Origin of the sequence: Janibacter sp. Soil728 (genome assembly GCF_001428305.1) — a bacterium.
GTDB lineage: Bacteria > Actinomycetota > Actinomycetes > Actinomycetales > Dermatophilaceae > Janibacter.
The window spans coordinates 57144-157252 of record NZ_LMRZ01000007.1 but is presented as its reverse complement, the minus strand read 5'-3'; the positions used below and the strand labels follow the sequence as shown (position 1 = coordinate 157252).

Here is a 100109-nt window from a genome sequence, read left to right as displayed (position 1 = left end):
TCCCAGGAATGGATCGACAAACCAGCCGGACAACGCGACCATGTCCGAATAGACACACACCCCTGACTGTCCGACATGTCCCTTCACGACTGTCCGACATGTCCCTTCACAGGACACGGACGAATCCTCGGCGCGTTTACCTCCAACCAGGACGAAGGGAGGTCCCCGCCCCTCCGCTCGCAGGGGTCACCCGATCCGGTCGGTCACCAACCCCATGACCCGCTCGATCGGCCCCTTGCCGATCGCCTGCCACCACACCCAGCAGGCCAGCACGGTGATGAGGAGGATCCCTCCGCCGTAGGCGAGCCAGTGCTCGTACGGTGCCCGCGGGTCGCCGACCCGCTGCGCAAGGGCGATGAGGCCGACGTGCAGGACATAGCAGGTCAGCGCCATCGCGCCGGACGCACGAACCGGCGCCAGCGCGGTCACAACAGGCCGCATCACGGACCAGCGCGCGACCAGGACGATGACGCCGAGTGCGGTGCCGGTCAGCGCCACGTCGAGAAGGGCGTCGGGCACACCCCCCGAGACGATCTCGCTGACGCCCAGTCCGTGACCCAGCAGACGCAGGACGACGACGGCCACACCGGCGAGCACCCCGACGCCGATGCTGATCAGGGCCGTGCGGACGGTGAGCCGATGGCGGGCGAGCAGCACCCCAGCCAGGACGAAGGGGAGCAGGCTCACCACGCGGTAGTGGGTGGACAGGACGAACCACTGCAGCACCTGGTCGACCCACGCGGTCGAGTAGACGCGCGCAGGGTCGAGACCGGCGCGCGCGGCGGCGTTGACCCAGGGCCCGACGGCGAAGGTGACCACGGTGGTCACGGCGAGGGCCGGCACGGGCAGCAGCGCCAGTGGGGAGGCGACCACGAGCGTCGCACCGAGGGACATCAGGACGATCGCGACGAAGGTCCCGAGCTGCTGCAGGAGCAACCCGATGCCGATGAGGATGAGACCGCGCAGGAGATTGCGGGCGACGAAGGTGGCCCCGACCAGCCGCTGGCTGCCACGGGTGAGGACGATCCCGGCAGAGATGCCCATGACCGCCGCGAAGAGCGGGGACGCAACGTTGTTGACGACGACGAGCGCGACCGTGACCAAGGTCGAGTCGACCGGCGCCCACACCCGCACGTGCGCGATGATCATGCACACGATCGCCACCCCACGAACGAGGTCGACCGCGGGGTCTCGTCGGCCCTCCCACGGGTAGGCCACGCTGCGGTCGCGTGCGATCTGGGTCGCGCTGGAACGCGCGGTCTGCTGGCTCACGGTGCCTCCGGTCGGGTCTGGCCGAAGTCTAGGGCGCGCCCGGCGCCCAGACCCGGGTGGAGGTGAACGCGCGGACGAATCTTCGGCGAGTCGGCATCCACTCCCGGTGACCGAGACCCGGGTGGAGGTAAACGCGCGGACGAATCCTCGGCGAGTCGGCATCCACTCCGGGCGAAGGGGGGCCCGCGCCCCTGTGCCCCCCGCTCCCTGTCCTTCGAGACGGCGCTGGCGCGGCCCTTCGAGACGGCGCTGGCGCGCTCCTCAGGGCACGAAGGGAGTCAGACCGCCAGCGAAGGACGCAGCCTGCTCGGCGCGGGGGCGTCCTCGAGCAGACGGACGAGACCGGCGCGTCGCAGCAGCCGGGTCGTCCGCTCGTCCGCTCCGGTGAAGCGCAGCCGACGACCCGCGCGGGCGGCGCGGGCGTGCGCACCGACGAGCGTCGCGAAGCCGACCTGGTCGACGACGGTCGAGTCCGAGATGTCGACGAGGAGCTCACTGCCCTCGCGGATCGCGGTCACGAAACCCTGTCGTAGATCTGCGCTGTGCCGCAGGTCGAAGGGCACATGCACTCGCACGCGGGTGGCCCCTACGCCACCCACCGGCGTCAGCGCGGTCATTGCGCTCAAGACGGTCACCTGCTTCCCCTGGCTGCTGCGTCCGTTGTCATCCAGTGTGACGGGGGTGACAACGCAGCGCACCCACCTCGCAATCACGATGTGATCACACGATGGCCAGCAACTGGTCACGGCGATCCCACCGGAGCGTCATCCCAGGGCTCTGCCACGATGGGTCCCATGGTCAACCTGACGAAGATCTACACCCGCACCGGCGACGAGGGCACCACCGCGCTGGGTGACTTCAGCCGGACGTCGAAGACGGACACCCGGCTCCAGGCCTACGCCGACACCAACGAGGCCAACGCGGTCATCGGGGTGGCCGTCGCGACGGGGGGTCTGGACGAGGATGTCGTCGTCACGTTGACGCGCGTGCAGAACGACCTCTTCGACGTGGGCGCGGACCTGTGCACCCCCCTTCTCGCCAACCCCGAGTACCCGCCGTTGCGGGTCAAGCAGGAGTGGATCGACGAGCTCGAGGCCGACTGCGACGAGTACCTCACGAGGGTGGAGAAGCTGCGTTCCTTCATCCTCCCCGGCGGCACCGCCGGCTCGGCCCACCTGCACCACGCGACGACCGTCGTGCGTCGCGCCGAGCGCTCCGCCTGGGCGGCTCGTGAGGACTACGGCACCGAGGTCGCCGACGAGCGAGGCATCGGTGGCGTCAACCCGCTGACGACCACCTATCTCAACCGGCTCTCGGACCTGCTCTTCATCCTCGCCCGCGTCGCCAACATCTCGATCGGCGGCGACGTCCTGTGGCAGCCGGGCGGCGGCCGTGAGGCCAAGCCGGAGAAGCCTAGGTGACGTTGACCCCACGGCCGGGTGGGGCCGACTCGAGCCAGGAGCGCACGGCGGGGTAGATCTTGGGCTCGAGCGCGAGGTCGGCCAGGTCTCCTGACGTGCTGGAGAGCGTCAGGGAGACGGCGGACAGCAGCCCGGGGATCGACACCAGCTCGGCGGACGGCGTGGAGATCTCCAGGCCCTCGCGGGACCACGACATCGTCGGGCTCGTGGTCATCCCGCTGACGCTGAACCAGTCGAGCTGACCGGAGCTCAGACGCAACAACCCGAGTCGCCATCGAGGCGACCCGGGTAGTCGAACGGCACAGGGACTCACTGGGCCGTGTGCGGAGAGGGCTCGGCGGCGCAGCCAGAGCAGAACCAGCCAGAGCGCGATGACCAGACACCCTGCAAGGAGGACTACCTCCACCACCTGCAGGGTCGACATGGTGCGGTCAGCCCTTGGCCGGGGCCTGGACGGTCTCGGCGACGATCGTCACGTTGTCGTGGTCGACCGACAGGAAGCCACCGTCGATGGTCGCGGTCTGGTCACCCTCGCTGGAGTGGATGACGACGTCGCCCTCGATGAGGACGCCGAGCAGCGGGGCGTGACCCGGCAGGACGCCGATCTCGCCCTCGGTGCTGCGGGCACGAACCATGGAGGCCTCGCCGGACCAGACCTTGCGGTCGGCGGCGACGAGTTCAACATTGAGGGAGCTCACGGTGGGGGTCCTTCGTCTCGATACAGCGGCAGGCACTCATGGTAGCCCGCCGCGCTGATGGGTCTGCGCACGCCTCAGGCGACGACGAGCGCGAAGTAGTCCTGGCCGATCCCGATGCTGACCATGCGGACCACGGAGTAGCCCAGCCACAGTCCCATCAGGACAATGAGGATCTTGGGGTTGAGCTGGTCGAAGAGTCTCTCGGTCGGTCGACGCCGCACCAGCGCCACGACCGTGTAGACGACCAGCCCGGCGGCGGTCGCCATGGCCAGCGGCCCGAAGAGGTTGTACTCGAAGGCCGTCGCGACGTCTCCGTGCGCGAGGTGCACCCACGAGCGCGTCATCCCGCAGCCCGGGCAGGGCAGCCCGGTGAGGATGCGCAGGATGCAGGTGGGCTCCCCCGAGACCACGGACGGCACCGGCCACAACCGCGCGATGATCAACCCGACGAGGCTGATCAGCGCGAAGACCGGCACGACCGCCCGCTGCCCGAGGCTCAGGCCTCGGGAGAGGTGGACCCGGCGCTGCGCCGGAGGTGCCGACGGGGAGGTCACCGCAGGGGACGCCCGTCGACATCGACCATCTTGCGCATGACGACGAAGATGACGTCGATGAGCGTCCAGATGCCCATGCCACCACAGGTGAGCAGCTTCAGGACACCCAGACCGGTCTGGCCGAGGTAGAAGCGGTCGACGCCGAATCCGCCGACGAAGATCGACAGCAGGAGCGTGGTCATCCACTCACGGCTGGAGAAGAGACCGGGGACCTGGGAGGCCGGGAACCAGTTGGCCTGTCCCTCACCACGCACCGGGCTGTCACCCTTGAGCTGGCCGTTGACCGCCATGCCCGCGAGGTCGCTGACCGCGTAGGGCCCGTACTCCTGGCCCATGACGTTGAGGTGGTATCGACCACTGGCCGGCTGCTGGAGCTGTGGTGCCGGCTGGAAGGCACCCTGGGGCCCCTGCTGCGGCGCTCCGTGCTGGAAGCCGCCCTGCTGCTGGAAGCCGCCCTGCGGCTGGCCGGGCGGGGGCGGCGGACCCTGCGGGCCCGGCGCGTTGTACTGCTCGCCAGAGTTCGTCATGGCGCCAGTGTAGGTGCGGGGCCCGGCACTCCCCAATGTCGTGCGCACAACGGCTGCGGCCGCCCCCTTCGTGACGAAGGGGGCGGCCGCAGCGGTGGACGTGATCGTGGGATCAGAGGTTCTTCTGGATCTCCGCCCACTGGCGCTCGACGTCGTCGAGGCCACCACACATGTAGAAGGCCTGCTCGGCGACGTGGTCGTACTCGCCGTCACAGATCTTGGTGAAGGCCTCGATGGTGTCCGGCAGGCTCACGGTCGAGCCCTCGATGCCGGTGAACTGCTTGGCCACGTAGGTGTTCTGCGACAGGAAGCGCTGGATGCGACGGGCCCGGTTGACGAGGATCTTGTCCTCTTCGGACAGCTCGTCGATACCGAGGATCGCGATGATGTCCTGCAGCTCCTTGTTCTTCTGCAGGATCTGCTTGACGCGCACCGCGGTGGTGTAGTGGTCCTCCGCGATGTAGCGACGGTCGAGGATGCGGCTCGTCGAGGTGAGCGGGTCCACGGCCGGGTAGATACCCATGGACGCGATCTCACGGTTGAGCTCGGTCGTCGCGTCGAGGTGGGCGAAGGTGGTCGCCGGCGCCGGGTCGGTGTAGTCGTCGGCGGGGACGTAGATCGCCTGCATCGAGGTGATCGAGTGACCACGCGTCGAGGTGATGCGCTCCTGGAGGGTGCCCATCTCGTCGGCCAGCGTCGGCTGGTAACCCACGGCGGAGGGCATGCGGCCCAGCAGCGTGGAGACCTCGGAGCCGGCCTGCGTGAAGCGGAAGATGTTGTCGATGAAGAGCAGCACGTCCTGACCCTGCACATCGCGGAAGTACTCCGCCATGGTCAGGGCGGAGAGGGCCACGCGCAGACGCGTGCCCGGCGGCTCGTCCATCTGGCCGAACACCAAGGCGGTCTGGCCGAGGACTCCGGCCTCTTCCATCTCGACCATGAGGTCGTTGCCCTCACGGGTGCGCTCGCCGACACCGGCGAAGACGGAGACACCACCGTGGTTGCGGGCAACACGGGCGATCATCTCCTGGATGAGCACCGTCTTGCCGACACCGGCGCCACCGAAGAGGCCGATCTTGCCACCCTCCACGTAGGGGGTGAGCAGGTCGATGACCTTGATGCCGGTCTCGAACATCGAGGTCTTGGACTCGAGCTGGTCGAAGGCCGGAGCCTGACGGTGGATGCCCCAGCGCTCGGTGACCTCGAGGGTCTGACCCTCCTCGAGGTTGAGGCAGTCGCCGGTCGCGTTGAAGACCTTGCCGAGGGTGACGTCACCGACGGGAACGGAGATCGGACCCCCGGTGTCCTGCACGGCGGCACCGCGGACGAGGCCGTCGGTGGGCTGCAGGGAGATGGCGCGGACCATGTTGTCGCCGATGTGCTGGGCGACCTCAAGGTTCAGGTTGCGGCCGACCCCGTCCAGGGTGACCTCGGTGGTGAGCAGGTTGTACTGCTCGGGCATGGTGTCAACGCCGAACTCGACGTCGACGACCGGGCCGATGACGCGGGTGATGCGTCCGACCCCGCCTGCTGTGGTGGTGGTGGCTTCGGTGACGGTGGCAGTCATCTGTTCTCTCTACCTTCTCACTTGGAATCGGCGAGGGCACTGGCGCCGCCGACGATCTCGGAGATTTCCTGGGTGATCTCGGCCTGGCGGGCCTGGTTGGCCAGCCGGGTGTACTTCTTGATGAGCTCCTCGGCGTTGTCCGTCGCCGACTTCATGGCGCGCTGGCGCGACGCGAGCTCGGAGGCTGCCGCCGACAGCAGGGCATTGAAGATGCGTGCGTTGACATAGCGCGGCAGGAGCGTGTCCAGCAGCTCTTCGGGGTTCGGCTCGAACTCGTACAGCGGGTACAGCTCGGCGTCATCGTCGCTCTCGACACCCTCGACGACCTCGAGAGGCAGCAGGCGGATGACCTCGGCCTCCTGGTTGACCATCGAGATGAATCGCGTGGAGACGATGTGGACCTCGTCCACGCCGCCCTCCTCGGTCGGCTTGATGAAGTCCGCGACGAGGCGCTCGCCGATCTCGCGGGCGTTCTCGAAGGACGGCTTCTCGGAGCTCCCGGTCCACTCCGCCGCGCGCTCACGCTTGCGGAAGGAGTAGAAGGAGACCGCACGGCGACCGACAAGGTAGGGCACGACCTCCTTGCCCTCGGCCTGAAGGGCGGCGGAGACCCGCTCCCCCTCCTTGAGGACATTGGAGTTGTAGCCGCCTGCAAGACCACGGTCTGCCGCGACGACGACGAGCGCAGCGCGCGTGACGTTCTCGGGCTCGGTGGTCAGCGGGTGGTCCTCGTCCGAGTACGTGGCAACGGCCGAGGCCGCGCGCGTCAGCGCGCGGGCGTACGGCGTGGACTCACGCACTGCCTGCTGGGCCTTGACAACCCGCGAGGCCGCCATGAGCTCCATGGCACGCGTGATCTTCTTGGTCGCGGTGACGGACCGGATGCGCTGTCGGTACACACGGATCTGTGCTCCCATGTGCTGCCGCCTCTCTGGTGGGTCGTGGTCGGCTGGTGGTCATCGGCTGAAGGGCCGGTGCCGCCGCCTGGTCGGATGCTGCGGTGCTGCTCCCCGGTGGGGCGTCGTCGCCGACGCCCCACCGGTGGTGGATCAGCGCTTCTGCTTGACGATCTGGACCTGCTCGGACTCCTGGGCGTCCTCGCCGGTCTCCTCGTTGGCGACCGGCACGTTGTTCTCGTCGGTCGGGAGGAAGCCGTCGCGGAAGGAGGCGATCTCGGTCTCGAGCGCGGCGATCGTGGAGTCCTCGAACTTGCCGGTCTCCTGGATGCCGTCCAGCAGCTCCCGCTTGTTGCGACGCAGGTGGTCGAGGAACTCGGCCTCGAAGCGCTTGATGTCCTCGACGGCGATCGGGTCGAGCTCACCCGTGGTACCGGCCCAGATCGTGACGACCTGCTCCGGGACGGGGTAGGGGTCGGCCTGCTTCTGCTTGAGGATCTCGACGAGGCGTGCGCCTCGGGCCAGCTGCTGCTTGGAGGCCGGGTCCAGGTCCGAGGCGAACATCGCGAAGGCCTCGAGCGAGCGGTACTGCGCGAGGTCCAGCTTGAGTCGACCGGAGACCGACTTCATCGCCTTGGTCTGTGCAGCCGAACCGACACGGGAGACGGAGACACCCACGTCGATGGCCGGACGCACATCAGAGTTGAAGAGGTCGGCCTGCAGGTAGATCTGACCGTCGGTGATCGAGATGACGTTGGTCGGGATGTACGCGGAGACGTCACCGGCCTTGGTCTCGATGATCGGCAGACCGGTCATCGAGCCCGCGCCGAGCTCGTCGGAGAGCTTGGCGCAACGCTCGAGCATCCGCGAGTGCAGGTAGAAGACGTCACCCGGGTAGGCCTCGCGGCCCGGCGGGCGGCGCAGCAGCAGCGACATCGAGCGGTAGGCCTCGGCCTGCTTGCTCAGGTCGTCGAAGACGATGAGGACGTGCTTGCCCTGGTACATCCAGTGCTGGCCGATGGCCGAGCCGGTGAAGGGGGCGAGGTACTTGAAGCCGGCAGCGTCGGACGCAGGAGCAGCGACGATCGTCGTGTACTCCATGGCGCCGGCCTCCTCGAGCGTGCCCTTGACGGACGCGATCGTGGAACCCTTCTGGCCGATGGCGACGTAGATGCAGCGGACCTGCTTCTGCGGGTCGCCCGTCTCCCAGAACTGCTTCTGGTTGATGATCGTGTCGACCGCGACCGTGGTCTTGCCGGTCTGGCGGTCACCGATGATCAGCTGACGCTGGCCACGGCCGATCGGGGTCATCGCGTCGACGGACTTCAGGCCGGTCTGCAGCGGCTCGTGGACCGACTTGCGGTCGACGACGCTGGGTGCCTGGAGCTCGAGGGCGCGGCGCTCGGCGGACTCGATGTCGCCGAGACCGTCGATCGGCTGACCGAGCGGGTTGACGACGCGGCCGAGGAAGTTGTCACCGACCGGGACCGAGAGGACCTCGCCGGTGCGCTTGACCTGCTGCCCCTCCTCGATCTTGGAGAAGTCGCCGAGGACGACGACACCGATCTCGTGGACGTCGAGGTTGAGCGCGAGGCCGAGGGTGCCGTCCTCGAACTCGAGCAGCTCGTTGGTCATGGCCGAAGGGAGTCCCTCGACGTGGGCGATTCCGTCACCGGCATCGGTGACGCGGCCGACCTCTTCGCGGGAGGCCGCGCCCGGGTTGTAGGACTGCACGTAGCCGTCCAGGGCGTCCCGGATCTCCTCCGGACGGATCGAAAGCTCCGTCATGTTGTCTTCTCCTCGTTGCCGGCCGCACTACGGGCCGAATATGTGGTCTGCATGGGGTGTCTGAGCGGACTCAGCCGGCCAGGTGGCGCTTCGCCTCGTCGAGACGTCGCAGGATGGTCCCGTCGACGACCTCGTCGCCGATCTGGACCCGGATCCCGCCGATGACGTCCTCGTCCTTGACGATCTGCAGCAGGACGGGCTTGCTGTAGACCTTGTGCAGGGCGTCCGCCAGGCGGGTGCGCTGCTCCTGCGTCAGGTCGACTGCGGTCGTCACGACAGCGGTCAGCTGCTGGCGACGCTCGGCAGCGATGTCGAGGTAGGCCTCGATCGTCGCGTCGAAGCGCCGGCCCCGGGGGGCGAGAACCGACTGGCGAGCCAGTCGCACCGTCTCCGGCCGTGTCTTGCCCTGCAGCAGGGTGTCGACCAGCTCGGCCTTGCCAGCGGCGTCGCCGAGGCGGTTGCCCAGGGCGTCCCGCAGCTCGGGGTTACCGGCCACGACACGCTCGAAGCGGAAGAGCTCGTCCTCGACCTGGTCGAGCGCGCCACCGGCTTCGGCCCCCTTGAGGGAGGCCTCCACGGCGAACCGCTCGATGGTGTCCGTGAGGTCGCGCTCCCGTGCCCAGCGCTGGGCCACCAGCACAGAGACGACGCCGACGGCCTCGTTGGAGACCTTGCTCTTGAGCAGTCGGGTGATCAGCTCGGACTTGTCCCTGCCCTCACGGGAGGGGTCGGCGACGCTGCGACGCAGGGTCGCGTTGTCGTCGAGCAGTCCGGTCACGGCGAAGAGCTCGTCCGCCATGACGGCCGGGTCACCGGACATCAGTGCCGTCTCGAAGGACTGACGTCCTTCGATCACAGCGGCGCGCGAAGAACCTCGCATCAGGCGTCACGACCTGCATCGCCGAGGTCCAGCTGGCCCTGCTCGGCTGCGGTCGTGGACGCCGCGGCGGCCCCGACCTTCTCCGGCTGGACCTTGCCCGACTCGAGCTCGGCGAGGAAGGAGTCGATCAGGCCCTGACGGCTCGAGGAGTCCTGCAGCTCGTGGCCGACGATGCGTCCAGCCAGATCGGTCGAGAGACGACCGACCTCGCCACGCAGCGACACGGATGCCTGCTGGCGCTCGGCCGCGATCTGCTTCTGCGCCGAGTCGGTGATGCGGTTGGACTCGTCCTGAGCCTGCCCGCGCATCTCCGCGACGATCGCAGCGCCCTCGGCGCGTGCGTCCTCACGGATCTTCGCGGCCTCGGCACGGGCCTCGGCCAGCTGCGCCTCGTACTGGGCCTTGGCGGCCTCGGCCTCGGCCTGGGCGTTCTCTGCCTGGGCGATGCCACCCTCGATGGCGGCGTGGCGCTCCTCGTAGGCCTTCTCGAGGTTCGGGGCGACCTTCTTCGCGACGACCCAGAACAGGATCGCGAACATGACGAGACCGAAGACGAGCTCTTCCCAGTGCGGGATGAGGGGCATGGTCTCGCCCTCACCCGCCGCGGCGAGCCCCACGACCGATGACACGGTTGCGGTGATGTGCACGGGTACTCCTAGTTACTGGTGCCGATGTCGAAAGCCGTGACCGGCAAATCAGAGGACGAAGGCAAGAACCAGACCGAAGATGGCGAGTGCCTCTGCGAGGGCGAAGCCGAGGATGGCGATCGGCTGCAGGAGGCCACGGGCCTCGGGCTGGCGGGCGACACCGTTGATGTAGGCGGCGAAGATCAGACCGACGGCGATGGCCGGGCCGATGGCGGACAGGCCGTAACCAATGAGGGAAAGCGAGCCGGTGATTTCCACGATGAATTCCTCTTTCGTGTATCTGTGATCCACCGCGGGTTTGGTCCCGCGGAGAAGTTCTTGGGGGCTATGAAGTTGTAGGTCTGGTTGCGACGTCAGTGATCGTCGGAGACTGCGGCGGCGATGTAGCTGGCCGCAAGGAGCGTGAAGACGAAGGCCTGCAGGAACTGCACCAGGATCTCGAACAGAACCATCACGCCGGCCATGATGAAGGTCGGCACGGACAGCGCCTGCAAGAGGATGCCGTCACCGTGGAGCAGGAAGTAGAAGGCTCCCGTGACGAAGAGGTAGATCACCATGTGGCCGGCAAACATGTTGCCGAAGAGTCGCAGCGCCAGGGTCAGCGGGCGGGTGATGAAGTAGGTGATCAGCTCGAGCAGGAAGACGAAGGGCACGATCCACCCGGGCAGGCCCGGCGGGATCATGTGCTTGAAGTACCCGCCGAGGCCCATCTTCTGGATGCTGACCCAGTGGTAGACGACATAGACCACGAGCGTCAGGGCGATCGGGAAGCCGACCTTGCCGGTGACGGGGTTCATCGTCAGGAAGAAGGAACCCGCGAGGTTGTAGAAGAGGACCATCAGGAAGAGCGTGACCAGCAGGGGCACGTACTTCTTGAACTCCTTGGTCCCGATCATGTCGCGGGCCACCGAGTTGCGGGGGAAGTTGTAGACACCCTCGAGAAGCCACTGGCCCTTGCTGGGAACGACCGAGGCGTTCTTGCTCAGCATGATGAGGACGAGCGACAGGACACCGGTGATGATCGCGGCCCAGGCCATCTGGTTGGTCACCGTGATGGGACCGACCTCGAAGAGCGGCTGCCAGAAGATCGCAGGCGTCGGGGGCTGGTAGCTCTCGCCACCGCCGGAAGCCGGCAGCGTGGCAGCAAGCGCAGACAGGGTCACTGAATCTCCTCGTTGTGTGGCTGGGCAGCCGTCGTCGGCCCCTTGCGGGTGTCAACAGTCAGGGGTGCCTGGGACGTACCGTAGCGGAGCCAGATGATGTAGAGCGACAGGGCCATCCCGATGATGATCCCCAGCGCGACCAGACCGGTCACCTCGAGCCAGCGGTCGGCCAGCAGACCGAGACCGCCGAAGACGACCGGTCCGGTGATGAGATAGGCGAGAACCGTCGAACCCATCGCGTCTGCACGGGCCGTCGGGCTGGGCAGGGTCGGATCGCCGGTGTACCGCTCGGACTTCGCGGCGGTCTGCTCCGGCGTCGCCGAGGCCTTGGTCACCAGACGCGGTGCCTCCGTGCGTGCCCGTCGTGCGTGCGCGCTCATGCGTGACCGCCCGCTGGGTAGACCTCGTGGCGGGCACGGACATAGCCGACCAGCTGGCCGACCTGCAGGAGCACGACCTCGACCACCGTGGCGGCGGCCGCGACCGGCCCGTCGAGCCAGCCCATCTGGCTCAACATCGCGATGGCCGCGATGAGGACGATGATCTGGCCCATGAAGACCAGTCCGGCACCGGCCATGGAGGCACCGGGGTCACCGGCGACGACGAGCGAGATGGCGATGACGCCCAGGAGCATGACGACGAAGGCGAGCAGCGACCCGGCCAGCGCGCTGAGGGCGCCGTCGGCCCCCTTCGCGATGGCTCCGGCGATGGTCAGCAACGCGGTCCCGACGACTCCGGCAACGAGGACACCTCGGCGCATGCCCTGCACGGGGCTGCGGCGGGAGGTCGTCGACATCGGCTCACTTCGGGACGGGAGCACGGGTGCTCTGGGTGCGGACGAGATGTCCGCGGGGCGCTTGTGAAAGTTTACACAAGCGCCGGGAGGGCCACCAATCCGCTCCCCTCACGCTGGTCGAGGTGCGACGAAGGAGCCGCGAGACCCCTCACCTGTCGACGCGCTGGCCCAGCCGGTCGTACTTCTTGGGTCGGTGGCCGGGAGCGGAGAACCGGGGCAGCCAGGTCGTCAGGGCCGCCGCCACGGCGAGCATGACCGCTGCCCCGATGCCGGCCACCCACGGCGGCAGCACGACGAAGCTCACCGACCCCATGGCCATGACGAAACCCCACAGCCACAGCAACATGACAGCGCGCCGGTGGCCGTGGCCGATCTTGAGCATCCGGTGGTGCAGGTGCTGCCTGTCCGCCTGCCAGGGGCGCTGGCCACGAGCGGTCCGCCGCACCACGGCCCACACGACGTCGAGCAACGGCAGCATCATGATCGAGATCGGGACGAGCAGCGGCAGGATCGTCGCCGCGACCTGGTTGCGGCTCACCTGGGTGGGGTTGATCTGCCCGACATTGAGGATCGTCGCAGCGGCGAGCAGCAGTCCGAGGGTCAGCGCCCCGGAGTCCCCCATGAAGAGCTTGGTCGGGAAGACGTTGTGCGGCAGGAAGCCCAGGCAGACCCCGGCCAGAGCGGCAGAGACGAAGGTCGCCGACGAGAAGACATTGGGCGGCGCATAGCTGGCCGAGATGACGTAGCTGTAGATGAAGAAGGCGACCGCCGCGATGGCCACGAGCCCGGCGGCCAGACCGTCGAGGCCGTCGATGAAGTTCACCGCGTTGATGCACAGCACGACGACGAAGACGGTCAGCAGCACGAGGATCGGCGCCGGCAGCACGGTGACCACCCCGAGAGGCAGGGAGAAGAACTGCACCCCGCCGAAGGCGATGGCGGCCGCCGCGACGATCTGCCCGCCCAACTTGGTCAGGGCATCGAGCTCGCGGATGTCATCGATGGCCCCGACGAGGCAGACGACGCCCGCACCGATGAGGATCCCGATGAGCTCGCCCGAGTCGAAGACCTGCCGCAGGAAGGGCATCCGCCAAGCGACCAGGGTGGCAGCGGCATAGCCGAGGAACATGGCCACGCCGCCCAGCCGTGGCATGGGCACGACGTGGACGTCCCGCTCGCGCACCTCGGTGAAGGCGCCCACGCGGATCGCCACCGTCCGCACGAGCGGGACGAGCAGATAGGTCGTCACGAGCGCGACGAGGAAGACGAAGACGTACTCCCTCACAGCGCCCCTCCCCCTGCCCCGAGCAGGATCAGCGGGGGTAGGCGGGGAAGCGGGTGACCAGGTCGGTCACCTGTGCGCGCACCTCACGCGACACCTCGTGGTCCGGGTCTGCGTCACCCGTCGTCACGGCGGTGTGGATGAGCTCGGCGATCTTGACCATCTCGTCGGTGCCCATGCCCTGCGTCGTGACGCACGGGGTACCCACGCGGATGCCCGAGGCGATCGACGGCTTCTGCGGGTCGTTCGGGATGGCGTTCTTGTTGAGAGTGATGCCGGCCGCGTCGCAGCGTGCCTCGGCGTCGACACCGGTGACGCCCACGCCCTGGAGGTCCAGCAGCGCCAGGTGGGTGTCGGTACCGCCGGTCGTCGGACGGATGCCCCGGGTGAGCAGCTCCTGCGCCAGCACCTTGGAGTTGGCGATGACGTCCTTCGCGTACTGCTGGTACTCGGGGGTCGCGCACTCCTTAAAGTTGACCGCCTTGGCCGCGATGGTGTGCATCTGCGGGCCGCCCTGCATCATCGGGAAGATCGCCTTGTCGAGCGCCTTGGCGTGCTCTTCCTTGCAGACGAGAGCACCGGAGCGGGGGCCGCGCAGCACCTTGTGGGTGGTGAAGGTGACGACATCGGCGTGCGGGACGGGGCTCGGGATCGCCTTGCCGGCCACGAGACCGATGAAGTGCGCCGCGTCGACCCACATGATCGCGCCGACCTCGTCGCAGATCGCGCGGATGCGCTCGAAGTCGATCAGGCGCGGGATCGCCGAGCCGCCCGAGCAGATGACCTTGGGACGGTGCTCCTTGGCCAGGCGCTCCATCTCGTCGTAGTCGACGTCCTCGGTCTCGGGATTGACGCCGTAGTGCACGGCGTCGAACCACTTGCCGGAGAAGGAGACCTTGGTGCCGTGGGTCAGGTGGCCGCCGTGCGGCAGGGACATCGCCAGGATCTTCTCGCCCGGCTTGAGGAAGGCGCCGTAGACGGCCTGGTTGGCGCTGGCACCGGAGTGCGCCTGCACATTGGCGTGCTCGGCGTCCAGGAGGCTCTTGGCCCGCTCGATCGCCAGGATCTCGGCCTTGTCGACCTCGGAGCATCCCCCGTAGTAGCGGCGGCCCGGGTAGCCCTCGGCGTACTTGTTGCTCAGCGTCGAACCGAGGGAGGTCAGGACCTCCGGCGAGGAGATGTTCTCGCTCGCGATGAGCTGCAGCCCGCCGCGGATGCGGTCGAGCTCGCTGGTGAGCACACCCGCGATCTCCGGGTCGAATGCGCGCAGGGCGCCGAAGTCAGAGCCGTAGAAGGTGTCGTCGGTCATCGCGGGGCCTCCGTGTCGGGGGTGGGGTCGGTGGACGGGTCGTCCGGCATGTCACTGCTCGAAGGGAGATCCTCCCACTGCTGCGCATCGGCGGCCGTGGTGGTCTCGTCGAAGCCCACGCCGAGGATCTCCTCGAGGCGCTCGCGCCCGATGGCGCCCTCGCGCAGGACGACCGGGGTCTCCCCCGTGCAGTCGACGATCGTCGACGGCTCCTGCGAGGTGCGCGGTCCACCGTCGAGGTAGACGCTCACGACGGGGCCGAGCTGGACGGCAGCGTCGGTGATGGACGTCGCGGCGGGCTCACCGGTGCGGTTGGCGCTCGTGACGGCCATCGGACCGGTCTCGCGCAGCACCTCGAGCGCGATGTCGTCGTCGGGCATGCGCAGCGCGACGGTGCCGGCCGTCTCTCCGAGGTCCCAGTGGAGCGAGGGCTGGGCCAGGAGCACGAGGGTCAGCGGGCCTGGCCACAGCTCGTCGACGAGGCGGCGAGCCCAGTCGGGCACGGCGCGGGCCAGTCCGTCGAGGGTGCGCGCATCCGGGACGAGGACGGGGGGCGGCATGTCGCGGCCCCTCCCCTTGGCGGCCAGGACGTCGGCGACCGCGGACGCGTCGAAGGCGTCGGCCCCGATGCCGTAGACGGTGTCCGTGGGGATGACGACGACCTCACCACGCCGGACCGCATCCACGGTGGCGGCGACGCCGGCTGCGCGGTCGGTGGTGGTCGCATCGACGACAGGGCTCATGGTGTCCACCCTAATCCGCGACCGGGACCGCTGCGGCAGCACCGTCGCGCCACGGATGCGAGGTACGGCGAGAGCACGCCCACATCGCCCGGCTCTTTTCCACGCATACGGCGCCTCCGCTTGGGTACGTTGGCCCCGACGACATCATCGTCATCTCGAGAAGGAGGACGTCATGCGTGGTTCCAGTCTCATCTGGACGATCGTCGGTGTGTTGCTGATCATCGCCCTGCTCATCTTCATCCTCTGAGATTCATTCGTACGTCGTAGGGGCTCGGCCGACTCGGCCGGGCCCCTGCGTCGTCCGGGCCCCTGCGTCGTCCGGGCTCAGGCGCGGGTGGCCGTCGTCGTCCGCGGCCGACCGGTGAGGTCGGCATGGTCGGCGACATCGACCCAGTCACCGCTCGCGGCCAGCGCCCGCGGCAGGCTCTGGCCCTGGCTGTCCGCGTGCTCCATGACGAGCAGCCCACCGGGACGCAGCAGCCGGGCCGCAGCCGCGGCGACCGCCAGCGGGATGCGCAAGCCGTCATCGCTGCCGCCGTACAGGGCGATCTCGGGGTCGTGCTCGGCCACCTCAGGATCGAGAGGCACCATCCCGACGGGGACGTAGGGCGGGTTGCTCACGACGACGTCGACCAGCCCGACGAGATCGTCGAGCTCCGGCACGGTGGCCGGGTCAGTCGTGGCATCGGCCGCGACGAGAGTGACGGGCAGCCCCGTCGTCTCGATGTTGCGCGCGGCCCAGGCCAGCGCGAGGTCGCTGAGCTCGACCGCGGTCACCTTGGCGGCCACCGCCTCGTCGGCCACGGCGAGCGCGAGCGCACCGGACCCGGTGCACAGGTCGACGACCAGCGGCGCCTCGATGCCCACGAGGGCGGCCAGCACGTGGTCGACGGCCTGCTCGGTCTCCGGACGGGGGACGAAGACGCCCGGCCCGACGTGCAGCTCCAACCGGCGGAAGGGGGCGGTGCCGGTCAGGTGCTGCAGCGGCACCCGAGCGGCGCGCTCCCGCACGAGAGCGGTGAACCGGTCGGCGAAGCCCTCGTCGGGCTCCGTGGCGAGGATCATCTGCCGCTCCACCTCACCGCGGTCGCAGCCCAGCGTGTGGGCTGCGAGGAGGACGGCATCGATGCGAGGGGTGGGGACTCCCCCTTCGTCCAGCGTGGCGGTGGCCGCATCGACCTGCGAGCGAAGGGAGGTCACTCCCCACCTCCGGCGAGAGCCGTGAGCCGGGCCTCCTCGTCGGCCTGCACCGCGGAGTCGATGATGGCGTCCATGTCACCGTCGAGGACGGAGTCGAGGTGGTGGGCCTTGAAGCCGGTGCGGTGGTCGCTGATCCGGTTCTCAGGGAAGTTGTAGGTACGGATCCGCTCGGAGCGGTCGACCGTGCGCACCTGCGAGGAGCGCGCCTCCTTGGCCTCCGCGGCGGCTTCGTCCATCGCCATCTGGTGCAGACGGGCGCGCAGCACGCGCATCGCCGACTCCTTGTTCTGCAGCTGGGACTTCTCGTTCTGGCAGGAGACGACCGTGCCCGTCGGCAGGTGGGTGATGCGCACCGCGGAGTCGGTGGTGTTGACCGACTGGCCGCCGGGGCCCGAGGAACGGTAGACGTCGATCTTCAGGTCGTTGGCGTCGAGGACGACCTCGGTGGTGTCTTCGACATCAGGCATGACCCACACCCCGGCGGCGGAGGTGTGGATGCGGCCCTGGCTCTCGGTGACGGGGACGCGCTGGACGCGGTGGACTCCCCCCTCGTACTTCAGGCGGGCCCACGGGGCGCTGCCCGGCTCCATGGCGCCCTTGGCGGAGACGGCCACCCGGACGTCCTTGTACCCACCCAGGTCGGACTCGGTGGAGTCGAGCAGCTGGGTCTTCCAGCCGCGCTTCTCCGCGTGCCGCAGGTACATGCGCAGCAGGTCACCGGCGAAGAGAGCCGACTCCTCTCCCCCTTCGCCCGCCTTGATCTCGAGGATCACGTCGAGGTCGTCATCGGGATCGCGCGGGATGAGCAGCCGACGGATCCGGTCCTCGAGGTCGCTCACGGTCTGCTCGAGCTGCGCGACCTCCTCGGCGAAGGCGGCGTCCTCGGCGGCCAGCTCACGGGCCGCCGCGAGGTCACCGCTCGCCTCGTCGAGCTCGCGCTGGGCGGTGACCACCGGGGTCAGCTCGGAGTAGCGGCGGTTGGTCCGACGCAGCCGGTCCGGGTCCCCGATGACGGCGGGGTCGGCCAGGGAGGTCTCCAGCTGGGCGTGCTCGGCGAGCAGGCTCTCGACGGACTCGAGCACGGGGACCTCCGGGGCATGGGACGGCGGGTGATGACCTGCGGGTGGACAGTGCGGGTGGAAACTGCGGGTGGAAACACAGATGCGCCGGTCAGCCCTCGAGGGGCTGACCGGCGCATCGGAAGAACTACTTGGCTTCGGTCTTGTTGCCGTAGCGCTTCTGGAAGCGGGCCACGCGACCACCGGTGTCCATGATCTTCTGCTTGCCCGTGTAGAACGGGTGGCACTGGCTGCACACCTCAGCCTTGATCGTGTGATCCGACTTGGTGCTGCGGGTGGTGAAGGTGCTGCCGCAGGTGCACGTGACCGTGGTCGTCTCGTACGTGGGGTGGATGTCCTTCTTCACGTGGTGCTCCTTGGGTCTGTGTCGTCCGGGTCGGCGTTGTGCCACTGTGGGCCGACAACTGCGGACTCTGTGCCGCATGCCGTGAACCGGACCGCCTATGGATTGTGCCAGACGTGGCACACGGGTCCAAACACGCGACCGGGGGTGGTTGTTCCCCCGCTGCCCGACCTGGGCTGCGGCAGGATGGGCCCATGGCACCACGTCCTCGCCGCCTGCCCCGCCGCACCCCCCGCGACCAGGGCAGGGAGCCCACGCCCGGCCCGGTCGAGGGCTCCGTGATCCGCCCGGCCGTGCCCGGTGACATCGCGACCATCATCGCGCTGCGGGCGCTGATGTTCGAGGCCATGGATGCCTCGGCCGAGGCGATCTCCGACATCGGCTGGCAGCAGGACGCCTCGCGCTGGCTGCAGCAGCACCTCGGCGACGAGCGCGTCCACGTCGTCGTCGCCGAGGCCAACGGCACCGTCGTCTCCTGCGCGATCGGTCAGGTCCTCGACCTGATGCCCTCCCCGACCCGCGCCAGTGGCGGCGGCCTCGTCACCAACATCGCGACCTTCCCCCGCCACCGGCGGCTGGGCTTCACCCATGCGGTCCTGGAGGCACTGCTCGGGTGGTTCGAGGAGGAGACCGGGGTCGAGGTCATCACCCTCAACGCCACCGAGGCCGGGCGCGACATCTACGACAACTTCGGCTTCGTCGTCTCGACCTTCCCCGAGATGCGGTTGCGGCTGGAGCGCCCGGCCGAGCCCGACGAGGGATGAGGGCTGAGGGCTGAGGGCGCCCACCGACAACCCGAGGCAGGTCACGTCATGCACCTAGATCCAGAATTTCGTGCATGACGTGACCTGCCTCGGCCTTTGGGTGGGCTGCTCCCCTCCCCCTCCCCCTTCGCCCGGGGTCAGCCGCACACCGGCAGGGTGACCGTCACGGTGGTGCCCTCGCCCTCGGCGCTCTCCAGCTCGACCTGCCCACCGTGCGCCTCGGCGATCGTGCGCACGATGACCAGCCCCAGACCGGTCCCCGGGACGTGACCGGCCTGCGCGTTGGAGGCCCTGAAGAAGCGGGTGAAGAGGCGCTCCCGGTCCTGCGCGGGGATCCCCATGCCGGTGTCGACACACGTGATGCGCACCTCGCCGCCCACACGCGTCGTGCTCAGCCGCACGCTGCCGCCGGCCGGGGTGAACTTCAACGCATTGCTCGCCAGGTTGCCGACCGCCCGCTCGAGCTGCACCGCGTCGCCCCGGACGAGGATCGGCTCGTCGTCCTGCTCCAGCTCCAGCCGGACCTGCGCAGTGCGCGCCATCGGCGAGAGCTGCTCGACGACCCGCGCCGGACCGCTGCGCACGTCGTGCAAGGTGCGGGCGGTGTCCGCCTGCCCGCTGTCGAGCCGGTTGAGCAGCAACAGGTCGTCGATGAGCGAGCGCAGCCGGTCGACATTGCGGGCAACGACGTCCAACGCGCGGACCTGCTCGGACGAGAGCTCGCCGAAGTCCCCGTCGGTGAGCAGCTCGAGGTACCCGGCGATGGAGGTGAGCGGGGTGCGCAGCTCGTGGCTCGTCGTGGCCGCGAAGTCGGACTTCTGCTGATCGAGCTCCTCCAGCGAGGTGACATAGCGCTGCTCGACGAGCGTGTGTGCCGCGTACTCGGCCACACGCTCCATGGCCTGCAGCTCCGCCTCGTCGAACTCGTGCGGCTCCAGCGTCGCGACGGAGAGCACGCCGACGGCCTCGTCGCCGAAGCACAGCGGGTGCAGCGCCCACCCCTGGAGGGACTGCTCCTGCCCGACGCGAGCCAGGTCCGGGGGGAAGGTCCTCAACACCTCGGCAGTGCTGCCGGCCCTCAGGCTGGGGGTGTCGGCGAGCATCTGCGCCACCCCGGGGATCCGCACGTCCTGGAGCACGGCCGGGAACTCGTCGCCCGACGTGTGCCACGAGCCCATGAGGTTGACCGACTCCTCGTCGTTGAGTCGGTAGATCGACGTCGCGTCGGCCCGCAGCCCCAGCCCGACGACCTCGCAGGCACGGTCCCACCCCCCGTCACGAGCGGTGAGCAGACTCGGCACGCTCCCGGTGAGGCGATAGAGGTCGAGACCGCGCTCGCGCTCACGCTGCATCGAGGCATTGGACTCGGCGAGCGAGTTGAAGGCGTCGGCGAGGGCGACGACCTCCTCGGCCCCCTCGTGGACGTCGGCGCGGGCCGGCGCGGTCCCCGAATCGTGGCGGGAGACGACCCGGTGGAGGGCCTGCAGGGGCCGGGCCAGTCGGTCGAGCGCGCGCCGCGCCTGCGAGACGGTGACGAAGATGGCGATGAGGGTGGCCAGCCCCATGAGCGCGATCGCGCCGTTCATGTAGAGGTTGTACCTGTCCCGCCAGGTCTGTCGCACGTCAGCGATCTCCGCGGCGAGCGCCTCGTGCTCCCGCTCGACCTCGAGGAAGGCTGCGCCGGTCCCGCCCAAGGAGGTGCTGCCGCGTGCTGCCATGGACGTGTCCGCGAGCCGGAACCACTCCTCGGACGCGTCGATGAAGGCGTTGGCCCGGCTCGCGTCCATGTCCGCCGCAGCGGTCCTGGCCAGCAGCCGGTCCTCACTCCTGCGGAAGTCGGTCCGCGAGGCGGCGTACGAGTCGCGGAAGGTGTCCTCGCCGGTGAGCAGGTAGGCGCGGTAGCTCCCCTGGGCGGTCGCGATCGTCACGCGCATCTTGCCGCTCTGCTCGTTGAGCGGGCTGATCGTGCGGGTCGTCTGACGCACCTCCCGCTGCACGGTGACCATCGAGACGACGGACATGACCGACATGACGAGGATGATCGACGACAGCACGACGACCAGCCGCTCGAGCACGCGGGCGACGGTGTTGCGAGGACTCATGGACCCTGCTCCTGGCTGGTGTCGAATCCGGTGCGGGTCATCGTGCCCCACTCCTGCTTGCGGCCGGTGAGGCTCTGCGCCCATCCCTCAAGGCGCCAGACGGCGGTCGCCTGGCGGTACCCGATGTTTTCCACCACGGCCGCCGCGAGCGTGCTGAGCAGGTCGCGCCAGCGCGGGTACTTGTGGAAGCTGAGCTCCTCCACGGTCATCGCGGCGAGCGTCACGAGGATCGCGTAGCCGTAGGCGACAGCCATGAAGAGCATGAAGTAGCCGACGTCGACGACCCCGAGCACGGTGCCGAGGACGACGAGCACGAGACCGAAGAGCTCGAGCAGCGGTGCGAGGAGCTCGAAGAGCCAGTAGTACGGGATCGCGATCATGCCGACCTTGCCGTAGCGCGGGTTGAGGAACATCGAGCGGTAGGCCCACAGGGTCTCCCACAGACCGCGATGCCAGCGCCGCCGCTGCTTGCGCAGCACCGTGGCCGTCTCGGGGACCTCGGTCCAGCAGATCGGCTCGGAGACGAACTGCACGCGGTAGTCGCGCCGCTCGCGACGCATGTGCTTGTGCACCCGCAGCACGAGCTCGAAGTCCTCGCCGATGCTGCTCGGGTCCAGACCGCCCACCTCGACGAGCACGTCGCGACGGAAGATGCCGAAGGCACCGCTGATGAGGATGAGCGACTTCAGCCGGGACCAGCCGGCACGGCCGAGGTGGAAGGCGCGCAGGTATTCGACGACCTGGATGCGGGCCAGCCAGTTGCGCGACATGCGCACCTCGTTCACCCGCCCGCCGCGCACGACGCAACCGTTGATCGCCCGGATGACGCCGCCTCCCGCGACCACCCGGACGGGGTCCTCGGCGAAAGGCCGGACGATGGCGAGCAGGGCGTCGGGGTCGAGCACCGAGTCGGAGTCGACGAAGACGACGAGGTCCTGGGTGGCGAAGTTGACCCCGACGTTGAGCGAGTCCGAGCGGCCGGAGTTGGGCTTGCGGATGACCGTGAGCCGGGTGCGGCCGTTGCGCGGCACGTGGATGGACGACGCGGGCTCGCGCACCGGCAGGTCAGCGGGCATCCGTCGCGGGACCTCGACGAGGTCGAAGGCCTCGCGCAGCACCTCGAAGCCCCCGTCGGTGCTCCCGTCGTCGACGACGATCACCTCGTGGCGTGGGTAGTGCAGCGCGAGCATCGCCTGCGTCGCGACCTTGATCCCCGCCTCCTCGTTGAACATCGCGGTGACGACGCTGACGCTGGGCACCATGCCGGACCCGAGCAGCTCCTCCCTTCCGGCGAAGGGAAGCTGCCGGGTCGAGCGGCGAAACTCCAGGGCCGCCGCGACGACGAGGACGAGGTAGGAGGAGTTGATGACGAGGAAGTAGACGAGGACCGGGAGCGCGATGCCGGAGAAGATCGCCTCGACCGCGGGGGTCGCCGATTCGAGCACGTCGTCCATCAGCCTGTCCTCCCTGCCGACTGGCGAAGGGAGTGCATGGCCAGTCCGTAGTCGGCGGCAGCCGCGGCGTCGCCGTCACCAGCGACGTGGGACTGCACCTCGGACAGGCCCGCCGGCCCCAGACCGACGAGGACGTCGGCGGACAGCTCCCCCACCCGCGGGTCGGTGTCGGCGAGCAGGACGCCCAACGCGGTGATCGCCCGTGAGTCCGCCAGGTCACCGAGGGCCCGGACCGCAGCCAGTCGGACCGAGCGCGGGTGGGCGTGGGCGGTGAGCTCGGTGAGTGTGACGGTGTCTGCGGGATCTCCGAGCCCGCCGAGGGCCTCGGCGAGCGCTGCGAGCACGGTGGGGTCCTCCTCGTGCGTGACGAGATCGCGCAGGCGCGACCTCTGCGACAGGTGTTGAGCGCGTCCGATGCTCATCGCGGCAACGGCCCGGGTGGAGGCGTCGTCGTCGACCAGCGCACGACCGATCGTGTCCGCGGCCGGCGATCCCAGGCCGACGAGTGCTTCGACGACCACCCAGACGGGCAGCTCACCCCGCCCTCGACGGCCGGGCGCGACAGCGGCCAGCAGTGCCTCTGCGGCGGCCGCGTCGCCGAGCATGCCGAGCGAGCGCGCGGTCGTCACGGCCACCGCGCGGTCACGGTCCTGCAGCCGCGGGACCACATCGGCGACGGCCTCCTCGACGTGCATGACCCCCAGGGTCCAGACCGATCGGGCCCGACGGGTCCCGGACCAGGAGGTGACACCCGCTCGGGCCCGACGGACGAGGCCGTGGGCGACGAGGACATCGACGATCCGCTCGGCCGGTGCCCCACGGATCTTGCTGAGATAGCCGATGAGGACGGGGGCGACGAGGTCGACCGACGCCCCCTTCAGCGCACCGAGTCGGGTGCCGGAGTCGCCGTCGTCCTCGCCCGAGACGAGAGCGAGCACGTCTGCGCGCAACGGACCGACGCGCCTCGCGACAGCTCGCTCACGACGCCTGCGGGTCACGCGGGCCAGGGCGATGGTGGCCGCGAGCGCGACGAAGGTTGCGAGCATGATCCACAGGCTCAACCGCAGGAGCCAGGGCTGGACGACGACCTCGCCCACGTGGTCAGCCGCGTCCGATCAGGGTGGTGACCCGGTGGACCAGCTCGCGGGGGCTGAAGGGCTTGGTGAGGTAGTCGTCGGCCCCCGTGCTGAAGCCGGCGTCGACGTCGACGTCGCGGGCGCGCGCGGTCAGCAGGATGACCCGCGTACCGGCGAGCGCCTCGTCGGCACGGATGCTGCGCAGCACGTCGAGCCCGGACTGCCCGGGCATCATCACGTCGAGGACCGCCAGGTCAGGGCGGTGCTCGGTGATCAGTCGCAGCGCCTCGTCGCCATCGGCTGCGGGCACGACCGTGTAGCCGGCGCTGCCGAGCTTGAAGGTCACGAGATCCCTGATGTCCGCGTCGTCGTCCGCGACCACGACAGTCCCCTGAGCCATGCCACTCCCCTGTGTCGACGTCCCTGTCCCGTGACCCTATGTGTCCCCCTTCGTCATCGCAGTCCGACCCGTCGCGGGGTGCTGACGAGCGATGGCGCAGGCGCCGTCGTGAGGGCGCCCATCGACAACCCGAGGCAGGTCACGTCATGCACCTGGATCCAGAATTTCGTGCACGACGTGACCTGCCTCGGCCTTGGGTGAGCGGGCATGACGAAGGGGGTCGATCCGCACCGTGGTGCGGATCGACCCCCTTCGTCGTGACTGGGGCGAGAACCGTCAGGCGGTCTCGTCCTCGTCGCCGAGCTTGATCGAGCTGGTCGCTGCGACCTGCGAGAGGAACTCGTAGTTCGTCTTGGTCTTGCGCAGACGGTCCAGGAGCAGCTCCACACCCTGCTGGGTGTCGAGCGCAGCGAGGACGCGACGCAGCTTCCACATGATCCGCAGCTCCTCGGGCGCGAGGAGGATCTCCTCGCGACGAGTACCGGAGGCGTTGACGTCGACCGCCGGGAAGATCCGGCGGTTGGCCAGGCCACGGTCGAGCTTGAGCTCCATGTTGCCGGTGCCCTTGAACTCCTCGAAGATCACCTCGTCCATGCGCGAGCCGGTCTCGACGAGCGCCGTGGCGAGGATGGTGAGCGAGCCACCGTTCTCGATGTTGCGGGCGGCACCGAAGAACTTCTTCGGCGGGTACAGCGCCGCGGAGTCGACACCACCGGACAGGATGCGCCCGCTCGCCGGTGCGGCGAGGTTGTAGGCGCGACCGAGCTTGGTGATCGAGTCGAGCAGCACGACGACGTCGTGGCCCATCTCGACGAGGCGCTTGGCACGCTCGATGGCCAGCTCGGCGACCGTGGTGTGGTCCTCGGCCGGACGGTCGAAGGTCGAGGCGATGACCTCACCCTTGACCGCGCGCTGCATGTCGGTGACCTCCTCGGGACGCTCGTCGACGAGGACGACCATGAGGTGGCACTCAGGGTTGTTGGTCGAGATCGCGTTGGCGAGGGACTGCATGACCATCGTCTTGCCGGCCTTGGCCGGAGCGACGATCAGGCCACGCTGGCCCTTGCCGATGGGGGCGACCAGGTCGATCATGCGCGTGGTCAGGATGTTGGACTCGGTCTCGAGACGCAGGCGGTCCTGCGGGTAGAGCGGAGTCAGCTTGCCGAACTCGACCCGACGCTTGGCGTCCTCCGCCGACATCCCGTTGACGGTCTCCAGCGTGGCCAGCAGGTTGAACTTGCCGCGCTGGCCCTTGCTGTTGATGGCCTGCTGCTGCGGCTCCTCGCCCTCGCGAGCGCCCTTGACCTGACCGGTGACGGCGTCACCCTTGCGCAGGCCGTGGCGCTTGACCATGCCGAGGGGCACGTAGACGTCGGTCGACCCGGGCAGGTAGCCGGAGGTGCGCACGAAGGCGTAGTTGTCGAGGACGTCGAGGATGCCGGCCACGGGCACGAGCACGTCGTCCTCGTGGATCTGCGGCTCGTTGTCGTCGAACTGCTGGCCGCCACCACGACGCTTGTCGCGGTTGCGGTTGCGATTGCGGTTGCGGCTGCGACGGCCGCCCCGCTCGTCGTCGCCGTACTGGTCGTTGCCGCCACTCTGGTTGCGGTCGTTGCCGCCCTGGTTGCGGTTGCCACCCTGGGTGCGGTTGCCACCCTGGGAGTCGTCGTTACGACCGCCCTGGCTGCGGTCGTTGCCACCCTGGGTGCGGTCGTTGTTGCGACCGCCCTGGTTGCGGTTGCCACCCTGGGAGTCGTCGTTGCGCCCGCCCTGGCTGCGGTCGTTGCCGCCCTGGTTGCGGTTGCCACCCTGGGAGTCGTCGTTGCGACCGCCCTGGTTGCGGTTGCCACCCTGGGAGTCGTCGTTGCGACCGCCCTGGTTGCGGTCATTGCCGCCCTGGTTGCGGTTGCCACCCTGGGAGTCGTCATTGCGACCGCCCTGGTTGCGGTCATTGCCGCTCTGGTTGCGGTTGCGGTCACCGTTGCGACCGTCGCGGTCCTCGCCACGCTCGCGACGCGACGACTCGCGGCCACCGGTCTGGGCATCGCCCTCGGTGCGCTCGAGACGCTCGGCGCCCTTGTCGGTCGCCTGGTCGGCGCCCTTGTCGTTGCCCTTGCCAGCAGCCTTGTCGGTCGCCTTGCCAGCGCCCTGATCCGCAGCAGCGGACTGCACGGGCTGGTCGGCAGGCTTCTCAGCCGGGGCCTTGCTCGCGTCCTTGGCGGGCGCGGCCTGCACGGGAGCGGCCTGCGCGGGAGCAGCCTTCGCGGGAGCGGCCTGCGCGGGAGCAGACGAGCCCGACTGCTTCGCCCGGATGGCGGTAACGAGGTCGCTCTTGCGCATCTTGGCGGTGCCGGTGATCCCCATGCTCGAGGCGAGCTGCTGGAGCTGGGCGAGGCGCATGGCGCTGAGCGCGCCGGATCGGCGAGGCTGATCCGCGGTTGCGGCAGCGGTGTCGCCAGTGGTGGTGTCGGTCACGAAGGACCCTTTCCCTCGTAGGGCCTGTCACATGGGCAAGCCTGATGAGTCCCGTCAAGAGCGGGAATTCTGGTGAGTACCCCACGACCGTGCGTCGCACCCGTGACGAGCGAGACGCTCACGTGGGGGAAGCTCCTGCCCTCACGTGCCACTCGACTGGTTCGTCGATGCACCGGGCTCACTGGAGCGTCTTCAATGTATCACTGCACGTCGCCCCGGCCACACACACGACACGGCCATCTCACGCGAGCCACCCCGCCCCCTTCGCCCCCGCTCCAATCCGCATTGCCCTATGGCAATGCAGACGAGCGGTCCACCCAACCCTGCATTGCCATAGGGGAATGCGGACGAGCGGTCAGACGAGGTGGACGCCGCGCTCGGGCACGCCGGGGGCGAGCACCTGCCAGTCGGTGGAGGTCCCGTCCGCGATCTCGCGGATGCGCTCGGCGCGATCACCCGTGGTGAGCACGAGGACGGACGGCCCGGCCCCCGAGATCGTCGCGGCCATCCCGTCGGCGCGCAGTGCGTCGACGAGCTCCATGCTGTGCGGATAGCTCGGCCGCCGCGCCTCCTGGTGCAGCAGGTCGGTGGTCGCCATGAGCAGCAGGCCCGGCTCGCTCGTGAGCGCGTGGACGAGCAGCCCGGTACGCGCGGAGTTGGCCGCGGCAGTGGCCAGCGGCACGACCTCCGGGAGGACCGAGCGGGCCGTGTGCGTGCTCAGCGTGGTCTCCGGGACGAGGACGACGGCCTCGACCTGCGGGTGGAGGCGAAGGGGGACGGTCCGGGTCCGCGGCAGCGGCTGGTCCGCCTCGGTCACCGAGAGCGTCGCACCACCGAAGACGCTGGCGGACGCGTTGTCGGGGTGGCCCTCCAGGGCGCTGGCGATCGAGTTGATCGTGGTGAGCTCCAGCTCCTCGGCCGCGAGGACTCCCCCGCGCACGGCGAGCGCGTGGGCCGCGGCGACGCCGCCCACGATCGCGGTCGCCGAGGAGCCCATGCCGCGACCGTGCGGCACAGCATTGGTCGCGCTGAGGTGCAGGCCCGCGGGAGCGGTCACCCCGAGCCGCTCCCAGGTCGTCGCCATCGTGCGCACCACCAGGTGGCTCTCGTCGCGAGGGACGGACTCGGCGCCCGAGCCCGCGACGTCGACGACGAGTCCCGGCTCCTGCGTGACGGTGACCGTGCACTCGTCCCAGACGCCGAGCGCCAGTCCGACACAGTCGAACCCGGGACCGAGGTTGGCACTGGACGCGGGCACCCGCAGGGTGACCGTCGTCCCGACGGGGATGGTCACGCTCAGTCCTGCAGACCGAGCTCGCTGGCGATCGCGTAGGCCTCCGCAGGCACGCTCACGGGGGCGATGTCGCTGCCGTCGGCGTTCTTCAGCGCCCACTGCGGGTCCTTCAGACCGTGGCCGGTCACCGTGCAGACGATCGTCGCGTCCTTGGGCACCTGACCGGCAGCTGCGGCCTTGAGCAGACCGGCGACCGAGGCAGCCGAGGCCGGCTCGACGAAGATGCCCTCCCGCGAGGAGAGGATCCGGTGGGCGTCGAGGATCTCCTCGTCGGTGACGGCTTCGATGCGGCCGCCCGAGTCGTCGCGAGCCTGCTCGGCCTGCCGCCACGAGGCGGGGTTGCCGATGCGGATCGCGGTCGCGATGGTGTCCGGCTCGTCGACGGGGTGCCCCAGGACGATCGGCGCAGAGCCGGCCGCCTGGAAGCCCCACATCTGCGGGGTCCGGGTCGAGACCGCCCCGAGCGTGCCGGACACACCCTCGGTCTCGGTCGCGTACTCCTGGTAGCCGCGCCAGTAGGCGGTGATGTTGCCGGCGTTGCCGACGGGCAGGCAGTGGATGTCAGGCGCGTCGCCGAGCGCGTCCACGATCTCGAAGGAGGCCGTCTTCTGCCCCTCGATCCGGGCCGGGTTGACCGAGTTGACCAGCTCGACGGGGTAGGCCTCGGCGAGCTTGCGCGCGACGTCGAGGCAGTGGTCGAAGTTGCCGTCGACCTGCAGCAGCGTCGCCCCGTGCGCGATGGCCTGCGAGAGCTTGCCCATGGCGATCTTGCCCGCGGGCACCAGGACGGCACAGGTCATGCCGGCCTTGGTCGCGTAGGCCGCGGCGGAGGCGGAGGTGTTGCCGGTCGAGGCGCAGATGACGGCCTTGGCGCCCTTGCCCGCGGCCATCGTCATGGCCGCCGTCATCCCGCGGTCCTTGAAGGATCCGGTGGGGTTGAGCCCCTCGTACTTCACGTGCACCTGGGCGCCGACGAGCTCGCTGAGGTGCTCGGCGGGGATGAGGGGGGTCCCCCCTTCGCGCAGGGTGATCGTGGGTGCGCCCGCGAGCATCGGGAGCCGGTCGGCGTACTCGGTGATGACGCCGCGCCACTGGTGGACCATGTCAGTTCCCTTCAACACGCATGACGGAGGTGACCTCGTTGACCGAGTCGAGCTCGGCGAGCTCGTTGACGGTCGCCGAGAGTGCGGCATCGGTGGCCGCGTGGGTGACGATGATGAGCATCGCGCGGGACCCGCCGTCGTCGTCGGTGACGACCTGCTGGCGGACGGTCTCGATGGAGACGTCGTGGTCGGCGAAGGTCGTGGCGACCGACGCGAGGACACCCGAGCGGTCGGCGACGTCGAGGCTCACGTGGTAGCGCGTGATCGCCTGCCCCATCGGCAGGACCGGCAGGTCGGCATAGGTGCTCTCCCCCGGCCCGCGGCCACCCGTGACCCGGGCCCGGGCCACGGCGACGAGGTCGCCCAGGACCGCGCTGGCGGTCGGGTCGCCACCGGCGCCCTGGCCGTAGAACATCAGGTCGCCGGCGCCCTCGGCCTCGACGAAGACCGCGTTGTAGGCCCCGCGCACGGAGGCCAGCGGGTGGCTGAGCGGGATGAGCGCCGGGTGCACGCGGGCGGAGATGCCCTCCTGCCCGTCGGCTCCCACGACCCGCTCGCAGATCGCGAGCAGCTTGACCGTGCAGCTCATCGCCTGCGCGGCAGCGATGTCACGGGCGCTCACCTCGGTGATGCCCTCGCGGTGCACGTCGGCGCTGGAGACGCGCGAGTGGAAGGCCAGCGAGGACAGGATGGCTGCCTTGGCGGCAGCATCGAAGCCTTCGACGTCCGCGGTCGGGTCGGCCTCGGCGTAGCCCAGCGCCTGGGCGCGCTCGACGGTCTCGGCGAAGCCGGCCCCCGTGGTGTCCATCGCGTCGAGGACGAAGTTGGTCGTGCCGTTGACGATCCCGATGACGCGCCGAATCGAGTCACCGGCGAGCGAGTCGCGGATCGGGCGCAGGATCGGGATCGCACCCGCGACCGCGGCCTCGTAGTAGAGGTCGACGCCGTGCTCGGCAGCAGCCTCGTAGAGCGTCGGCCCGTCCTCGGCGAGCAGGGCCTTGTTGGCCGTGACCACCGACGCGCCGTGCTCCATCGCCCGCAGGATCAGGCCACGGGCCGGCTCGATGCCGCCGATGACCTCGACGACGATGTCGGCGCGGGTGACCAGCTCCTCCGCGTCGGTGGTGAAGACCGACGGGTCGAGCCCCAGGTCGGAGCGGTCGCGGCCCTCACGGCGCACGGCCACGCCGACGATCTCGAGCGGCCGGCCGATGCGCTGGGCCAGGTCATCGGCCTGGGAGGTGAGCAGTCGGGCGACGCTGCCACCGACGACACCCCCACCGAGCAGGGCGACGCGAAGGGGGGTCTGCTGGGCTGGAGCGGTGGTCATCGGACCTCCTGTGACGGGCTGGGCTCGTCCACGTCGAGGGCGAGCAGGTCTTCGATCGTCTCGCGACGCACGATGACCCGCGCGACCCCGTCGCGGACGGCCAGGACCGGCGGACGTGGGGTGTGGTTGTACTGGTTGGACAGACTGCGGCAGTAGGCCCCGGTGCCGGGCACCGCGATGAGGTCGCCGGGGACGATGTCGCCGGGCAGGTACTCGTCCATGACGACGATGTCGCCACTCTCGCAGTGACGCCCGACGACGCGCACGAGACGCGGCTCGGCGTCGGAGCGACGCCCCGCGAGGGTGCACGAGTAGTCGGCACCGTAGAGGGCGGTGCGCACGTTGTCGCTCATGCCGCCGTCGACGCTGACATAGGAGCGGACGCCGGAGCTGACCTCGACGTCCTTGACCGTGCCGATCTCGTAGAGGGTGAAGGCGCTCGGGCCGGCGATCGCCCGGCCGGGCTCGATGGAGATGCGCGGCAGCGTCGCCTGCGGGTGCCCGTCGCGGAACTCCTTGAGCTCACGGTCGACGAGCTCGGCCATCTGCGTGCCGAGCTGGCCGGGGGTGAGCGGCTCGTGCTCCGAGGTGTAGGCGATGCCGTAGCCACCACCGAGATCCATCTCCGGCATGGCGATGCCGTGCTCGTCGGCGACCTCGGTGTGCAGGGCGACGAGACGGCGGGCCGCGATCTCGAAACCGGAGGTGTCGAAGATCTGGCTGCCGATGTGGCTGTGCAGGCCGAGGAGGCGCAGGGACTCCCCCTTCGCCACGATGGCGTCGATCGCCGCGCGAGCCTGCCCACCGGCGAGGGAGAAGCCGAACTTCTGGTCCTCGTGCGCGGTCGCGATGAACTCGTGGGTGTGCGCCTCGACGCCGACGGTGACCCGGACCATGACGGGCGCCGTGACGCCGAGCTCGCTGGCCAGCCGGGCCACCCGGTCGATCTCGTCGAAGGAGTCGACGACGATGCGACCGATGCCGTACTCGAGTGCCTGACGCAGCTCGGGGACCGACTTGTTGTTGCCGTGCAACGCGACCCGCTCAGCGGGGAAACCGACGCGTTGCGCCACGGCGAGCTCGCCGCCGCTGCAGGTGTCGAGGTTGAGCCCTTCCTCCATGATCCAGCGGGCGACCGCGGTGCACAGGAAGGCCTTGCCGGCGTAGTAGACGTCGGCACCGGCCACTGCGGCGAAGGGAGCGGTGAAGTCGTCGCGGAAGGCCCGTGCGCGAGAACGGAAGTCGTCCTCGTCGACGACGTAGGCGGCCGTGCCGAAGTCGCGGGCGATGTCGGTCACCGGTATGCCGGCGATGCTCAGGACGCCCGAGGCGTCACGGGCGACATTGCTCGGCCACAGCTGCGGCAGCAGCTCCATGACGTCCGTCGGGAAGGGCAGCCACTGGGGCGCGGCGCCATAGCCCTCGGCGTGGAGGATGCCGGCCTCGTGGGCCCTCATGTTGATCGCCATGCTCAGCTCACATCCGCTCGGGCGCGGAGACGCCGAGCAGGTCGAGACCGTTGGCCAGCACCTGGCGGGTGGCGTCGTTGAGCCACAGGCGGGTGCGGTGGAGGTCCGTGATCTCCTCGTCGGAGCGCGGGCGCACCCGGCAGGTGTCGTACCACTTGTGGAAGTGGCCGGCGAGGTCCTCGAGGTAGCGGGCGACGCGGTGCGGCTCACGCAGCTCGGCGGCGTGCGCGACGATCCGCGGGAAGTCGCCGAGCGCGGCGAGCAGGTGTGCCTCGGTCGGGTCGGACAGCAGCGCCGGGTCGAAGCCCTCCTCGCGGACGACCCCGTCCTCAGCGGCCAGCCTCGCGACATTGGCGGTGCGCGCGTGGGCGTACTGCACGTAGAAGACCGGGTTGTCGTTGGTCTGCTTGCGCAGCTCCTCACCATCGAGGCTGAGCGGGCTGTCCGCCGGGTAGCGGGCCAGCGAGTAGCGCACGGCGTCGGTACCGATCCACGAGACGAGGTCACGCAGCTCGATGATGTTGCCCGCACGCTTGGACAGCTTGGCCCCGTCGAGGTTGACCAGCTGGCCGATGCGGATCTCGATGTTGGCCTTGGGGTCATCTCCCGCGCAGGCCGCGATCGCCTTGAGACGGGAGACATAGCCGTGGTGGTCGGCGCCCAGGAGGTAGATCTTCTCCGGGAAGCCGCGGTCCTTCTTGCTCAGGTAGTACGCGGCGTCGGCGGCGAAGTAGGTCGGCACGCCATCGGTCCGGATGAGGACGCGGTCCTTGTCATCGCCGAAGTCGGTGGTGCGCAACCAGACCGCGCCGTCCCGGTCGTCGACGTGGCCCTGCTCGCGCAGGCGGGTGATCGCGGACTCGACGGCGCCCCCTTCGTGCAGGGTCTTCTCGGAGAACCAGACGTCGAAGTACACGCCGAAGTCCTCGAGCGTGGAGCGGATGTCGGCCAGCTGGGCCTCGTAGCCGAGCTCCCGCGCGGTGGCCAGTGCCTCGGCGTCCGGCAGCTCGAGCAGGTCGGGGCGAGCGGCGAGGGCGGTCTGCGCGAGGTCGTCGATGTAGGGACCCGGGTAGCCGCCCTCGGGGGTGGGCTCGCCCTTGGCGCGGGCCAGGACGGAGGCGCCGAAGTTGTCCATCTGGGCGCCCGCGTCGTTGATGTAGTACTCGGCGGTGACCTCGGCGCCGGAGGCGGTGAGCAGGCGGCGCATCGAGTCGCCGAGCGCTGCCCAGCGGGTGTGGCCGATGTGCAGCGGCCCGGTGGGGTTGGCGGAGATGAACTCGAGGTTGACCACGTGGCCGGTCATCGCGTCGTTGTGGCCGTAGACCGCACCCGCCTCGGCGATCGCCCGCGCGAGCGCCCCGGCTGACGCGGCGTCGAGCGTGATGTTGAGGAACCCGGGCCCGGCGATCTCGATGCCGGCGATGCCTTCATGAGCGCCGAGGTGCTGAGCGACGATCGTGGCGACGTCGCGCGGCTTCATCCCCGCAGGCTTGGCCAGCTGCATGGAGACATTGCTCGTCCAGTCGCCGTGGCCCTTCTGCTTGGGTCGCTCGACCCTGAGCTCGGTGGGCACCTGGACGGTCAGCTCGCCGGCCTCGACGGCGGCGGTCAGGGCGGCACGGATCGCTGCAGAAAGCTCTTCGGGGGTCACGATCGCCCAGTCTAGGTGCGCGAGCGCCGTGCCCGTAGCGGCGGTCGATTCTCGGGACGGGCCACGCCGGTGCTAATCTCACCGGGCACATCCCGCCTCCGTAGCTCAGGGGATAGAGCACTGGTTTCCGGTACCAGGGGCCGCAGGTTCGAATCCTGCCGGGGGCACAAATTTTGTGTGAGTGCGACGAAGGGCCGCCAGCACCTGCTGGCGGCCCTTGGTCGTGCCCGGGCCCCCTGATGCCGGGCCCCCTGATGCCGGTGCCCCTGATGCCGGTGCCCCTGATGCCGGGTGGAGGTATACGCGCGGACGATTCCTCGGCGAGTTGGCATCCACTCGCCGGACGCCGACGGATGGGTGGAGGTAGACGCGCGGACGAATTGCTCGCGCGTTTACCTCCACCGAGGCGGTGATGTCCTACAGGTCCCGGTGCAGCTCCGCGCCGCGGACGTCCTCAGCGGAAGCGTCGCCGCGCTTGGTGAGGTTGACGATCGCCGCAACCAGCCCGCCCCAGATGGTGAGCATCGCGATGATCATCATGATGATGGCCGTCGTAGTCATACCTGCTCACCTCCGTCGACGAGCGCCTCGGTCTTGTCCTCGAGAGAGACATCGCCGCGCCACGGGAGCAGGGAGATCCCGATGGCGATGAACGGCAGCACCACGACCATGCCCCACCCGAAGACATTGAGCAGCTGGGCCGGGTAGTCCTCGTACGGTGTGCCGAGCTTTTCGGTGAGCGCTTGGTAGAGCATGACGAGCAGCAGGATCGGGATGACGACCGCCATCAGCGCGGGCCACCAGCCCTTGAGCTTGATCGAGCCGATCGAGTCGAGGTGCTCGCGCAGGAGCGGCAGCTTGCGGAAGGCATAGGTGACGGCCAGCATCAGCACGGCCGCGACGGCGATGATGCCGAATGAGTTGATGAAGGCGTCCATCGTGTCGAGGACGTACAGGCCACCCGTCGTGGAAAACATCAGGGTGCTCACCACAGCCATCGGGACACCGACCACGAAGGTCGCCGCCTGCCGGGAGATGCCCACCTTGTCGCGGACGGCTCCGATGACCACCTCGACGATCGAGATGAGCGAGGTGATGCCGGCCAGCACGAGCGAGACGAAGAAGAGCACTCCGATGATGACCCCGCCCGGAGCCTCGTTGATGATCGCGGGGAAGGCGATGAAGGCCAACCCGATGCCGCCGGTCCCCAGCACTTCACCCACCTCGGTGTTTGCGGCCTGCGCCAGGAAGCCCAGCGCCGCGAAGACACCGATGCCGGCGAGCAGCTCGAAGCCGGAGTTGGAGAAGGCGACGACGGCACCCGAGCCGGTCATGTCGGTCTTGCGGGAGACGTAGCCGGCGTAGGTGATCATGATGCCGAAGCCGACGGACAGGCTGAAGAAGATCTGGCCGACGGCCGAGATCCACACGCTCGCGTCGGTGAGCGCACCCCACTCGGGGGTGAAGAAGGCGTTGAGGCCCGCGCCCGCACCCGGGAGGGTCAGCGACTGGATGACGAGGACGACGAAGGCGACGACCAGCACGGGGATGAAGATGACGGCGGTGCGGCCGATGCCGGTCTGGATGCCCATGGCCAGGACACCGATCGTGACGACCCAGACGATGATCATCGTCAGCAGGATCTCGGGGACGAAGTCGAAGGTCGGCCCGGCCTTGTCGGCCACCTGGAGGTAGTCGCCGAAGAAGTACGCCTCCGGGTCATCTCCCCAGCCCTTGGTGAAGGACAGGATCGCGAACTTGCCGGCCCAGGCAAGGATCGCGGCGTAGTAGACGGCGATCACGATGCAGATGAGCACCTGCCACCAGCCGAGCCACTCCGCACCACGGTGCAGCCGGCGAAGGGAGAGCGGAGCCGACCCGCGGAAGCGGTGACCGATCGCGTAGTCGAGATAGAGCATCGGAACTCCGAAGAAGACCAACGCGATGAGGTACGGGATGATGAAGGCGCCGCCGCCCCCTTCGTACGCCACGTAGGGGAATCGCCAGATGTTGCCCAGCCCGACGGCTGATCCGATCGCGGCGAAGATGAACACCTTGCGCGAGGAGAAGCCCTCCTTGGGCTTGACCTCCGTGGTCTCGGTGCTGGACATGCTCACACTCCTGGTCGACGTTGAACCCCAGCATGCTCTCAATATCTGAGACAGATGTGGCGCGCGCCACGCCGATCTTCGCTCAGGGGACCTGCCAGGCCCTGCGCACCGACATGGCCGTGAGCACCACGAGCAGCTCGGCGCGCACCACCGGGTCGTCGAGCTCGTCGGACAGCAGGTCCTTCAGCCGGTTGATCCGGTGGCTCACGGTCTGCGGGTGGACGCCGAGCGCCTCGGCGACGCTGGGTCGGTGGCCCCACTGCCGCAACCACTCCAAGAGGGTCTGCAGGAGCATGGTGCGCTGGTCCTCGGGCACGTCGTCGAGCTCGTCGAGGTAGGTGCGTCGCAGCGACTCGATGACGACCCGGTCTGCGCTGCAGGCGATCTCGAGCATGTGGACATCGGCGAAGGTCAGCTCCTCGTCCCCCGCGATGAGCTGTGCCCGGTACGCAAGGTCGAGGGAACGGACGGAGTCGAGCATGTGGACCGCCGGCCCGACGGCGCACCGGTGCCCCGCGAGGAGGGGACGAAGGGTGGTCGCCAGCTTGTCCTCGGCGATCGGGTGGAACAGGACGACGTCGCGGGCGCGGGGGTAGTGAGCGAGGACGCACTCCGACTCACGGCGGATGGTGGCGGCGTCCTGCGGGGTCGTGATGATCGCGGCGATGACTGCGTCGTCGTCCCACCCGCACGCGCGGGCGAGCGCGACCGCGCTGGCGTCGCCGTGCAGCAGCGCCCCGCCCAGGCGCCGCGTGCGAGAGTCCTCGTCGCTCTCCGGCTGCCGGGCGCCACCCTCGTACCCGATCCGGGCAGCCTTGACGACGAGCTCGCCGCCCTCGGCGAAGCGGTCGAGGACCTCGAGCACGTCGTCGAGGCCGACGCCCGGTACGGACAGGAGTTCCCGGTGGACGTGCTTGTGGGTCACGCGACTGGCGACCCGGATGCTGGCGGCGAGGTCGTCGAAGGCCACCCCGCCGCGGGCGCACTCGGCGCCCAGTGCGACGAAGACCCCACCGGGGTCGCACACCCGCGCCAGGTCCTCGTCGACGACCGCGTCGACGAAGCGGCGCAGCGCGTCCTGGACATCGGTCGGCCAGTGGTGGCGGGCCGCCAGGGGGAGGCTGCCCGTGGCCTCCCCCGCCCGCTCGATGAGGATCGCAGCGAGCTCTTCGACCAGCTCGTCGCGCACCTCCCGCAGCCGGTCGGCCGCCCGCATCACCTGCTGGTCCATCGCCGCCATCCCTCACCCCGCCTGTCGTGTCACCTGCTCGGGGCGATCCCCGTGCGGTGCTGATTATCAATGGACTGGAGCCCGGACGGGACTATCACCGCGTGACAACGGTGACGACCGTTTTGTGTCGTCGGACGAGCGACTCGTGGACCCCGCTCGGGAATGCTTGCGTGAGCCTGCTGGGCACCGTCACGAGGAGACAGCCAGCGGAGCAGCACAGACCGGCACCGGTGTCGCGCAGTCAGGGGACGTGCGCGGCGCCGGTGCCTTCTCCCGTGGAGAGGCGTGAGCCGGAGGGGTCGCCTGAGTCAGGCGGCCCCTTCTGCCGTGAGCAGCACCAACAGCTCTGAGCGCGTCGTCGGGTCCTCCAGGTCATCGGCCAGCAGATCGCGCAGCCGGTGCAGGCGGCCGCTCACGGTCTGCGGGTGTACGTGGAGGTCGGCGGCGATGGCCGGACGGTGGCCCCAGTGCCGCAGCCAGGCGTGAAGAGTCTCGACGAGCATGGCGCGCACGTCAGGCGCGAGCTGGTCCAGCCCCACGAAGTGCTTGCGGCGCAATGCCTCCACGGCCATCGGGTCAGACGTGCAGGTCAGCGCCAACAACTCGTCGTCGACGAAGACGGGGCGGTGCGCCGGGAGCTCGTCGCGATCGCTGACGCGCTGGGCCAGAGCGAGGGAGTCGCAGAACTCGTCCAGTGGCACGGCCGGGCCGACGACGCACTGGATGCCCTCGAGCCGTGAGCGGATCGAGGTGGCGAGGTACTCCCGAGGGAGCGGGATCGCGATGACGACGTCGGCGGTCCGAGAGAAGTACGCCGGAGTTCCGGGCACCGCCCCGGCGATGGCCGCGCCGCTGACCGGCGAGGCGATCATCGCGCAGACGAGCCCGTCGGGCTTCCAGCCGAGGCGTTGGGCGAGCTCGGGCGCTCGTGCACCCCTCGACATGAGCTCGGCAGCGAGCTGTCGGGCCAGCTCTCCGTCGCCCTCCGAGGCCAGCTCGGCGATCTCGTACCCGTGCCGGGCGGCGTCCACCACGGCTTCGCCTGCCAGGAGCACGCGCTGCAGGAGCTCCAGCACGGCCTCCTTGTCCACCTCGTCGCGATCGGCGAGGACGGCTCGATGGGTCTGGCTCTGGACCAGACTGACCGCGTGCCGGATCGTCGCGGCGAGGACGTCCATGTCCAGGCCGCCGCGGGAGGCCTCGATGCCCAGCGTCTCGAAGACGCTGCCGTGCACACGGATCCCCGCCACGTCGTCGCTGGCCACGTGCACGAGGAACTGGCGCACCACGTCCACGACGCTCACCGGCCACTGGTGCTGGATCGGGATCGGCGGCAGCCCGAACTCCTGAGTCACGCTCTCGACGAGATGCAGTGCAAGCTGCGCCAACCTCTCTTCGTTGGCCCCCAGCAGCTGCACCGCAAAGTTGTTTCCCTGCTCCGGCACGATGCCATCCCCCTCCGGCAAGGCCGTCAGCACTGCCTGCCGTCGCATCATGCCTGCTCGTGGCCCCGGATGCGAGAACTGTCACGACGTGCTACGCCCCAAAAAATTGGTGTCACCGCACGCGATGGAGCGCGACCCCTCCGTCCGGCGATCATGGGCGAGCCTCACCAGCCTTACCAATTGCTGACCATTGACTGACCATCTCAGGAGCTCTCGTGACCCACGTCTCTCGCCGCCACCTCGCCAAGGGTGCCGCGTGGACCATCCCTGCGGTGGCGATCGCTGCCTCTGCTCCGAGCCTGGCCGCGTCCCCGTCCAACGGACCCGGCGAGGGCACCCCCGGCGACGGTGGTTCGCAGCCTCCGGTCGTCGTGGAGGGCTCCAGCTTCGCCGAGAAGTGTCAGGGCAATGCCGAGGTCCCCGGCGGCTGGCCCAAGCAGGGCTACCGCATGGAGCTGACGGTCTCCTCCCCCGACGCCCCGGCCCCGAAGGTCCTCTCGGTGGTGCTCGGCAACGGCTCCACCGGCACCGTCCTGGACGTCGGTCCGGTCCAGCTGCGCCCCGGCGTGTGGGAGTACGTGGTCCAGGCCGCGTCCTCCCCTTCGTCCCTCACGATCACCTACACGATCGGCGACGGCACGACGCAGTCAGCGACCATCCCCGCCAGCCCGCACTGCAACGGCTGAGCCCCCCTCTCTGACCTGCCCCCCGGCCCGAGGCAGGTCACGTGATGCAGCAAGATCCTGGATCTGGTGCATGACGTGACCTGCCTCGGGCTGGGGTGAGGTCTGGAGTGGGCGCGGGCCGAAGGGGGGATCACGCCCCCTTCGTGCACCGACCGGGGGCGGGCCCCCACAGGTTGGGTCCACGGGCGACCTCGGCCCGCTGTGCCTGCGTCGGTTCGACGCCCACGGCAGCGGCGAGTCGGTCGACGAGACTGATGCGGCGAGCCCGTCGGTAGTAGTCGTCCTTGGTGAAGTCGACGTACACCCAGCCCTCGGCCTCCACCGCACGGCGGCGCACGATGTCCTTGTCCCCGCGGCCGTAGTCGCCGAAGTGGTGCTCGCCCTGGTACTCCCCCACGACCTTGGCCTCGCGCCACACCAGGTCGCCGTATGCCAGCCAGCCGCCGTCGACGTCATGGATCGGCGCGTTGAGCTCCGGCTCGGGCAACCCGCCGCGGGCGCAGAGCACTCGCGAGCGCGTCTCCATCGGCGAGGCCGAGCCGACCCGGATCCAGCTCAGGGCTTCACGCACCCGCCGGCCGTACGTCCTGGCCCGGGCTGCACCGTCCTCCAACGCGTCGAGCGAGTCGAGACGCTGGGCGACGGCATCGCCGAGGACCACGAGCTCGTCGAGCGTCAGCAGGGGCGCCAGGTCGAGCCACGTGTCGACGAGCCCGGTCACCGCCTGCTCGTGGACCGTCAGGACCTCACGCGTCTCCAGCCCTCGGTGCCCCACCACGCCGGGCCGACGCGCGCGAGACCCCGAGCTCATCACATGGATCTGCGGATGCTCGCACTCGCGAGGCAGAGGTAGTCCGTGCAGGCTTGCTGCCGAGCAGTGCGACAGCGCGAAGCCGTCCCGCCTCACGAGCCTCAGGGCCGAGGCCCGCTCCACGAGGGTGTCCGGCGATGCATGGCAGCGCACCCCGCGATAGGGGTTGGCGAGTGTGCGCAGACTGCTCATCTTGACGCCATCGCGCGTGGCGGCCTCCACGGCGAAGGCCCCAGTCGCGTACTCCACAGGGAGGTCGATCGGCCTGGACATCCCCGCAGCGTGCCGGATTCACGTGATCGGGCCGCTGAGTTCTCCACACCCAGGCTCATCCACCCGCAGCCCCCTCCCGAGGCAGGTCACGTCATGCATCTAGATCCAGAAATTGGTGCATGACGTGACCTGCCTCGGGAAGTGGGGCGCGAAGGGGGTGGGTCACCGCTGGGTGGAGTCCGTCACCTCTCCGACGAGCTCCTCGATGACGTCCTCGAGGAAGACCACGCCGCGCACGGACCCGTCGGCGTCGACGACCCGGGCGAGGTGGGTGCCGGTCCGCTGCATCGTCGCCAGCACGTCCTCGACCTCGTCGTCGGGCAGCACCGTCGCCATGCGGCGCAGGCGCTTGCGCGGGACCGGCTCGCTGCGCTCGGTGTCGTCGGCGTAGAGCACGTCCTTCAGGTGCAGGTACCCCGCGAGCTCGCCGGAGTCGTCGACCGTCGGGTAGCGGGAGAAGCCGTGCTTGGCGACGAGCCGCTCGATGTCATCGGGCGTCGCGTCACGGTGCACGGTGACGAGGTCCTCGACGCGCACGCCGACATCGGCGGCGTCCTTGTCCGAGAACTCCAGGGCAGCGCCGACGAGGCCGTACTTCTCGGTCTCGACGAGACCCTCGCGGTGCGACTCGTGGACGATCTGGTGGACCTCCTCGGCGGTGAAGGCCGACCCGACCTCGTCCTTGGGCTCGACACCCATCGCCTTGACGAAGGCCTTGGAGACCCAGTCCATCCCGTAGATGACCGGCTTGGCGAGCTTCATGACCCACATGAGCGGGGGCACGAGCAGGATCGCGGCGCGCTCGGGCCCGGCGATGGCGAGGTTCTTGGGGATCATCTCGCCGATGACCACGTGCAGGTACACGACGATGAGGATCGCCAGGACGAGCGAGGTCGCGTCGGTGAAGGCATCGGGCACGCCGACACGCTCGGCGAGCGGCTGCAGCACGTGGTGCAACGCCGACTCCGAGATCGCACCGAGGAGCACCGAGCAGATGGTGATGCCGAGCTGGCAGGTCGCGAGCAGGACCCCGGTGTGCTGCAGGGCGTCCACGGCGATGGCGGCCCGCTTGTCACCCGCGTCGGCGAGCGGCTCGAGCTGCGAGCGCCGCGCGGACATCGCCGCGAACTCGGCGCCGACGAAGAAGGCATTGGTCAGCAGCAGCACGACGGTGATGAGGGCGGCGGTCATGCCGACTCACCCCCCTTCGAGGCTCCCTTCGAGGCTCCTCCGTCGCGCCTCAGGGCACCGCCTTCGTCGCGCCTCAGGACATCGCCTTCGTCATCGGTGTGCTCGTGCTCGACGAAGCGGAGCCGATCCACCCGACGGGTGTCCATGTCGGCCACGGTGATCTCCCAGCCGTCGATCTGGACGACGTCCCCGACCTCGGGGACTCGGCCGAGCTCGGCCATGACCCAGCCACCGACGGTCTCGTAGGAGGAGCCCTCGGGTACGGGTGCGCCGATGCGGTCGCGCACCTCGTCGGGGCGCCACAGGCCCGGCACCGTCCACACGCCGTCGCTCACCTCGCGACCGGTGGTCTGGGCCAGGTCGTGCTCGTCGTTGACCTCTCCGACGATCTCCTCGACGAGGTCCTCGAGCGTGACCACGCCTGCGGTACCGCCGTACTCGTCGACGACGATCCCCATCTGCAGACCGGAGTCGCGCAGCTGGATGAGCAGCGGGTCCAGGCGCAGGGTCTCGGGCACGACGACCGGGTCGATCATCAGCGCGGACACGGGCACCGACTCGCGGCGCTCGTGCGGGACGGCGATGGCCTTCTTGACGTGGACGACGCCGTCGATGTCGTCCCAGTCCTCACCCGTGACGGGGAAGCGGGAGTGGCCGGTGCGGCGCGCGAGCGCGACGAGGTCCTCGGCGGAGGCGGTCCGGTCGATGGCGCTGGCGCGGTTGCGGGGCGTCATGACGTCGACGGCGGTCTGCTCGCCGAAGCCGAGCGAGCGCGCGACCAGCCGGCCGGTGCCGGAGTCGAGCGTGCCGGCCTCGACGGAGCTGCGCACCAAGGAGGCCAGCTCGGCGGGGCTGCGGGCTGCGGAGAGCTCTTCCTGCGGCTCGACGCCCATGCGGTGCAGTGCCCAGTTGGCCGACCCGTTGAGGATGAAGATCAGCGGCTTGAAGAGGACACCGATGACGCGCATCGGAGTGGCGACGATCTTGGCCGTGCGCAGCGGCACCGAGACCGCGAGGGTCTTGGGCACCATCTCGCCGAGGATCATCGAGAAGACCGTGGCGATGATCAGCGCGAGGACGCTCGCGGTGGAGGCAGCGCCGCCCGCGGGCATGCCGGCTGCCTCGAGCCCCGGCCGGATGATCGCGCCGATCGCCGGGTTGGCGATGTACCCCAGCGCCAGCGTCGTGACCGTGATGCCGATCTGGCAGGCGGACAGCAGCGTCGACAGCGAGCGAAGGGAGGCCAGCACCGGCTTGGCGCCGGCGTCACCGTGGTCGACGGCCCGCTGGACCGTGGGCCGGTCGAGGGCGACGAGCGAGAACTCTGCCGCGACGAAGAGAGCGGTGCCCAAGGTGAGGACAAGGGCAAGGACTAAGAGACCGACGGTCATAATGCCTCGGATTCTACGGGGAGTCCGCTGAAGGCTCGCTGACAAGCCCCACGCTCCTTGAGGCTGACAAGCCCCACGCTCCCTGAGGAGGCCGCTCGCGGCCGTCTCGAAGGGACCCAGGCGCACCTCACCCCTTCCACCGTCGACTCGCCAAGAAGTGGATCGCGTCGAAGTCCCCCCGGATGAGTGCCTCCTTCTTGGCGCGCGACCATCCGTGCAGTCGCCTCTCGAAGGCGTACGCCTCCGTGATCCTCTCGGTCTCCGCAGACCACACCAGCTCGACCGGCATCCGCTTGCTCGTGTAGGCCGACCCTCCACCCGCACCGTGCTGGCGCATCCGTGAGGCGAGGTTGCGCGTGCTTCCGACGTAGTACGTGCCGTCGGCGCACCTGAGCATGTAGACGTGGGCCATGGGTCGATCCCAGCAGTGTCGACGGTGGTCGGGTCGAGCTTTTCCACAGTCGAGGTGGGAATCCCTTCGAGACGGCCGCGGGCGGCCTCCTCAGGGAGCGGGGGTGGGCTGCGCGCGCGGCCTCCTCAGGGAGCGGGGGTGGGCTGCGCGGGCGGCCTCCTCAGGGAGCGGGGGTGGGCTGCGCGCGCGGCCTCCGGGTCCTGAGGAGGCGCGCCAGCGCCGTCTCGAAGGGCAGGGAGCGGGGGTGGGGCCCTTCGAGACGGCCGCGGGCGGCCTCCTCAGGGACCGAAGGGGTTTTGCCGCCTCCCCCTCAGGGGGGAGCCCGGATTCATCCGAGGGGATGATGTCCGGGCTCACGACGACTGCAAGGATTGCGGCGACATCAACAGATCAAGGGGACCTCCATGACCACCACGGGAGCGCGCGTCGAAGTACGCAACCTCACCAAGAGGTTCGGGGGCTTCACGGCCGTCGACGACCTCAGCTTCAACGTCGAGCCGGGTCGGATCACCGGCTTCCTCGGCCCCAACGGCGCGGGCAAGACGACGAGCCTGCGGATGCTGCTCGGCCTGATCCAGCAGTCCTCGGGCACGGCGACCATCGACGGCCAGACCTACGCCGACCTCGACCAGCCGCTGCGCCACGTGGGCTCGGCGCTCGAGGCCACCAACTTCCACCCGGGCCGCTCGGGCCGGGACCACCTGCGGGTGCTCGCCGCGACGATCGGCGCGCCCGACAGCCGGGTCGACGAGCTCCTCGAGCTGACCGGCATCCCCGCCGCCGCCCGCAAGCGCGCCGGTGGGTACAGCATGGGCATGCGCCAGCGCCTGGGCCTCGCGGCCGCGCTCATCGGTGACCCGCGGCTGCTCGTCCTCGACGAGCCGGCCAACGGCCTGGACCCCGAGGGCATCCGCTGGTTGCGCGGCTTCCTGCGCCACCTCGTCTCCGAGGGGCGCACCGTCCTGATCTCCAGCCACCTCCTGCAGGAGGTCGAGCAGACGGTCGACGACGTCGTCATCATCGCCAACGGCAAGCTCATCAAGGAGGGCACGGTCGGCGACCTGCGTGGCGCCGCGACCTCCCTCGTGCGCACCACCGACACCGACTCGCTCCTCGGGGCGCTGCGCGTCGCCGACGTCGAGGCGATCCGTCAGGACGACGGCGCGATCGTCGCCGAGACCGAGGACCTGCGCCTCATCGGTGACGTCGCGATGCGGGCCGGCTTGCCGGTCCACGAGCTGCGTCCGCTCGCTGCGGACCTCGAGCAGCTCTTCTTCTCCCTCACCGAGGGCACCAACCGCAACCTCGGTGACGCCGAGGGCCAGCCGGCTCCGGTCATGACCGACGCGGTTGACGGCCACGAAGGAGCAAACCTGTGATCGGCGCCATCAAGTCTGAGTTCCGCAAGTTCTTCTCCACCCGCATGTGGTGGGGCATGGCGATCGCGATCCTGCTCCTCAGCGCCGTCTTCGCGCTCGCCTTCGGGTTCCTCTTCACGATGGACCAGGCCGGGGTCCCGCCCGAGGCCCAGATGAACAGCGACCCGACCAATGTCGCCAACTCCGTCTACACCGCTGGCCTGGGCGTCGCGTACCTGCTGACACTCACCGTCGGTGTCATGCACATCGGCAGCGAGTACCGGCACAAGACGATCACGAGTACCTTCCTCGCGACGCCGCGCCGCGTCCGCGTCATGGCGGCCAAGGTCATCTCGCTCCTGGCGATCGGCGCGATGTACGGCGTCGTCTCGCTCATCGGCTCGGTCGGTGTCGGGGCGCTCGTCCTGGCCAGCCGCGGCGCCGAGGTCTTCCCGAGCGCCGAGGTCGGGCGCACGCTCGTGCTCAGCCTGCTCGTGCTCGGCCTGTGGGCGCTCATCGGTCTGGGCGCCGGCATCCTCATCCCCAACCAGGTGGCGGCGCTGCTCATCTCGGTCGCGGTCGCGTGGATCGTCGAGCCACTCATCGGCTTTGGCCTGCAGCTCTTCGACTGGGGCGGCGAGGTCGCGCAGTTCCTCCCGTCGTCCGCGACCCAGGCGATCGTCAGCGGGGTCAACACCAGCGGGATGGGCAACGCCGACCAGCTCAGCTGGTGGGCCGGAGCGCTCGTCCTGATGGCCTACGCCGCTCTGCTGGCCGGCGTGGGGACGTTGATCACCACCCGCAAGGACATCAGCTGACGAGACACCTCTACCTGCGATGAGTCGTCAGGGACCGTCCTCCGTTCGAAGGGGGGCGGTCCCGTCGTCGTGATCCGGGGGGTCGGAGGTCGGCTAATGGCGTTCGTCACGTTAGGCTTGCCCCGGTGGGTCCGCGCTGACTTCGGGCCCTGATTCTCGACTGTGACGAAAGAGGCGTATGCGCCGTGCCTGACCCCCAGGATGGCTCCGTGTCCCTGAACGACTTCGGCCCCAATGAGTGGCTGGTCGATGAGCTGTACGAGCAGTTCAAGAACGACCGCAACAGCGTGGACAAGGCGTGGTGGGAGTTCTTCGAGAACTACACGCCGGGTCAGTCCGGTGGTGGCAACGGCACGAGCGCGAAGGGGGACTCCCCCGCCTCCCCGCAGGCCCCCGCTGAGACCAAGGCCGCACCCGCGAAGTCCGAGCCGGCCAAGGCCGCGCCGGCGCCCGCCGCCAAGAGCGAGCCCAAGTCCGCTCCCGCGCCCGCCGCGAAGAAGCCCGAGCCCAAGGCGGAGCCTGCCAAGGCCGCTCCTGCCAAGGCCGAGCCCAAGGACGAGGCGGAGGAGCCGCAGGACGTGCTCACCCCCCTTCGCGGAGTTGCCGCCCGGGTCGTGACCAACATGGAGGCCTCGCTCGAGGTCCCCGTCGCGACGAGCGTGCGCGCCATCCCGGCGAAGCTGCTCATCGACAACCGCATCGTCATCAACAACCACCTCAAGCGCAGCCGCGGCGGCAAGATCTCCTTCACCCACCTCATCGGCTACGCGCTGATCAAGGCGCTGCGCGAGATGCCGGAGATGAATGTCGGCTTCACGACCAACGACAAGGGCAAGCCCGTCGTCATCCAGCCCGCGCACATCGGTCTGGGTATCGCCATCGACCTGCAGAAGGACGACGGCACCCGTCAGCTGATGGTCCCGGCGATCAAGCCGGCCGAGACGATGAACTTCAAGGACTTCTGGAAGGCCTACGAGAAGGTCGTCGGCAAGGCGCGCGACGGCAAGCTGACCGTCGACGACTTCCAGGGCACGACGATGTCGCTGACCAACCCCGGTGGCATCGGCACGGTCCACTCGATCCCGCGCCTGATGAAGGGCCAGGGCGCCATCATCGGCGTCGGCGCCCTCGACTACCCCGCCGAGTGGCAGGGCGCGAGCACCGAGACCCTGAACCGCAATGCGGTCTCCAAGCTGCTGACGCTCACCTCGACCTACGACCACCGCATCATCCAGGGTGCGCAGTCCGGCGAGTTCCTGCGGGTCGTCCACCAGTACCTGCTGGGTGCCGACGGCTTCTACGACGAGATCTTCTCCAGCCTGCGCATCCCATACGAGCCGGTGCGCTGGGTCCAGGACATCTCCACCACGCACGACGACGACATCAACAAGGTCGCCCGCGTGCAGGAGCTCATCCACTCCTACCGGGTCCGCGGCCACCTGATGGCCGACATCAACCCGCTGGAGTACAAGCAGCGCCACCACTCCGACCTCGACATCACCACCCACGGCCTGACGCTGTGGGACCTCGAGCGTCACTTCGCCACCGGCGGCTTCGGCGGCGAGCCCTTCCTCAAGCTGCGCAAGATCCTCGGTATCCTGCGCGACTCGTACTGCCGCACCACCGGCGTCGAGTACATGCACATCCAGGACCCCGAGCAGCGTCGCTGGATGCAGGAGCGGGTCGAGGTCGGCTACGCCAAGACCACGAGCGACGAGCAGCTGCGCATCCTGCGCCGCCTCAACGCCGCCGAGGCCTTCGAGACCTTCCTGCAGACCAAGTTCGTCGGGCAGAAGCGCTTCTCCCTCGAGGGTGGCGAGTCGGTCATCGCCGTGCTCGACCGGATCCTCTCCCGCTCCGCGGAGGAGGGCATGGACGAGGTCTGCATCGGCATGCCGCACCGCGGCCGGCTCAACGTGCTGGCCAACATCGCCGGCAAGTCCTACGGGCAGATCTTCCGTGAGTTCGAGGGCCAGGTCGACCCGCGGTCGGTCCAGGGCTCCGGTGACGTCAAGTACCACCTGGGCACCGAGGGCGAGTTCACCGCCGAGTCCGGTGACACCACCAAGGTCTACCTCGCGGCCAACCCGAGCCACCTCGAGGCGGTCAACCCGGTGCTCGAGGGCATCGTGCGCGCCAAGCAGGACCGGCTCAACCACGGCGGTGAGGACTTCCCCGTCCTGCCGATCCTCATGCACGGTGACGCGGCCTTCGCCGGCCAGGGCGTCGTCGCGGAGACCCTGCAGCAGAGCCAGCTGCGCGGCTACCGCACCGGTGGCACGATCCACGTGGTCGTCAACAACCAGATCGGCTTCACCACCTCGCCCAACTTCAGCCGCTCGTCCGTGTACTCCACGGACGTCGCGCGGATGATCCAGGCGCCGATCTTCCACGTCAACGGTGACGACCCGGAGGCCTGCGTGCGGGTCGCCGAGCTCGCCTTCGAGTTCCGGCAGAAGTTCCACAAGGACGTCGTCATCGACGTCGTCTGCTACCGCCGTCGCGGTCACAACGAGGGCGACGACCCGTCGATGACCCAGCCGCTGATGTACAAGCTCATCGAGTCCAAGCGCTCGGTCCGCAAGCTCTACACGGAGAGCCTCATCGGCCGCAAGGACATCACGACGGAGGAGGCCGACGCCGCGCTGCGTGACTACCAGTCCCAGCTCGAGCGGGTCTTCGTCGAGACCAAGGAGGCCCTCAAGCAGAGCCCCGACGCGGCCTCCGACCAGCCCGGCTCGAGCGACGCACCGGACAATGCCGGCCTCGAGCGGCCGGCGGCGCAGACGAGCGACAAGCCGATCCGCTCGGCGGACGAGACCGCGATCTCGGAGACCGACCTCAAGCACATCGGTGACATGTTCGACTCCCCGCCTGCGGAGTTCACGATCCACCCCAAGCTGCAGCAGGCGATGCAGAAGCGCGCCGCCTCGGTGCACGACGGTGGCATCGACTGGGGCACCGGCGAGATGCTCGCCGTGGGTTCCCTCCTCATGGACGGCACCCCGGTGCGCCTCACCGGTCAGGACACGCGTCGCGGCACCTTCGTGCAGCGCCACGCCGTGCTCGTCGACAAGAGCAACGGCGAGGAGTGGACGCCGCTGAACTACCTCGGCGGCGGCCAGGCCCGCTTCTGGGTCTACGACTCGCTGCTGTCGGAGTACGCGGCGATGGGCTTCGAGTACGGCTACTCGGTCGAGCGGCCCGACGCGCTCGTGCTGTGGGAGGCCCAGTTCGGTGACTTCGCCAACGGCGCGGCCACGATCATCGACGAGTTCATCTCCTCCTCGGAGCAGAAGTGGGGTCAGAACTCCTCGGTCGTCCTCCTCCTGCCGCACGGCTACGAGGGCCAGGGACCGGACCACTCCTCGGCCCGCATCGAGCGCTTCCTCGCGATGTGCGCGCAGGAAAACATGACGGTGGCCTACCCGTCGACGCCGGCCAGCTACTTCCACCTGCTGCGTCGTCAGGCCTACCACCGTCCGCGTCGTCCGCTCATCGTCTTCACCCCGAAGTCGATGCTGCGGCTGAAGGCCGCGAGCAGCATGCCCGAGGACTTCACGCAGGGCACCTTCCGTGCGGTCCTGCCGGACATGACCAGCCCGAAGGGAGACGACGTCACCCGCGTCCTCATCGCTGCGGGCAAGGTGACGTGGGATCTCGAGGCCGAGCGCAAGAAGCGCGGCGACGAGCAGACCGCGATCCTGCACCTCGAGCGCTTCTACCCCCTTCCGGGTGAGGCTCTGATCACCGAGCTGGCGAAGTACCCCAACGCGGACATCGTCCTCGTCCAGGAGGAGCCGGAGAACCAGGGTGCGTGGCCCTTCCTGGCCATGAACCTCCCGGCCGACCTCGCGGCCCACGGCGAGACCCGCGCCCTGCGCGCGGTGACCCGCCCGCCGAGCGCCTCCCCGGCGGCCGGCACGGCCAAGAAGCACGCCCAGGAGCAGGCTGAGCTGATCAGCCGTGCCTTCGATCGCTGATGTACTTCACCGATCGCGGCATCGAAGAGCTCGCGGATCGGCGAGGTGAGGAGCAGGTCACTCTCGAGTGGTTGAGTGACCAGCTCCGCACCTTCGTCGATCTCAACCCCGAGTTCGAGACGCCGGTCGAGCGACTCGCGTCGTGGCTGGCACGCCTCGACGACGAAGAGCTCGACGACGAGTAACGTCGGCCCGTACCCCGCACCCCAGATCACTCAGGAGCACCTCGACGTGAGCGCCCACCCGATGACGGACGCAGCCGGCAACGAGTTCACCCCCAGCGCGACCTTCGGCACGGAGGACGGGCGAAGGGAGATCGCGCTGGTCTTCATCGGCGACAGCTTCGTCGCCGGTGTCGGGGACGAGAAGGCGCTGGGCTGGACCGGTCGGGTCATGGCCCGCACCGAGGTGCCCGGCGCCCTCGTGGCGCACTACAACCTCGGGGTGCGCGGTGAGACCGCCGGTGGGGTGGCCGAGCGCTGGCAGACCGAGGGGGCGCGCCGGTTCCAGGGCGTGAGCGAGCGTCGTCTCGTCGTGCAGCTCGGTCACGCCGACGTGCTGGCCGGTACCTCGATCGCCCGGCTGCGGCTCAACCTGGCCAACATCCTCGACGAGGCCTCCAGCCAGGGTGTCGCGGCCTTCGTCGTCGGCCCTCCCCCGGCTGCCGATGCCGAGACCAATGACGCGCTGCGTCAGGTCGTCGAGGCCCAGCGTGACGTCTGTGACCGGCGCGGCGTGACCTTCGTCGACACCTTCACCCCCCTGGCCGGTCACGACCAGTGGGAGTCCGACATCGCGGCCTCGATCGATGGTGTGCACCCCGGCCAGGCCGGCTACGGCCTGATCGCCTGGCTGGTGCTGCACCACGGTTGGGGCGAGTGGATGGGCTGAGGCCCTTCGCGGGTCCTAGCACCCTGTCGATGGACAAGAGCGGGGCAGTGCCGATGTCGGCACTGCCCCGCTCTTGCTTGGGCGGACGCCCTCGCGGGCGCGTCCGCCTTGCTCAGAGTCGCCGGTGTCCCTGCCCGCGCGGCAGGAAGCCCTTGAGGTCGAAGATGGCGTGCGCCGTGGGGTCGGCGTAGGCACGCAGCTCGTCGGCGCCGCGCTCCTTGAACACGTCGTGCGCCACAGCCAGGACGATGCCCTGATAGGCACCCTTGACCGGCTCCTCGACCAAGTTGATGCCGTACTGGTGACTGGCCTCTGCGGCGTCCGCCCACGGGTCGTGGACATCGACCGTGATGCCGAACCCCTCGAGGTGCCTCACCAGGTCGACGACACGCGTGTTGCGCAGGTCCGGCGTGTTTTCCTTGAAGGTCAGGCCCAGCACGAGGACCTTGGCGACGCGGACGTCAACGCGCTCACGGATCATGGCCGACAGCAGTCCGTCGGCGACGTACTGCCCCATCGAGTCGTTGAGGCGACGTCCCGCCAGGATGATCTCGGGGTTGTAGCCCACCGACTGCGCCTTGTGCGCGAGGTAGTACGGGTCGACACCGATGCAGTGACCCCCCACCAGACCGGGGCGGAAGGGGAGGAAGTTCCACTTCGTGCCAGCAGCCTCGAGTGCGTCGAGGGTGTCGACGCCGAGCTTGTCGAAGATCAGTGCGAACTCGTTGATCAGGGCGATGTTGACGTCACGCTGCGTGTTCTCGATGATCTTGGAGGCCTCGGCCACCTTGATCGACGACGCGAGGTGCGTCCCAGCCGTCACCACCGTGTTGTAGAGGTCGTCGACGAAGCGGGCAGCGTCCGGGGTCGAGCCAGACGTCACCTTGGTGATGTTCTCGAAGCCGCGCTCCTTGTCACCGGGGTTGATCCGCTCGGGGCTGTACCCGACGTAGAAGTCCTCGTTGAAGGTCAGTCCGCTGATCTCCTCCAGGAGGGGGACGCACTCCTCCTCGGTCGCACCCGGGTAGACCGTCGACTCGTAGATGACGACGTCGCCCGAGCGGAGCCCGCCCGCGACCGAGCGGGTCGCATCCAGCAGTGGGGTGAGGTCCGGCTGCTTGTACTCGTCGATGGGCGTCGGAGTGGTGACGATGTAGACATTCGCCTCGCTCAGCGCCGCCGGGTCGGCGGTGAAGGTCAGGCGCGCCGCCCCCTGCAAGTCCTCTGCCGCCACCTCGAGCGTCCGGTCGAACCCTCGGGACAGCTCATCGATCCGACGCTGGTTGATGTCGAGCCCGGTCACCGGGTAGTGCTTGGCAAAAGAGACCGCCAGCGGGAGACCCACGTAACCGAGGCCGATGACTCCGAGGTGGATGTTGGCCGGAAGAGCAGTCACGTGATCGATTCTCCTTGTAGGCAGCAGGCCCTCTCCCTGAGAGCGCCAGCGGCCATGCTACAGATCACCTTCGGACCCGAATGACACGCGGCTCACAGCATCTTTTCCGTCGCGGCATACCGCGCCTCGGCAGCGGCCTTCTGCGGCCGCCACCAGGTCTCGTTGTCCCGGTACCACTGGATCGTCGCGGCGAGCCCCGAGCGGAAGTCGCGGTACTGCGGCTGCCAACCCAGCTCGTCGCGCAGCCGGGTCCAGTCGATGGCATAGCGGCGGTCGTGCCCTGGGCGGTCGGTCACGTGGTCGAAGTCGTCACCCGGCCGGTCCATCAGCTCGAGCACCTGCGACACCACGCCGCGGTTGTCGACCTCGCCGTCGGCGCCGATGAGATAGGTCTCCCCCATCTGCCCGCGGTCGATGATCTCCCACACGGCACTGTTGTGGTCGTCGACGTGGATCCAGTCACGCACGTTGAGCCCGTCGCCGTAGAGCCGAGGCCGACGTCCGTCGATGACCTCGGTGACCTGGCGAGGGATGAACTTCTCGACGTGCTGGCGCGGGCCGTAGTTGTTGGAGCAGTTGGAGATCGTCGCCTCGATGCCGAAGGAGCGCACCCACGCCCGCACGAGCAGGTCGCTCGCCCCCTTGGTCGAGGAGTAGGGGCTTGAGGGGTTGTAGGGCGTCCCCTCGGTGAAGCGCTCCGGCGAGTCGAGCGCCAAGTCGCCGTAGACCTCGTCGGTGGAGATGTGGTGGTAGCGCACGCTGTGGCGCCGCACAGCCTCGAGCAGCTCATAGGTCCCGACGACATTGGTCTGCACGAAGGGGCCCGGCGAGGTGAGCGAGTTGTCGTTGTGCGACTCCGCGGCGAAGTGGACGACCACGTCTGAGTCCGCCACGAGCGAGTCGACGAGCGCGCCGTCCTGGACGAGCCCCTCGACGACGCGCACGTCACCGAGCACGCCCTCGAGCGAGGACCTCGAGCCCGCGTAGGTCAGCGCGTCGAGGACGGTGACGTCGACGTCCTCGCGCGTCGCGAGTGTCTGGTGGACAAAGTTGCTCCCGATGAACCCGGCCCCCCCGGTGACGAGCACACGCATGTCAGTCCCCCTCCGTCGTCGATCCCTGATGGAGGCGCGATCCTGATCCCTGAGGAGGCCGCTCGCTGCCCTCTCGAGTTGCCGATCCCTGAGGAGGCCGCTCGCGGCCGTCTCGAAGGGTCGCGACATACCCCCGCAACGCCTCGATCTGACCCGTCGGCTCGAACCCCGTTGCTGTCAGTTTCGCAAGCGACAAGGTCGAGTGCGTCGGCCGCGGCGCCATCTCCTTGCCCGCCCCGTACTCCGCAGTCGTCACGGCCGTCACGTCCTCCCGCGAGCGCCCACACAGGGCGAAGACCTCCCGGGCGATCTCTGCCCAGGTCATCGACTCCCCCGACTGCGAGACGTTGTACGTACCGAAGGGAGCGCCTCGCTGCACCACGTGCATGGTCGCCGCAGCGATCTCGTCGGCGAAGGCCAACCGCCCCCACTGGTCGTCGACCACCGAGGGCGAGACCCCTTCGCGCGCCAGCCGCGCCATCGTCGCGACGAAGTTGCCTCCGCCGCCCACCACCCACGAGGTGCGCAGGAGGTAGTGCCGCGGCGCGACGGTGACGGCCAAGTCCCCCGCGGCCTTGGTGCGGCCGTACTCGCTGATTGGGGCGAGTGGCTCACCCTCGTCGTGTTCCTCGGCCCGACCGTCGAAGACGTAGTCGGAGGAGTACTGCACGAGCGTGAAGCGGTCAGTCCCTGCCCGCCGGGCGAGCTGCGCGGGCAGCTCGGCGTTGAGCCGCCACGCCAGACGGCCCCCCTTGGGCGTCTCCGCGTCGTCCACAGCAGTCATCGCGGCAGCATTGATCACGAGGTCGTGACCACTGAAGTCGTAGGCCTCAACCGCGGCCGGGTCGGTGAGGTCGAGCTCGTCGCGGGCCGGGGCCACCGCGTCAGGCAAGAGTCGCAGCAGGGCCCGCCCCACCTGCCCACTGCCTCCGAGCACGAGCGGAGGCCGGGGAGCGAAGGGGGTGACCTCCGCGAGCGTCGGGTTCGCCCTGTCCTTGTCACTGATCTCGCTCTGCGACAACGGGATCGGCCAATCGATTGCGGCCGTCGGGTCATCGAGGGCGAGCGCGGGATAGACGAGGTCCGGGCGCCAGTGCTCGTTGACGAGGTAGGAGTAGATCGTCTCGTCGGCGAGTGCCTGGTAGGAGTTACCGACCCCTCGGGGCACGAAGACCGCGACGCTCTCGTCGATCTCGATCGAGTAGGTCGCGCCGAAGCTCTCTCCCTCACGCAAGTCGACCCAAGCACCGAAGACCGAGCCGTGGACCACGGTGACGAGCTTGTCCCACGGCTCGGCGTGGATGCCACGGGTCGCACCGCGCGCGGCGTTGTGGGAGACGTTGTGCTGGACCGGGCCGAAGTCCGGCAGCCCGAGCGCCGTCATCTTCGCCTGCTGCCACGCCTCGGTGAACCAGCCGCGGTTGTCGCGGTGGACCAGCCGGCGCACCATGAGGAGCCCCGGGATCTGCGTCCGCTCGATGGAGACGTCCATGACGGGAGGCTATCGGCGATCGCCGTCACCCCATACGCTCGCCCCATGCGCGGCATCATCCTCGCCGGGGGCACGGGGTCCCGGCTGCACCCGATAACCCTCGGCATCTCGAAGCAGCTCGTCCCGGTCTACGACAAGCCCATGGTCTACTACCCGCTGAGCACCCTCATGCTGGCGGGGATCCGAGACGTCCTCGTCATCACCACGCCGCACGAGGCGGAGCAGTTCACCCGCCTTCTCGGTGACGGAGAACGCTTCGGGATCTCAATCACCTACGCAGAGCAGCCGAGCCCCGACGGGCTCGCCCAGGCGTTCCTCATCGGCGCCGACCACGTCGCTGGCGAGACCGCCTCGCTCGTGCTCGGCGACAACATCTTCTACGGGCCGGGTCTGGGCACCCAGCTGCGGCACTTCGACGGGCTCGATGGCGCGGCGGTCTTCGGCTACCAGGTGGCCGACCCGCGCGCTTACGGGGTCGTCGAGTTCGATGGCGGAGGGAGGGCCCTCACCCTCGAGGAGAAGCCGGCCGAGCCGCGCAGCCGCTACGCCGTGCCCGGCCTGTACTTCTATGACGAGTCGGTGGTGGAGCGGGCGCGCACCCTGCGCCCTTCGGCTCGCGGTGAGCTGGAGATCACCGACCTCAACCGCAGCTACCTCGCCGAGGGGCGGCTGCACGTGGAGGTCCTCCCCCGCGGCACTGCCTGGCTCGACACGGGCACCTTCGCCTCGCTCAACGACGCGAGCAACTACGTGCGCACCCTCGAGAATCGGCAGGGGCTCAAGGTCGGTTGTCCCGAGGAGGTCGCCTGGCGCATGGGCTTCATCGACGACAACGGCCTGCGCGAGCGCGCCGAACCGCTCGTCAAAAGCGGCTATGGCCAGTACCTGCTGGACCTTCTCGGCCACTGAGCGCCACGACCGCGCCGGAGTCAGCACCAGAGGTTAGGCTCGCGGAGGCCCCACCACCCACTGCTCGGAGCACCGCTGAGATGAGGACGCTACGTCTCCTGGCGCTCCCGGTGCTGCTTGTCCTCACCCTCGCCGCGCTCACCGCGTGGGCGCTCTGGTGCGAGGACCCGCCGGTACCCGTGATCGGCCACGCGGCCTACGAGGACTTCGAGACCCGCGTCGCGACCCACCCGACCTGGACCTTGTCACCGCCTACCCAGGGCGAGCTCATCCGGTCCAGCGAGCACGCGTCTTCGGGCGGGCACGCTCTGCTCGTGGCCGACGAGGTCGGCTCGGGCGACGCGCGGGCCCGGTGGTCGTACTTCGAGACCGCGCCGGGTCGGCACCACTATGTCGGGGCACGCGCCTTCCAGACCGACGGCCACCAACAGTTGCGGGTGCGGTGGATCGACGAGCGCGGCACGACGGTCGGGCATGCCGCCACCTCGACCACCGGCACCATCGACGCGTGGCAGCGCGTCTCGCTCGACCTGACCGCGCCGGAGGGCGCGCGTTACGGCGAGCTGCAGATCGCGTCGACCCGAGCCGGCGCGAGTCGCGCATGGTGGGACGAGGTGACGGTCACCGACTCGTCCGTGGCCAACTCCGGCTTCGAGACTGCTCCCGCCGACGCCGGCTCCGACCCCGTGCTGGGATGGAAGACCAGCACCACGGGCGGCACGTCGGCGACCCGCTCCTTCGACCGCGCGCGTCTTGGCCGGTGGTCCCTGCTGCTGACCGACGAGACCACCACCGGCGCCGCCAGTGCTACGAGCGACAGCATGCGCGTGCAGCCCGGTGTCACCCACACCTTCCGTGGCTGGGTGCACCCGGTGAGCGGCACCACAGCCGTCGACGTGCTCTGGTACGACGACGAAGGTCAGCAGGTCGGGACGAACACCCTCTCGGGCACGCGTCCCGTCGGCCGCTGGAGCCTCCTCACGTCGAGCGCCGTCGTCGCGCCGGACAACGCACAATTCGCCGCACTCCGGACGAGGACGTCCGTCGCCGGCACCGGCACTGCCTCCTGGGACGTCCTGAGCCTCACCCCGACTCCCCCGGCACCGGAGCCGACCTTCACGACCAGCGACCTCGGGCGCCCGCTGCAGAGCGAGCCGCGCACCCGCACGAGCGCGGTCTTTGTCCACGAGGGCCGAGTACAGGTCGCTTCCGTCGTCACTGGGTCCCCCGCCGAGCTGCAGGTCGTCGACCTCGAGTCGGGGCGGTTGACGGACCGGGTCCCGCTGCCGGGGACGACCAACGGTCACGCCGTCGTCGTCGGCACGGACGGGCGGGTCTACGTCGGCGGCGACGGTGGCACGGTCTTGCGGTGGACGCCCGGTACCGGCTCGGCGCAGGACCTCGGGAAGCCGACCCCTTCGGCCACCACCGTCTTCGACCTCGCCGTCGCCCCCGACGGGACTGTGTGGGGTGGCAGCTACCCGCGCGGCGAGCTGTGGCGCATCGACCCCGACACGGGCCGCTCGACCAACCTCGGGGCCGTGCGGCAGGGCCAGGAGTACGCCCGCACCATCGCGGTCGACGAACGCCACGTCTATGTCGGCGTGGGGTCCTCGCAGCCCTCGGTCGTCCGGGTCGACGTGGACCATCCCAGCCGACGCACCGTCATCCCGCTGCCGGGCAGGACCCCCTCGGGCGTCATCACCGAGCTTGATGTGCTCGGCCGGTACCTCGCGGTGCGTGTGCCCGCCGGCACGCGCCCGGACGGGTCGCCACGACCGACCGAGCGGCACCTCTACGACCTGACGGCACGGTCGTGGGACGTCCCCGCCAACGTCACCGGCCAGACCCCGACACCGCTCGACAGCCGCGGACGCTTCCACTACATCGCCGAGGGTCGGGTCCGGTCGGTGGACTCCCGCACCGGCACCACCACGATCGGGCCGCCCACGACGACGAAGGCCGGCCGCGACCGCCACATCGTGCGCGCGAAGATCGACGGGACCAGCGGCGAGTGGCTCATCGCGGTGGACCCGACCGCGCAGATCATCTACGCGCACCTGCTGGACAGCTCCGATGACCGGCGCTTCTCCCTTCACCTCCAGCCGGGTGCGCTGCCGCTCAAGGCGGTTGTCGAAGGAAGTGACGGCACGGTCCTCGTCAGCGGTTACGGAGGCTCCGACCCCACGGTCGTCGACGTCGCGACAGGCTCCGCTCGGCCCCTCGTGAGTGGGCAGGCAGCGCCAGAGCTCGGCGAGCTCGAAGGAGGGATCCCGCTGCGCGGCGTGCAGTACCTCGGCACCTACACAGGTGCGCGCATCTGGCGGCACGACCCGGCGCAACCGGTCGTGGCGGGCCGCAACCCGCTTCTCGTCAGCGCGCTGGGGGCCGCCCAGTGGCAGGACCGACCGACAGCGTTTGCCACCGACGGAGAGCATGTCTACGTGGGCACCGTCCCGGCCTACGGCACGCTCGGCGGCGGCCTCGGCACGATCGACGGGACGACCATGCGCAGCTTCAATCGCGACATCGTCCCAGGCCAGGCGATCGTCTCCCTCGCGGCGCGCGACGGAATCGTCTACGGCGGAACCTCTCGTTGGGGAGGGCTGGGCGCGACGCCCATCACACCGACGGCTCAAGTCTTCGCCTACGACACGCGTGCTGACCGGATGCTGTGGTCGGTGGCGCCGGGCGACGGGACCCAGTCGATGGGGGCCGTCGTCATCGGCCCGCAGGGCACGCTCTGGGCGGCCGACGGGGGCACCTTGCACGAGCTCGACCCGACGAACGGGGAGACGCTGCGCTCGATCACCGTGGACCCCACGCCGACCGCGGACCGCCCCACGTACCGCGACACCGACCTGGTGAGCCACGGTGGGTACCTCTACCTGCGCGCCCGGGGCCGGCTGCACGCGGTCGACCCGGTGAGCCTGCGCATCGCCACCCCGCTGGGACATGGGGTCACGGCCCGCGGCCTGGTGCGGGTCGGCGACCGGTTGGTCGTCGGAGCCGGTGACCGGCTGGTGGCCGTCGACGTCGGGTGAGGCGGTTCAGCCTCCGGAGCCGCTGGCCGCGCTCTCCCCCATCGTGGACGCACCGGGAGTCAGGTCCTCGCTGGAGGTCGGGTCGCTCGTCGTCGTTGGGTCCACCGGCGGCAACTCGGTGGTCGAGGTCGGCTCCGCGGGCGGCGGCTCGGGGGCAATGGTGCTGGGCGGCACGAAGGTCGGCGGCACGTCGGTGGGAGCCGTCTGGGTCGGGGCGGGCGCCTGCGTGGTCGTCTCGGGGATCGGGACCTCGGTCGTCGTGGGCTCGGGGATCGCCTCTGTCGGGGGGACCACGGTCGGCGTCTCGGCGGCGGTCGTGGAGCTCGAGGCCTTGCGACCGCGGCCGATGAGCCGGTCGAGGACCGTCCGAGCCCACAGGTCGGCGCCCTGCTCGGTGAGGTGGCTGTCGGCCCACTCCGACCGCAGCTGGACGCCTTCGGCCTTGACGAAGGCCTTGTTGACGTCGATGGTCGGCACCCTGTTGCGCTCGGCCCACGCCTCCTGTCGCGCCCGGACCGTCCGACCGGATCCGTCCGCCGCGACGGGCTGCAGGACGATCGCCACGGTCGCTTCGTGCGCCTGCCTGCGGACCTTCTTGAGCAGGTCGTTGAGGTCACGGTCCAGACCCTTGGTCGTCGTCGGCTGGAAGCTGATGACGACGACGTCAGCGTTGCGCGCGACGAGGAAGCGCAGCCTGTTCGCGGCGTAGCTGATCGAGCTGCCGGCGACGGATCCGTTGCGCAGCCACAGGCGCTTGCCGGTACCGGACCGGGTCGGGTCGGCGTACTTCGTCGGGTCGGAAGGCTCGAGAGCGCTGTAGCTCACCGTGCGGGGTCGTTCGAGCGCGATCGTCGCCATTCGCTGGACCCAGCCCGTCTCGCCCGTGCCTTCGTCGCCCCCGAGGACGACGACGAAGGGATGTTCGTCCTCCTTGAGGACTGTCGCCGGCTCGGCGAAGGTCGGGGAGGAGGACGAGGACGACGAGGAGGTCGGCGCCTCCGTCGTCGACGACGACTCGGACACCGCCGACAGGTCGGGCCGCCCCTGGAGCCACACGACGAGGCCCACCACGAGGGCAACATTGACAAGGACCACGACCAGACCGGTCATGACCCCCTTCATACGTGTGCGCCTCACAAGACACCAGTATGACCCACGCGTCCCATGGGTTCGCAGCCAAAGGTGGGTGGGGGCTAGGTTGACACCGGTCGAGTGCTCCCCGGGGAAGGCCTGTCAGATGTCGTTGTCCACCGCGCGCTCCGCCTTCTGGCACCTACGCCACGGCGGGATCTCACAGGTGCGCACGTGGCGCCGCCGCCAGCGGATGCAGCAGGGCGGGGTCGCCGTTCGGGAGGACGCGGAGCTGCCGGAGTGGCCGATCCCACAACGTCCACCGCGCCGCCCCGACCTGCGCGTGGCGGTTGTCCTCGACGACTTCAGCCGGCTGGCGCTGGCCCCGGAGTGGCAGCAGATCGAGGTCACCCCAGCGGGGTGGCGCACCCAGGTCGAAGGGGGCGTCGACCTGCTCTTCGTCGAGTCGGCGTGGCACGGCAACGGCGGCACGTGGCGCTACCAGCTCACCGGCAGCAAGGCCCCCTCCGCCGAGCTCGTGGCGCTGGTCGAGCACTGCCGGTCCGTCGGCGTGCCCACCGTCTTCTGGTGCAAGGAGGATCCGGTTCACTTCGACGACTTCGTCGACACCGCCGCGATCTTCGACCACGTGCTCACGACGGACGTCGAGATGCTGCCGCGGTACCGCGAGCGGCTGGGCCACGACAGGGTGGGTGTCATGCCCTTCGCGGCCCAGGAGCGGATTCACAACCCGATCCGTCCCCAGCAAGGGCACGCGAGCCGCGACATCGCCTTCGCCGGCATGTACTTCGCGCACAAGTACCCCGAGCGGCGCGAGCAGATGGATCTGCTGCTGGGCGCGGCCGACCGGGTCTCCTCGCGGATGGAGCACGGGCTGGAGATCTTCTCCCGCTTCGCGGGCGGCGACGCCAACTACCAGTTCCCCCCGCCGCTCGACGCGCGCGTCGTCGGGTCGCTGAGCTACCTGCAGACGCTCACGGCCTACCGGTCCTTCAAGGTCTTCCTCAACGTCAACTCCGTCGTGGGCAGCCCCAGCATGTGCGCACGGCGGGTCTTCGAGATCTCGGCGTGCGGCACCCCGGTGGTGTCGACGCCCAGTCCCGCGCTCGACGCGTTCTTCCCCGACGACGAGGTCGTGCGGGTCAGCGAGCCGAAGGACGCCGAGTGGATGCTGCGTGCGCTGGTGCGCAGCCCGCTGCTGCGCGACCACATGGTCCACCGCGCGCAGCGCCGCATCTGGCGCGAGCACACCTATGCCGCGCGCATCGACGACGTGCTCGCCCAGATCGGGCTGCAGGAGCACGTGCGGACCTCACGCACCGTGACGGCCCTCGTGTCGACCAACCGACCGCACCAGCTCGAGCACGTCATCGCCCAGGTCGGGCAGCAGCGGGACGTCCGGGTACAGCTGGCTCTGCTCATGCACGGCTTCGACGAAGAGACCCGGGTGCGCTCGCTCGCCGCCGAACACGGCATCGAGGACCTCCTCGTCCTGCACGCCGAGCAGGAGGCGAGCCTCGGCGCGTGCCTCAACCGACTCGTCGACGCAGCGACCGGCGACGTGGTCGCCAAGATGGACGACGACGACCTCTACGGCGAGTACTACCTCTTCGACAGCCTGCAGGCGCTCGACTACTCCGGCGCTGACGTCGTCGGCAAGCAGGCCCACCAGATGCACCTGCAGCAGCAGGGCGTGCACATCGTGCGCTTCCCCGAGCGCGAGCACCGGTTCACCGACTTCGTCGCCGGACCGACGATGGTCATGCCGAGGCCAGTCGCCCTGGAGCACCGCTTCCCCGACAGCCAGGTCGGCGAGGACAGCGAGCTGCTCCGGCGGGTAGTCGACTCCGGCGGGCGGGTGTACTCCGCAGACCGCTTCGAGTTCGAGCAGGTGCGGCGCGGAGCCGGCGAGCACACGTGGGACGCGAGTGACGCAGAGATGCTGGCAAACGCCGACGTCCACGGCTTCGGCACGATCCGAAGAGGTCGGGCTCGATGACCTTCACACCGAAGGATGCTGCCCCACTCGACGGCGGGATCGCCCCCGGGACGGTCGTCGTCGTGGGCGCCCTCGACGGGCTCCCACGACCCGCGGACCTCATGACGCTGAGCAACGGCCTCCACGTGCGCTGGTCGCGTGGCGCGCAGACGGCGACCGGTGCCGAGGGACGCGTCTCGCTCGACGGCGTCGCGATCGCCGACGGCCGGCTCCTGCGCTCCGGCGAGGACCTCCAGCAGGTGTGGGGCGGGCGTGATCCGGTGACCTTCGCCCACTGGTGGGGCCGGCACGCGCGCCAGGCATCCTGCGCCTACGTGTGGCACGCCCCCACCCAGCGGCTCGTGGTTCTGCCCGACGCGCTCGGCGGTGCCACCGTCTTCGTCCACGAGGTCGGCGGCGTGCAGGTCCTCTCCTCCGACTACGCCGCCCTGATCGAGGTGCTCGACGACCTCGGACTGCGCCCGGGCAAGGACCTCATGTACCAGGTCGAGCGCACCGTCTTCGGCAGCGGCGGGCTCTACGAGACGAGCCACGAGGGTGGGCGCCGAGTCCCGACCTTCACCCACCTCGACATCACCTCGGCCGAACTGCGCGAGGTCCGCTACGACGTGGCGCCGGTCCTCGACGAGCCGCGCAGCTATTACGAAGGTCTGGCCTCGGTGCGCGCCGACGTCCTCGACTCGATCGCGGCCATCGCCGCAGCCCCGGCCGAGGAGCGCATCGCCCACCTCACCGGCGGCTTCGACTCCCGCATGGTGCTCGGCGCGATCCTCGAGGCGGGTGTGCAAGACCGCTTCGAGTTCTTCTGCAGCGGCCCGCCGGAGTCCCGCGACCGTGAGGTCGCCGACGGCCTGGCCCGCACGCTGGGGCTCGTGCGCTCCCCGTCGGCGGGGCTCGTCCCGCACCGCTTGGGCAGCTTCGCCGACCAACAGCTCGCTCTGCTCGGGTACACCGCCGGCATGTCCAACGTCGGGCCGACCGGCACTGAGGACCCGCTCGATGTCGTCGCGGCCGGCGGCGGCTACGGCGAGCTCTTCCGCTCCTTCTACACGCACGCCATCCCCGGGCAGGGCCCATCCCCGTGGGCCGACGGGCACGCGCTGATGACCGCCATGGTGGGCTCCGCCCCTGACCAGGGCATCCTCAGCCCGCACGCCTTCGATCTGCTCGCTGGTCGCCTCACCGATCTGCTCACGGGCATCCACGACTCGGGCGTGCCCGCCGACTTCGTCGGCGACGTCTACTACTCCGACGTGCGCAACCGTTACCACATGGGCGCCACCTCGCTCAGCTGGAGCCGTGTCGGGGCACGGGTGAACCCGCTCTACTCCGTCTCTGCGCTCCAAGCGGCGTGCGAGCTCCCCGGGCTCGCCCGCCGGGCCAACGTCCTGGGCTACGACCTGCTCGAGTCCTTCGGCCACGACCTCTCGCGGTACCCCTTCGACAAGGATCGCTCCTCGATCGAGTACCGGCGGCAGCGACGACCGCGGCGCGGCCTGCCCTTCGCCGACGGGCAGATCACGTGGTCGACGAAGCCCGCTCGTCCCGCGAGCGGCCCCACCCCGGCACCGATGTCGGCGGAGCGCCGCGAGACCGTCCTGCGACGGGCCAAGGCGCTCGACATCATCTACTGGCAGTCCGTCAACCTCGAGTCGACCCAGACGGTGCTGCGACGGGTCCTCGAGCAGACCGACCTGAGCACCTACACCGACGTCGTCAACGTGTCGTACCTGCAGGACCTCGCCCGCACGGGCACCTGGAACCGCACCCGGGTGCGCCACCTGTACTCGGCCAGCGCCATGCTCATGTGGTTCGGGGACGAGTCACAGCCATGAGCACCCTGCCCGGGGACAGCGACTACACGAGGTACCTACCGGACGTGCTCCGTTGGAAGTCCATCGAGCAGTTCGTCGCCGCCCCGACATGGTCGACCGGGGTGCACGTCGTCATGCTCCCTCCGGCGCTCACATCGACATGATGCTTGCCGGCGACTTCACGACGATCGCAACCGGTCGTGGCGTGCCCTTCGTCCTGTCCGGGGCGGTGTCCAAGCGGGAAGGGAGACCCGGCCCGTTCTTCTCCGGCATCGGCCTGGGTATGAGTCTGCAAACCCCCTTCGTCGCGATCAGCGACCCGACGCTCACCGTCGACCCCGTGCTGCGTCTGGGCTGGTACGCCGGGCGCGCCGGCGAGGACGTCCAGGGGCACCTCGCCTGCTCGAGGATCTTCAGCGCCGGGTCGACCGCCCCGTGCTGCTCGCGGGCGGCTCGGGTGCCGGCTTCTCCTGCATGCTCCTCGGCGCGCGGCTCGACGTCCCCGCCTCAGCCATGGTGTGGAACCCGCAGACCGACCTGCTCGACTACGACGAGGGTCCCGTCCTCGACTACCTCTGCGTCGCGCTCGGGCTGGAGCGGGCAAGCGTCACTGCGATGTCCCGGCAGCGACCTCCGCGGCGAGGTCGACGACATCGCCGGCCGCACGAGCATCGCCGCGACCCGGGAGGCCGACGGGAGCGCGCGAGCTACCGTCGTCTGGGAGGGGCGCCCCTCCCGCTACGGCGGTGTGACCACCCGGTTCGAGGTCGTCGACCGTCACGGCACGGTCATCTCCAGCCACCTGCAGCGTGACAACGCCCTCGTGCTGCTCGACGCAGATCCTCGGGCCGTAGGTGTGCGAGCACACCTGCGTGATGGGTTCCTGCACGAGATCGTCACCGTGCCGGGCGGTTTCACCCGCACCCCGCAGCGGGTGCGGGTGCTCGTCACGGGCAGCCAGGCCACGCGGGACACCTTCGCCTTCCTCGACCCCGGCCTCTTCCGCCTCGATGCCTTCGTCGCCCGGCAGAGCCTCATCAGCGCCTTCGGCCCGGCCGGAGAGCCGCCCTTCGATCCGTCGGTCCTGCTGAGCGCCTTCCAGCGCCGGATGGTGGAGGGAGACGCTTGCTCACGTGCTCCATAGCTCTGGTTGGCGCTGACGTTGTTTCGTCATATCGAGATGGCGGCAGGTACGCGCGGGACGCAGGCACCGAGAGGGAGGCGACGCAGACGTCGCCTCCCTCGATGGATCCCCCTCGTAGGTTGGACTACCTTTGCTCCAGCAGTCCCACTGAACCGGCCAGGACGGCCGGGATGCGTAAGTTGAGGAGTCATGGAACCACAGCAGTACCCTGATGGGTTGACTCGGGACGTCATACGCATCCGGGAGCCGCATTTCGAGTTCGAGTCGTTGGGTGACTTTCTAACGCTGGCGGAGGCGCCCTCCGGTCTCTACGCCATTCCAACCAGTGCCGGCGTCTTCACCGATGCGGTGTATTGGGACACGGGTGCCGACACACTCATCGTCGTCTTCAACGCCTCGGGCTTCGCCGCCCCAGGCATTCGCCCCGGTTTCAACGGCATGTCCATGTTCGCCCAGTGGCGACGAGCAGCGCGGGCCAACTTCCTCTTCGTACACGACGCGACGCTGTACCTGAGCGGCACGATGAGCTTGGCCTGGTACGCGGGTGCAATCGGTTTCGATTACACGTCGGAGCTACGTCAGGTCATCGACAAGTTCGTCGAGCTGTCCGGGGCACGACGTGAGCTCTACTTCGGCATCAGTGGTGGCGGCTTCGCGGCGCTGCGGTACAGCGCGTCGTCCCCCGGGAGCCTTGCAGTGGCTGTCAATGCCCAGACGGACATCCTGCGGCACTCCGACACCCTCAAGGACGCATTTCTCGAGCGCTGCTGGACGGTCGACGGTCAGGTCAACACGGCCGATCTTCGGCACGACGTGTGCGTTGACTACGCGGACGGTCCTGCAAACTTCGCCTACTGCCTCACCAACACCACCGACGAGCATCACCTTCTGGACCATCTTCAACCCCTGATCGAGGCAGCGGCGCCACACGGGAACGTCCAGACGTTGGTCCAGCACTGGGGTGCCGGACACACCGCACCTCCGCCGGGCTATCTCCTTCGATTCCTCGACTCTCTGCTCAGTCTCGTCGCGACGGGCGAGCAGTTCCCTCAGGTCCTCGGAAGCGCTGTGGTTCGGTCACGCGAGGAACTCGAGTCGCTGATCTGCTCCAGCCCTTCACCGCACAGGCGGGAACTCTTCCGTGGGAAGGCAGCCCTGCGTGGTGGGTCCATCTTCCCTCTGGTCGACGGACTGCGAGAAACCATCGACATCACGATCGCGACCGACGATGATGACGCGAACAACACGGCACGCGTCGAATTTCGGTCTGTCCGCCCCCACCCGGCGGGCGTGGAACACTACGGCCTGACGCCCTTCGAGTTGGGGTACACGGCGACAGTCCCGCTCAGCGGATCGGCGCCTCGAACGTCCAAGGTGTACATCCCGGCCGGGATGAAGATTCAGGAGATCGGGCTCAGCGGCGCCGAGCCAGACGCCCAGCTGACTCTCACCTCGCTGGCCGTCACTAGCTATCCCCTCCAGCCCTCACGACTGGAACCTCCGAACCGACCCGTCGGAGACGACTCACCGACTCGGCGCCTCGGTGACGTGCTCACGGTGGACATCGAAACGTCCGCCACGCGTGGTCCGAACGAGTTGCTTTGGGGCGACTATCACTATGCGATTGCTCTGGCCCACGCTTTCCGACAGATGGGGCACACCGCAACCGTGGTGCGAAGGGAAGAGCCTCAGACTCGCGACGCCGACGTCGTTGTCCAGCTACGAGGCACCACTCCGCTCCCTGCGCGGGACGGCGCCCTCAACGTCGTCTGGGTGATCAGTCACCCAGAAGAGGTTGGACGCGACGAACTCTTGTCCGCCGATCTGGTGTACGCCGCTTCCCGACAGTGGGCACCCTGGGCGGATATCGACATCACACCCCTCCTCCAGTGCACGGACGCCGGACGCTTCCATCCATCGACGGCGCACGTTCGTCATCCTGCGGCGGGCCGCCTGCTCTTCGTCGGTAACGCACGCCCAGGCGGCCGGAAGATCGTGAACGACTGCCTCCAGCTGGGACTCGAGCCGCTCGTGTACGGAGCGGGTTGGGACGAGTTCATCCCGTCGTCACTTCTCGGGGGTCATTACCTCCCCAACGAACAACTCCCCTTCGCCTATGGCCAGGCCGCGTGGGTACTCAACGATCACTGGGAAGACATGGCCAACCACGCTTTCGTGTCGAATCGGCTCTTCGATGCCACGGCGGCAGGAGCTGCCTGCATCTCGGACCCGGTATCGGGCATCGACGACATCTTCGACAGTTCCGTCCGAACCTACGAGAACCTTCACCAACTCGAAGCGCTGCTGACGGGCCATCGGCCTGATCCAGCTACGTTGGCGACCACCTCGGCGAGAATCCGCGCTCAGCACACCTTCCTGCGACGCGCCCAGCGCATTGTCGCGGACGTCAGAAGCTTTGCAGACGGGCGCGGAACCGCCGGGCGAGCCTAGATGATTTGGAGCGCCCCGAGCATTTGCCCATCGACGACTCCCTGTGCATTCGTCCGCCGCAGGATGCTTCGATTCAGCTCCAAGGTCTCGCTGTACGCGCCAGGCTTGAGGAGGTCTTCGAGGTCACGGTCGACCGGAGTTGGCGTAAATCTCGGGCAACCGTGATCCCCGAAGTTGCTGAAGATGCCGGCACGCAGGTTGCGTCCCGCTTGGACCCCTAGGTTGTCTCGAGCACCGGCGCCGATCGTCAGCGTCCCGGCAGCAACGGATCGGACGCCTCCCATCCCCGCCATCACCGAGACGGCTGCGGCGTTCAGTGCAGAGGGGATCGACGACGGGGGAACCCACCCGTGGAAGTTCACCTTGCCCGCCCCGAGGTCGCCGAGCATGAGCCTGTAGGCACTCTCGAAGTAGGCGCGCTCCGGCCCATCACCGTAGACATCGATCTCCCACGCGACGTCCGGATACGCCTTGAGACACGCAGCTAACGCGTCGCGGACGACGTCGATCTGCCGGATCTTGTCGACAGCGAGCCTCGAGGCCGTGACGATGCGTCCCGTTCCTGATGCAACCTTCGCCTCGATGTCATGAATCGGGAGGTCGAAGACCGCTTCGTCCACGCCGTTGGCCACCAGTGCGCACTTCCACGGCTCGACCTTGCCGATCTGCTGCACGAAGTACATTAACGAAGGGCTGGCCGCGGCCACGGACTCTGCTTCGCCGGCCCACTCGTACATGAAGTCGTGGTACGCGCCGTGGCACATCACGTGAACCGGAGCCCCTATGCGTCGTCCTGCGTCGAGCGCAACCATGCGCGCCTGCGGGGCATGAGCGAAGAAGAGGTCCACATCCGAGGTCTCGGACACGATGCGGGTCGTTGCCTCGTCCAGACGGGTCCAGTCCACCGTGAGGAACTCCGCGCCTGTGGCCCGCGCCCGGCTCTCGAAGGTCTCTCCAGACCCCACCATGGTGACGCGGTGTCCGTGCCTTCGCAGCGTACTAGCCGCGTCTACGGTCCACTCGTGCACTCCGCCCCAGTCGGCCACTGTGCGGACGGGCATGACGACGTGACTCAACGAAGTTCACCTCCGGGTGCGCGGAGGCCATGCGCTCGGTCGATGCCAACGGTCCCAGCGACAGCGAAGGAATCCACGAACGACAATGTGACTCCCAACGGACAGGTGAGCGCTCTGGCACGCGTCTCGAAGTCCGGGTCGGCCACCAACCCAAGACGCGGAATGAGGATCTCGTCGCACCGAAGTCTCTCGGCAACAAGCAGGGTCGTCACGATCTGGGCGGCGAGATCCGCTGTAGTCTCCGCGCTGCGACCATCATGAGCGGACGCGGCGAGGACAAACCGTCCCGTGGAGAACAGCCGTCCGGAGTACGTACCGAGCGGAACCGGAGCAATGACAATGCTCCTGCGCTCGCCGTCTCCAGAGCCTGTTGACCATCCCTGGCCGGACCAGTCGAGGACTGCTGTCAGACCAACTCCTCCCACAGTCTCTCGCAGTTGGCGGTCCGAGGACATGGTCAACCCTTGATCCCCGAACTCGCGCAGCAGTGCGCGAGCAACCGGACCGCTGACGCCGGCTCCTCCGACAGTCATTCCTTCGACGAGCCGGTGCGGGGCGATAAGGGCGATGGCCACCACGGCCACGTCCGCGGAGGGGGTGACCGGCGCATCCACGACCAAGAGCGCGGTCATCTCAGAATCGACGTCACGTGAGATCCCGACCGTCGTCCGACCGGAGCTGTCCCAAGTTGTTGCGGCGTGCATCTCAGCCTTCCTCTCCCAAGGTGATCATGGAAGGGGCGGGGCGCCCAGTCGTCACCAGATGCGTTAGCACTGTCGGATGCTGCCGATGCATCCACCGAAGGGCCTTCAGCGCGGCGTCGTCGTCAGCGAAGAAGAAGCCGAGCAACTTGACTCTCCCGTCGAACCTGCTGGCAGCTGCCACTCGGATCGCGGCATAGGCCTCACCGAAGGAAGGAGCGGTGAACCCGTCGTCCGGAGTCTGGAGCACCAAGCAGCTCCGCTCGGGAGCCCGAGTCCGAAGCAGCGCCGCCAGCCTCTCGAAGGCTGAAGCGGAAGCCACCGGCAACGCGTGCTCGTTTGCCTCGTCGGAGGATCGAAGTTGCGCCGTCAGTCGAAGCTCAGGCACCCCGCAACGGCGGAACTCGACGAGGTCCGCGAACGAGATCTCACCGATCTCACCGATCTCGGTCCGCAGCCTTCCGGTCTGGGCGTCGCGCTCTTCGAGGATGTAGTTGAGGACAGGCGGCATGTCGAGCTCGAAGAGCCGCTGCGTCACGCTGCCGGTCACCTTCGCCTGGCGAACCACGAGGTCGTCAGGCAGCCAAGGGCCATAGGTCTGGAAGAGGTCCTGACCCTCTCCGATCTTGGGGTAGTGCAACTGTTTCCCGGCCGCCTTCAGCGCCGCAACATCGGCCGGGCCCGCGGACAAGGTGTTGGCGAAGATCGTGAGGATGTGTCCCGCCTTCTGCGTAGCGGCCTCGACATTCGAGATCTGACCAGCGTGAACTCGTCTGAGGTACTGCACGTCCTCGGTGTGCCGCCATCTGACCCCGTTCCAGGCCAAGCGGGTTGCCAAGTTGTGATCGACGGAAGAGGTGAGGCCCTCGTCATATCGGTTCGAGCGGATGAGGTGAGTCGGGAGGGTCCAGGTCCCGTGCCCCGGGCCCTGACCCGAGAAGGCATTCAGCGCGACACCGAAGTCTTTCTTGGTGAGGAACCGCCGCAACTCTCCGGATTTCTCGTCGAAGTTGACCCACGCCCCATAGGTGGCGTCGACACCTCGGCGAAAGGTCGCCAAGCCCTTCTCAAGGCGCCACGGCAGCATGATGTCGTCGTCGTCGTGCACTGCCGTGAACCATCCAGCGCTCTTGTCCGCGGCCAGATTGCGGGCAGCGGAAATCCCCCGGGCTTCCTGCCGCAGGTAGGTGATCCTCGGATCCGCGAGCTCAGCCACGACGTGCCGCGCCGAGTCATCCGTCGAGCCGTCGTCGACAACCACGACCTCGAAGTCCTGGAAGGTTTGGAAGAGAACGGACTGCAAGGAGTCGCGCAGGAAGCCCGCTCGGTTCCTGGTCGAGATCGCTACCGACACCAGCGGCTGACGCAGACTCACGGGGACCGCCCAATCCCGGAGGTTGACGAAGATCTCCTCGCGGGCGTCCACCTCGGCGTAGGTCTTGTTCAGTGTCGCAGCTGGCTCGTGCCAGATCGACGACTCGTAGCTGGACGGAAAGCGGGTCACGAAGAGATCGGTGCCCTCCACAGCGCGGACGGGGACACCGAAGTCCCGTGCCCGCCTTGTCAGGTCCCGCAGCCCCACCGCGGTGTGAACCGACTCGTCAAGACCCCGCAGCAGAAGAAAGGTCTCCCGGTCGCAGAGCAGTGCCCCACCGGGAGTGGCTGAAGGCGAGGCCGAGCGGATTCCCTGCCCTGCGTCGACGCGGCGGTCAAGGACGGCCCACTGGCGTCCGGCACAACCATCGGCGAGCTCAACCATGGGTTCGACTGCTCGGCCTTCGAGCATGGTCTCGCCCTCCAGGACGAGGACGATGTCGCTGCTGCTGAGGCCAACCGCAAGGTTGACACCTTGGGTCGGTGACAGGTCGCCCTGATCCACGATAGAGACGCCCGCCGGCACGTCCACGTAACGTGACCGCCCCTCACCCGGCAGCAGGAGGGACACCTCGACGTGGCCCGACTGCGCACTGGCCGTGAGGGCAGCCCACGCATCTGACCCCGGAACAGGTGGGTGCTGGACGATGATGTTGACGAGAGCACTCATGTCAGCTTGCCTCGAGGGTTGCGATTCCGGACAACGTCGTCTGCCCAGCCGAGCCCGGTGTACTGGCTCGGTACACGACCGATTCCCAGACGACTTCGTCAAGCCATGGAGCCTTGCGAGCACTCCAAGGCACGACCGTCACCCGAACGGAAGCCACTGGCACATCAAACTCCATTTTGCCGAGCGTCCAAGCGATGTGTCCTCTGACGGACACATCGGACAAGTAGGAGTAGCGAGCTTGCAGAGAGGTGGAGTAACTCCAGCCACTGCACTCCACCCGGGGGATGGACCTGTCGGCAGCTTCGACCTCGTCGAGGACCACCGCGAAGGACGCCGCGGGGAAGAGGACGTTCTGCGAGCCTTGGCCGCCCCCGATCTCGAGTTCCTGCACCGGGTGAATGAACGAGATACGCGCCGACGTCATGGGGCCTCCTTGGTCGCCAAGCGCAAGCCCAGAGCCAACCCAAGCTCGAACTGTTCAGGTGACGGTGGCATGTGGCCGTTCCCCCCTGGGTACTCGAGAACATACATCTTGGCCTTGTTGTTGCCTCGTGTGATCGCATCCGCGAAAGGCTGATAGTGGTCCGTCACATGGAAGTCGTTGCGATTGTTGCAGTAGACGATCGAGCAGGAGACGGGCGACTCATACCGGTGCCAAACGGTAGTCCGAGGATCTGTGAGGGACTCGAAGCCCAGAGGACCCTCGAGTGCCTCCACCTTGCCTCCGATGGCGGCGTGCTCGTCAGGCCAGACGGCTCGAAGATAGTCCCGCTTGGCGCCATGACCGGTCCCTCCGGCGAGATACCCGCCGATGGTGGTCTGCGGGTTGAAGACGACCGCCACCGAACCCGGAACGTGCGGGGCGACCTGCAAGGATGCGAACCCGCCTCCCGACGAGCCGGTGAGCAACGCCGCCCGCGAGCTCGTACTGGCTTTCAGGTGCTCAACCACGGCGGCTATATCGCGGGTTAGGCGGGATCCCCTGCCGCCTTCGAACCATGCGAGTTGCAACTTGTCGTCAAGGGCCAGCAGCGGATCGGCGACGTACACGGAATTGACGTCCATGGCAACCAGCGATGCCATGCGCTCGAATCGAGGGAGCTCGTACTTCTCGCGATCGAGAGCACCGTGGAAGCTGCAGACCAAGGGCGCGCCTGCCCTCTTGTAGACCACCAAGAAATCGAGCACTCCGTCACCGGTGGCCAGTTGCCATCGGGAGACGGGCGAGTTCCCGACCGGCTGGCAGTCGCGTGGGTTGTCTATGCGGTTGACTGGAGCGTTCAGGCCCCCGGATCCAGCCTCTTCAAGAGTTGTGAAGCCAATCGCCGAACCCAATCTCCAACCTTCCCGCACGCTGTATCGGTAGCACCGCTTCCCGAAGGTTAGTCTAGGGACGCCTTCGGGGAGTGCACGGCGAGATCAACGTCGCCGGCGCGGACTTGGTGGCCCTCGACGACATGAGCCGAGCCGAAGGACTGTGCGTGCACCCAGACGAACTCCAGGACGACGAGGCGTTGACCCGCCAGCTTCTCGAAGAGATCGTTTCCGACCCGGCAGCAGTACTCGAAGAGTTGCAGACCCTTCGTCGCCAAGCCGCCAAGGCCAAGGGCCTCAGGTCGAAGCTCGATGCGGTCGAGGCCAAGATCAAGTCCGCCAAGTCGGACCTGGCCACCGCCGACACGAAGCGCCAAGGCGCTCTCGCCCGCGCCGACCGATCCCGCGCCGAGCTCGCCTCGGCCGAGGCAGCGCTGCGCGCGTACCGCGCCGAGACCGCGCGTCTCAAGGAGGACCTGCAGCGGGTCCGTACCTCCCGCTCGATGAGGGTCGGCAAGGCCCTCACCTCCCCCGGCCGTGTCTTCAGGCCCGGCGCCAAGCCGGCCCCCACGACGAAGGCGGCGGCTTCCCCTTCGTCCCCCGCGCCGATCCAGGCCGCCGCGGCTGCACCTGCGCAGGTCCCTGCACAGCTGGCCAAGCCTAAGCACGCCCGCGCCTCGGCGAAGGCCTACGAGGAACTGCTCGCGGAGCTCGCCGAACGCCCCACCGCCGGCAACCTCGTCAACGCGCTCAACCGCGCGTGGTTCGGCCTCGGGTCCATCACCGAGGCCCACCGCATCGCCTCGGAGCACCCCGGCCTCGTGACCTCGCTCGACGCCAAGCAGCGCATCTTCATGGACCGGGCGGTCGCGGCCGCGCGGGTGCGCGCGCAGGGCATCCCCGTGCCGCCCCGCTCCGCCGGTGCCGCCTACGTGCCGGAGCCAGGACGCGTCCTGTATTGCGTCCACTCAACCCCCGCCTACAACACCAACGGGTACTCCACCCGGACCCGCGGTGTCGCGGCCGGCCTCGGCGACGCCGGCGTCGACGTGGCGGTCGTGGCCCGCGCCGGCTATCCCTGGGACAGCCAGGTCGACAAGAAAGCCCCCAAGGCCCATCGCCAGGTCGTCACGCTCGACGACGTCGAGTACACGCACCTTCCCGGCCCGCGACTGGGCTCGACCCCGATCGACCACTACATCCTTGCCTGCGCAGACGCCTTCGTCCGCGAGGCTCGGCTGCGCCGGCCGGCGGTCATCCAGTCCGCCTCCAACCACGTCACGGGGCTCGCCGCCCTCATCGCGGCGCGCCGGGTCGGGGTCCCCTTCGTCTACGAGGTGCGGGGCCTGTGGGAGGTGACCGAGGCCTCCGGCAAGGAGGGCTGGGACTCGACCGAGCGCTACCAGCAGCAGGTCGACTTCGAGACCCTCGTCGCGTCCGAGGCCGACGCGGTCCTTGCGATCACCGAGGAGACCCGGCAGGAGCTCATCCGCCGGGGAGTGCCGGGCGACAAGATCACTCTGGCGCCCAACGCCGTCGACCCGACGGTCTTCGTCCCGCTGCCCAAGGACGAGGCCTATGCGAAGAAGCACGGGGTGCGCACCGACGTCCCAGTCATCGGTTTCGCCGGCTCGATGGTCCCCTACGAGGGCCTCGACCTGCTCATCGAGGCCGTCGCCCTGCTCCGGGACGAAGGGGTGGACACCCAGCTCGTCCTCGCAGGCTCCGGCGCGGCCGAGCCGGCCCTGGAGAAGCAGGCCGAAGGCCTCGGCCTCGGTGACACCGTGCGGTTCGTCGGTCGGGTTCCCGCGAGCGAGATGCAGCGGATGATCAGCCTCTTCGACGTCATGCCGTGCCCGCGCCGCTCGCTGCCCGTCACCGAGATGGTCTCCCCCCTCAAGCCGCTCGAGGCTTTCGCCTGCGCCAAGGCGGTCGTCCTCTCCGATGTCTCCCCGCACCGCACGCTGGCCGGGGCGGACGGCGAACGCGCCGTGCTCGTCCCCGCTGATGACGCCCGCGCCCTCGCCGACGCTCTGCGTCCCCTGCTCGCGGACGAGGATCTCCGCGCCGATCTGGGTCGCCGCAGCCGGTTGTGGACCATCGACGAGCGCACCTGGGTCCGCGTGGCGCAGTCCTTCCGCGGCGCCCACGCCCGAGCCACCGAGGCCGTCGCCGCGCACGACCCGAGCACCGACCGCGAGCTGCGCTCGCTACGGGTGGGCATCATCGCCGACGAGTTCACGACCGAGACCCTGCGCCCGACCTTCGACCTGGTGCCCCTCGACCGTGCGGGGTGGCGTGACCAGCTCGACGGGCTCGACCTCGTCTTTGTCGAGTCGGCGTGGAAGGGCAACGACGGCCAGTGGCACCGCGGGGTCGGCCGCTACGACGATGACGAGTTCGCCGACATCGTCGCCCTGCTCACGCGGGCCCGTGAGCTCGGCATCCCGTCGGTCTTCTGGAACAAGGAGGACCCGGTCCACATCGAGCGCTTCATCTCCGCCGCCTCGCTGTGTGACCACGTCTTCACCACCGACGCGAACTGCGTGCCGCGCTACCTCGCCGCCGGTGTCGGCACGGTCCGCACGGCGTCCGGCCTGCCCTTCTACGCCCAACCGCTCATCCACAACCCGCTGCCGGGCAACCGACCGTACGACCCCTCGGTCGCCTACGCCGGCACCTACTACGGCGACCGGTACGCGAAGCGGTCGGCCGAGCTGAGCCGGGTGCTCACGGTCGCCCAGCCCTTCGGGCTGAGCATCTACGACCGACAGGCCGCTATCCCTGACTCGCCGTACCACTTCCCCGCGATCTTTCGCGGCAACGTGCGCGGATCCCTCCCCTACGACGCGGTCATCGACTCGTACAAGTCACACTTGGCCAACCTCAACGTCAACTCGGTCGCGGACTCCCCGACGATGTTCTCCCGCCGGGTCGTCGAGGTCGCGGCATGCGGTGGCGTCGTGCTCTCCGGTCCCGGCCGCGGCATCGTCGAGTCGCTCGGCCCGACGATCCCCGCGGTCAACGACGCCGACGTGTGGCGCGCGTCCCTCGGCCTGTGGTCGAGCGACCCGCAGGCCCGCCTGCGCGAGGCCTGGCGCCAGATGCGCACGGTGCTGCGCTCGCACACGGTGACGAGTGCGATGTTGTTGCTCACCCGCACGGCCGGCATCGCGACCCGGGCGCAGGTGCTGCCCACCTACGCCGCGGTCGTCGACGACTTCCGCACCGACGTCCTCGACTCCCTCGCCCACCAGTCAGTCCTGCCGACGCGCGTGCTCGTCGTGGGCGACGCCACCGCGGCGCGCGAGCGGCTCACCCGCCTCGGTATCGATGTGCTGGAGTGGGACGGCCGCAACCTCTACGCCGCCGTCACGGCCGACTACATCACCCGCCTGGACGAGCCGGTCGCCGCGCGCACCGGTATGGAGGACCTGCTGCACGCCCGCGCCTTCGGCAACTGGGAGCGCATCAGCGGCACCGTGGACCCGGACCACGCGGCCGGTGACGCCTTCGCCCACGAGATGCGCACCCCGATGGCCGCGCCCGCGCTGGTCCACCGGAGCCTGATCCGCACGCACCACGCCAGCCAGCACCCCTACGAGAGCGCGCTCGAGAGCGACGACGCGAAGGGAATCCACCTCACCCTGCCGGAGCCGCACGTCCGCGCGGGCGAGAAGGCGGAGCCGGCAACGAACGCGACGTCGCCGCGGCGGCTGCGGGTCGTCGTGGCCGGTCACGACCTGAAGTTCGCCCGCGCCATGATCCGCGACCTGCGCGCTCATGGGCACGAGGTGAAGGTCGACGAATGGCGCGACCACGCCAACCACGACGAGGAGCGGTCGAACCAGCTGCTCCAGGGCGCTGACATCGTCGTCTGCGAGTGGGGTCTGGGCAATGCCGTCTGGTACAGCCAGCACGTCATGCCGGGCCAGCGCTTGGTCGTGCGGGTGCATTCGCAGGAGCTGCGCCGCCCCTACCTGTCGACGATCAAGCACTCGCGCGTCGACGCCTACGTCTTCGTCGGTGAGCTCATCCGCGATGCTGCAGTGGCGAGCCACGGCGTCCCAGAGGGCAAGGCCCACGTCGTGCCCAACGCCGTGGACCTCGAGGGCCTGGACGCACCCAAGCTGCCGGGCGTCGAGACCACGCTGGGCCTCGTCGGCATCGTCGCGCGATCGAAGCGGCTCGACCGGGCCCTCGACGTCCTCGAAGGGCTGCGGGGTCGCGGCCTCGACTACTCGCTGCGGATCAAGGGCAGGACGCCGGCCGACTACCCGTGGATGGCCCAGCGGCCCGACGAGATGGCCTACTACGACGAGCAGTTCGCCCGCATCGACCGGCTCAACGCCGAGCACCCCGGCACCGTGGTCCTCGACCCGCACGGCGACGACATGGCGCAGTGGTACCAGGGCATCGGCGTCGCGCTGTCGACGAGCGACTGGGAGTCCTTCCACCTCACCGTCGCCGACGGCGCGGCGTCCGGAGCGCTCCCGGCCCTGCTCGCCTGGCCCGGCTCCGACCTCATCTACCCCCGCGACTGGATCAGCCCCGACGTCGAGTCGATGGTCGAGCGCATCGCCGGCGAGCAGCGTGACGCCCGGGCGTACGTCGAGCAGGCGCACACGGCCTTCTCCCACGAGCGCACCACCACCAGACTGAGTGAGATCATCACAGGCGGTCGGGCATGAGCACGGACGACACGTCCCGGGAGGACACCGGGTCGGGCCGGGTCCGTACCTTCATCTACGGCAGCTGCGTCTCACGGGACACCTTGGAGACAATGGCTGACACCCACGAGCTCCTCGCCTACGTGGCCCGTCAGTCCGCGATCAGCGCCGGCCGTCCCGCCGAGGGTGTCTGGCCGCAGCTGACCCACATCGAGTCCCCCTTCCAGCGGCGCATGGTGCAGGGCGACATCGAGGGCAATGCGCTCTCAGAGATCGCTCGCCGCGCCGACGAGATCGACCTGCTCGTGCTCGACCTCATCGACGAGCGTGGCGGCGTCATCGAGGTCGGCGGCGGCTACGTGAGCCGTCACGCCGAGCTGTGGCAGGCCGGGGGCGACGCGGCGACCCGCGACGGTCACCGCGTGGACTTCGGCACCGACGAGCACTTCGCGCTGTGGTCACCGGCCGTCGCCCGTCTGGCCGCAGGCATCGCGGAGCTCGGGCTGAGCGACCGGGTCATCCTGCTGGAGACGGAGTGGGCCAGCACCATGGATGACGGCGAGTCGCTCGACATCCCCGACTGGGATCTTCCTCCACACCGAGCAAACGTCAAGTACCGCCGCTACTACGACCGCGTCCGCGCCCTCGGCTGGCCGGTGGTCAGCCTTCCCGCGGAGCTCACGGCGTCCACGCGGGACCACAAGTGGGGGGCGAGTCCCTTCCACTACACCGCTGCGGCCTACGCCCACCTCGCTGCTGGTCTCCGGTCCTCGCTCAGCCGACGTTGACGCCGACGGAGGCCCGGGAGAGCCTGGTCCCGTCGGGCAGCAGCACGAAGACCCGCACGATGTAGCGACCCGGGTCCAGGCGCCAGTAGCTGCGTCCGGGTGTGGTGTCGTACCCCGTCATGTCGACGCGCTCGGCCCCACGGAAGAGGTGGAAGGCCACCTTGTCCCCGGGCGGCAGAGTCACGCCGACGACCAGCGAGCCTTGGCCTGATGGGCCCACGGACACGGCGATGCCGTCGCCCTCGTCGACGATGCCGCCGAGAGCCGGCGGGTGCGGGAGCCGCTCGACCAGAGCGGCGGCGAGCGCCCGCTCGCTGGCGTCGTCGTAGTGGAAAGGCGCCGGCCCCCAACGGTGGGACTCACCGGCGGCGGTGTCGAGGTCGCTGCCGACGACGTCGACTCCGACGATCTCCCGGACGCTCGCGACGTAGGGCTCCATGGCGGCGTTGCCCGCACCGGCGTCCATGCCGAAGCTCTCCCCCGTCGGTTTGCCCACGGTCGTCCGGGTGGCCCACGGTGGGGCGACGAGCACGGTGCGCTCGAGCAGCCCGGTCTCCTCGAGAAGGGCCCGCCAGCGCACGAGTGCGGAGCGGAAGAGCTCGAGATGCTCGGAGCTGCCGAAGGGGACGACCCGCGCGCCGTGCGGCGGCGCACCGTCAGTGTGCAGGGCGAGCCACTCGACGGTGCGGGTCGTGACGCCACCGTCCGGGTGCACGAAGACCCCGAGGCGCTCGTCGACGAGGTCATGGGCGAGCAGGTCGCTGACGGGTGCCATGGCACGGACCCGGTCCGGGAGTGCACTCGCGTGGTCGGCCTCGAAGACCCGCTGCTGGAAGGGGCTGGTCAGCCGCAGGTGCTCGGGCGGTAGCGGCACCGGAGGTGCGAAGGCGCTGATGAGGCTCTGTCGTGCCTCATAGGCGACGAGCGAGATGCCCGGCGGCAGATGCTCGCAGGCGTCGCGGGAGACGCAGCTGCCGACCACGCTGATGCCCCGACCGGGACTCGGTTCCAGCGGGACCGTCACCGAGTCGACCGTGTGACCGAACCAGTCACGCAGGTGGACCGTCGCCGCGACCGCCCCGGGTGCGAGGGCCGCCAGACCGCTCGGCGCGACATCACGCCACGTGGCCCGGTCCGTCCAGCGGATCTGCACCTTGAGGCGCACCGGGTCCGTCAGCTGCTCGGGTCGCCCCAGCCAGACCCGCACGACACCGCACGCGTCCTGGGTGACGCGCAGCCCGGCACGCAGCAGGTTGCCCTCCCCGCCCCGCAGGTCGACGGGCATCTTGGCCCGGGGTGGGAGCGGCGCCACGCGGCGCTCCCGCATGTCCACGGCGAGGCGAAGGGAGTCGCCGCCCTCCCGCAGCATGCCGAGGAAACCCGCTTCGAGGGCCTGGCGGGGTGGGACGGCGTGCCCATTCCCCATGTCGGCGATGAGCCACGTCTCGCGCCCGTCGGAGTACACCCCGGCGCCACGGTCGGTGAGGTCGGCCCGGTCGAGGTAGGGACCCATGTGGTCGGCGACGTGGGAGTCCGTGGCGTTTTGCAGGACGAGCAGACGGCCTCCATCACCGTGGGCAGCGATCGGCCGACCCGCAGCGGCGAGCTCGATGCCGGCCGCACCTGCCCGCTCGGCCTTGGCCTCCGGGGAGAGCCGGTCGAGCGCGACCTGGCTCAACCCCAGCGCCGTGCGGAGATAGGCATCGGCGAAGGTGTTGATGTAGCGCTGGATGTCCGTCTGGGGGTTCCACACGAAAGCCGACGTGGGCACACGAGCGCGCCGCAGCTGCTCCAGCGCCGCGAACCCACCGCCGGATCCGCCGACGAGCAACAGCTCTCGTCCCCACCGCTGGTGGGCCAGCTCGAGCACGGTGGCGACGGCGTCCTGGGCACGGTCCGCGGCCCGTCCGGCGTACCAGCCGAGCGTGAGGTCGACCTCGGCCGCCACGAGCGAGTCGGAGAAGGCGAGGTACCGACCACCGGCGCGACGCCCGAGGTTGTGACCGGAGAAGAAGGGGGGCGTGTGCTGCGGGCGGGTCGGCATGGCGCCCCCGAAGAAGGCTGGCACGCATGTGCCCTCGGCGTCTGGCTCGCCCCCGACGAGGACGTCGAGGTGGTCCCCGCTGGGCAACCGGATGACGTCGACCCCCCGCTCGAGGGTCGCGCCGGCCACGAAGTCGTCCAGGCAGGACCACACGCGCACGGGATCCAGCTTCGAGTAGTCGGCGCCGACGGGCCGCCACCCGTCTGCCGGTCGGGGCAGGTTCATCGCCGGGCCCGGGCCTTCCGCGTCCGCTTGTTGCGCGGCTCCGCGAGGGAGACGCGGACCCGGGAGTACCTGGAGATCACGTCGTCGAGCACGACCTGAGCCTTGTCGGTCTCGCCCTTCGCCTCGCACCACGCCCACCATCGGTAGGCCCGCGCGGTCTGGTGCGCCGGGCCGTCGGAGATGATCTGTCCTTCGTGCAGCCAGATCGCGCGGGTGCACATCTCCTCGATGACCTGTGCCGCGTGGGAAACGAGGAAGATCGTGCCGGCCTGTTCGCGGATCGTCTTCATCCGCTCGTCGCTGCGGGCCTTGGTCGCCGCGTCACCGGTCGCCAGAGCCTCGTCGATGAGCAGGATGTCGGGCTGCGCCGCGGCAGCGATGGCGAAGCGAAGCCGCGCCCCCATGCCCGAGGAGTAGGTCTTCATCGGGCGGTGGATCGCGTCTCCGAGCGCGGCCAGCTCGAGGACGTCCGGCATCGCGGCGTCCGCCTGCTTGGGCGTCAGCCCTATGGCGAGCAGGCCCAGGCGCACGTTGCGCGTGCCGCTGAGCTCGGGCTGGAGCGCGGCGTTGACGCCGAGGAAGGTCGGGGTGCTGGACGCGAGGACGGACCCGGAGGTGGGCGGCTCGAAGCCTGCGATGATCCGCAGCAGCGTCGACTTGCCCGATCCGTTGTGCCCGAGGATGCCGATCGTCTCGCCCTGGCGCGCGACGAGGCTGACACCCTTGAGAGCGTGCACCTGGGTGGCCCGGTGCCACAGTCTGCGGCGGCGCCCGTCGCCCTCCTCGGCATTGACCCGGTAGATCATGCGCACGTCGTCGACGACGACGCTGGCATTGGTGATGAGGGGGTCACTCACGTCCGTAGTGCTCCTCTCCGTGCCAGAAGAAGATGAACCCCATCACGGGCGTGACGACGGCCCACGCCGTCAGCACGACCCACAAGGTGGCATCGCCCGGCTTCTCGTAGAGCAGGAGGTCGCGCGAGAGCTCGAGCACGCAGTACAGCGGGTTGAGCTGGGAGATCGCCATGACGAGGGGGTGACCGTCGCTGATCTGCTCGATGGAGAACATCACGCCGGACCCGTACATCCACAGTCGGGAGATGAAGGAGATGGCCACCTTGGCGTCAGGGACGAGAGCGCCGAAGCGCGCCGCGTAGAGGCCGACGCCGATGTTGAAGAGGGTCTGCAGGAGGAAGACGGCGGGGAAGAGCAGCCACCAGATGCTCAGCCGTGCGTGCGGCGGGATGACGAGGATGAGCACGATCATCGTCACGATGACGGGGAAGGTCGAGAGCATCTCGCGCAGCGTGCTCGCGAGCGGGACGACCGCTCGGGGGAAGGCGAAGGTCCGAATGAGGTTCTTGCCGGACGCGATCGAGCCGAGCCCGCCGGTCAGGCAGCGGGAGGTGTAGCCAAAGAGGAAGATGCCGATGAGGAGGAACCCGACGAAGTTTTCGACCCCGTCGCGGGCGCCGAAGATCAGGCCGAAGATGACGAAGTAGGTCAGCCCGTCGAGGAGGGGGCGCCCGACGAGCCACAGGTTGCCGAGCAGGTAGTCCTTGTTGGAGGTCGCGCTCTTGGCCCGGGAGTCGGCGACGATGAAGGACCGCCGTCGCCAGAGGTCGGCGATGTAGTCGTGCAGCGAAGGGCGCCGCCCGACCGGCACCAGTCCCCGCGCGTCGACGTACTCTGTCCGCACCGTGGGTTGCTCGATGTACTCCACCGACGTCATCCACTCACCTCCGCGGCTGTCAGTCTGTCGTACAGGGTGGCGTACCGGTGCGTGAGCGCCGACCAGGTGCGGGTCTCGGCGAAGGCGCGGCCGCGCAGTCCGAGGTCCGAGCGCAGCGTCTCGTCACCAGCGAGCCGGACGAGCGCGCGAGCCAGGTCATCGGGGTCGTCGGGCCGCACGAGCAGCCCGCTGCCGGGGATATCGACGATCTCGGCGAGCGCCGGCAGGTCGCTCGCGACGACCGGACGACCGACCGCCATTGCCTCGATGGGCTTGAGCGGGGTGACCGTCCGCGCCACCTCGACGTCGCGGCGGGGCACGGTGAAGACGTCGAGCGCCTGGTGCCACAGCCTCGCGGTCCCGCGGCTGACCCGACCGGGGAGCAAGACGTGCTCCTCGAGGCCGAGTCGCTGCACCTGGTCGAGGAGGGCCGGTCGGGCCACTCCGTCGCCGACGATCGCGCCGCGGATATCGGCTCCCGCCTCTCTCGCCAGCGCGATGGCGTCGACGAGCGTCGACAGCCCTTCGTAGCCGACGATCGAGGAGACGGTGCCGACCCAGATGCCGTCCTCGGGCAGCTCGAGACGTCGGCGCGCCAGGTGCGCGGGTGGGGCCTCGACGAGCAGCGACGCGTCGACGGCGTTGGGCACGATGGTGATGCGCTCGGGCGGCACGCCACGGACGACGAGGTCGTCGCGCAGTGCCTCAGAGAGCGTGACGACGGCGTCAGCGGCGCAGGCCATCTCGATCTCGCGGGCCCGCCACAGGCGGTATCGCTCGCTGGCGAGCGCGACGGCGTCGGCCCCGAGGGGGCGCGAGGTCGCCCAGGTCTTCTCGAGCTGCCCACGGATCTCGTACACCCAGGGGATGCCGAGTGACTTCGCGGCCGCCTGTGCGACGAGCGCGTTGGGGTAGTGCGTCGTCGCGTGGAGCACCTCGGTCCGGGAGCGTGCCCCGAGGTCGACGACCGCCTCGGCCCACAGCTCGAGCCGCTCCTCGGTCGTCTCGGGCAGCCGGGCGCCGAGGACCCGGTGGTAGGGCACCCCGTCGACGAAGTCGGTCCCCCGGGCCCACGGGGCGCCGACGATCACGGGGTAGCCCGGTCGGGTGATGCCACGGGCCCGGATGCCGACCGCCGACTGGGCCTGGAGGATCGCGTGGGTGCGCAGGGCGTAGCCGGAGCTCGTGTGGGGCAGCGAGTTGGTGAGAATGTGCGTGACGCTGCGGCGTCGCGCCCGCGGTCGCGGGGCCGGCGACGGGGGCACGGCCAGCCGGTGGCCGGAGGTGAGCAGGCGCAGCTCCGACCGGAGCCGGTGGGCGTACCGCTGATCGCCTCGACGAGCGCTCCCCTCCAGGGCGGCGATCGCGGCCGTGATCTCGCCGCCTGCCCACAGCGCGCGGGCGGCCAGTCTCCCTTCGCCCGTGAACGTGCCGGAGAGCACGAGCTCGAGCTCGTCGCGCAGGCGAGAGGGCGCGGCCCGCTCGAGGTCCGTCCGCGCCCGCTCCGGCCGGTCTGCCAACACGTGGCCGAGAGCGGCCGCGGTGGGCCGCGACCGCAGTGCGGTCAGCGACCCGGCGAGCCGGTTGCGCAGCGGAGCCGGCAACCTGCGCATGACGAGGACTGCGAAGGAGACATGGTCGTCGTCGAGGTGGTCGGCGGCGGTGGTCGCGAGGAGCGCGGCGTTGTCCGCGAGCGCCCTCAGGCGCTGCCCGCCGCTGAGGCCACGGTCGCCGACGGCGACGTGCAGCTCACCGAGCAGGCCCAAGTACTGCTCACCGGTGACCGTGCGCCGGGCGTGCTGCTCGACCCATGTCTTCGCCTGCGGCAACGGCAGGGGTGGGCCGTCGGCCCGAGCCAGGTCGATCCACAGGTCGGCGAGCGCCCGGGCGTTCCCCGCGGGGACGACGTCGCCGCCGCCGGCCTCGTCGATGACGTCGGCCGCCTCGCCCGAGACGCTGGCGCTGATGTGCATGCCGGCATCCATGAGCTCGTAGACCTTGGAGGGGATCGTCAGGAGCAAGCCCGGCCAGTCGCGCAGCATGACCAGAGCGGTGTCGGCCCAGGCATAGTGGGCCGGCACCTGGGTGCGGGGCACGATGCCGAGGAGCTCGACGTCGATCCCGGACTCCCGGGCCGCCTCCTGAACGAGGGCTCGTCCCGCTCCGCCACCGACGATCCGCAGGTGCACGGTCACGCCGTCGAGTCGCGCGAGACGCGCGGCCTCGACGCCGGTCTCCAACCCCTGCGCGCGCCCGACGGTCCCGACATAGACGACCCGCAGCTCCCCCGCCGGTTCGCGGGGCAGCAGCTCGAGCGGAGCGCTGAAGGGGTGGGCGGCGTTGCGGATGACGCGGACGTGACGGAACCGGCGCGCTCGCAGCTGCTCGGCGAAGGAGTGGGTCGTCGTCACGACGACGGAGGCTCGGCGCTGCAGCTGGCTCGTGGTGAGCGCGGCGACCTTGGCCAGGGCGCGTTTGACGTGCTGCCCTCCGGAGAGGCGATCCCCCTCCCACCGGTCGATGACGGCGAGCAGGTCCGGCCAGGCATCGCGCATCTCGAGGACGAGCGGACGACGCATGAGTCGCGAGATCGCCACACCCGCAGGGAGCGAAGGGAGCGCCGGCACCGTGGCGATGACGATGTCGGGTCGCGCGCTGCCGCGGAATCGGCGGGCGGTCCACACAGACTGGGCCGCCCCGTAAAGCTGGTCGGCGAGCACCGACCAGACCGAGCCGGTCGTCGGCCTGTACCCCACCCGGTGGATGACCTCACCGTGGGCGCCGACCTGGACGCTGCCGGGGTGGAGGTGCTCCGTCTCGGGCCAGGCCTTGCCGCTCGGGTGGTGCGGCAGCGGGGTGAGGATGGCGACGTCGTGACCGTTGTCGATGAACCATCCGGCGAGGCCGTCCCACCGCTGCTGTGGAGCCCCCATCTCAGGGGCGTAGTGGTCTGTGATCAGGAGTATGCGCACGACACCCCCCGGAAACACATGGGCTGCATTCTGCCCCACCGACGCGGGCCTCCCGAACTCGCCCACTGCAGCGCAGTGCGGATCGGCACGTCGCGGTCGTATGGGCCCACATCCTCGACACTAGATGAGACGGCCACGATTCCGGCGGACGTGCCAGCGCGCGCTGGGGCGCGCCTCGAAGCCCCCTCCTCCGCCCACAGCAAACACGGCCGTCCAGAAGAGCACCGCCGAAGGGAACCCCCGCAGCAGGTACAGCTCCACCAGCATCGCGGGCAAGGCCAGGAGCACGGCCACGGCCAGGAGTGACAGCACCCCGCGCTGTCGGATCTCGCGGACGCATCGCGACATCACGACCGCGAGCACGGCGATGAAGAGCAGGAGCCCCACGAGGCCGTACTCCACGAGCACCTCGAGGTAGGTCGAGTGCGCGTGGTGGAGCACCGTCCCCCACGGACTGTCGTGGTAGAAGGCCGCGCGGTCGTCTCCGACCGGATGCCCTCGCTCGAGTCCCAACCACGGCCACATGCGGCTGGGCCCAAGCCCGACGATCACCGACACCCATGAGTCCGACCACGCCTCCAGCCCGGTGTTGGCGTTGTCCCACCGCTTGCGGTCGATGATCAGGTCCACTCCCCGCTGACGCGCCAGCAGCCCGACCACGGCAACGACGAGCAGTCCGGCCACGGGGCCCAGCCACCCGGGTATGTGCCGGCGGCGGGCTGCGAGAGCGACGACCACGAGGACGAGCGCGAGGAACCAGGCCGCGCGCGAAAGACTCTGCACCACGAGGAGCCCGGTGACGACGGACAGCCCCCTCCACAGCCACGTACGGTCGGGGTGGAGCCGCTCCCCGGTCAGGGTCCCGGCCAACGCGAGCGTCAGTCCGACCGCGCTGTTGGACGCGCCACCGATCGGCAGCGCCTGCCGCCAGTGGAGACCCTCGCCCAGCACGAGCGGGACGATCCACGCCGCCACCGCGGAACCGAGCACGGACGCGGCCATGACCAGCGTGACCCTCTCCGCGGTCGACTCACGAGCCTGCACGCGCGCGAGCGACCAGGGTGCGGCAGCGGCCAAGACGGCCAGCAGGGTCGCGACCGTCGCGGTCTCCCACCAGGGTCCGGACCGCAGCAGCGACACCGCCAACCACCCGCCGAACAGGACGAGGGGCACAGTCTGGCGACGGGAGAGCAGTGAGCGGTGCGTGTCCTCGAGCAGGGCCCACGCCAGTACACCCACGAGGACGATCAGCGCGAGCAGGTAGCCGACTTGCCCCGGACCGACGTTGGTGGCCGGAGGGACCGCGCACAGCACGAAGGCGGCCAGAGCGCCGACCTGGGTGGCCGGGCTCAGTCGAACTGCCTCTCGAAGGCGACGACCCGCTCCACCGCCGCGTCGACCTGACGCGCCATCCGGTCGAAGGCCTCCTGCGGCCGACGGTAGGGGTCGGCGATGTCGTCCGCGCCCTCGCCGACTCGGTTGAGTCCACGCTCTCTGGCGAGGTGCGAAGGGAGGGCTGCCCACCGCTCCTCCACCGTGGCTAGGCCGGCGAGTCGCTCGGGCCACGGCTCTCGCTCACCCGCCGAGTCGAGCAGACGGGCGAGCTCCAGGACGGTGTAGGCGCGCTTGAGATGGCGCGGCGAGTAGGAAAGCACGATCTTGCGGTGACTCACCTCGAGTGGCAGCACGACGTCGATGTCGGCGAGCAGCCGCTCGCGCAGCTGACGGGCCGCGAAGGCCTTGGTGGCGACTCCTCGGGCGTGCAGGATGCTCGCGCTGCCGGCGTCGACCGGGTCGCCGACGAGAGCGTGCGTACCCGCGCTCGTCACCTCGAAGGCCCCTGGCCGGACGGCCTCCAGCGCATGCCCGATCGCCAGCTGGGCGTACGGCGAGCGACAGATGTTTCCCGTGCAGACGGTGAGGATGCGGACGGTCACGCCGGGGTCAGCCGCGCACGCGGCGGCGCCGCTTGGCTTTGACGTCCTGGCGGCTGGTCGCCGCGGCGTCCTCGGACTCGTAGACGTAGTCGTCCGAGTACGACTTCACGTAGCCGTACTCGACGTCGCCGTACCGGACGCGGTCGACCCGGCTGGTTGATGCACCGTTGAGCACCGCACCGAGGACCTTGGCGTCGACGGCGCGCAGTGACCCGGCCGCCCGCTCCAGGGCCTCCTTGTGGGTCCTGCCGGCGGCGGCCACGAGCACGGCCCCGTCCGCGCTCCGGGTGAGCAGCACTGCGTCCGTGACAGGAAGGATCGGAGGTGCGTCGAGCACGACGAAGTGCTCCCTGGACAGCTGCTCGATCAACGCCTCCATGCGGTGCGACCCCAGCAGCTCGGAGGGGTTGGGCGGCGTCGCCCCAGCAGCGAGGATCTGCAGTCCCGGCGTCCGGGTCTCCTGCAGCGCGTCGGAGAGGGGGATGGCCCCCGCCAGCACCTCGCTCAGGCCGACGTCACCGTCCATGTCGAAGGCGCGGGCCACGGCCGAGCGTCGCAGGTCTGCGTCGACGAGCACGACCTGCTCGCCGGACTCCGCCAGCACGGTCGCGAGGTTGGCGGCGACAGTCGACTTGCCCTCACCCTGGTTGGCGCTCGTGACGACTATGGATCGGGGCTGGTTGTCGACGTCCACGAACCGCAGGTTGGTCCGCAGCTTGCGCAGCGCCTCGCCCTCGTGGAACGCCTTGGGGTGGTAGGCCTGCCCCCGCTCCGAGGAGAGTGCGGCACTCTGCGGCAGCACGCCGAGGACGCCCGCCCCAGCTGTCGCCTCGACTTCGTCGACGTGACGCAGCTTCGTGTCGTTGTGGTGCCGCAGTGCCGCGACCCCGTATCCCGCGAGCAGCCCCAACAGGAGCCCGAGCGGCAAGATACGGGTCGGGTTGGGAGAGGTGGGGGACTTCGGCAGTACCGCGGACTCGTTGGGCTCGATGAGCACCTGGGCAGTCGACTTGACCTTGCGCGTCTTGCCGTCGGCACCGACCACCTGACGCGTGGGGCCCGACTCCTCGATGCGCTTGGCCTCCTTGGCCGCGGCGGTCACGACGGCGTCTGCCACGTCACGGGCTTCCTCGGGCGTGGGTCCCGTCGCGGTGACGGTGATCGTGACGCCCTGGTCCGGGACCGCCGCAGAGATCCGGGAGACGAGATCTTGGGGTGTGCTGTCGAGACCGAGGTCCTCGATGACGGCCTCGGCGACCCGGCGGTTGGTGAAGAGCGTGACGTAGGCCTGTGCCTTTTGCTGTGCCAGCGTCTGGGAGGAGAAGGACTCCCCGATGCTCGTCCCGCCACCGGCCGTGACGTAACCACCGGCGCTCGCTGTGTAGACCTTGGGCTGCATCAGCATCCACCCGAAGGCGAGGAGCACGCCAAGCAGCGCACAGGTCGCGATCGCGACGAACTGGCGGCGGGTTATCTTCCACAGGTCTTGCAGGGTCACTCGATCTCCTCGTCGGGCCCAGCGGGTCTTCGAGCTGATCTCACTCCCCCGTGGCCGCGGCCAGTATAGGCGCGTAGGGAGCCCCCCGGTCCCTCGGAGGATCGGGTCGCGTGCGTCACGTCTTGACGCATTGCCGAAGGCAAGCGACCGGGCCTATACGATGCTTCGGGGAATCGGGGCGGGAAGTCGACCTGCTGGAACCAGGAGGACACTTTGACCAGTGATGCGGCGACGTCGGCGATGAACCGGTGGCGGTGGGCCGGAGTCGACGGGGGTTTGTGGTTCTTCGCCGTGGTGGGCGCAGTCTTCCTGCGCTTCGACTTCAACTTCACCGAAGCCTTCGCCGTAGACACCCTCTTCTTCGCCCTGGCGTGCGCCGTCGTCCATCTCGTCCTCGGCGGGCTCGCCGGGCCCTACGCCGTCGGTCACTCCCGAGGCTCCTTCGAGGAGATCATCGACCTGACGAAGACGGCCGGAGCCGTCGGCGCTCTGGGCTTGGTCGTCAACGCGCTGCTGCCGGCCCAGCTCGTCCCCCGGTCGGTCCCCATCACGGGCACGCTGGCCGCCATCATCGCGATGCTCGCGGCGCGCACCGTGTGGCGGACCCTACGCGACCGCGGGCGGAGCACCCCGGGCGACAAGCGGGTCATCGTGCTCGGCGCCGGTGAGGGTGGACGACAGCTCGTGCGGACGATGATCAAGGATCCGCGAGCTGGCCTCCAGCCCGTGGCATTGGTCGACGACAACCCGGCAAAGGCGAGGCTGAGCATCGACGGTGTCCGGGTACGCGGGACGCGCGCGGACATCCCGCGCATCGCGGACCAGACCAACGCGTCGACCATCGCGGTGGCCATCCCGTCCGCGGACTCGTCCCTGCTCACCGAGGTGCGCGCTATCGCCCGCGACGCCGACCTCGAAGTCCTCGTGCTGCCTCCGACGAGCGAGCTCTTCCACAGCCCGACCGGTCGTGACCTTCGCGCACTCGACCTCGCCGACCTTCTCGGCCGCCGGCCGGTGGAGCTCGACTCCGCGGCGATCGCCGGGACGATCAGCGGCAAGGTCGTCCTCGTCACGGGCGCCGGCGGGTCGATCGGATCGGAGCTGTGCCGCCAGATCGCGCAGTTCGGCCCGCGCCTGCTCCTCCTCCTCGACCGCGACGAGTCCGGCCTGCACGCCACCCAGATCAACTTGTCGGGCCACGGCCTGCTCGACGGCGAGGACACGATCCTGGCCGACATCCGCGACGCCGCGCGGCTCGATGAGGTGTTCGCCCAGCACAGCCCCGACGTCGTCTTCCACGCGGCAGCTCTCAAGCACCTGCCGCTGCTCGAGAGCTACCCCATGGAGGCATGGAAGACCAACGTCCTGGGCACTCTCAACGTGCTCCAGGCAGCCTTCGACCACGGAGTACGAACCTTCGTCAACATCTCCACGGACAAGGCGGCCAACCCCACCAGCGTGCTCGGGCACAGCAAGCGACTCACGGAACGGCTCACCTCGGAGTTCGCGGCTCGGGACGCGAACACGTATGTGAGCGTGCGCTTCGGCAACGTACTCGGCTCTCGTGGGTCAGTGATCACCGCCTTCACCGCCCAGATCGAGGTCGGCGGTCCCGTGACGGTGACCCACCCGGACGTGGAGCGGTACTTCATGCTCATTCCCGAGGCCTGCCAGCTCGTCCTCCAGTCCGCTGCCATCGGCACGGATGGACGGGTCATGGTGCTCGAAATGGGCACGCCTGCCAAGATCAACGACGTGGCGACCACACTGATCGACATGTCCGGCAGGGACGACGTCGAGATCCAGTACACCGGTCTGCGGCCCGGCGAGAAGCTGTCGGAGGAGCTCTTCGCCAGCAGTGAGGAGATCCGCGCAACCGACCACCCATTGGTCAACAGCGTCGACGTCCCCGCTCTGGCCGCCGCCGATGTGCGCGGCGCGCACCACCCGACGCCGGCCGCCGCTGCGCGGTGGATGCGTGACAACTCCGCGGCGCCCGACGCGAAAACGAACGAGGCGCTGAGTGCCCGCTGACCTTCCTTTCCTCCCCTTCGCCCGACCGGACATCACCGAGGCCGAGGTCGACGCGGCCTCGGACGCGATCCGTTCCGGCTGGCTGACGACCGGGCCCAACGCCGCCGCCTTCGAGTCCGAGTTCGCCGAGTTCGTCGGCGGTGACATCACCGCCGTGGCCGTCAACAGCGCCACCGCAGGACTGCACCTGGCGCTAGAGGCCCTCGGAGTCGGCCCCGGTGACGAGGTGCTCGTCCCGACCTGGACCTTCACCGCGACCGCCGAGGTCGTCCGATACCTCGGGGCCGACCCCGTGATGGTCGACGTCGACCCGGGCACCCTCAACGTGGACCTCGACGTTGCCGGGGCCGCGATCACCGACCGGACGCGCGCCATCATGCCCGTGCACTTCGCGGGGCTTCCCGTCGCGCAACAGCCTCTCCGATCCCTCGCGGACCGACACGGGCTCACGGTCGTCGAGGACGCCGCGCACGCAATCCCGGCCAGGGTGGGTTCCGCCCATGTCGGCGCCGGGCACAACGAGGCCGCAGTGTTCAGCTTCTACGCCACCAAGACGGTCACGACGGGCGAGGGCGGCATGGTGACCGTGACCGATACGGCCCTGGCCGACCGCATCCGCACCATGCGCCTGCACGGCATCAGCCGTGACGTCTTCGACCGGTACCAGAGCACGACCCCTGCGTGGCACTACGAGGTCGTGGCCCCTGGGTTCAAGTACAACCTCCCCGATCCGGCGGCCGCCATGGGGCGCGTCCAGCTCGGCCGCGCTGCAGCCATGGGGGCCCGCCGTGCCGCCATCGCCGCGACGTACACCGAGGCCTTTGCGGACCTGCCGCTGGTGCTCCCGGCCGAGGCCTCGGCCGGGATGGAGCACGCCTGGCACCTCTACGTGATCCGGCTTGGTGACGACGCTCCTGTCGATCGGGACTCCTTCGTGCAGGCGATGGCCGAGCGCGGCATCGGCACCTCGGTGCACTTCATCCCGCTGCACCTGCACCCGTACTGGCGCGACCGCTACGCGTTGTCGCCCGAAGACTTCCCGGCGGCGACTGCGGCTTATGCCCGCGTGGTGAGTCTGCCCATCTTCTCCTCCATGACGGACGGTGACGTCGAGCGCGTCGTCACGGCCGTCCGGGAGATCGTGTGGTGAAGCGAGCCTTCGACGTGGCCGCGAGCGGCGTGGGACTCGTGGTGCTCAGTCCCCTGCTCGCCGTCGTCGCCCTGATGGTCGGGGTATCGAGCCATGGACCGATCATCTTCCGGCAGGTGCGTGTGGGGCGGGCGGACACCCGCTTCGAGATCCTCAAGTTCCGGACCATGCGCCCCTCCGAGTGCGGGCCGGAGGTCACCTCCGCCGGGGACTCCCGGATCACGCCCGTGGGCGCCGTGCTGCGAGCGACGAAGTTGGACGAGCTGCCGCAGCTGGTCAACGTGCTGCGCGGCGAGATGTCGCTCGTCGGACCGCGTCCGGAAGTGCCGAGCCTGGCCCGACACTGGGCCCCGGAGCAGGCGGCCGTGATCCTCAGCGTCCGACCGGGCATCACGGACCCGGCGAGCATCAGGTTTCGCGACGAGAGCGCCCAGATGGGCGTCCAGGACGACCCTGAGGCGTACTACATCGACACCATCCTCCCGGAGAAGGCCGCGATGTACGTGGACTACGTGCTCCACCGCACCTTCGTCGGGGACCTTCGGCTGATCTGGCAGACGGTTACCGGATGAACGTCGCGACCGAGCGGTCCACGCACTCGTCCATGCGCCCTCAGCGCGCGCTGCGGATCGGAATCGTCAGCCAGTTCTACGCACCCGAGCCGGGACCGGCCCAGCTGCCGGCGAACCTCGCCGAGGGGCTGGCGGCCCGCGGCCACTCCGTCCGCGTCGTCACGGGGTTCCCCAACTACCCAACGGGCACGGTGATGCCCGGTTACCGATTGACGAGACGGATGGACGAGGTCCGCCACGGGGTCGACGTACGACGCGTATACCTCCACCCGGACCACGGGTCGGCACTGGGCAGGATCACCAACTACGGGTCCTTCGCCCTGTCCGCCATCGGCAACGGGCTCGGCCACCTGCGACATGCGGACGTCATCTGGGTCAACGCCTCCCCCATCACCCTCGCCTGGCCCATCTGGGCACTGAAGGCGCACCGCGTCCCGGTCGTCAGCCACATCCTCGACCTGTGGCCCGAGAGCCTCTACGCCAGCGGGTTCGCCTCCATGGCGGACCATCGCGCCGCCTCCCGCCTGCTCGAGGGATGGACCAGCTCCATCTACCGAGCGTCAGACCACGTCGCGTACATCGCACCGGGAGTGCGGGACCTGCTCCTCTCCAGAGGCGTCCCGGAGGCCAAGCTCCACCACATCCCGATGTGGGCGGACGAGGCAACATTCCACCCCGGCGGCGTCAGCGTGCGCACAGACCTCGGGATCTCGCCGGACGCGGTCGTCCTGCTCTACGCCGGGGCACTCGGCGAGGCCCAGGGTCTGGAGGCCCTGGTCGACGCCTGCGCTCTCGTCGACGACCCTCGATTCGTGTGCGTCATCGCCGGATCCGGAAGCTCCGAGTCCGCCCTGCGCTCACGGGCCGCCGGCATGAACCAGGTGCGGTTCATCGGCAGGGTCTCCCAGGACGCGATGACCGACCTGCTTGCGTCCGCCGATGCCAGCTTCGTGTCCCTGCGCGACACGCCCCTCGGCAGGGTGAGCATCCCCAGCAAGACCCAGGCAGCCCTGGCCTCCGGGACCCCGGTCGTCGTCGCGGCGACTGGCGACGTCCGTGAGCTGGTGGACGCCCGCGGTCTGGGCTGGACCGCGGACCCTGGCTCCCCGCAGGACATCGCCCGGGCGATCGGACTGCTGCTCAGCACCTCCACGGCCGAGCGTGCGTCCATGGGTGAGCACGCCCGCTCGGTCTACGAGAGCGACTTCTCCCTCGAGCGCGCCATCGGCCGACTCGAGACCCTGCTGCGGTCCGCAGCCACGCAGACACCACAGATCGGAGCACCCTCGTGAGCGCCTTCGCGGACTCGACGGTCACCATCACCGGAGGGACCGGATCCTTCGGCAAGACCATGGTCCAGCACCTCCTCGCCGACGGGGTCGGGAGCATCAACGTCCTCAGCCGAGACGAGGCCAAGCAGGACGAGATGCGGCAGTCGCTCGGTGACCCACGGGTGAAGTTCTTCATCGGGGACGTCCGGGACCGCGGCAGCGTGGACGCGGCGATGGCGGACACGGACTTCGTCTTCCACGCGGCTGCCCTCAAGCAGGTACCGAGCTGCGAGTTCTTCCCCGACCAGGCGGTGAAGACCAATGTCGTCGGCAGCCAGAACGTCATCGAGTCCGCCCACGTCCACGGTGTGCGCTCCGTCGTCTGCCTGAGCACCGACAAGGCCGTCTACCCGGTGAACGCGATGGGCATGAGCAAGGCCCTCATGGAGAAGACCGCGCAGGCCTTCGCCCGCAACAACCCCAACTCCCCCACCACAGTCTCGATCACCCGCTACGGCAACGTGATGTACTCACGCGGTTCGGTCATCCCCCTCTTCGTCCGGCAGATCCGCGAGGGAAAGCCGCTCACGGTCACCGAGCCGCGAATGACCCGGTTCCTGATGTCTCTCGAGGAATCCGTCGACCTCGTGAAGCACGCCTTCGTCCACGCCGAGCCCGGCGACCTCTTCGTGAAGAAGGCACCGGCCTGCACGGTGGACACGCTGGCGCGCGCCGTCTCGTCTCTCATGGGGGTCGAGCCCGACATCCGCAGGATCGGGATCCGGCACGGCGAGAAGATGTACGAGACCCTCCTCTCCCGCGAGGAGATGCTCAAGGCCACCGACCAGGGCGACTACTTCCGCGTGCCCCTCGACGCGCGCAGCCTCGACTACTCGAAGTACGTCGAGGAGGGCGAGGACGAGGCGATAGTCGCCGCGGACTTCGACTCCGACAACACCGAGCGTCTGGATCTCGAGGCGACGAGGCGCCTCGTGGCCTCCCTCCCGGAGATGGTCGACGTCCTGAGGGCACTGTCGTGAAGATCCTCCTCACCGGCAGCAACGGTTTCCTCGGGTGGCACACCCGACTGCGCCTGCACGCGCTCACCGACCACGAGGTCGTGCCAGTCGGGCGGCAGGAGTGGGGGGGGCTCGACCGACTCGTCGCGGGTGCCGACGCCGTGATCCACGTGGCCGGAGTCAACCGTGCTGAGACGGACAATGAGGTCCGCGAGGGCAACGTGTCCCTGGCCGAGGACCTCGCCGCAGCGATCACGAAGGGGGGGTCCCCCCTTCGTGTCGTTTATGCGAACTCGACCCAAGCCGGCAACGGCAGCCCCTACGGTGACGGCAAGCAGGAGGCCGCGCGAATCCTGCGCGACGCGGCGTCCGCTGTCGGCGGTCACCTCGTCGACGTCCGCCTCCCCAACGTCTTCGGGGAGCACGGCCGCCCCGGATACAACTCCTTCGTCGCCACCTTCGTCCACGCCACGGTCTCGGGCGAGGACGTGACGATCAACGACAACGAGGTCGGTCTGCTGCACGCCCAGGACGCAGCTCAGGGCCTCCTCGACGGGCTGTTCACCGCCGACCCGGTCCTGCGTCCAGAGCCAGAGGCCCACGGTGTGCAGGAGGTCTGGGACCTGCTGCAGGAGTTCCACAGCACCTACGTGCCAACCGGCGAGATCCCCGACCTGGCGACGAAATTTCGGATCGACCTCTTCAACACCTACCGGGCGGCCCTCTTCCCCGACCACTACCCGATCCGGCTGGTGCCGCACGCGGACGCCCGCGGAGCCTTCGTCGAGACAGTGCGTTGTCGCGGCGGCGAGGGGCAGACCTCCTTCTCGACCACGGTGCCGGGCGTCACCCGCGGCGAGCACTACCACCTGCACAAGATCGAGCGCTTCGCCGTCATCCGGGGCACGGGCACGATGGAACTGCGCAAGATGTTCACCGACGAGGTGCTCACCTTCGAGACAGATGGTGAGGCACCCGTGGCGATCGACATGCCGGTCGGCTGGGTGCACAACATCACCAACACCGGCGACGAGGTGCTCTTCACGCAGTTCTGGAGCCACGAGCTCTTCCGGCCCGAGGCACCGGACACCTTCGTCCAGCCTGTACGGACGTCCTGACATGAGCGACCACCGACTGGGACCGATGACGACACAGGACCCCGCCCTCCTGGCCCGGGTCCACGAGAGCGCCTTCCCGGAGTTCTTCCTCTCGGCGCTGGGTCTGCGCTTCCTCACCGAGTTCTACGCCGGGTTCCTCGGCGACCCGACGGCCGTGGCAGTCGTCGCACGTGACGCGGGTGGCGTTGTTGTCGGAGCAGCGGTGGGTACTACCGAACCTGCGGGCTACTACCGACGTCTCCTCAGGAGGCGACTCGCGGGTCTGGTGGTCGCGAGCGCAGTGGCCGCTGCCCGCAGGCCCAAGGCGATCCTCCGCCTGGCACGCGGCGCCTTCTACCGTGGAGAGGCGGGCGACGACGGCAAACCGACCGGCGCCTTGCTCAGCTCGATCTGCACCGCCCCGTCGGCTCAGAACACGGGCCTCGGCAAGCGGCTCCTCGTCGAGTGGGAGTACCAGGCCAGGGCGAAGGGCGCCTCGACCGCCCACCTGAGCACGGACGCCCGTGACAATGACGCCGCCAACGGCTTCTATCGTTCCTCCGGGTGGGTCCTGGACCGCGAGTACCGGACGCGCGAAGGTCGGCTCATGAACCTCTACAGGAAGGCGCTCGCATGACGCTCAAGGTCATGACCGTCGTCGGCACGCGCCCAGAGCTCATCCGGCTCTCGCGCGTCCTCCACAGGCTGGACGACACCGCCGGCATCGACCACGTCCTGGTCCACACCGGGCAGAACTACGACTACGAGCTCAACCAGGTCTTCTTCGACGACCTCGGCATCCGCCAGCCCGACCACATGCTCGGCGTTGACACCTCGTCGCTCGGGGCGGTCCTCGGTGGGACGCTCATCGCCGTCGAGAGCGTCATCCGTGAGGAGCAGCCGGACGCACTGCTCGTCCTTGGCGACACCAACTCGTGCATCGCCGCGCTCATGGCCCGCCGCATGAAGGTGCCGGTCTACCACATGGAGGCCGGCAACCGATGCTTCGACCTCAACGTCCCCGAGGAGACGAACCGTCGCCTCGTGGACCACGTCGCGGACTTCAACCTCGTCTACACGGAGCACGCGCGACGCAACCTGCTCGCCGAGGGGCTCCACCCTCGCCGGATCCTCAAGACCGGCTCGCCGATGCGCGAGGTGCTCAATGCCTACGCGGACCAGATCCAGACGTCCCCAGTGCTGGCCGACCGGGGCCTGAGCGAAGGGGGCTACTTCCTGGTCAGCGCCCACCGCGAGGAGAACGTCGACTCCCCCGAGCGACTGCGCATGCTGCTCGCCTGCCTCAACGCGGTCCACGAGAAATTCGGTCTGCCCGTCTTCGTGTCGACGCACCCGCGCACACGCAAGCGCCTCGAAGCCCTGCCCGACTGGTCCGCTCCACAGGGGATCACCTTCAGCGACCCGCTCGGGTTCCACGACTACAACAAGCTGCAGCTCTCGGCTGCCTGCTGCCTGAGCGACTCCGGGACGATCGCCGAGGAGTCCTCGCTGCTCGGGTTCCCCGCAGTCACGCTGCGTGACTCCATCGAGCGCCCCGAGGCCCTCGACACCGGAGGGATCATCATGACCGGGCTCGACGTCGACGACGTGGTCGCTGCCGTCCAGGTCGCCATGGCCTCCGGGTACACCCAGGACGGCGTGGGGCACCTCACGCCCGATGACTACCTCATCGACAACACCAGCGAGCGCACGGTGAAGTTCATCCTGTCGACGGCTCGGCGCCATCACGCGTGGGCCGGGATCCGCAGCTGATGGACCAGGTTGTCAGGAGAGGATCGACCAAGGCTCCGCCATGGAGCGGTGTGGACGAGAGCCTGGGTTCGACGGCTGCAGGCACCCCGGTCGAAGCGGACGTGATAGCCAGCACCGCAACGCTCCAGGTTCGGTGGCCACGTCGCCTGAGCCTGTTCCTGATCCCGTCGCTCGCCGCCTTGGGCCCATGGGCATCCTTCACCCCCGGAGCCGAGGGCTCGCCCTATTTCTTCCGGATTCTGCTCGTGCTGATGTTGCTGCCTGCCCTGTCGGGCCTCAGGCAGGAGTGGCACACGTTGCCTCCGAGGATGCGGAGTGCGGCGTGGGCCAGCCTGATCTTCCTCCTCTGGGGGTGCTTCGGGCTCCTCTGGACGCCTGACACGGCCCTCGGGCAGCGCAATCTCATCAGCGTCACGCTGGGCATGATCAGTGTGGGAGTCATGCTCGGCACCATGAGGGGCAACCCGCGCGCCATGGCCAGCCTGCGGTGGGGGTTCTTGGCTGCGGTGGTCGTCACGGGTGCCATCGGTCTGTGGGAGATCCGTACTGGGGCCCACCTCAGCGAGCACACCGACGGCGCATATTCCTTCAGCTCTACGTCCATTGCCGCGTCCTTCATCAACCCCAACAACTTCGGGGCCTTCTTGCTCGGCACTGTGGGCCCGACCCTTATCGTGATCGCACGGCTGAGATCGATTGTCGCCCAGGGGCTGGTCAGTCTCCTCTTGGTCTTCACGCTCTTCCTTGCGATCAATACCGAGAGCCGAGGCGCGGTCGCCGGTGCCCTGACCCTCATCTTGATCGCTTCGCTCGCGCTCGCTGCCTTTGACCTCGGGTACTTCCTTGTCACGGTTCTGCTCGTCACCCCCGTGGCACTGGCGATCCCCGTGTTCTTCTCTCGCCGGCTCTCGGCACTGATCACGTCGGTGACGAGTCAGGCCGACGCCGGCAGCGACAGTCTGCGCGTCGCCCTCACCGAGCACGCGGTGCGGTACTTCTTCGAGAGCGGAGGGGTTGGCACAGGCCCGGGATCCTTCCAAGCCGTTCTCGCAGCGGACCCCCAGCGGGGCACGGGGCGCATCGTCCCGGCTCACAACACGTTTGCCCAGATCGCCGCCGAATACGGAGTCATCGGTCTCGTCGCGTTTCTCGTCATCATCGTGGCCTGCGTGGCCGCGGTACTTCCGGTGGCCAAGGTCGGTCCCCAGAGGCTGCTGCAGTTCGAGGTGGTCCTGTGCTTCGCGGCGCTGGTGTACGCCGGACTTATCGCGAGCTCTGTCCTCGGGGATCCATCGTGGTGGGTCCTCATCGGCTACATGCTGTGTCTCTCGTGGACGCACTGGACCACGCCATCGGGCCCCCCCGCACGCGATGACGCAGCGGACCGGGTGGAGCTGAACCGAGATGGCGGCTGACGATGTCCAAGATTCTTCTCCTCAGCGATGTCTTCCCCACCGTGGCCAGGCCACTGGGCGGGACCTTCATCGACGAGCGCGTTACCGCCCACGAGGCGCACGGTGAGGTCGTGGAGCGGGTCGACCTGAGGCTGCGTCCGACGCGAACACTGAGACGACTGCTGCTGTCCACCGACCGCGACGTCGAGGACCCCGTGCCCGGTGCAGCGCCCTTCGTCGGGCTGAGAGCTTCACCGATCGGCTTTGTACGGCTGCGCCGTTCCACCAGGTTGCGACCGTGGGCGGAGACCCTCGCGGACGAGGTCGAGGGGCTCCTTGGCGCGATCGACCACGACGTCATTCACGCGCACGGCATGTACCAGGTCGGAGCCGGGCTCGTGGCAGCGGTTCTTGCGGAGAGACACGCCGTCCCCTTCGCAGTGACCCTCCACGGGTCCGACGTGAACTTCGGCATGCAGGTGCGTCCTGGCGAGTTCGCATGGACGATCAGCCAGGCACACTCGGTCATGTACGTGAGTCCCGCCCTGAGGGCCCGGGCGCACGAGCTGGGCGCCACCGAGAACAATGATGTGGTCACCGGCAACGGCGTCGACCTCGACCTCTTCGCCCTCGGGCCGAGAGATCGATCACCCGAGGTGCTCTTCGTGGGCAGCTTGGCGACCGTCAAGGGAGCCGACCGCCTACCCGAGATCTTCCGTCAGGTTCACGCGAAGGTGCCAGCTGCCCAGATGACGGTCATCGGTGTCGGGGGCCTCGACGGCGACCTTCGGGCGGCCACTGCAGACCTCCCGGTGCAATTCACGGGCCCCCGGAGCCGGGAGGAGGTGGCTGCCGCGATGCGCCGGGCGTCTGTTCTCGTCATCCCGAGTCGCAGCGAGGGGTGGCCGACCGTCATCAACGAAGCCCTGGCCTCGGGGACCCCGGTTGTTGCCACCGATGTGGGTGGTGTGCGCCGGGCCCTCGCTCACGACGACTGGGTCGTGCCGGCCGAGCCGGATCCGGAGGGAGCCGTGGCCCGCAAGATCGTCAGCGTCCTCGGCGAGGACGTGGACAGAGAACAGCTGCGGGCCCAAGCCGGTCGGTATTCGTGGGCCGCTGTCACCGAGCGCGAGCGAACAGCCCTTGGCCTAACCAGCTAGCCATAGGGTCTGGGCCGGGGTCAACCTCGGCGCCTCACGCGGGTCCAGAGCGAAACCAGTTGGCGTCGCTGGAGTACGCCCCATGTCACGACGAAGACGCCCACCGCGAGCAGGTCCACCCCAAAGCCGGTGGACCGCTCGGCAAGCTGCCACGAGATCACCCATATGAGCCCGGAGACCAAGATGAGGAGAACGGAGTTGGTGGCCCAACGCTGCTGGCTTCGGGTCCACGCACGGACGTAGATGGCTGCCGCGATCAGCAACGTCCCGAGCGCATAGCCGGTGGCGACACCCATGACGCCCCAACCCTGCGGCATCGTCCACCACACCAGCGCGCCCACCGCGAAACCGGCCACGCTGGCCAGGCTGGAGAAGACGATTCCGCCCCGCGTGGAGACCGAGATCGCGCCTTGGCTGGGTGAGGCGATGCTGCGCCACATGGCCGGGATCAGGAGGAGCGGCGCGACCTGCGCGGCCTCCGCGTAGCGGCTCCCCCACACCAGCTCCACGAGGGGCCGGCATCCGATCACCACGACGCCGAAGATGAGCACCATGATCGCCGTGAGCGCCCTGGTCGACTGATCCAGCTGCCAGCGCACCGCCTCGGTGTCACCCCTTCCGAGGGCCTCGGCCATGGACGGGAAGAGCACCTGCGCCAACGAGTTGGCCACCATCGCGGCCGGTGCGGCAAGCACCATTGCAGCAGCGAACTGGCCCGCCTCCGCGTGACCGGCCACTGCCACGGCCACGATCATGGCGAACTGGGCGAATCCGGCGCTCGCCAGCGTCCCCAACGACCCCCACGCGACGAAGACATCGATTTCACGCCGCGCGGCCGGACCCAGCCCACCTCCAGCCTGCCAGGGCCAGCAGGCCAACGCGTAGACGCCGTACGTGACGGCCAAGACACCCAGCACGAGGATGGTGGGCACTTCGGAGAGAAGGACCAGCAGCACCCCTGCCACGGCGGAGGTTGTCGTGACGAGATCCCACTTGAGTTGTCGTGAGGTCTGGCCCGCTCCATAGTGCACTCCCCTCGCGAAGCAGTAGCACGAGAAGGACGCCACGAGGAGCGCGATGACGCCAGCGCCAGCGAGGGTCCCCCCGAGATGTAGCCAGATCGGGATGGACAGGATGCTGAGTGGCAAGGCGGCCAGCAGCGTCCGTCGCCCCAGGAAGGCCGCCACGGCGTTGACGTCGCTCCCTTCGCCCCGGGACCGGGCGACGAAACGGCTCGCGGCCTCTCCTGTCGTCGTCGGCCACACCAACGTCAGCAGGTTGGCCAGAGACATGCCGCTCGAGACCACGGCGAGGGTC

General features: G+C 69.2%; 83 protein-coding genes and 1 tRNA gene (1 of these 84 only partly in view). 28 read left to right on the top strand and 56 right to left on the bottom strand.

Annotated elements, in window-relative coordinates; all coding sequences use genetic code 11:
- Nucleotides 1-186: 186 nt before the first annotated feature.
- The gene (locus ASG73_RS16685; RefSeq protein ID WP_055998039.1) at nucleotides 187-1272 is read right to left on the bottom strand and encodes an acyltransferase family protein; all 1086 of its coding nucleotides are present in this window, start codon (nucleotides 1270-1272) and stop codon (nucleotides 187-189) included.
- Between the two features lie 278 nt (nucleotides 1273-1550).
- Entirely contained in the window at nucleotides 1551-1889 is a 339-nt protein-coding gene (locus ASG73_RS16680) for an STAS domain-containing protein (RefSeq protein ID WP_055998036.1), read from the bottom strand.
- 177 nt (nucleotides 1890-2066) lie between these two features.
- Here ASG73_RS16680 and ASG73_RS16675 point away from each other — a divergent pair, with 177 nt between their 5' ends.
- A complete protein-coding gene (locus ASG73_RS16675) occupies nucleotides 2067-2693 on the top strand; it encodes a cob(I)yrinic acid a,c-diamide adenosyltransferase (RefSeq protein ID WP_055998032.1) in 627 nt (208 codons plus the stop codon).
- Here the strand turns inward: ASG73_RS16675 and ASG73_RS17670 are convergent.
- From ASG73_RS17670 to rpmE, 19 genes are all read right to left on the bottom strand, one after another.
- Nucleotides 2686-3117: a DUF2550 family protein gene (locus ASG73_RS17670; RefSeq protein WP_082567345.1), complete on the bottom strand. Its 432-nt coding sequence runs from the start codon at nucleotides 3115-3117 to the stop codon at nucleotides 2686-2688. The genes ASG73_RS16675 and ASG73_RS17670 overlap by 8 nt on opposite strands.
- A 7-nt stretch (nucleotides 3118-3124) precedes the next feature.
- Nucleotides 3125-3391 (bottom strand): F0F1 ATP synthase subunit epsilon, encoded by a 267-nt coding sequence (locus ASG73_RS16665; RefSeq protein ID WP_055998026.1) that lies wholly within the window; start codon nucleotides 3389-3391, stop codon nucleotides 3125-3127.
- A 74-nt stretch (nucleotides 3392-3465) separates the two neighbouring features.
- Nucleotides 3466-3945 (bottom strand): DUF2752 domain-containing protein, encoded by a 480-nt coding sequence (locus ASG73_RS18210; protein ID WP_055998023.1) that lies wholly within the window; start codon nucleotides 3943-3945, stop codon nucleotides 3466-3468.
- The gene (locus ASG73_RS18205; RefSeq protein WP_200946919.1) at nucleotides 3942-4472 is read right to left on the bottom strand and encodes an NINE protein; all 531 of its coding nucleotides are present in this window, start codon (nucleotides 4470-4472) and stop codon (nucleotides 3942-3944) included. The genes ASG73_RS18210 and ASG73_RS18205 overlap by 4 nt, the downstream gene beginning before the upstream one ends.
- A 112-nt stretch (nucleotides 4473-4584) precedes the next feature.
- Nucleotides 4585-6039 carry a F0F1 ATP synthase subunit beta gene (gene atpD / locus ASG73_RS16650; RefSeq protein ID WP_055998020.1) on the bottom strand — a complete coding sequence of 485 codons (1455 nt, stop codon included), beginning with the start codon at nucleotides 6037-6039 and terminating at the stop codon, nucleotides 4585-4587.
- 17 nt (nucleotides 6040-6056) lie between these two features.
- The gene (locus ASG73_RS16645) at nucleotides 6057-6956 is read right to left on the bottom strand and encodes a F0F1 ATP synthase subunit gamma (RefSeq protein ID WP_055998017.1); all 900 of its coding nucleotides are present in this window, start codon (nucleotides 6954-6956) and stop codon (nucleotides 6057-6059) included.
- Nucleotides 6957-7088: 132 nt separating this feature from the next.
- Complete coding sequence (atpA, locus tag ASG73_RS16640; RefSeq protein ID WP_055998015.1) at nucleotides 7089-8723, bottom strand: F0F1 ATP synthase subunit alpha; 1635 nt, start codon at nucleotides 8721-8723, stop codon at nucleotides 7089-7091.
- A gap of 70 nt (nucleotides 8724-8793) precedes the next feature.
- Complete coding sequence (locus tag ASG73_RS16635) at nucleotides 8794-9603, bottom strand: F0F1 ATP synthase subunit delta (protein WP_055998012.1); 810 nt, start codon at nucleotides 9601-9603, stop codon at nucleotides 8794-8796.
- A complete protein-coding gene (locus ASG73_RS16630; protein WP_082567344.1) occupies nucleotides 9603-10250 on the bottom strand; it encodes a F0F1 ATP synthase subunit B in 648 nt (215 codons plus the stop codon). The genes ASG73_RS16635 and ASG73_RS16630 overlap by 1 nt, the downstream gene beginning before the upstream one ends.
- Nucleotides 10251-10298: 48 nt before the next feature.
- Nucleotides 10299-10508 (bottom strand): ATP synthase F0 subunit C, encoded by a 210-nt coding sequence (locus ASG73_RS16625; RefSeq protein ID WP_174522284.1) that lies wholly within the window; start codon nucleotides 10506-10508, stop codon nucleotides 10299-10301.
- 95 nt (nucleotides 10509-10603) lie between these two features.
- Complete coding sequence (gene atpB, locus ASG73_RS16620; protein ID WP_055998009.1) at nucleotides 10604-11413, bottom strand: F0F1 ATP synthase subunit A; 810 nt, start codon at nucleotides 11411-11413, stop codon at nucleotides 10604-10606.
- A complete protein-coding gene (locus ASG73_RS16615; RefSeq protein ID WP_055998006.1) occupies nucleotides 11410-11793 on the bottom strand; it encodes an AtpZ/AtpI family protein in 384 nt (127 codons plus the stop codon). Before ASG73_RS16615 ends, atpB begins: the two co-directional genes overlap by 4 nt.
- Nucleotides 11790-12209 carry a hypothetical protein gene (locus tag ASG73_RS16610; protein WP_055998003.1) on the bottom strand — a complete coding sequence of 140 codons (420 nt, stop codon included), beginning with the start codon at nucleotides 12207-12209 and terminating at the stop codon, nucleotides 11790-11792. The genes ASG73_RS16615 and ASG73_RS16610 overlap by 4 nt, the downstream gene beginning before the upstream one ends.
- A gap of 148 nt (nucleotides 12210-12357) precedes the next feature.
- Nucleotides 12358-13494, bottom strand: a complete 1137-nt coding sequence (locus ASG73_RS16605) for an MraY family glycosyltransferase (protein ID WP_055997999.1) — start codon at nucleotides 13492-13494, stop codon at nucleotides 12358-12360.
- Between the two features lie 28 nt (nucleotides 13495-13522).
- Nucleotides 13523-14800: a serine hydroxymethyltransferase gene (gene glyA / locus ASG73_RS16600; protein ID WP_055997996.1), complete on the bottom strand. Its 1278-nt coding sequence runs from the start codon at nucleotides 14798-14800 to the stop codon at nucleotides 13523-13525.
- A complete protein-coding gene (locus ASG73_RS16595) occupies nucleotides 14797-15543 on the bottom strand; it encodes an L-threonylcarbamoyladenylate synthase (RefSeq protein ID WP_055997993.1) in 747 nt (248 codons plus the stop codon). The genes glyA and ASG73_RS16595 overlap by 4 nt, the downstream gene beginning before the upstream one ends.
- A 324-nt stretch (nucleotides 15544-15867) precedes the next feature.
- Nucleotides 15868-16743, bottom strand: coding sequence for a peptide chain release factor N(5)-glutamine methyltransferase (gene prmC, locus ASG73_RS16590; RefSeq protein ID WP_055997990.1), 876 nt, complete (start codon nucleotides 16741-16743; stop codon nucleotides 15868-15870).
- A complete protein-coding gene (gene prfA / locus ASG73_RS16585; RefSeq protein WP_055997987.1) occupies nucleotides 16740-17825 on the bottom strand; it encodes a peptide chain release factor 1 in 1086 nt (361 codons plus the stop codon). Before prfA ends, prmC begins: the two co-directional genes overlap by 4 nt.
- Nucleotides 17826-17949: 124 nt before the next feature.
- Nucleotides 17950-18168, bottom strand: coding sequence for a 50S ribosomal protein L31 (gene rpmE / locus ASG73_RS16580; protein WP_055997985.1), 219 nt, complete (start codon nucleotides 18166-18168; stop codon nucleotides 17950-17952).
- Nucleotides 18169-18359: 191 nt separating this feature from the next.
- On the opposite strand from rpmE, the gene ASG73_RS16575 reads away from it, so the two are divergent.
- Complete coding sequence (locus ASG73_RS16575) at nucleotides 18360-18929, top strand: GNAT family N-acetyltransferase (protein ID WP_055997982.1); 570 nt, start codon at nucleotides 18360-18362, stop codon at nucleotides 18927-18929.
- A 137-nt stretch (nucleotides 18930-19066) separates the two neighbouring features.
- Here the strand turns inward: ASG73_RS16575 and ASG73_RS16570 are convergent, their stop codons facing one another.
- The 10 genes from ASG73_RS16570 to argS form a co-directional block, all read right to left on the bottom strand.
- Nucleotides 19067-21031, bottom strand: a complete 1965-nt coding sequence (locus ASG73_RS16570; RefSeq protein WP_055997979.1) for an ATP-binding protein — start codon at nucleotides 21029-21031, stop codon at nucleotides 19067-19069.
- Nucleotides 21028-22485 (bottom strand): glycosyltransferase family 2 protein, encoded by a 1458-nt coding sequence (locus ASG73_RS16565; protein ID WP_055997976.1) that lies wholly within the window; start codon nucleotides 22483-22485, stop codon nucleotides 21028-21030. The genes ASG73_RS16570 and ASG73_RS16565 overlap by 4 nt, the downstream gene beginning before the upstream one ends.
- A complete protein-coding gene (locus tag ASG73_RS16560) occupies nucleotides 22485-23582 on the bottom strand; it encodes a HEAT repeat domain-containing protein (protein WP_055997974.1) in 1098 nt (365 codons plus the stop codon). The genes ASG73_RS16565 and ASG73_RS16560 overlap by 1 nt, the downstream gene beginning before the upstream one ends.
- 4 nt (nucleotides 23583-23586) lie before the next feature.
- Nucleotides 23587-23961: a response regulator transcription factor gene (locus ASG73_RS16555; protein ID WP_055997971.1), complete on the bottom strand. Its 375-nt coding sequence runs from the start codon at nucleotides 23959-23961 to the stop codon at nucleotides 23587-23589.
- A 276-nt stretch (nucleotides 23962-24237) separates the two neighbouring features.
- Nucleotides 24238-26436: a transcription termination factor Rho gene (rho, locus tag ASG73_RS16550; protein WP_055997968.1), complete on the bottom strand. Its 2199-nt coding sequence runs from the start codon at nucleotides 26434-26436 to the stop codon at nucleotides 24238-24240.
- Between the two features lie 355 nt (nucleotides 26437-26791).
- The gene (gene thrB, locus ASG73_RS16545) at nucleotides 26792-27730 is read right to left on the bottom strand and encodes a homoserine kinase (protein WP_055997965.1); all 939 of its coding nucleotides are present in this window, start codon (nucleotides 27728-27730) and stop codon (nucleotides 26792-26794) included.
- Between the two features lie 2 nt (nucleotides 27731-27732).
- Complete coding sequence (thrC, locus tag ASG73_RS16540) at nucleotides 27733-28833, bottom strand: threonine synthase (protein ID WP_055997962.1); 1101 nt, start codon at nucleotides 28831-28833, stop codon at nucleotides 27733-27735.
- A 1-nt stretch (nucleotide 28834) separates the two neighbouring features.
- Entirely contained in the window at nucleotides 28835-30163 is a 1329-nt protein-coding gene (locus ASG73_RS16535; RefSeq protein ID WP_055997959.1) for a homoserine dehydrogenase, read from the bottom strand.
- Nucleotides 30160-31620 (bottom strand): diaminopimelate decarboxylase, encoded by a 1461-nt coding sequence (lysA, locus tag ASG73_RS16530; RefSeq protein WP_055998070.1) that lies wholly within the window; start codon nucleotides 31618-31620, stop codon nucleotides 30160-30162. The genes ASG73_RS16535 and lysA overlap by 4 nt, the downstream gene beginning before the upstream one ends.
- A gap of 19 nt (nucleotides 31621-31639) precedes the next feature.
- A complete protein-coding gene (gene argS, locus ASG73_RS16525) occupies nucleotides 31640-33283 on the bottom strand; it encodes an arginine--tRNA ligase (protein WP_055997956.1) in 1644 nt (547 codons plus the stop codon).
- A 94-nt stretch (nucleotides 33284-33377) separates the two neighbouring features.
- On the opposite strand from argS, the gene ASG73_RS16520 reads away from it, so the two are divergent.
- A tRNA-Arg gene (locus ASG73_RS16520) sits at nucleotides 33378-33450 on the top strand.
- A gap of 250 nt (nucleotides 33451-33700) precedes the next feature.
- Here ASG73_RS16520 and ASG73_RS17665 read toward each other — a convergent pair.
- The 4 genes from ASG73_RS17665 to ASG73_RS16505 all read right to left on the bottom strand — a co-directional run bounded on the left by ASG73_RS17665 (nucleotide 33701) and on the right by ASG73_RS16505 (nucleotide 38070).
- Nucleotides 33701-33844, bottom strand: coding sequence for a methionine/alanine import family NSS transporter small subunit (locus ASG73_RS17665; RefSeq protein WP_082567343.1), 144 nt, complete (start codon nucleotides 33842-33844; stop codon nucleotides 33701-33703).
- On the bottom strand, nucleotides 33841-35394 hold the full coding sequence (locus tag ASG73_RS16515) for a sodium-dependent transporter (RefSeq protein WP_055997954.1): 1554 nt from the start codon (nucleotides 35392-35394) through the stop codon (nucleotides 33841-33843). Before ASG73_RS16515 ends, ASG73_RS17665 begins: the two co-directional genes overlap by 4 nt.
- A gap of 82 nt (nucleotides 35395-35476) precedes the next feature.
- Nucleotides 35477-36625 carry a helix-turn-helix domain-containing protein gene (locus ASG73_RS16510; protein WP_156466361.1) on the bottom strand — a complete coding sequence of 383 codons (1149 nt, stop codon included), beginning with the start codon at nucleotides 36623-36625 and terminating at the stop codon, nucleotides 35477-35479.
- A gap of 308 nt (nucleotides 36626-36933) precedes the next feature.
- Complete coding sequence (locus ASG73_RS16505; protein ID WP_162253995.1) at nucleotides 36934-38070, bottom strand: helix-turn-helix domain-containing protein; 1137 nt, start codon at nucleotides 38068-38070, stop codon at nucleotides 36934-36936.
- Between the two features lie 215 nt (nucleotides 38071-38285).
- Here ASG73_RS16505 and ASG73_RS16500 point away from each other — a divergent pair, with 215 nt between their 5' ends.
- The gene (locus tag ASG73_RS16500) at nucleotides 38286-38756 is read left to right on the top strand and encodes a hypothetical protein (RefSeq protein WP_055997945.1); all 471 of its coding nucleotides are present in this window, start codon (nucleotides 38286-38288) and stop codon (nucleotides 38754-38756) included.
- 130 nt (nucleotides 38757-38886) lie between these two features.
- Here the strand turns inward: ASG73_RS16500 and ASG73_RS16495 are convergent, their stop codons facing one another.
- The 4 genes from ASG73_RS16495 to ASG73_RS16480 form a co-directional block, all read right to left on the bottom strand.
- Nucleotides 38887-39840: a hypothetical protein gene (locus tag ASG73_RS16495; protein WP_156466360.1), complete on the bottom strand. Its 954-nt coding sequence runs from the start codon at nucleotides 39838-39840 to the stop codon at nucleotides 38887-38889.
- 162 nt (nucleotides 39841-40002) lie between these two features.
- Nucleotides 40003-41031, bottom strand: coding sequence for a hemolysin family protein (locus ASG73_RS16490; protein WP_055997939.1), 1029 nt, complete (start codon nucleotides 41029-41031; stop codon nucleotides 40003-40005).
- A complete protein-coding gene (locus ASG73_RS16485; protein ID WP_082567342.1) occupies nucleotides 41028-42422 on the bottom strand; it encodes a hemolysin family protein in 1395 nt (464 codons plus the stop codon). The genes ASG73_RS16490 and ASG73_RS16485 overlap by 4 nt, the downstream gene beginning before the upstream one ends.
- Before the next feature lie 127 nt (nucleotides 42423-42549).
- Nucleotides 42550-42834 carry a GIY-YIG nuclease family protein gene (locus ASG73_RS16480; RefSeq protein ID WP_055997936.1) on the bottom strand — a complete coding sequence of 95 codons (285 nt, stop codon included), beginning with the start codon at nucleotides 42832-42834 and terminating at the stop codon, nucleotides 42550-42552.
- A gap of 404 nt (nucleotides 42835-43238) precedes the next feature.
- Here ASG73_RS16480 and ASG73_RS16475 point away from each other — a divergent pair, with 404 nt between their 5' ends.
- From ASG73_RS16475 to ASG73_RS16455, 5 genes are all read left to right on the top strand, one after another.
- Entirely contained in the window at nucleotides 43239-44213 is a 975-nt protein-coding gene (locus ASG73_RS16475; RefSeq protein ID WP_055997933.1) for an ABC transporter ATP-binding protein, read from the top strand.
- A complete protein-coding gene (locus ASG73_RS16470; RefSeq protein WP_156466359.1) occupies nucleotides 44210-45010 on the top strand; it encodes an ABC transporter permease in 801 nt (266 codons plus the stop codon). Before ASG73_RS16475 ends, ASG73_RS16470 begins: the two co-directional genes overlap by 4 nt.
- Nucleotides 45011-45219: 209 nt before the next feature.
- The gene (locus ASG73_RS16465) at nucleotides 45220-48993 is read left to right on the top strand and encodes a multifunctional oxoglutarate decarboxylase/oxoglutarate dehydrogenase thiamine pyrophosphate-binding subunit/dihydrolipoyllysine-residue succinyltransferase subunit (RefSeq protein ID WP_055997930.1); all 3774 of its coding nucleotides are present in this window, start codon (nucleotides 45220-45222) and stop codon (nucleotides 48991-48993) included.
- Nucleotides 48993-49178: a DUF6104 family protein gene (locus ASG73_RS16460; RefSeq protein ID WP_055997927.1), complete on the top strand. Its 186-nt coding sequence runs from the start codon at nucleotides 48993-48995 to the stop codon at nucleotides 49176-49178. The genes ASG73_RS16465 and ASG73_RS16460 overlap by 1 nt, the downstream gene beginning before the upstream one ends.
- 46 nt (nucleotides 49179-49224) lie before the next feature.
- Nucleotides 49225-49884, top strand: a complete 660-nt coding sequence (locus ASG73_RS16455; protein WP_235499495.1) for a GDSL-type esterase/lipase family protein — start codon at nucleotides 49225-49227, stop codon at nucleotides 49882-49884.
- A 112-nt stretch (nucleotides 49885-49996) separates the two neighbouring features.
- On the opposite strand, the gene ASG73_RS16450 is transcribed toward ASG73_RS16455, so the two are convergent.
- The 3 genes from ASG73_RS16450 to ASG73_RS16440 all read right to left on the bottom strand — a co-directional run bounded on the left by ASG73_RS16450 (nucleotide 49997) and on the right by ASG73_RS16440 (nucleotide 53866).
- Nucleotides 49997-51280, bottom strand: coding sequence for a nucleotide sugar dehydrogenase (locus tag ASG73_RS16450; RefSeq protein WP_055997924.1), 1284 nt, complete (start codon nucleotides 51278-51280; stop codon nucleotides 49997-49999).
- Between the two features lie 92 nt (nucleotides 51281-51372).
- A complete protein-coding gene (gene rfbB / locus ASG73_RS16445) occupies nucleotides 51373-52374 on the bottom strand; it encodes a dTDP-glucose 4,6-dehydratase (protein WP_055997921.1) in 1002 nt (333 codons plus the stop codon).
- 1 nt (nucleotide 52375) lies between these two features.
- Nucleotides 52376-53866: a sugar nucleotide-binding protein gene (locus tag ASG73_RS16440; RefSeq protein ID WP_082567340.1), complete on the bottom strand. Its 1491-nt coding sequence runs from the start codon at nucleotides 53864-53866 to the stop codon at nucleotides 52376-52378.
- Between the two features lie 45 nt (nucleotides 53867-53911).
- Between ASG73_RS16440 and rfbA the strand changes: the two genes are divergently transcribed.
- Together rfbA and ASG73_RS16430 are read left to right on the top strand one after the other, a co-directional pair.
- Complete coding sequence (rfbA, locus tag ASG73_RS16435; RefSeq protein WP_055997919.1) at nucleotides 53912-54775, top strand: glucose-1-phosphate thymidylyltransferase RfbA; 864 nt, start codon at nucleotides 53912-53914, stop codon at nucleotides 54773-54775.
- Between the two features lie 80 nt (nucleotides 54776-54855).
- Entirely contained in the window at nucleotides 54856-57819 is a 2964-nt protein-coding gene (locus ASG73_RS16430; RefSeq protein WP_156466357.1) for a hypothetical protein, read from the top strand.
- Nucleotides 57820-57825: 6 nt separating this feature from the next.
- On the opposite strand, the gene ASG73_RS16425 is transcribed toward ASG73_RS16430, so the two are convergent.
- Nucleotides 57826-58929 (bottom strand): SGNH/GDSL hydrolase family protein, encoded by a 1104-nt coding sequence (locus ASG73_RS16425; protein ID WP_156466356.1) that lies wholly within the window; start codon nucleotides 58927-58929, stop codon nucleotides 57826-57828.
- Between the two features lie 127 nt (nucleotides 58930-59056).
- On the opposite strand from ASG73_RS16425, the gene ASG73_RS16420 reads away from it, so the two are divergent.
- The 5 genes from ASG73_RS16420 to ASG73_RS16405 all read left to right on the top strand — a co-directional run bounded on the left by ASG73_RS16420 (nucleotide 59057) and on the right by ASG73_RS16405 (nucleotide 66319).
- Nucleotides 59057-60910, top strand: coding sequence for a glycosyltransferase family protein (locus ASG73_RS16420; RefSeq protein WP_055997910.1), 1854 nt, complete (start codon nucleotides 59057-59059; stop codon nucleotides 60908-60910).
- Nucleotides 60907-62745, top strand: a complete 1839-nt coding sequence (locus ASG73_RS16415; protein WP_055997907.1) for a hypothetical protein — start codon at nucleotides 60907-60909, stop codon at nucleotides 62743-62745. The genes ASG73_RS16420 and ASG73_RS16415 overlap by 4 nt, the downstream gene beginning before the upstream one ends.
- Nucleotides 62742-62888: a hypothetical protein gene (locus tag ASG73_RS18005; protein WP_156466355.1), complete on the top strand. Its 147-nt coding sequence runs from the start codon at nucleotides 62742-62744 to the stop codon at nucleotides 62886-62888. Before ASG73_RS16415 ends, ASG73_RS18005 begins: the two co-directional genes overlap by 4 nt.
- Nucleotides 62888-63868 (top strand): DUF6270 domain-containing protein, encoded by a 981-nt coding sequence (locus ASG73_RS16410; RefSeq protein ID WP_055997904.1) that lies wholly within the window; start codon nucleotides 62888-62890, stop codon nucleotides 63866-63868. The genes ASG73_RS18005 and ASG73_RS16410 overlap by 1 nt, the downstream gene beginning before the upstream one ends.
- Before the next feature lie 189 nt (nucleotides 63869-64057).
- Entirely contained in the window at nucleotides 64058-66319 is a 2262-nt protein-coding gene (locus ASG73_RS16405; protein ID WP_055997901.1) for a glycosyltransferase family protein, read from the top strand.
- On the opposite strand, the gene ASG73_RS16400 is transcribed toward ASG73_RS16405, so the two are convergent.
- From ASG73_RS16400 to ASG73_RS16380, 5 genes are read right to left on the bottom strand one after another with little or no spacing between them, the layout of a single operon-like run.
- Nucleotides 66316-67395, bottom strand: coding sequence for a glycosyltransferase (locus tag ASG73_RS16400; protein ID WP_200946916.1), 1080 nt, complete (start codon nucleotides 67393-67395; stop codon nucleotides 66316-66318). The two genes, ASG73_RS16405 and ASG73_RS16400, sit on opposite strands and share 4 nt — an antisense overlap.
- Nucleotides 67392-68099: a hypothetical protein gene (locus ASG73_RS16395; protein ID WP_055997895.1), complete on the bottom strand. Its 708-nt coding sequence runs from the start codon at nucleotides 68097-68099 to the stop codon at nucleotides 67392-67394. Before ASG73_RS16395 ends, ASG73_RS16400 begins: the two co-directional genes overlap by 4 nt.
- Nucleotide 68100: 1 nt before the next feature.
- Nucleotides 68101-70140, bottom strand: coding sequence for a glycosyltransferase family 2 protein (locus ASG73_RS16390; protein WP_055997892.1), 2040 nt, complete (start codon nucleotides 70138-70140; stop codon nucleotides 68101-68103).
- 1 nt (nucleotide 70141) lies between these two features.
- Nucleotides 70142-70564 (bottom strand): hypothetical protein, encoded by a 423-nt coding sequence (locus ASG73_RS16385; protein WP_055997889.1) that lies wholly within the window; start codon nucleotides 70562-70564, stop codon nucleotides 70142-70144.
- Nucleotides 70561-71475, bottom strand: coding sequence for a hypothetical protein (locus ASG73_RS16380; protein ID WP_156466354.1), 915 nt, complete (start codon nucleotides 71473-71475; stop codon nucleotides 70561-70563). Before ASG73_RS16380 ends, ASG73_RS16385 begins: the two co-directional genes overlap by 4 nt.
- Nucleotides 71476-71621: 146 nt before the next feature.
- Here ASG73_RS16380 and ASG73_RS16375 point away from each other — a divergent pair, with 146 nt between their 5' ends.
- Complete coding sequence (locus ASG73_RS16375; protein ID WP_156466353.1) at nucleotides 71622-76145, top strand: glycosyltransferase; 4524 nt, start codon at nucleotides 71622-71624, stop codon at nucleotides 76143-76145.
- Entirely contained in the window at nucleotides 76142-76912 is a 771-nt protein-coding gene (locus tag ASG73_RS16370; RefSeq protein ID WP_055997879.1) for a DUF6270 domain-containing protein, read from the top strand. Before ASG73_RS16375 ends, ASG73_RS16370 begins: the two co-directional genes overlap by 4 nt.
- On the opposite strand, the gene ASG73_RS16365 is transcribed toward ASG73_RS16370, so the two are convergent.
- The 7 genes from ASG73_RS16365 to ASG73_RS16335 form a co-directional block, all read right to left on the bottom strand.
- A complete protein-coding gene (locus ASG73_RS16365) occupies nucleotides 76899-79181 on the bottom strand; it encodes a DUF6270 domain-containing protein (protein ID WP_055997876.1) in 2283 nt (760 codons plus the stop codon). The two genes, ASG73_RS16370 and ASG73_RS16365, sit on opposite strands and share 14 nt — an antisense overlap.
- Entirely contained in the window at nucleotides 79178-80038 is an 861-nt protein-coding gene (locus ASG73_RS16360) for an ABC transporter ATP-binding protein (protein ID WP_055997873.1), read from the bottom strand. Before ASG73_RS16360 ends, ASG73_RS16365 begins: the two co-directional genes overlap by 4 nt.
- A complete protein-coding gene (locus ASG73_RS16355; protein WP_055997870.1) occupies nucleotides 80031-80915 on the bottom strand; it encodes an ABC transporter permease in 885 nt (294 codons plus the stop codon). The genes ASG73_RS16360 and ASG73_RS16355 overlap by 8 nt, the downstream gene beginning before the upstream one ends.
- A complete protein-coding gene (locus ASG73_RS16350) occupies nucleotides 80912-83848 on the bottom strand; it encodes a glycosyltransferase family 4 protein (RefSeq protein ID WP_156466351.1) in 2937 nt (978 codons plus the stop codon). The genes ASG73_RS16355 and ASG73_RS16350 overlap by 4 nt, the downstream gene beginning before the upstream one ends.
- 159 nt (nucleotides 83849-84007) lie before the next feature.
- A complete protein-coding gene (locus ASG73_RS16345) occupies nucleotides 84008-85201 on the bottom strand; it encodes an O-antigen ligase family protein (RefSeq protein ID WP_055997863.1) in 1194 nt (397 codons plus the stop codon).
- 35 nt (nucleotides 85202-85236) lie between these two features.
- Nucleotides 85237-85824, bottom strand: coding sequence for an arsenate reductase/protein-tyrosine-phosphatase family protein (locus ASG73_RS16340; RefSeq protein WP_055997861.1), 588 nt, complete (start codon nucleotides 85822-85824; stop codon nucleotides 85237-85239).
- Between the two features lie 7 nt (nucleotides 85825-85831).
- Nucleotides 85832-87322, bottom strand: a complete 1491-nt coding sequence (locus tag ASG73_RS16335; protein WP_055997858.1) for a polysaccharide biosynthesis tyrosine autokinase — start codon at nucleotides 87320-87322, stop codon at nucleotides 85832-85834.
- A 213-nt stretch (nucleotides 87323-87535) separates the two neighbouring features.
- Here ASG73_RS16335 and ASG73_RS16330 point away from each other — a divergent pair, with 213 nt between their 5' ends.
- From ASG73_RS16330 to ASG73_RS16285, 10 genes are read left to right on the top strand one after another with little or no spacing between them, the layout of a single operon-like run.
- Nucleotides 87536-89356: a nucleoside-diphosphate sugar epimerase/dehydratase gene (locus ASG73_RS16330; RefSeq protein ID WP_235499494.1), complete on the top strand. Its 1821-nt coding sequence runs from the start codon at nucleotides 87536-87538 to the stop codon at nucleotides 89354-89356.
- Nucleotides 89346-90506 carry a DegT/DnrJ/EryC1/StrS family aminotransferase gene (locus ASG73_RS16325; RefSeq protein ID WP_055997852.1) on the top strand — a complete coding sequence of 387 codons (1161 nt, stop codon included), beginning with the start codon at nucleotides 89346-89348 and terminating at the stop codon, nucleotides 90504-90506. Before ASG73_RS16330 ends, ASG73_RS16325 begins: the two co-directional genes overlap by 11 nt.
- Complete coding sequence (locus tag ASG73_RS16320; protein ID WP_082567350.1) at nucleotides 90503-91078, top strand: sugar transferase; 576 nt, start codon at nucleotides 90503-90505, stop codon at nucleotides 91076-91078. Before ASG73_RS16325 ends, ASG73_RS16320 begins: the two co-directional genes overlap by 4 nt.
- Entirely contained in the window at nucleotides 91075-92370 is a 1296-nt protein-coding gene (locus ASG73_RS16315; RefSeq protein ID WP_055997846.1) for a glycosyltransferase family 4 protein, read from the top strand. Before ASG73_RS16320 ends, ASG73_RS16315 begins: the two co-directional genes overlap by 4 nt.
- Nucleotides 92367-93389, top strand: coding sequence for a polysaccharide biosynthesis protein (locus ASG73_RS16310; RefSeq protein WP_055997843.1), 1023 nt, complete (start codon nucleotides 92367-92369; stop codon nucleotides 93387-93389). Before ASG73_RS16315 ends, ASG73_RS16310 begins: the two co-directional genes overlap by 4 nt.
- On the top strand, nucleotides 93386-94486 hold the full coding sequence (locus ASG73_RS16305) for a polysaccharide biosynthesis C-terminal domain-containing protein (RefSeq protein ID WP_055997840.1): 1101 nt from the start codon (nucleotides 93386-93388) through the stop codon (nucleotides 94484-94486). Before ASG73_RS16310 ends, ASG73_RS16305 begins: the two co-directional genes overlap by 4 nt.
- 1 nt (nucleotide 94487) lies before the next feature.
- Nucleotides 94488-95102: a GNAT family N-acetyltransferase gene (locus tag ASG73_RS16300; RefSeq protein WP_055997837.1), complete on the top strand. Its 615-nt coding sequence runs from the start codon at nucleotides 94488-94490 to the stop codon at nucleotides 95100-95102.
- A complete protein-coding gene (gene wecB, locus ASG73_RS16295; protein WP_055997834.1) occupies nucleotides 95099-96238 on the top strand; it encodes a non-hydrolyzing UDP-N-acetylglucosamine 2-epimerase in 1140 nt (379 codons plus the stop codon). The genes ASG73_RS16300 and wecB overlap by 4 nt, the downstream gene beginning before the upstream one ends.
- Nucleotides 96239-96288: 50 nt before the next feature.
- A complete protein-coding gene (locus tag ASG73_RS16290) occupies nucleotides 96289-97653 on the top strand; it encodes an O-antigen ligase family protein (protein ID WP_055997831.1) in 1365 nt (454 codons plus the stop codon).
- A 2-nt stretch (nucleotides 97654-97655) separates the two neighbouring features.
- Entirely contained in the window at nucleotides 97656-98792 is a 1137-nt protein-coding gene (locus ASG73_RS16285; RefSeq protein ID WP_055997828.1) for a glycosyltransferase, read from the top strand.
- Nucleotides 98793-98812: 20 nt separating this feature from the next.
- On the opposite strand, the gene ASG73_RS16280 is transcribed toward ASG73_RS16285, so the two are convergent.
- Nucleotides 98813-100109, bottom strand: partial view of a lipopolysaccharide biosynthesis protein gene (locus ASG73_RS16280; protein ID WP_055997826.1) — the 3' portion only. It continues 149 nt past the right edge of the window; only the last 1297 of its 1446 coding nucleotides appear in the window; its start codon lies beyond the right edge, outside the window; the stop codon is at nucleotides 98813-98815.

Bases quoted from the DNA above. Each gene is read 5' to 3' on its own strand.
- ASG73_RS16430 (WP_156466357.1), top strand. From the start codon at position 54,856: ATGAGGACGCTACGTCTCCTGGCGCTCCCGGTGCTGCTTGTCCTCACC.
- ASG73_RS16555 (WP_055997971.1), bottom strand. From the start codon at position 23,961: ATGGCTCAGGGGACTGTCGTGGTCGCGGACGACGACGCGGACATCAGG.
- ASG73_RS16595 (WP_055997993.1), bottom strand. From the start codon at position 15,543: ATGAGCCCTGTCGTCGATGCGACCACCACCGACCGCGCAGCCGGCGTC.
- thrC (WP_055997962.1), bottom strand. From the start codon at position 28,833: ATGGTCCACCAGTGGCGCGGCGTCATCACCGAGTACGCCGACCGGCTC.
- ASG73_RS16490 (WP_055997939.1), bottom strand. From the start codon at position 41,031: ATGACCGCCGCCCTCATCACCGTCGTGCTGCTGCTGACCAATGCCTTC.
- atpA (WP_055998015.1), bottom strand. From the start codon at position 8,723: ATGACGGAGCTTTCGATCCGTCCGGAGGAGATCCGGGACGCCCTGGAC.
- rfbB (WP_055997921.1), bottom strand. From the start codon at position 52,374: ATGCGTGTGCTCGTCACCGGGGGGGCCGGGTTCATCGGGAGCAACTTT.
- ASG73_RS16495 (WP_156466360.1), bottom strand. From the start codon at position 39,840: ATGTCCAGGCCGATCGACCTCCCTGTGGAGTACGCGACTGGGGCCTTC.
- ASG73_RS16390 (WP_055997892.1), bottom strand. From the start codon at position 70,140: ATGAGTGCTCTCGTCAACATCATCGTCCAGCACCCACCTGTTCCGGGG.
- ASG73_RS16420 (WP_055997910.1), top strand. From the start codon at position 59,057: ATGTCGTTGTCCACCGCGCGCTCCGCCTTCTGGCACCTACGCCACGGC.
- ASG73_RS17665 (WP_082567343.1), bottom strand. From the start codon at position 33,844: ATGACTACGACGGCCATCATCATGATGATCATCGCGATGCTCACCATC.
- ASG73_RS16460 (WP_055997927.1), top strand. From the start codon at position 48,993: ATGTACTTCACCGATCGCGGCATCGAAGAGCTCGCGGATCGGCGAGGT.
- ASG73_RS16645 (WP_055998017.1), bottom strand. From the start codon at position 6,956: ATGGGAGCACAGATCCGTGTGTACCGACAGCGCATCCGGTCCGTCACC.
- ASG73_RS16285 (WP_055997828.1), top strand. From the start codon at position 97,656: ATGTCCAAGATTCTTCTCCTCAGCGATGTCTTCCCCACCGTGGCCAGG.
- ASG73_RS16680 (WP_055998036.1), bottom strand. From the start codon at position 1,889: ATGACCGCGCTGACGCCGGTGGGTGGCGTAGGGGCCACCCGCGTGCGA.
- ASG73_RS18205 (WP_200946919.1), bottom strand. From the start codon at position 4,472: ATGACGAACTCTGGCGAGCAGTACAACGCGCCGGGCCCGCAGGGTCCG.
- ASG73_RS16610 (WP_055998003.1), bottom strand. From the start codon at position 12,209: ATGTCGACGACCTCCCGCCGCAGCCCCGTGCAGGGCATGCGCCGAGGT.
- ASG73_RS16675 (WP_055998032.1), top strand. From the start codon at position 2,067: ATGGTCAACCTGACGAAGATCTACACCCGCACCGGCGACGAGGGCACC.
- ASG73_RS17670 (WP_082567345.1), bottom strand. From the start codon at position 3,117: ATGTCGACCCTGCAGGTGGTGGAGGTAGTCCTCCTTGCAGGGTGTCTG.
- ASG73_RS16480 (WP_055997936.1), bottom strand. From the start codon at position 42,834: ATGGCCCACGTCTACATGCTCAGGTGCGCCGACGGCACGTACTACGTC.
- ASG73_RS16515 (WP_055997954.1), bottom strand. From the start codon at position 35,394: ATGTCCAGCACCGAGACCACGGAGGTCAAGCCCAAGGAGGGCTTCTCC.
- rfbA (WP_055997919.1), top strand. From the start codon at position 53,912: ATGCGCGGCATCATCCTCGCCGGGGGCACGGGGTCCCGGCTGCACCCG.
- ASG73_RS16395 (WP_055997895.1), bottom strand. From the start codon at position 68,099: ATGCACGCCGCAACAACTTGGGACAGCTCCGGTCGGACGACGGTCGGG.
- lysA (WP_055998070.1), bottom strand. From the start codon at position 31,620: ATGAGGGCCCACGAGGCCGGCATCCTCCACGCCGAGGGCTATGGCGCC.
- ASG73_RS16300 (WP_055997837.1), top strand. From the start codon at position 94,488: ATGAGCGACCACCGACTGGGACCGATGACGACACAGGACCCCGCCCTC.
- ASG73_RS16535 (WP_055997959.1), bottom strand. From the start codon at position 30,163: ATGACCACCGCTCCAGCCCAGCAGACCCCCCTTCGCGTCGCCCTGCTC.
- ASG73_RS16475 (WP_055997933.1), top strand. From the start codon at position 43,239: ATGACCACCACGGGAGCGCGCGTCGAAGTACGCAACCTCACCAAGAGG.
- ASG73_RS16510 (WP_156466361.1), bottom strand. From the start codon at position 36,625: ATGGACCAGCAGGTGATGCGGGCGGCCGACCGGCTGCGGGAGGTGCGC.
- ASG73_RS16410 (WP_055997904.1), top strand. From the start codon at position 62,888: ATGCTTGCCGGCGACTTCACGACGATCGCAACCGGTCGTGGCGTGCCC.
- ASG73_RS16425 (WP_156466356.1), bottom strand. From the start codon at position 58,929: ATGACCGGTCTGGTCGTGGTCCTTGTCAATGTTGCCCTCGTGGTGGGC.
- ASG73_RS16485 (WP_082567342.1), bottom strand. From the start codon at position 42,422: ATGACCGTCGGTCTCTTAGTCCTTGCCCTTGTCCTCACCTTGGGCACC.
- ASG73_RS16570 (WP_055997979.1), bottom strand. From the start codon at position 21,031: ATGAGTCCTCGCAACACCGTCGCCCGCGTGCTCGAGCGGCTGGTCGTC.
- ASG73_RS16405 (WP_055997901.1), top strand. From the start codon at position 64,058: ATGGAACCACAGCAGTACCCTGATGGGTTGACTCGGGACGTCATACGC.
- ASG73_RS16440 (WP_082567340.1), bottom strand. From the start codon at position 53,866: ATGGACGTCTCCATCGAGCGGACGCAGATCCCGGGGCTCCTCATGGTG.
- ASG73_RS16415 (WP_055997907.1), top strand. From the start codon at position 60,907: ATGACCTTCACACCGAAGGATGCTGCCCCACTCGACGGCGGGATCGCC.
- ASG73_RS16350 (WP_156466351.1), bottom strand. From the start codon at position 83,848: ATGGGGGCTCCACAGCAGCGGTGGGACGGCCTCGCCGGATGGTTCATC.
- ASG73_RS16370 (WP_055997879.1), top strand. From the start codon at position 76,142: ATGAGCACGGACGACACGTCCCGGGAGGACACCGGGTCGGGCCGGGTC.
- ASG73_RS16355 (WP_055997870.1), bottom strand. From the start codon at position 80,915: ATGACGTCGGTGGAGTACATCGAGCAACCCACGGTGCGGACAGAGTAC.
- ASG73_RS16575 (WP_055997982.1), top strand. From the start codon at position 18,360: ATGGCACCACGTCCTCGCCGCCTGCCCCGCCGCACCCCCCGCGACCAG.
- ASG73_RS16385 (WP_055997889.1), bottom strand. From the start codon at position 70,564: ATGACGTCGGCGCGTATCTCGTTCATTCACCCGGTGCAGGAACTCGAG.
- ASG73_RS16565 (WP_055997976.1), bottom strand. From the start codon at position 22,485: ATGGACGACGTGCTCGAATCGGCGACCCCCGCGGTCGAGGCGATCTTC.
- ASG73_RS16315 (WP_055997846.1), top strand. From the start codon at position 91,075: ATGAACGTCGCGACCGAGCGGTCCACGCACTCGTCCATGCGCCCTCAG.
- glyA (WP_055997996.1), bottom strand. From the start codon at position 14,800: ATGACCGACGACACCTTCTACGGCTCTGACTTCGGCGCCCTGCGCGCA.
- wecB (WP_055997834.1), top strand. From the start codon at position 95,099: ATGACGCTCAAGGTCATGACCGTCGTCGGCACGCGCCCAGAGCTCATC.
- ASG73_RS16635 (WP_055998012.1), bottom strand. From the start codon at position 9,603: ATGCGAGGTTCTTCGCGCGCCGCTGTGATCGAAGGACGTCAGTCCTTC.
- atpD (WP_055998020.1), bottom strand. From the start codon at position 6,039: ATGACTGCCACCGTCACCGAAGCCACCACCACCACAGCAGGCGGGGTC.
- ASG73_RS16365 (WP_055997876.1), bottom strand. From the start codon at position 79,181: ATGAACCTGCCCCGACCGGCAGACGGGTGGCGGCCCGTCGGCGCCGAC.
- ASG73_RS16615 (WP_055998006.1), bottom strand. From the start codon at position 11,793: ATGAGCGCGCACGCACGACGGGCACGCACGGAGGCACCGCGTCTGGTG.
- ASG73_RS18005 (WP_156466355.1), top strand. From the start codon at position 62,742: ATGAGCACCCTGCCCGGGGACAGCGACTACACGAGGTACCTACCGGAC.